This window comes from Modicisalibacter sp. (genome assembly GCF_055145905.1).
In genome coordinates, this window is record NZ_JBSREH010000049.1 from 1 (window position 1) to 100,611 (window position 100,611).

Genomic DNA, 100,611 nt, shown 5'->3' on the forward strand with positions numbered 1-100,611 from the left:
GCCAGATGCGATCTTCGTCCCTCCACCCCGGCAAGTCTTCTCCATACTGCCCGTGTTGGGTCATTTCCAACATACAAGCGACTTCAGTCGCGATGAAGCGGCCCTCAAAGCCAGACTGCATCCCAGTGAGGATACTGCCCCACACTCTCGACCAGGCCGGCCCGCAAGGGGTTGGCGATGATGTAACGGGCCACGGCTTTCATGTCTTCCTCGCGACGCAGCAGCCGATCATGAAAGCCGGTTTCCCACACAGGCCCCCGACGCTGCAGGTAGTGATTGAGGCTCCTGGCGGAGCGCCCCTTGAACCGCTTGACCACCTGACTCAGAGAACACGCATCCCCCAGCATGAAAAGCCAGTGCACGTGATCCGGCATGACGACAAAGCTCTGCGAATGCAGCCATTGCTCTTCATGCAACTGCTGCATTTCACGGACGACCAGCCGCGCCGCCCGCCAATCCATCATCAGAGGCGACCGCTGATGGGTACAGGTAGTAACAAGATACACATGCCTGGGCATCGAGCGACGGCCGGCCCGCAATGCGCGAGATCCCGGTGTCATATCCACGGGTCTCCTCCCTTGTTAAGAGCCACTCCGAGCCTCCGCCTGATGGGCAAACTCGTCAGGATGCTCATGGCGGGGGCACGCATCCCGGCAGCGACCGTTTCGTGCCTGACGCATCGCGACTGAAGTCGCTTCCGCACGCTTCCCGCAAGTGCGCCGCTTGGCGCGGATCAAGTCGCTCCCGCGGTTCCGCCGCTCCCGACCACCCGGGCCCGGTGGCAAACTCGCCCTGCCCTCTCAGGCCGGCTCGGTGCTTGGGCTTGTCTGCAGCTGCTGAAGGCCGAGCCCGGCGAGGATCAGCACCAGCCCCACCAGAGTGGAAGCGAGGATCGGCTCGCCGACCACCCAGTGCAGCAGCAGCAGCGAGACCGGCGGCGAGAGGAAGATCAGGTTGGCGACCCGGGCGGTGCGCGAGACCTGATGCACCGCCATCTGCCAGAGCACGAAGGCGAAGCCCATCTCGAACAGGCCCACGTAGACCCCGGCGCCGAGGCTCCCCCAGCCGTGCCAGGCGAAGCCCGGGCCGGCGGCGACGATCCCCGTCAGCACCGGCAGGCCGACGCTGAAGTTCTGCCATTGGGCAACCAGCGGCTCGCGCTCGTCGCGGGCGTTGAGCAGCCAGTAGAGCGCCCACAGCAGGGTCGAGGCCAGCGCAAGCAGCACGCCGAGCGGGTCGGCGAAGGCGACGTCGAACACCCGGCCGCGGGTGGCGATGGTCCACACCCCGGCGTAGGCGACCAGCCCGGCCAGCACGTCGCGCGGGGTCAGCCGCTGGCCGAGGATCGGCACGGCGAGAAACGCCATGGCCAGCGCCCAGGTATAGTTGAGCGCCATGGCCTCCTGGCCGGGCAGGCGGTCGTAGGCGGCGAACAGCGTCAGGTAGTAGGCCACCGGGTTCATCAGCCCGGCCCACAGCGCGGTGCGCCAGCCGCCGCGCAGCGCGCTGCCCAGCTGACCGCGATGCACCACCAGCACGCCGATCAGCAGCCACGAGACCAGCGCGGCGATCCACATCAGCTCGACCGGGGTCATCGTCGTCAGGGCCAGCTTGAAGGCGGTGGCCACGGTCGACCACAGCCCCACCGCCCCCGTGCCGTAGAGTATCGCGCGCTGATCCCGGGTCATGGTCGCTCCCTGCTTGTCTGATCCTGCGGGTACATTAGGATGATGCCGGACAGCCTAACCGGCCCATGCCCGGCTGGCGACCGCGTTCCCCCTTCACCCCCCCCGACCCGCAGGAGACGCCATGGTGACCGCTTCCGCTTCCCTCGATCCGCCCGCCAACGGCAGCGCCTTCGTCAGCGCCTATCGCCTCGACGCTCGGGGCGGCGGCACGGCGCTCGACGACGCGACCCTGCGGCGGGCCTGGCATGAGGACGAGGCGCCGCTGTGGCTGCACCTGGACTTCCGCCAGGCGGATGTCACCGACTACCTGCAGACGGTGGCCGAGCTCGACGAGGCGGTGATCGAGGCGCTGCTCGAGCCCGACACCCGGCCGCGGGTCGCCCGCTTCGGCGACGGCGTGGTCACCACCCTGCGCGGGCTGGGCCTGGAGGGCGGCGCACGGCCGGAAGAGATGATCTCGCTGCGCGTGTGGGTCACGCCGCGGCGGCTGATCACCCTGCGGCGCCTGCCGCTGCGGGCGGTCAGCGTGGTGCGCCAGCGCATCGATGCCGGCGACGGCGCCCTGTCGATCCCCGACCTGCTGGCCTGGCTGGTCGAGACCCTGGTCGACCAGGTCGGCGACGTCACCCACCAGCTGGAGGACCGCATGGCCGAGCTGGAGGACGCCCAGCTCGGCGACACCGACATCGACGCCGATGACCTGACACGCATTCGTCGGCCACTGATCACGCTGCGCCGCTTCATGGGTCCGCAGCGCGACTGCCTGGCCCAGCTGGCCCAGGGGCCGACCTGGTTCGACGAGGACAGCCGGATCTCGATCCGCGAGAGCGCCAACCAGCTGTCGCGCTACGTGGAGGACTTCAACGCCATGCAGGAGCGGGCGCTGATCCTGCAGGAGCAACTGTGGAGCGAGCACAACGAACGCCTCAACCAGCGCATGTACATGCTGGCGATCATCACCACGGTGTTCCTCCCGCTGAGCTTTCTCACCGGCCTGCTGGGGGTGAACGTCGGCGGCATCCCCGGCGCCGACAGCCCCCACGGCTTCGCGGTCTTCCTGCTGATCACCCTGGGGCTGGGGGTGGCGGTGATGGTGCTGCTCAAGCGCAAGCGGTGGTGGTAACCCGCCGGTCGACAGGGTCCGCCGGGCTGTGGGAGCGACTTCAGTCGCGATGAAGCGGCCCTCGAGACCCCGCTATCGGGGATGAATCCCCTCCCACAAGACCAGCCATCAGACCGGGCAGCATGGACAAGCCGTTGTCATTGTGGGAGCGACTTCAGTCGCGATCAATCGGCCACCGGGTACCGCTATCGGGGATGAATCCCCTCCCACAAGATAACCCGGCGAGCCTAGCGATCGACATGGCCGAGGTCGCGCTCGGGATCGAGCCGGTCGCGGACCCGGCGCTTGAGCTCCTTGACGTCGGGGAAGCCGCCGTCGCGCTTGCGCTCCCAGAGCGGCTGGTCGTCGTAGAGCACCTCGAAGTGCCCGCCGTGACTGGGCGCCAGCGCCACCTCCGCAAGGTCCTCGCCGAACGTGGAGAGCAGCTCCTGGGCGTACCAGGCGGCGCGCAGAAGCCAGTTGCATTGCGTGCAATAATGGATGCGAATATGGGCCATGATGACCTCCCGGGGGTGAGCACGGCCCGATGATAACAAGCAGCAGCGCCCGGCGACGCCCCGGGCAGCGACATTCAGCGGACGAGGGAACGCGACATGGGTGATGCGAATGCCAGCCAGTCCCGGCTCTACGAGTGGCTGACCGGCGACGAGGACGCCCGGATGTGCCGGGATATCTCCGAGGCCGCCTGCCACGAGCAGCCGGGCAACTTCTTTCGTCATCTGCTGGCCTCGCTGGGCAACAAGCTGGCCGACGAGCTCTCCAGTGCGCGGCTGGTGCTGCCCTGGCTGCTCGGCGCCATCGGCGCGCCGGTGTGGATGGTGGGGCTGCTGGTGCCGATCCGCGAGGCCGGGGCGCTGCTGCCGCAGGTGCTGATCGCCGGTGTCGCCCGCCGCCTGCCGCAGCGCAAGTGGATCTGGGTGATCGGCGGGCTGATCCAGGCATTCAGCGCCGCGCTGCTGGCCGCGCTGGCGCTGCTCGGCCACGGCGGCCTCGGCGGCGCGCTGGTGCTGGCCGTGCTGGTGGCGCTGTCGCTGGCGCGCGGGCTGTCGTCGATCGCCACCAAGGACGTGCTGGGCAAGACCATCGCCAAGCAGCGCCGCGGCAACCTGATGGGCTGGAGCGGCAGTGTCGCCGGCGCCGTGACGCTGGCCGCCGGGGCGGTGCTGATGCTGTTCAACGACCGTCCGGGTGAGCTGGCGCTGGCGGTGCTGCTGGCCGTCGCCGCGCTGGGCTGGCTGGTCAACGCCGCCTGTGCAGCCGCGATCCGCGAGGAGCCCGGCGCCACCGAGGGCGGCAAGAGTGCCTGGCAGAGCCTCGGCGAGGGCATTACCCGGCTGCGCCGCGACCGCGCCTTCCAGCGCTTCAACCTGGCACGCGCGCTGCTGCTGTCGAGCGCCCTGGCCCTGCCCTACATCGCGCTGCTCGGCCAGCATCAGGGCGGCGCACAGCTGGGCGGACTGGGCGTGCTGATCCTGGTCTCGGGCCTCGCCGGCATGATCGCCAGCCCTGTCTGGGGCAAGCGTGCCGATGCCTCCAGTCGCCGGGTGATGCGCGATGCCGGGCTCGCTGCCGCCGTCTGCTGCCTGGCCGCCGCGGCCGTGGCCTGGGCCCCGGGCGCCTGGAGCGCGACGATCTGGCCCTACGCCCTGCTCTACGGTGCGCTGGTGATCGCCCATGCCGGCGTGCGCCTGGGTCGCAAGACCTATGTCGTGGACCTGGCCGGGGCCGAGGATCGCGCGCTCTACGTGGCGCTGTCGAACACCCTCACCGGTGTGCTGATGCTGCTGGTCGGCGGCCTGATCGGGGCGCTGGCGCAGTGGATCGGCAGCGCCGCACTGCTGCTGGTGCTGGCAGGCTGCGCACTGGCGGCGGCGGTCTGCGCCCATGGCCTGCCCGAGGTGGAGTCGTGACATCCCGCCGCGTTGCATTCCTGTCATCCACTGGTCAAGATGACGCCCAAAAACGCCGTCGGGATGTCCCGCCACGGCCATCGTCAAGGACAGCCGCACCATGAAACGACCGCCGATGATCGACGCCAAGCTCCTGGAACGCATTGTCGATGCCTCCGCCGACGGCATCGTGGTCGCCGAACAGGAAGGCGACGAAAACATCCTCATCTACGTCAACCAGGGCTTCGAGCGGCTGACGGGCTACAGCACCGACGAAATCCTCTACCGTGACTGCCGCTTCCTGCAGAACGACGACCGCGATCAGCCGGCGCTCGAGCGCATCCGCCAGGCACTCGCCGAGAAGCGGCCGTGTCGCGAGGTGCTGCGCAACTACCGCAAGGACGGCAGCCTGTTCTACAACGAGCTGTCGATCACCCCGGTCTTCGACGAACAGGACCAGCTGACCTATTTCATCGGCGTGCAGAAGGACGTGACCCCGCTGGTCGAGGCCCTCCAGGAACTCGACGCCCTCAAGGCCGAACGCAACGCCGGCTGAGCGCCTGCCGGGGCCTCGGCGGCCCCGGAAAAAACATCGACCTCCCCTCTTGTGCACGGCGCCGACTGACGCTATATAGCGAGCAGAACAGTCCGGGCACGTTCGCCCGCCAGCCAGGGTCATGGGAGGTCATCATGAGCCGTGAGTCCTTCATCGAAGAAGCCGACTTCTTCGACGCCGTCAACGACGCGCATTTCTCCCGTTCACGCACCAGCCGCCACGATACGCTGCGCGCCCGTCGCCGGGTCGAGACCCTGCTGGAAGAGCGCCGCCTGAAACGCGCCATCGAGGATGACTGGCTCAACGAGCTGGACGGCGAGGAAGAAGAGGAAGAGTGAGCCACGGACCGACCGCGGCCGCCGCGGTCGATAACCCGGTCCACTGGCCTTTCGAGATTGCCGCCACTATCATCGGTGGGCTTTACCTTCATCTCCAACCGACCGGATATCCATGGCGCAATACGTCTTCACCATGAACCGGGTGGGCAAGATCGTGCCCCCCAAGCGCGAGATCCTCAAGGATATCTCGCTGTCCTTCTTCCCCGGCGCGAAGATCGGCGTGCTCGGCCTCAACGGCGCGGGCAAGTCGACGCTGCTGCGGATCATGGCCGGGGTCGATACCGAGTACACCGGCGAAGCACGGCCCATGCCCGGCCTGAACATCGGCTACCTGCCGCAGGAGCCCGAGCTCGATGACAGCAAGACGGTTCGCGAGACCGTCGAGGAAGCCGTCAGCGAGATCAAGGACGCCCAGACCCAGCTGGATGCCGTCTACGCCGCCTACGCCGAGCCGGACGCCGACTTCGATGCGCTCGCCGCCGAGCAGGCGCGTCTGGAGAACCTGATCGAGGCCGCCGACGCCCACAACCTGGAGCGCAAGCTCGAGGTAGCCGCCGAGGCCCTGCGTCTGCCGCCCTGGGAGGCCAACGTCGGCGTGCTGTCCGGGGGTGAACGCCGCCGCGTGGCACTGTGCCGCCTGCTGCTCTCCAATCCGGACATGCTGCTGCTCGACGAGCCCACCAACCACCTGGACGCCGAATCGGTGGCCTGGCTCGAGCGCTTCCTGCACGACTACTCGGGCACGGTGGTGGCGATCACCCACGACCGCTACTTCCTCGACAACGTCGCCGGCTGGATTCTCGAGCTCGACCGCGGCCACGGCATCCCCTTCGAGGGCAACTACTCCAACTGGCTGGAAGCCAAGGAGAAGCGCCTCGAGCAGGAAGCCAAACAGGAAGCCTCGCGCCAGAAGGCGATCAAGCAGGAACTCGAATGGGTGCGCAGCAACGCCAAGGGCCGCCAGGCCAAGAGCAAGGCGCGCCTCAACCGCTTCGAGGAGATGCAGTCCGGCGACTTCCAGAAGCGCAACGAGACCAACGAGATCTACATTCCGCCCGGCCCGCGGCTCGGCGACAAGGTCATCGAGCTGCACGGCGTCACCAAGCGCTACGGCGACAAGCTGCTGTTCGAGGACCTGTCCTTCCAGGTGCCCAAGGGCGCGATCGTCGGCATCATCGGCGGTAACGGCGCCGGCAAGTCGTCACTGTTCCGCCTGATCAACGGTACCGAGACGCCGGACGCCGGCGAGGTGGTGGTCGGCGACACCGTGCAGGTCGCCTACGTCGAGCAGATGCGCGACGCCCTCGACGACAAGCAGACCGTCTGGGAAGCGGTGTCCGACGGCCAGGACATCCTCAACATCAACGGCTACGAAGTGTCGTCGCGGGCCTACGTGGGTCGCTTCAACTTCAAGGGCAACGACCAGCAGAAGCGCCTGTCGGAGCTGTCCGGCGGCGAGCGGGGGCGCCTGCAGCTGGCCCAGACCCTCAAGCAGGGCGCCAACGTGCTGCTGCTCGACGAACCCTCCAACGATCTGGACATCGAGACGCTGCGCGCCCTGGAAGAAGCCCTGCTGGCCTTCCCCGGCTGCGCGCTGGTGATCTCCCACGACCGCTGGTTCCTCGACCGCATCGCCACCCATATCCTCGCCTACGAGGGCGACTCCGAGGTGGTGTTCTTCGAGGGCAACTACAGCGACTACGAGGCGGATCATCGCAAGCGCGTGGGCAACGACACGCCCCATCGCATGAAGTACAAGCGCATCGACGCCTGACGGCATCGCGGCATCGATCGCTTGACACAGAAGGCCCGCGGGGACACCCCCGCGGGCCTTCTTGCGTGAAGAGCTTGCGTGAAGAGCCCGCCCCGCCCTATCGCCGGCTGCGGATGAGCGACACGATGAACAGGATCAGGAACACCACGAAGAGGATCTTGGCGATGGTCGCGGCGACGCCCGCGACGCCGCCGAAGCCCAGCACGGCGGCGATGATGGCAATGACGAGAAAGATGATGGCGTAGTTGAGCATGCAGTCGTCCTTGTATCGGCAGGGTTTCCCTGTGATCGATTCGGCCGGTCCGGGCCGATGCCCCGTCCTCGGCCACCGATCACGCGACTTGAGAATCGTCGGGAAATGCCCAAGCGTCAAGGTCGGACGGCGCCGCTCGCCGTCAGTAGAACCCCGGCTCGCCGGGCGGGCGCGTCTTGAAGCGCCGATGCAGCCACAGGTACTGCTCGGGGTGACGACGGATCGCCGCCTCGATCACCGCATTGATGCGCGCGGCATCGGCGACCTCGTCGCCGCTCGGAAAGCCTTCCAGCGCCGGCAGGTACTCCAGGGTGTAGGTGCGGTCGTCCGGGTTGCGATGGAAGATCAGCGGCATCACCGGCGCCCCGGTCATCCGCGCGATCTTGGCGGTGAGCTTGATGCTCGCCGCCTCGATGCCGAAGAACGGCGCGAAGACACTGGCCTCGCGTCCGAAGTCCTGATCCGGCGAGTACCACACCGCATAGCCGGCCTTGATGCGCCGCACCACGCCACGCAGGTCACGGCGATCGATGGCCCGGCCGAAGATGTGCGAACGCGCCCGGGTCATGAAGCGCTCGAACAACGGGTTGTCGTGGGGCCGATAGACCACGTCGGCGGGGAAATACAGCGAGTGCAGCGCGCCGCCGAGATCCAGCGTCGAGAAGTGGATGCCGATGATCAGCGCGCCCTTGCCGCGGGCCAGCGCCTGATGCATGTGCTCCTCGCCGCGGAAGGTCACGCGGTGGCGCAGGTGCTCCGGGTCGCGGCACCAGCCGGTGGCGGTCTCGAGGATACCGATGCCGTTGGCGAGGAAGGTGCGCTTGACCAGCCGCGTCCGCTCGTCGTCGCTCAGCTCGGGAAAGCACAGCCGCAGGTTGGTCTCGGTGATGTGGCGGCGCCGCCCGGCGAACCGCCAGGCCAGCCAGCCGATCAACCGCCCCGTGGCCAGCTTGAGCCGCCACGGCAGCCAGGCGCCCAGGCGCATCAGGCCGATGGCCAGCCAGGTGGGCCAGTAGCGAGGGTGGGCGAAGGACGGCGTGGAGGAGGAGTCGGCCATGGGTGTTGCGTGATTCCCGGAATCTGGACGAGGCGCCATTGTAACCGGCTCGCCGGGACCCGGCGAGCCGGGCCCGTCAGGCCTCGTCGCCCGAGTAGCGGCGTGGCACCCGAGGCAGGATGCCGGTCATCAGCGTGTAGCTGATGGTGTCGCAGTAACGGGCCACTTCGTCCACCGACAGCACCGCCCCGCTGTCGTCGCGGCCCCACAGCACCACCCGGCTGCCGATACCGGCGTCCGGCAGGTCGGTGAGGTCCACCGTGGCCATGTCCATCGATACCTTGCCCGCCAGGCCGCAGCGCTGGCCGTCGACCAGCACCGGCGTGCCATCCACGGCATGGCGGTCGTAGCCGTCACCATAGCCGACGGCGATCACGCCGATCCGTGAACGCCGCGGCGCCCGCCAGCGGCCGCCGTACCCTACCGGCTCGCCGGCGTCGATCTCGCGCACGGCGATGATCTCGGAACGCAGCGTCATCACCGGGTGCAGGTCGCGGGCGGCGTCGTTGTCGCCTTCCAGCGGGTTGCTGCCGTAGAGCATCACGCCGGGGCGATTCCAGGCGCCGTGGGCCTGCGGCCAGGCCAGCGTCGCCGGGGAGTTGGCCAGACACAGCGGCGCGCCGAGCTGCCCGGCCAGCGCCTCGACCTGGGCCATCTGGTGCTGGAAGTAACCGGGATCCAGGGCATCCGCGGTGGCGAAGTGGGTCATCAGGTGCAGGTCGGTGACCCGCTCGGGCGCCGCATGCAGGCGCTGCCAGGCTGCCGCGGCCTGCTCGGGCGGGAAGCCGAGACGATGCATGCCGGTATCCACCTTGAGCCAGGCGGGAATCGGCCGGCGCGGGCGATGGGCCAGCAGCGCGTCGATCTGCCAGTCGCTGTGCACGGCGACCCACAGCCCCAGCGCCTCGACCCGCTCGAGCTCGTCAGCGGAGAAGATGCCCTCGAGCAGCACGATCGGCCGCTCGATGCCGGCGGCGCGCAGCGTCTGCGCTTCCTCGATGCAGGCCACGGCAAAGGCCGGAGCCAGCCCCTCGAGGGCCCGTGCACAGGCGACCGCGCCATGACCGTAGGCGTCGGCCTTGAGCACCGCCAGCGCCCGGCTGCCGGGCGCCAGCGCCTGGGCCAGACGGTAATTGTGACGCAGGGCGGCAAGATCGATAGCGGCATGCAGCGGCCGGGCCATGAGGAACTCCTGAAGGGGCCAAAAAGGGCCTCATTATTTAGCAGCCGACCCGGGATTTCACCCCCGATAACGCCCAAAAACAACGCCCCGGGCAGACGAATCGACTACCCGGGGCGTATCGCGCGCAGGATTACTCCGCCGGCGGCGTCGGCGGTGCGCCGATATCCATCACGGCGGCATCCCCGTCGGTCGCATCGGCGGGCAGGTCGAGGCGCACGTTCTCGGTTTCGCTCAACCAGTCGTTCACGGTGCGCAGCGCCTCGGTGTCCAGGGTCCCCGACTCGCGGCGCAGCCCCAGCAGGTCGGTGACGTAGGCGTAGCGCGCCTGAGCGTAGCTGGCCAGGGCGTCGTAGAGGTTCTGCTCGGCCTGCAGCACGTCGACGATGTTGCGCGTCCCGACCTGATAGCCGGACCGGGTCGCCTCGAGCGCGCTGCGGTTGGAGACGACCGCCTGACGCCGGGCCTCGACGGTCTGCACGTCGTTGACCACCCGCGTGTAGAACGAACGTACCTGCTGGGTGGTCTGGCGACGCTGGGCCTCGAAGTCGTACTGCGACGCCTCGAGCTTGTAGGTGTTGCTCTGCACCTGGGCGCTGGTGCTGCCACCGTGGAAGATCGGCACGCTGGCCTGCAGACCGATCTCGGCGCCGGAGCTGTGCCCGGAGAGATAGTCGATGTCGTTGTTCGAATAGTTGTAGTCGGCGTAGGCGTCGAGCGTCGGCAGATGGCCGGCCCGCGCGACGTCGACGTTGTCGCGGGCGATATCGATTCCCTTGCGGGTCGCCAGCAGCGTGGGGTTGTTCTCCATGGCCATCGACACCCAGGCGTCACGGGCCGCGGGCTTGGGCGTCTCGATGGGAATGTCGTCGGCCAGCCCCTCGATCGAGTCGTAGCGCTTGCCGGTCAGGCGCTCCAGAGCCTCGAAGCTGACCTGCAGGTCGTTGGCGGCGGCGATGCGCTGCGCCCGTGCCAGGTCGTAGGAGGCCTGCGCCTCATGAACGTCGGTGATGGCGATCAGGCCGACCTGAAACTGCTCCTTGGCCTGCTCGAGCTGACGCTGGATCGCCTTTTCCTGAGCCACGCGGGCGGCGAGGATATCGCGTGCCTGGAGAATCGCGAAGTAGGCGTCGGCCACGTCGTAGAGGACCTGCTGGCGCGTCTGCTCCAGGGTCAGCGACTGCTGGCCGACCTGGTTCTCGCTGCGCTTGAGTTCGTACCAGTTGGTGGCATCGAACAGCGCCTGGGTCGCCTGCACGCTGACATTGGCCGAGTTGTAGTTGTCGTCGTTGGGCGAACCGGTGGGCTGATCGCTGGCCTGCCGCTCGAAGGTCCGGTTGTTGGCCACACTGGCCTTGGCGTCGATCTGCGGCAGCAGGTCGCCGCGCTGTACCTCGCGACTGGACTCGGTGCTCTGGTAAGTAGAGCGGGACGAAGCCAGCGTGGCGTTGTTGTCGAGGGCGTCGCGGGCGATCGACCAGAGGTCGGCGGCCTGGGCGGGCGAGGCGAGTGCCGCCGCCACCAGCAGCGGCAGCAGGCGCCAGCGAGCGCCGGGCACGCGCGAGCGACGCGTGAAGAGAGCTTGTCGGGACGGCATCAGTATTATTTCCTTTCACTAGAAGCAAGCCGAAACGGCATTATACATACAATGCCGCATGTTAGCTTGCGAATCAAATGCGTGAAACGCCCGCTGCAACGACGAACGCGGGCCGGGGCCCGCGTTCGTCGTCATCGTTGCCTTGTCGCCGCCGGGGTCACTCGAAGATGGCGTCCAGGGAGAGCCCCTGCTTCTCGAGCACGCGGCGCAGCTTCTTCAGCGCCTCGACCTGGATCTGACGGACCCGCTCGCGGGTCAGGCCGATCTCCTCGCCGACTTCCTCGAGGGTGGCCGCCTCGTGGCCACGCAGGCCGAAGCGGCGCACCACGACCTCCATCTGCTTGTCGGTCAGCTCGGCCAGCCAGTCCTCGACGTGCTCCTTGACGTCGACATCCACCAGCGAGGACTCCGGGCCGCTCTCGTTCTCGTCGGCCAGGGTCTCGATCAGCGGCTTGTCGCTTTCGGTGCCCAGCGGGTAATCCACCGACGAGATGCGCTCGTTGAGACCCAGCATCTTCTTGACCGTGGCCACCGGCTTGTCGAGAAACTCGGCGATCTCCTCGGCGGTGGCCTCGTGATCGAGCTTCTGGGTCAGCTCACGGGCGGCGCGCAGGTAGATGTTGAGCTCCTTGACCACGTGGATCGGCAGGCGAATCGTGCGGGTCTGGTTCATCAGCGCCCGCTCGATGGTCTGGCGGATCCACCAGGTGGCATAGGTGGAGAAGCGGAAGCCGCGTTCCGGATCGAACTTCTCGACGGCGCGGATCAGGCCCAGGTTGCCCTCCTCGATGAGGTCGAGCAGCGACAGCCCGCGATTGAGATAGCGCCGGGCGATCTTCACCACCAGCCGCAGGTTGGACTCGATCATGCGCTGCCGACCGGCCGGGTCCCCCTTCTGTGCCAGGCGGCCGAAATGCACCTCCTCTTCCGGGGTCAGCAGCGGTGAAAAACCGATTTCGTTGAGATAGATCTGAGTGGCGTCCAGACTCTGGTGGTAGTTGTTGTCCTCGCGGCTCAGTGCCTTCTCGAACGCAGCCTCTTCCTTGGCATCCGCGTCATCGTCAATGACCTGCACCTCGTCATCCGTATCGTTGAGATCGACATCCTGAATATCCCGTTCAAGCATGCTCATGTCGCTACCCCGTTAGTCTGCTGCTCGTAGTGCAGCCGTGGTTCGGCTCGATGTTGTTATTGTCGACCTGTCTGGGGCGACCGAATGTGCGGTCGTCCATCCCTGTAACAAGAAGCCGCCAATGCGGCTTCTTTCCACTCCCCTCGCCGCGGCGCCTCAGCGCGCCGGCAGGTAGTCGAGGGGATCCCGAGGCTGGCCATCCTTGCGGACCTCGAAATGCAGCTTGACGCCATCGGCATCGGAGTTGCCCATCGTGGCGATCACCTCTCCCGCCTTGACGACATCGTTTTCCTTCACCCTCAGGCTGTCGTTGTGCGCGTAGGCACTCAGGAAATGGTCGTTGTGCTTGAGGAGGATGAGGTTGCCGTAGCCGCGTACGCCACTGCCTGCATAGACGACGATACCCGGGCCGGCAGCCTTGACAGGTTGCCCCTTTTGCCCGGCGATATCAATGCCGGCGGTGATGTTAGAGTTGTCAGAAAAACGTCCAACGATCTTGCCCTCGGTCGGCCACTGCCAGGGGATGTTCGCCACCGGCTGATAGCTGCGCTGCTCCGGCTTCGGCGCCTCGGCGCCGCCCGCCACCGCGGTGCCGGCATCGGCCTGCTTGCCGCTATCCGCCGCCTTCGCACCCGCGGAAGACGCCGCGGCACTCTTGCCAGTATCGCCGCTGCTTGATGACACCGTGGTGTCGGTTTTCTTGCGCGAGGAAGACGCTGACGGCGAGCCGGCGGTGGCAACCTTCGACGTGTCGGCGGCGCCGGTGTCACGGGAGGCCGAAGCGGTCGTTGATGCCTTGTCGGCCGTCCCGGACGGTTCGCTCTTGCTTGAGCCCGCGTTTTCATAGACCGGGCCCGGGGCTTGCATCGTGCCGGAACGGGTACCGACGCCGGCGGCCGTGGCCAGCGCCCCGCGCGCCGGCGAGCCGTCATCCTGCGAACCGGCCGCCGCCGTACCGGAAGCCTCGCCCCCGGTGCCGGCCAGCAGCCAGTCGGGATTCTGCGGCGATGCCGCGCCGCCCGCGCTGCCCGCCCCATCGCCGGTACGGGCCACCGCCGGCGCGGCACTACCACCGCTCGGCGCACCGGCGTCGGCGGACTCGCTCAACCGCAGGGTCTGGCCGGGCTGGATGCGATAAGGCGGCGTGATGCCGTTGAGGCGCGCCAGCTCGCGGAAATCCATGTTATTGCGCCAGGCGATGCCGTAGAGGGTGTCGCCCGCCTCCACGGTGACGGTCTGCCGGGGTGCCTGTTCCCGGCTGGTCGACAGATCGCTGACCTGGGGCGGGGCCTCGGGGGCCGCACAACCTGCCACCGTCAGCGACAGCATCGAGATCACAACGGCCTTGCGCATGGGCTCATGACTCCTTGAAAGATGACGTGGAACGTTCCCCCACCGCCAGCACCAGCACCAGGCCGACGGCCATCAGTGCCAGGGCCGCGGCCAGCTGCGCCGGCTCGCCGGTCAGGGCGCTGTAGTCGCCGGGCAGCAGGTAGCGGTAATCCAGCGGGATCACCTGCTGGTCCGGCCCCAGCTGGTAGCTGACCATCTCGCGCCAGGGCCACAGCAGCGGCAGCGAGCCGAGGATGAAGCCCACCAGCAGCTGCAGCGTCGCCGTGTGGTAGTGGCGGAACAGCCAGGACAGCAGCCGCGACATGGTCAGCAGGCCGACCAGGCAGCCGGCGCCGAACTGGAGGATCAGGCCGGCATCCATTCCCTTGATGCCGGTCATCACCGTGCCGTAAAGCCCCATGGTCAGCAACAGGAAACTGCCCGAGACGCCGGGCAGCAGCATGGCGCTGATGGCGATCGCCCCGCCGACCATCAGCCGCAGGCTGCCCAGGCCGGACAGCGCCGGCATCAGGCTGGGCAGCCACTGCGCCAGCAGCATGCCCACCGCCAGCGGCAGCACGTGCCACAGCCGCCAGCCGTCCACATGGCGCATCACCACCACCGCCGAGGCGGCGACCAGACCGAAGAAGAAGGCATTGAGCAGCAGCGGGTGCGCCGCCAGCAGGTAGGTGACCAGGTGCGCGACGCTGATCAGGCTGGCGGCGATGCCGGCGAGCAGCGGCAGCAGGAAGGCCAGGTTGAGGTGCGTCACCAGCCCGCGCGCGCCGTCCCGGCGCCAGGCCGTCCAGGCGGTGGGGCCGAACTGGCGGATGGAATGGATCAACTCCTCGTAGATCCCGGTGATGAAGGCGATGGTGCCGCCGGAGACGCCCGGCACGGCATCCGCCGCCCCCATGCCCGCGCCCTTGAAGAACAGCTTAAGCGCTCGTTTCAACGCCCGACTCCTCTGGATCGATATCAAAAAGTGCTCGCCCGTGACGGCCACGGGCTGCCGGCGCCACCGTCACTGGATGATGCCCTCCAGCAGCGGCACGAAGCGCACCCGCTCGAGGCGCTGCTGCGCGTAGCCGTCGCCGCGCCGCACGATGCGGGTCAACCACTGGACGCCGTCGGCATCCGCCAGCGGCGCGACCAGGGTCCCGCCATCGCTCAACTGCGACAACAATGCGCCGGGAAGTTCACTCGCGCAGGCGGTCAGCAGGATGGTGTCGAAGGGGGCGGCTTCGGGCCAGCCGTGGGCGCCGTCGGTCAGCCGCAGGCGCACGTTGTGCGCACCGAGCCTGGCCAGGCGCATCCGCGCCCGGGTCTGCAGGCTGCGGATGCGCTCCAGCGACCACACCGTCTCGACCAGCCGCGACAGGATCAGGGTCTGGTAGCCGGAACCGGTGCCCACCTCCAGCACGCGCCGCGCGCCGCCGGCCAGCACCAGCTCGCTCATGCGCGCCACCATCCAGGGCTGAGATAGCGTCTGACCGAAACCGATGGGCAGCGACGTATCCTCGTAGGCGCGATGCGCCAGCGCCTCGTCGATGAACAGGTGGCGCGGCTCGCCGGCCAGCGCCGCGAGCACCCGGGCGTCCTTGATGCCGGCCTCGGCCAGGCGCCCCACCATGCGATCGCGGGTGCGCTGCGAGGTCATGCCGATGCCGCTGAGCTCACGCGAGTCGTGACAGCGCATCGAGCCAGCCCTGTACGTCATGCAGCGCCCCGTGGCGGGTCAGGTCGGTCTGCAGCGGCGTGATCGAGACATAGCCCGCCTCCACCGCGGCGAAGTCGGTATCCGGCCCGTCGTCGGCATTCTCGCCCACCGCCGCGATCCAGTAGCGAGTGCGTCCGCGCGGGTCGGTGACCGCCAGCGGGCGCTGCGCCGGGCCGCGATAGCCCAGCCGGGTGACGCGAAAGCCGCGCACGGCCTCCCACGGGCAGTCGGGAACGTTGACGTTGAGCAGGCTGCGCGGCGGCAGCGACAGCGAGTCCGCCGCGCCCACCAGACTCGCCGCGACCCGCCCGGCGGTATCGAAGTGGCGCGATCCCGCCAGCGACACGGCGATCGCCGGCATTCCCAGGTTGCGGCCCTCCATGGCGGCGGCCACGGTACCCGAGTAGAGCACGTCGTCACCCAGGTTGCTGCCGTGGTTGATGCCCGAGATCACCAGGTCGGGTCGCTCGTCCCAGACACCGTTGACGCCCAGATAGACGCAATCCGCCGGGGTGCCGTCGACGCTGTAGAAGCCGTTGTCCAGTGCGGTCAGCGCCAGTGGCCGGCTCAGGGTCAGCGAGTTGCTGGCGCCGCTCTTGTCGCGATCCGGTGCCACCACGCGCAGCCGGGCGTGATCCAGCAGCGCCTCGTAGAGCGCCTTGAGCCCCGGGGCATGCACCCCGTCGTCATTGGAAAGCAGCAGTTTTCGCATCGATCGGTCTCCTCGGGCCGCACGCTACAGGGTGGGATGGCACAACAGCTCGCGCAGCACGGCGGTAGCGAAGGCGCCGCGCGGCAGGGTGAAGTCGAGTGTCGCCGTCTCGCCCTCGTGATGCAGCGCGGCCGCCGCCGGCCGTACCCGGAGGGCACGGCGCGCGGTGCGCACCCCGCTCGCCGCCAGCGCCGCGCACAGTCCGGCATGCGCCTCGGCCAGGTCCCGTTCGAGCGCCGCGGCCGCCTCCCGCGCCGTCGTCGCCCCCTCGCCCCACAGCAGCCCGGCCGGGTGCACGTCGCCCGCCGCGACACGGGCGGCCAGTTCGGCGTCCGGCGCCTCGGCCACGAACACGCTCTGCGTGCCGTCGAGCATCAGCACCTCGCCCGGCAGCGCCCGGTCCCAGTCGCCGCGACGCACCCGGGCCGCCAGCAGCTCGTTGAACAGATAGCTGCGGGCCGCCGACAGCAGCATGCCCTGCCGGTCGTCGCGCTTGCGCCATCCTCGGGCGAGTATGCCACAGGCACGCTGCAGGTTACGGCCCTCGGGGCCGAAGCGCTGGGGGCCGAAGTAGTTGGGCACCCCCGCCTCGCAGACCCGCGCCCAGCGCGACGCGAAGGCCGGATGGGCGACCGCCGGCCCACCGATACGCAGGCGAAAGCGGTTGCCGCGGTGCACGCCGCGCTTGAGCTTGCGTGGATGGCGGGCCTGCTCGAGCAGCGTGACCTCCGCCGCGGCCAGCCGTTCGGTCAGGTCCGCCGGGGCCTCGCGACCGGGCAGATGCACCGACAGCCACTGGCGGGTCACCGCGAAACGATCCTTCATCCCGGCATAGCCGACGTCGCGGGGCGCCACCTCGCAGGCCCGGGCCACCCGGCGTGCCAGCTCGGGCGTGCCCAGGTCGCGCTTTTCCAGCCACAACCAGAGATGCTCGCCCTCGCCTTCCGGGGCGAAACCCAGCCACTCCTCGACCACGAAGTCCTCGGGCACGGCGCGATACTCGCCGGCGGCCGGCAGCGCGCCGTGTGCCCGCGGCCAGTCGGGGGGCCAGGTCGGAACGGGGATCGTGCGTCGTGTGCTCACCCGGCCGCCTCCACCGCCCTCAGCAGCACCACCGCCTCGGCGGCGATGCCCTCGCCGCGGCCGGTGAAGCCCAGCCGTTCGGTGGTGGTGGCCTTGACGTTGACCGCATCACACGTCACGTCCAGGTCGCCGGCGATGGTCTCGCGCATGGCGGGAATGTGGGCGGCCAGCCGAGGCGCCTGGGCGATCACCGTGGCGTCGATATTGGCGACGGCGTAGCCCGCTTCGGCGACCCGGGCCATCACGTCGCGCAGCAGCGCCCGGCTGTCGGCGCCGGCCCAGCGGGGATCGGTATCGGGAAAGTGCCGGCCGATGTCACCCAGCGCGCAGGCGCCGAGCAGGGCGTCGCACAGGGCGTGCAGCAGCACGTCGCCGTCGGAGTGGGCGATGACGCCGCGATCGTGGGCGATGCGCACGCCGCCGATCATCACGTGGTCGCCCTCGCCGAAGCGGTGAACGTCGAAACCGTGGCCGATTCGCATCATGCGGGGGAATCTCCGGAACAGGCAGGGGCCTCCTGGGCGGCAAGAATCTGCGCCGCCAGGGCGAGGTCTTCGGGATGGGTGATCTTGAGATTGTCGCGGCGCCCGGCGACCAGGCGCGGCGCCAGGCCCAGCGCCTCGACCGCCGAGGCCTCGTCGGTGACCGCCACGCCGGTGGCCCGGGCATGGTGCAGGGCCCGGCACAGCAGGGCGTAGCGGAAGCCCTGGGGCGTCAGGGCGTGCCACAGCCCATCGCGGGGCTCGGTGGCGACGATGCGCCCGGCGGCGTCGGCGCGCTTCATGGTGTCGGCCACCGGTGCGGCCAGCAGCGCGCCGACCGGCTCGTCGGCCAGCGCCTCGCGCAGGCCCGCCAGATCCGCCGGATGCACGCAGGGCCGTGCCACATCGTGCACCAGCACCAGATCGTCGTTCGCGGCCTCCTCGGCCAGCGCGTCCAGCGCATTGACCACGCTGTCGGCGCGCTCGGCGCCGCCCTCGACCCGCCGCCAGTCGGCGAAGGGCACCATCGTCGGCGAGAACCAGGCGTCCTCGGCATCCAGGCACAGGCACAGCCGCGCCTCGGGGAAGGCACGATGCAGGCGCTCCAGGGTCCGCGCCATGACGCTGGCGCCGGCCAGCGTCAGGTACTGCTTGGGCCGGGCGGCCCCCATGCGGCGACCGCGCCCGGCCGCCGGCACGATCAGCCATACCCGCTCGCTCATGGTCCCGCCTCCGTGTCCGTCCCGGGCCGGCTCGGTGCCGGCTCGCCGTCGGGCACCGACACCTCGGGTACCCAGAAGAACTGTTCATCCTTGCGGATCATGCCGATATCGCTGCGCGCCCGCTCCTCGATGGCGTCCAGGCCGTTCTTGAGGTCGATCACCTCGGCCGCCAGACGCTGGTTGCGCTCGCGCAGGGTCGCGTTTTCGTCGTCCAGGGTATCGGCACGCGCGCGGATGTGGGTGAGTTCGCGCACGCCCCCCTCCCCCAGCCACAGGCGGTACTGCAACAGGCCGAGCAGCGCGAGCAGCACCACGGCGAGCCACTTGAGCATCGAGGCCATCCCTTCCAGTCGAGGCAATCCGGCGCATTATGCCATCATGACCGATGACTTGCCGACGACCGGCGGTCACGATGTCACCCGACAGTCAGGAGCCCTGCATGTACAAGCTTGCCTTCTTCGTCCCCGTCGAGGATGCCGAGACGGTCAAGGAAGCGGTGTTCGCCGCCGGCGCGGGCCGCATCGGCGACTACGAGGCGTGCTGCTTCCAGACCCGCGGCACCGGACAGTTCCGCCCGCTCGCCGGCGCCGACCCGCACATCGGCCGGGTCGGCGATCTCGAGCACGTCGAGGAGCTGAAGGTGGAACTGGTGTGCGAGGACAGCCGTATCCGCGACGCCGTGGCCGCCCTCAGGACGGCCCATCCCTACGAGGAACCGGCCTGCGAGGTGTGGCGGCTGGAAGATCTATAGTCGGAAGTAAGCATTAACGCTGATCATGCTATTTAGAGGGTGTTTACAAAACAGTCGAACGACGGCAAGACAAGGCGAAATTGTCCGAGAAAGCGGAGTTTACGAACAGTAAATGAGCATTTCGAGGTCAATTTCAACGCAGTATTGCCGAGTGCAGACGTTTTGTAGACTCCCTATCAGGCACTGCCGAAGTAACGCTCTCTATCCTCCGGACTGATATCGCTCATGTGCAATGGATACGCACCGTGCCGGCGGTCGCTGAAATAGTGGTGCAGGGTGCGTTCGATGGTCGGGAAGGCCAGCTCGTCCCAGGGGATCTCGTCCTCGCCGAACAGCGCCACCTCGAGGCTTTCCGGCCCGGCGTCGAAGCCGCCTTCCAGGTCGGCGAGGAAGATCATGAAGACCTGATTGATGTGCGGCAGGTTGATCAGGGTATAGAGGCCGTGGATCGCCACCTCGGCACAGGCTTCCTCGCGGGTTTCGCGGGCGGCGGCCTCGAGCGTGGTCTCGGCGTTCTCCATGAAACCGGCGGGCAGGGTCCAGTAGCCGCGTCGCGGGGCGATGGCACGCCGGCACAGCAGAATGCGGCCATCGTGAACCGGCAGCGTCCCGGCGACGATGCGCGGGTTCTGGTAGTGGATGCTGCCGCAGGCATCACAGAGATAACGGGGCCGATCATCGCCCTCGGGGATGGCGAAGCGCACGGGTTCACCGCAGTGGCTGCAGAAGTTCATGAGGTCCTCTTGCGGCAGGCGAGCATTGACGGCCCGGAGGTAGCTGGGTACAAGGAACAAAATCCGCGGAACGCCCATGTTAGAGAAACTCCACGAGCGCCTGCAAGCGCACACGCCACGCCGACTCAGCCCGGCCCTGCCCCAGGCGGCGGTGCTGATCCCGCTGGTCGCGCGACCGGTGCCGACCCTGCTGTTCACGCGGCGTGCCGGCCACCTGAACCAGCACGCCGGCCAGGTCGCCTTCCCCGGCGGCAAGCGCGAGCCCGGCGACCCCGACCTGCTGACCACGGCACTGCGCGAGGCCGAGGAAGAAGTCGCCCTGCCGCCCGCGCGGGTTCGCCTGCTCGGCCGACTGAGCGACGTGCTGTCGTTGCACGGCCTGAGCGTCACGCCCTTCGTCGGCGTCATTCCCCCGGACCTGCCGCTGCGCCCGCAGCCCGACGAACTCGACACCATCTTCGAGGTACCCCTGACGCTGTTTCTCGAGGACCGGCGCAGTCACACCGACGTCATCACCGTCAACGGCCGGTCGTGCTATGTGCCCAGTTACGCCGCCGAGGGGCACGTCATCTGGGGGCTGTCGGCGATGATGCTGGTGGAGTTGCTCGCCGAGGGCTTCGGCTGCCCGGTCAGCCTCGACGCGCCCCCCGCCGGCAGCCACCTGCACCATCACCCGGAACGCCGCCGGTCGATTCCCGATCTCGACGACTGAACCGCGTTTTTGCTTCGCCCCGGCACCACACCGCCGGAAATCCCGCCTCTCGTCACGGATGCCTTGTCGATGCCCCTGGATGCCGCCACCCTCAACCGCCTGATCGACGGTCTGGTCGACCACGGCTATTTCGTCGGCCCCGATGTGATCGACGCCGGGCTGTGCCGCGCCCTGCACGACGAGCTGGGGCATCTCGCCGCCCATGACGGCCTGAAGGCGGCCGGCATCGGCCGCGGCGAACAGCACCAGCTGCGACGCGACATCCGTGGTGACGCGATCCGCTGGCTGACTCGCGACACCCAGCCCCAGCGTGATTATCTGGCGCTGATGGGCGACCTGCAGCGCCAGATCAACCGTACCCTTTACCTGGGCCTGTTCGAGTTCGAGGCGCACTTCGCCCGCTACCCGGCCGGGACCTTCTACCGCACTCACGTCGACAGCTTCCAGGGACGTGCCAACCGGGTGATCTCGACGGTGCTCTACCTCAACCCCGGCTGGCCGCACGACGGCGGCGGCGAGATGGTCATCTACGCCGACGACGCCACCCGCGAACTGGCCCGCGTGCCGCCCGAGTCCGGAACCTTCGTCTGCTTTCTTTCCGACCGGGTGCCCCATGCGGTGCTGCCGACACACCGGCCCCGCGCCAGCATCGCTGGCTGGTTCCGCCGCAACGCCTCGCTGGGCGGCCATGTCGACCCCGCCCGCTGAGCCCGTATCGACGGTGTAATGAAGCGGCTTCATCTCAACGGACGAAAGCCGGCTGATCGATTATGCTGAACCCAAGCCAACTGAGAGAGTGACACACCTCCTCACGGCGCCCACAACCAGAGCCGGGCCATTGCCAACCGGCCGAACTTCGCCATCCACGCAGGGGGCCGCCGGGCAGCGGCACCAAGGGGGGATTGTTGGGCGAGTCCATCACGTTTCCCGAGGCCGGGCTGGGCCAGGCATCTGCCCGGATGCTTCGCGACGACGGCCTGACGCGCCTGTTGCGCCTGGAAAGCGACGGCACCGCCCCGCGGCTGGTCAAGCTGCGTTCCGGCGAGCCTTCCCCGCGCAAGACGGTCTGCCTCTACAACGATCACCAGACCCTGCAGGCTCACCCCCTGGAGTGCGCCCTGTCCCTGCAGCGCTTCGAAGGCCAGGGCGCCAACGCCATGCTGCTGTTCAACGACCCCGGCGGCACGACTCTCGACCGGCTTCCCGTGCCGACACCGGAACGTTGGGTGGAACTCGCCCTGGAGATGGTCGATGCCCTCGATGAGGTGCACCGGGCCGGCCTGCTTCACCGCGACCTGCGTCTCGACAGCTTCCTGCTGTCCGGCTCGCGCCTGTATCTGATCGACTTCTCGCAGGCGGTACGGCTCAAGCAGGAATATCACGAACTGCAGGCCCTGGACGACGACCTGGCACGGCTGCGCTACATGGCGCCCGAACTCTCCGGGCGTCATCGCTACCCGGCGGATTACCGGTCCGACTACTACAGCCTGGGCGTGGCGCTCTACCAGCTACTGACCGGTAGCTGCCCCTTCCGCGCCGATACCCCCCACGCCCTGGTCTATCAGCATCTTGCCGAACCGCCCCCCGCGCCACAGCGCCACGACCGGCCACTGCCCGAGCTGCTGACGACCCTGCTCCAGCGGCTGCTGGCCAAGGACCCCGGCCGGCGCTATCAGGACGCCGACACCCTGAGCCACCATCTGCAACGGATCGGCGCGGTCCTGCGCGGCGAACTGGACGACGACCCCGCTCACCTCGTCGACCCGCACGATACGGCCCGGCAGACGACCCACGGCCGGGTACACGGCCGCGAGGTCGAGCGTCGCCGGCTGCTCGATGCGCTGGCACGCGTCGACGGCGGCCGGCCCCAGTGGCTGTGGGTCACCGGCGCCTCGGGACTCGGCAAGACGGCGCTGATCCGCGAGACCTACCCGCCGGTGACACGGCGCAACGCCTTCTTCCTGTCCGGCAAGTTCGACCAGCTGCGTCGCGGCCGGCCCTACAGCGCCTGGACGGAAATGCTGGAAAAGCTGGTGACCTTTCTGCTCGCCGAACCGGGCGACGCCCTTCAGGCCTGGCAGGCCCGGCTTCACGAGGCGCTCGGTTCCCAGGCCCGTGCCCTGAGCGACCTGATTCCCTCCCTGGAGCGCCTGCTCGGCGAGCTGCCCGAACCGGCCGAACTGCCGGCCGGCGAAGCGCGCGAGCGCCTGCACGGCCTGCTGCTGCGCTTTCTCCAGGCCATCGGCCGGGCGGAGCGCACCCTGGTGCTGTTTCTCGATGACCTGCAGTGGAGTGATGCAGCCTCGCTGGCGCTGCTGGAAACCCTGGCCCGGCGCCTGGACGGAACGCCCCTGCTGCTGATCGGCGCCTATCGCGACAACGAGGTCGACGCCACCCACCCGCTGGTCCTGACCCAACAGGCAATCGAACGCCATCTCGGCCGGGCGGTGGATACCATCGCGCTGTCGCCCCTCGGCCCCGAACAGGTCACCGCCCTGCTCGCCGAGACCCTGGCCACCCCGCCCGAGCCGATCGCCACGCTGGCCGAGGAAGTCCACGAGCGTACCGGCGGCAACCCGCTGTTCATCGAACAGCTGCTGCGTACCCTGCTCGACAACGACTGGCTGACCCGCGACGTGCAGCAGGGGTGGCAGTGGAACATGGCGACCCTGCGCGAGGCCCCCTACGCCGAGCATGTCGTCGGCCTGATGCTGCAGCGCTTCACCCAGCTCCCCGACGCCTGCCGCGAGTTGCTGGCCTGGGCAGCGTGCCTGGGTGGCGAATTCGAGCTCGAGATGCTCGGCTGGCTCGCCGACGCCCCTCTGCCCTGCATTCACGAGCGCCTGCAGCCGGCGCTTGACGAGGGGTTCCTGCTGCCGGCAGGCGAGCCGGTACTGCATGAGGGCCGAGTGGTCGCAGGCCGGCTGCGCTTCTTCCACGATCGCATGCAGGAAGCCGCCCAGCGTCTGCTGGCCAATGCGACGATCACCGCCCTGCACTACCGCATCGCCCACCTGCTGCGCCGCCACCTCGATGAGGACGCAAGCAAAAAGCAGGCCATGATGCTGGCCGGACACCTGCGCCTGGCCGCTCCCCACCTGAAGCAGTCGGCCGAACGCCTGTGGGCAGCCCGGGGCGGCCTGACAGCCGCCGAACAGGCCAGGCGCGCCGCCGCCTTCGCCGATGCGCTCGCCTATCTGCGCGACGCCATGGCCCTGCTGCCCGATGCCCCCTGGCGCGACGTGCCCGACCTGGCCTACCGGATGTACAGGGAGCGTGGCGAGCTCGAGGCCCTCAACAGCCACTTCGAGACCGCCGAGCTCTTCATCGGCGAGGCCATCGCGCACGAGCCCGAGGCGTTTCGCCGCGCGGCCCTGCTGCGCATGCGGGTCGAGCAGTCCACACTGCGTGCCGACTATCCACGGGCCATCGCCGCCGCGCGCCAGGGGCTGGCGCTGCTCGGCGCGGCCCTGCCCGAGCGGGCCTACGCCGAAGCCCGCGATACCGAGCTCGCCGCCATCCGCCGCCTCCTGGCGGGTCGCTCGCTGGACACCCTCGCACAGCTGCCACCGATGACCGACCCACGCCAGCGGGCGATCATGCAGCTGCTGGCCAGCCTGGGACCGCCCTGCTATCGCTCCCACCCCGACCTGTGGTCGGTGATCGTCGCCCGCGAGGTGCGGTTGTGCCTGGAACACGGTAGCGTCGCGGCCGCCGCCTACAGTTATCCGGCCTTCGGCGGCCTGCTGATGCACCTGGGGCGCGGCGACGGCGAGGACTGCGCCGCGCTCTACCGCGCCACCCACCTGCTGCTGCGCGACCTGCACGGCGCCGATGCCAGTGTCGGCCACCTGATGATGGGTAGCTCGCTGCGTCACTGGTTCTCGCCCCTGGCCCTGGCCAGCGAGGACTATCTGGCCGCCTATCGCAGCGGACAGGCCTCCGGCAATCTGCAGTACGCCGTCTACGGCTTCGGCCACAATGTCTACTGCCGGTTCTTCCAGGGCGTGCCGCTGGAGACCTTGATTCCCGAAACGCTGGAATACCTGGAATACAGCCGTGACCGACGCAACCGCTGGGGCAACGACCTGATCACCGGCGCGCTGCGCGTCTTTACCGGACTCCACGGCGACTGGCCTCACGACGACTGGCCCCACAAGCACGACAGCGAAGCCGATTACCTGGCCCGCTGCGAGGCCCACGGCAATCTCCAGGTGCTGTGCATCTACCACATCATGCAGGCCCAGGCCCGGCTGCTGCAGGAGGATCTCGAGGCGGCCGCCCGCCACCTGCGGGAAGCCGAGCAGCGCCTGGCGAGCGTGTCCGTCCAGGGGCTTTTGCCGGTCACCCAGTTCCATGCCCTCAAGGCCCTGGTGGCGGCCGAGTCCCCCGAGCGGCTGGGGCTGTCGCCGACAGCGGCCGACGCCTGCCTGACGGAGGCCACGGCCCGCTATACCCGCTGGTGCCGCCACGCCCCCGACAATTTCGAGCACTGGCGCCAGCTGCTCCTCGCCGAGCGCGAACGGCGGCGCGGTGCCGAACCCACTGCCGTTATCGACGCCTACGATGCCGCCGTGGAAGCCGCCGCCAAGCAGGGCCACTGGCCGGCGCACGCCCTGCTCGCCGCCCGTGCCGAAACCTTCTGGCGCCGCCGCGGGCCGGCGGGCTTCGCCGAGGTCTACCATCAACAGCGTTGCCAGGCGCTGCGCCGCGGCAACGCCCACGCCGTACTCGCCCCCTGCCGCGCTGGTACGCCCGGCCCCATGGCCGCCACGACGAGCATGGACCCCCTGATGCAGATCGCCCAGAGCCTGGCGCAGCCGACCACGCTCGACACCCTGGCGGAACAGATCACCGCGCATGTCGCCCACCAGGCGGGAGCCGGGCGTGTCGCCCTGCTGCTGATCCGCCAAGGGCCGCTCGTGCTGGTGGCGGACCGGCGCCCCGACGGGCACGAACGGCCCGACCCGCCGATCCCCCTGGACGAACACCCCGGGCTGCCCCGCGCCATCCTGCGCTACGTGGGCCGAACCGAGCGACTGCTGCGCTTCTCGCGCGACGAGATCGGGCAGTCCCTGCTGCTCGGCGACGATACTTACCTGCAGTCGCTCGCCCGGGACGCGACGGAGGGCACCGGCACGCACTGGTGCGTGCCACTGAGCTATCTGGGGGAAACCCTGGGGGTACTGTACCTGGAACAGCCGCGTCGGCTCGGCGACGAGGAGGCCGAGGCGCTGTCACCGCTGCTGACGTTCCTCGCCGCCCAGGCCGCCATCGCGATCCGCAACATCGACCTGATCGACCAGCTCGCCGGCGAGGCCCGAGCACGCCGCGAGGCGGAACTGCGCATCGAACTCGCCGACCGCGAGCTGGCCCTGCGCCGCGAGATGGAACAGGAATTGCAAAAGCAGGCCAACACCGACGCGCTCACCGGGCTGGCCAACCGGCGACTGTTCGTGAAGCGCCTGAGCCGGGCACATGCCCGCGCCGGCGAGACGGCGGGCGAGAGCGTGATGTTGATGATCGACATCGACCACTTCAAGTCGGTCAACGACCGCTTCGGCCACTCGGCGGGCGACCGGGTACTCTGCCACCTGGCCGAGCAGTTCCGCGACACCCTGCGTCCCGACGACCTGGCGGCGCGGCTGGGCGGCGAGGAGTTCGGCATCCTGCTGCACGGCGTCACCGCGGCGCAGGCCTCACAGGTCGCCGAACGGCTGGGGCGACGCATCGCCGACACGCCACTGGCCATCGATACCGACACCATCACGCTGACGATCAGCATCGGCCTCGCCGGTCTGCGTGACGACGAACCGACCCACGAGGCCGTGCTCAACCGCGCCGACCGGGCGCTCTATCTGGCCAAGGCCCGCGGTCGCAACCGGGTATGCTGGGATACCGAGACGACCGGCTAGGACGACTCACCGAAGCGCGCCGGCCGCTTCTCGACGAAGGCGCTCATGCCCTCGTGCTGCTCGGCGCCGGCGAAGCCCAGCGCGAACAGGCTGGTTTCCAGCGCCAGGGCACTGTCCAGCGGCTGGTTCATGCCCTCATGCACCGCCTGCTTGGCGGCGCGCACCGCCTGCGGGCCGTTGGCGCCGAGCCGCTCGGTGAGCTCCTCGACCAGCGTTTCCAGCTCCCCGCGGGGCACCACCCGGTTGACCAGCCCGATGCGCAACGCCTCGGCGGCGTCGATCTGCCGCCCGGTGGTGATCAGGTCCAGCGCCATGGCCGGGCCGACGCGCCGCGGCAGACGCTGGGTACCGCCGAACCCCGGGATCACGCCGAGCCCCACCTCGGGCTGGCCAAAGACGGCGTTGTCACTCGCCACCGCCCAGTCGCAGGCCAGCGCCAGCTCGCAGCCCCCGCCCAGGCAGTAGCCGTTGACCAGCGCCACCACCGGCACCGGCAGGCGCTCCAGGCGCTTCAGGGTGGCGAGGGCCCGGGTGGCGAAGCGCCGCGCCTGTTCGGGGCTCTTGTCGCGCATCTCGGTGATGTCGGCACCGGCCACGAAGGCCTTGTCGCCGGCCCCGGTGATCAGCACCGCACGCAGGTCCCCGCGCGCTTCCAGGGCGACCAGGGCCGTCTCCAGCTCGCCGAGCAGCTCACTGTTCAGCGCGTTGAGCGCCCGGGGGCGATTCAGGGTCAGCCGGACCACGCCGTCCGTCTCCTCCTGCAGAACCAGTGCCTCGTGCATCACAATCTCCTCGCAAGCGCATGATCCTCCGAGGATAGGCGTCCGGCTTTCTACCCCGCCATTACCGAAAAGCCGCACGCATCCCTTACTCGCTGTCCGCATGGCTGACCCGCGACACCTTGCCGGCGGCTTCCGCCTCCAGGTCGGCCACGGCGTCAGAGTCCGGCTCGGCGACCGGCACATCGGGCACCACCCCGGAGAGATCCTCGATGTGCTCGTGTTCGATCGCCCCCTGCACCAGCGCCTCGGTCACGTTGAGCTCGGCACCCACCACGGTCTGCGGCGGGTTGGGCGTGAACGGCGCCATCGGTGTCGGAGCGGGCCGCCGGCTGCGCCGCCAGCTGAAGAACAGCGCCAGGAAGGCGCCCACCCCGGCCAGCGACCCGAACAGACCGGCGTCACCCGTGCCGGCGATCACCGACGTGATCAGCGGCGGGCTGACCACCGAGCCCAGGGCGTTGATCAGCAGCAGGCCCTGACTCATGCGCACCAGCGCTCCGGCCGGGGCCCGATCCGCGGCGTGACTGACGGCCACCGGGTACAGGGCGAAGACACCGCCCCCCAGCAGGAACAGCAGCGCCGCCAGCCACAGGGGCTGTTCCGCCAGCGACACGGCGCCGAGAGACAGCGCCAGGCAGGCCACGCCGATCAGGATCAGCACCAGCTGGCGATCGTGACGATCCGACCAGCGGCCGATCGGGTACTGCAGCAGCATGCCGCCGAGCACCACCACCGCCATCATGGCGCCGATCCGTTCCACCGACAGGCCACTGCGCTGCAGATACAGCGGCAACAGGGCATAGATGGCCGCCACCGCAATGCCCGAGCCAAAGCAGCCCATCACGCCGGTCGGTGTCATCCGGATCAGGCGCAGCGGCGGCAGCGGCTCGGCATGCTCGATCAGCGGCGAGACACGCGGAATCACCGCCATGGGCAGCACCGACAGCGAGGCCAGCAGGCCGACGATCATGAAGGGCGCCTGCACCCCCGAGCCCTCGGCCACCCCCAGCAGCAGCTGGCCGAGCACACCGGCGCCGTACAGCGCGATCATGTACATTGCCAGCAACCGGCCGCGCACCCCGGGATCGGCGGCGGTCAGCAGCCAGCTCTCGATGACCAGATAGACCCCTACCGTCGCCCAGCCGCCGATCAGGCGCAGCACGAACCACCAGTACGGATCCAGCCACAATCCGGCGAGCAGCACCGTGACCGCCACCAGCGAGGCAAAGCCGGCATAGGCGCGGATGTGGCCGATGCGCAGCAGCAGCCGGTCGTTGAGCACGGCACCGATCGCCAGGCCGATGAAGTAGGCCGACGAGACCCAGCCGATGGTCGGCGCCGAGGCGCCGGCGGCGTCCAGACGCAGGGTGATCAGGGTGGCCAGGAAACCATTGCCGATGCCCAGGATGAATAGCCCCAGCAGGGGCGCCAGGGCCATGGCCAGCAACTGTCGTGACATGCGCGATGCCTCGAGCGCGAAAATGGGAAGAGGTCGGGAATGGACGCCCGCACAACGCCGACGAGAAAGGAAGCCGGCCGAGCGCCGCGCGCGACTATACGTCGGTATGGACCGAGCGCAAAGGGTTTTCCAGCCACGTCGCGACGGTTCCGCTTGCGCCGATGATGCCGAACGGGACAGGATAACGGCAGGCGCCAAGCGCCGACTCATCATCGACCGTGCGCCGTGTCGGCCGTCATGCCGACACCGGCGCACCGCCACGGGGGAAGACATCATGCTAGCGGGCCTGGATCATCTGGTCGTCGTGGTCACCGACATATCCCGAGCCGTGGACTTCTACACCCGCGTGCTGGGCCTGGAGGTGCGCTACCGCGATATCGAGCGGGTCGATCTGATGCTGGGGGATCTCGCCCTGCGTCTGCATCAGGTCGACACCACCATCACGCCGCGCGCCGGTTGCCCCACGCCCGGCAGCCTGGATATCTGCTTTCGCAGCCTGCTGCCACTGGAGTCGGTGCAGGCCCATCTCGAGGCGCTCGACATCGAGCTCGAGGCCGGCCCCGTGGCGCGCCAGGGCGCATCCGGGCCGATCGTGTCACTGTACCTCCGCGATCCGGACAACAACCTGATCGAACTCTGCCGCCCCGAACGCTGACCCTGCCGGAAGGAATCGACCATGGCCCGGGACCCCGTCGCCGACACCCCGCAAACGCCTGACACCACCATGCCGCTGGTGGTCTACATCCTGCTGCTGGCCGGCTTCGTCGTGGGCATCACGCCGCTGATCGGCGTGGTGATCGCCTACATCTACCGCGGCAAGGGGCCGGAGTGGAAGGACGCCCACTACCGCTACCAGATCCGCACCTTCTGGGTCGGCCTGCTCTACAGCCTCGGCGCCGTCGCGCTGTCGCTGATCGGCATCGGCCTGCTGGCGATGATTGCGCTGGCCGCCTGGCTGATCGTGCGCTGCGTGAAAGGCATGATGGCCCTGCAGGAGCGCCGCGCGCCGGACAGGGTCGCCAGCTGGTTATGGTAGGCCGCCGGGGCGGCTGATGCCGGCCCGGAATCCGCGCTATACTGCCCGGCTTCATGAGCCGTGATAGCCGTTCCATGAGCGAGACACCTCTTTCGAGACGCTTTCAGACCCGCGCCATCCAGGCGCTGTGGCGCCTGCTGTCGCGCTGGTCGCCGGCCGCCCTGTGGCGTCTGGCGCGCCGCCTGGGGCCGCTGGTACACCGTTTCAGCGCCCGCGAGCGCCAGGTCACCGACGCCAACCTGCAGGTCGTGTTCCCCGAACAGAACGCATCGACGCGCCACCGCCTGGCCCGCGAGAGCCTGCGCCACTCCACGGCGACGATGCTCGAGCTGGGTTTCGCCTGGATGGGTGCGCCGCAGCGGGTTGAATCGTCGATCCACGCCGTCCACGGCCGCGAGCTGCTGGACGACGCACGTGCGGCGGGCCGCGGGGTGATCGTGCTGGCGCCGCATTTCGGCAACTGGGAAGTCCTCAACTTCTGGCTGTCCAGCCACTTCCCTTTCACCGCCATGTACGAGCCTCCCAAGATCGGTGCCCTCGACCCGGTCATCCGCGCCGGCCGCGAGCGCATGGGGGCCTCGCTGGTGCCGACCAATCCGCGTGGCGTGGCCGCCCTGCTCAAGGCGCTCAAGCGCTGCGAGGCGGTGGGCATCCTGCCCGACCAGGAGCCCGACTGGCGCGGCGGCGTGTTCGCCGACTTCTACGGCCGCCCCGCCTACACCGCCACCCTGCTGCCCAAGCTGGTGGCACGCACTCAGGCCCGGGTGGTCACCGGCGTGGCCCGGCGCCGCACCGCCGGTGAGGGCTTCGAGATCCACTTCCTGGCCGCCGACGCCCGCGTCTACGACGCCGACGAGACGATCGCCGCCCGCGGCGTCAACGCCAGCGTCGAGGCGGTCATCGCGCTCGACCCGGCCCAGTACCAGTGGGAGTACAAGCGCTACCGCAAGACGCTCCAGGAACAGCAGGGCGACCCCGACCACCGCCGCCATCGGCTCTATCGCTGAACCGCCACACACGGTGCCGGGCAGCGGCTACACTGGCGAGACGCACCCACGCTTCCCGGAGGCTGTTCATGTCGGACCGCTCCCCTGCCTGCTTCTGGCGCGTCTCGCTGCTCGCCGCCCTGGTGGCGGCCCCACTGGTGGCCACTCCCGCCCGGGCGCAGACGCCTGCCCGTACCGAGATCGCGGTGCCCGGTACCGCCCGGCATCTCGAGGCACCGGCCGGCGTGCACATCGACAAGCGGGTTGCGCTCGACTACCCCCGGCTGATCAGCCTGGGGCGCGACGGCGAGATGTTCATCGGCAGCAAGGCCGGCATCGTCTATCGATTGACGCCGCCCTACACGGCCGCCGAGGTGCTGGTCAGGCTCGATGACTATCCGCACAGCGCCGTGCGCCGCGGCGACGCCCTCTATGTGGCCACCACCGACGCCCTGCTGCGCGCCAACTATCGCACGGGGGCGACGCTCACCGCCGACGATTTCCGCGTGGTCGCGGCGATCCCCGGTGGCGGCGGCCACAACTCGCGCTCGCTGAGCCTCGGCCCCGACGACCGGCTCTACGTCTCGCTGGGCATTCAGGGCAACTGTTCGAATCAGTATCTGGGCAGCGGCTACGGACCCGACCGACGGCGCGGCGGCGTAATGGTGCTCGACGAAGGCGGCACCGAGCCCGCCTGGCGGCCCTACGTCAGCGGCCTGCGCAACCCCGTCGGCCTGGCCTGGCGCGACGACGCCCTCTACGCCAGCAACAACGGACCTGACCACTGGGGCTTCGAGCGCCCCCGCGAGGTGCTGGTACGCGCCGAGCCGGGCCGTTTCTTCGGCATGCCCTGGTTCCAGTGGATCGACGGCGAAGTCACGCGCGACGACTGCATCGACGCCCCGCCGCCCCGGCCGCCGAGCGAGGTGACCCCACCGGTCGCCACCTTCCCGGCGCGCAGCGCGCCGATGGGACTGGTCTTCCTGCCCGACGACCATCCGCTCGGCGTCGATCTGGTGGCCGCGCTCCACGGCAGCTGGGCCACCGCGCCCACCGGCGGCGCAGGCGGTGACCCGGCGACACGCCGCGAACCGGCGCTGATGGGCGTGCGTCTGGATGAGGCCGGTCGCCACGGCGAGGTGGTGCCACTGATCACCGGCTTCCAGGACGCCGAGGGGCGCCGCTGGGCCCGGCCGGTGGGCGTGGCAGTGGGCCCCGACGGCACCATCTACTTCACCAGCGATACCGGCGAAACCGGGCTCTACCGGTTGACCGTCGACACCTCAGAGGAGAAGTGACCATGCTCAGGCAATCCCGAATGCCGTCACCGCTGGGCGAGATGCTGCTGCGTGCCGAGAACGACGCCCTCACCGGGGCCTATTTCGTCGGCCAGCGCCACTATCCCGACGACATCCCCGGCGACATCGACAACGCCGTCACCGACGACACCTTGCTGAACGAGGCCAGGGCCCAGCTCGACGCCTATTTCGCCGGGCGGCTCGAACGCTTCTCGTTGCCGCTCGCCCCCTCGGGCAGCGACTTTCAGCAGCGCGTCTGGCAGGCTCTCGCCGCCATCCCCTACGGCGAACGCGTCACCTACGGTGAGCTCGCCGACCGGCTGGGCCTGGCGCCCGGCGCGGCCCGCGCGGTGGGCACCGCCGTCGGACGCAATCCGCTGACCATCGTGGTGCCCTGCCACCGGGTGGTGGGCAGCAAGGGCGCCCTGACCGGCTATGCCGGGGGGCTGGAGCGCAAGCGCATCCTGCTCGACCTCGAGGCCGAGCAGCGTGTCCAAGGCTCTGTTGTTCAGGCCTGATCATCGACGTCCGGCACTATGTCCACCCGCTGCGGTACCGGCTTGAAAAGGATCAGCCATAGCGCAGCAGCGATCAGTGCGCCGCCGAAGCCGTGGGCCAGCGTCACCCGCTCGTCGAGGAACAGCGCGCCCCACAGCACGCCGAACGCCGGTACCAGCATGGTCACCGTCAGCGGCTTGACCGGTCCCAGATCCTGCAGCAGGCGGAAGTAGAGCAGATAGGCCAGCGCCGTGCAGGCCAGCCCCAGCGCCAGCATCGCCGCCCAGATATCGGGTTGGGCCCAGGCCGCCAACGAGGGTCGGGACACGGCCTCGACCAGCATCAACGGTGCCAGCGCCAAGCTGGCGCCGAGCTGGGTGCCCAGCGCCAGCAGCCGCGAATCCAGCCCGCCACGCTCGGCGATGAAGCGCTTGACCAGAAAGCCCGACAGCCCGTAGCAACTTGCCGCCACCAGGCAGGCCAGCGCGCCGCCCGCGAGCTGCCAGGTCAGCGGTACCGGCCCGGTCTGGACCAGTACGGCGACCCCCGCCACGCCCAGCGTCACGCCGATCAGCCGCTCGCGGGTCATCGCCTCGGCGAAGAAGGCCGCGCCGATCATCACCCCCATCAGCGGCGTGGTGGCGTTGAACATCGCCGAATAGCCGGCCGGCAGCACCTGGGCGGCGAGACCGAACATCGCGAAGGGCAGGCCGGAGTTGACCACACCGATCAGCAACGTGGCCCGCGCCTTGCCCTGAAAGCGCCACGGCACGCGCCACAGGGCGAGGATCGCCATCAGCCCCAGTGCCCCCAGCAGCACACGGAAGAAGGCGGTGGAGAAGGCGCCCAGCGCCGGGGCGGCGATGCGCATGAACAGAAAGCTCGCCCCCCACAGGGCGGAGAGCAGCAACAGGCGAAGCGAGGCATCCAGCGGCATGGGTACTCCTAGCGTACGGATTGAATCGACGCTCATCTTATCTGCAATGCCGTCGCACGACCGGCCATTTTCGGCCAGCGACGCCGGGCACCCGCCGCTTGACCCCTTGCCGCGCCTGGCCCAGACTGCTCCGGCGCGCGAATCACGCGCAACGCTTGACGGGGTGCCGGTGGAACCGGCTGAGATCACCCTATGCCCACGGGCATCACGGTGGATCCCGATGAACCTGATCCGGCTAGTACCGGCGTAGGGATCAAGCGAAGGATCCGCCCGTGCTGTCCGCCATCCGGTTCCTTCCCGCCTACGCTGTGCGCCGCCCAGACCGTGTGGAGCACAAAGCATGTCCAACGATACCTCCCTGACCCGCCACGCCCTGGCCGAGACCGCGCGCGTCGACGACGCCGCCGTAGCTCCTCTGCCCGGCTCGCGCAAGGTGTACGTCGAAGGCTCACGGCCCGATATCCGAGTGCCCTTCCGCGAGATCCACCTGTCGCCGACCCGCACCTCAGGTGCCGACGAGGAAAACCCGCCGCTGCTGGTCTACGACACCTCCGGCCCCTACACCGACCCGGAGGCCGCCATCGACCTGCGCAAGGGGCTCCCCGAGCTGCGTCGCGCCTGGATCGAGGCCCGCGGCGACACCGACTACCTCGACGGCCCGACCTCGGAGTATGGCCGCCGGCGCGCCAACGACCCGCGCCTGGCCAACCTGCGCTTCGACCTCCAGCGCACCCCGCGCCGCGCGAAGGAAGGCCGTAACGTCACCCAGCTGCACTATGCCCGCCAGGGCATCGTCACCCCCGAGATGGAATTCATCGCCATCCGCGAGAATCAGCGCCGCCAGGCGCTGGGGACCGACGAGGTCGAGCGCATCCTCGGCCACCAGCACCCGGGCGAGAACTTCGGCGCCCGCCTGCCCGAGGAGATCACCCCGGAATTCGTGCGCGACGAGGTGGCCGCGGGCCGCGCCATCATCCCGGCCAACATCAACCACCCGGAATCCGAGCCGATGATCATCGGCCGCAACTTCCTGGTGAAGATCAACGGCAACCTGGGCAACTCGGCGGTGACCTCCTCCATCGAGGACGAGGTCGACAAGATGACCTGGGGTATCCGCTGGGGCGCGGACACCATCATGGATCTCTCCACCGGACAGAACATCCACGAGACCCGCGAGTGGATCATCCGCAACGCCCCGGTGCCCATCGGCACCGTGCCGATCTACCAGGCGCTGGAGAAGGTGGGCGGCGTCGCCGAGAATCTCACCTGGGAGATCTTCCGCGACACCCTGATCGAGCAGGCCGAGCAGGGGGTGGACTACTTCACCATCCACGCCGGCGTACTGCTGCGCTACGTGCCGCTGACCGCGAAGCGCACCACCGGCATCGTCTCCCGCGGCGGCTCGATCATGGCCAAGTGGTGCCTCTATCATCACCGCGAGAGCTTCCTCTACGAGCACTTCGAGGAGATCTGCGAGATCTGCAAGCGCTATGACGTCGCCTTCTCGCTGGGCGACGGCCTGCGCCCCGGCTCGGTGGCGGACGCCAACGACGCGGCCCAGTTCGCCGAGCTCGAGACCCTGGGCGAGTTGACCCGCATCGCCTGGCGGCACGACGTCCAGGTGATGATCGAGGGCCCCGGCCACGTGCCGATGCACCTGATCAAGGAGAACATGGACAAGCAGCTTGCCGAGTGCGACGAGGCGCCCTTCTACACCCTCGGGCCGCTGACCACCGACATCGCACCGGGCTACGACCACATCACCTCCGGCATCGGCGCGGCGATGATCGGCTGGTACGGCTGCGCCATGCTCTGCTACGTCACGCCCAAGGAGCACCTGGGGCTGCCCAACAAGGACGACGTCAAGACCGGCATCATCACCTACAAGATCGCCGCCCACGCCGCCGACCTCGCCAAGGGCCACCCAGCCGCCCAGCGTCGTGACAACGCCCTGTCCAAGGCGCGCTTCGAGTTCCGCTGGGAGGATCAGTTCAACCTCGGCCTCGACCCCGACACCGCCCGCGAGTACCACGACGAGACCCTGCCCAAGGACTCGGCCAAGGTGGCCCACTTCTGCTCCATGTGCGGCCCCAAGTTCTGCTCGATGAAGATCAGCCAGGAAGTGCGCGACTACGCCAAGGACAAGGGGCTCGAGGGTGACCGCGAGGCGGTCGAGCGCGGCATGGCGGAACAGGCCGAGAAGTTCCGCGAGCAGGGCGCCGAGCTGTACAAGGAGGTGTAAGAAGGCTTGTGACGTGGCTATCTCATGACGACACCTAGGCCCGACGCTAAAGGGAATCGGGAACAGGTCCGAAGAGGGGTCCGACGCCAGGCCGAAAAGAGATCCCTCCCATTTCGGCATTCCCGCCATCCATGGCGGTCAGATAGCGTCGGTAGCCTCCAGGGAAGGATTCATGGCGCCCCGGAGGGCCGGCCCCGCTCGCAGGCCTGTCGACGATTCGCTCCGCGGGCCGAGCCATTGGCGCAAACGTCCATATCCCCGGCAGGGCTCTTCACGCTCCCAACGGCGATCCACTCGCCGGTGCTTCCCTCGATGTCGGTGACGGCTCCGCCCTGCCGCCGGGCCGGGCCCGCAGCAGGCGCAACGCATTGAGCGTGACCAGCACGGTCGCCCCGGTGTCGGCGAGGATCGCCAGCCACAGCCCGGTGATGCCCAGCACGGTGGTGACCAGGAAGATCCCCTTCAGACCCAGCGCGATGGCGATATTCTGGCGGATGTTGGCCATGGTCTCGCGGGCCAGGCCGATCATCGCCGCGACATCGCCCACCCGGTTGCGCAGCAGCGCGCCGTCGGCGGTCTCCAGGGCCACGTCGGTGCCCGAGCCCATCGCCACGCCGACATGCGAGGCGGCCAGCGCCGGGGCGTCGTTGATGCCGTCGCCGACCATCATCACCCGCTCCCGCGCGGCCAGCTCGCGGATCATTGTCACCTTGTCGTCGGGCAGCAGCCCGGCGCGGTGTTCGAGCCCCATGTCACCGGCGATTGCCGCTGCCGTACGCGGGTTGTCGCCGGTGAGCATCAGCGAGCGCACGCCCATGGCGTCCAGCGCGCGCACCGCCTCGACGGCATCCGGCCGCGGCTCGTCGCGCAGCGCGATCAGGCCGACCGCCACGGCGTCGTCGATCACCACCACGGCGGTCTTGCCGGCCTGCTCGCACTCGGCGATGCGCGCGCTCAACGCCTCCGGCAGCGCAACCTGCTCGGCGGCATGACGCGGCGAGACGACCTGCACACGCCGTCCTGCCAGGCGCGCCGCCATGCCCTGACCGGCAATGGCCGTCGCCTCGCTCACCCGGGTCAGGGCCAGCTCGCGCTCCTGGGCGTGACGGACGATCGCCTCGGCCAGCGGGTGACTGGAATCCTGCTCGACACTCGCCGCCAGCGCGGCGACGCCGTCGCTCCCACTCCGCTCGTCGGCGGCCACGATGTCGGTGACCACCGGCCGCCCGGCGGTCAGGGTCCCGGTCTTGTCGAAGGCCACCATACTGGCCCGGGCGGTCGCCTCGATCACCGCGCCGCCCTTGAGCAGCAGACCGTGGCGCGTGCCCACCGACAGCGCCGAGGCGATCGATGCCGGCACCGAGATCACCAGCGCGCAGGGGCAGCCGATCAGCAGCAGCGCCAGGGCGCGATAGGTCCACTCGCCCCAGGCACCGCCGAAGGCCAGCGGCGGAACCACGGCGACCAGCACCGCGATCCCCACCACTACCGGCATGTAGATGCGGCTGAAGCGATCGATGAAACGCTCGGTAGGCGCGCGGGCCTCCTGGGCCTCTTCCACCAGGCGGATGATCCGCGCAATAGTGTTGTCCTCGGGCGGGCGGGTCACACGGACGCGCAGCACGGCGTCGCGGTTGATCGACCCGGCGTAGACGGCAGCCTCGACGCCCTTGGCCACCGGCACCGATTCGCCGGTTACCGGCGACTCGTCGATCGCCGAGTCACCCTCGAGGATCTCACCGTCCGCGGGAATCCGATCGCCGGGACGCACCACCACCACCTGGCCAACCTTGAGCTGCGCCGCATCGACCGTGCGGGTCTCGCCGGTCTCGGTCTCGAGCCGGGCGCTGCGGGGTACCAGATCGGCCAGCGAACGGATGCCCGCCCGGGCCCGGTCGGCGGCCACGCCTTCGAGGATTTCACCGATCGAGAACAGGAAGATCACCAGCGCCGCCTCCCCGGCGGCACCGATGACCAGGGCGCCGCCCGCGGCGATGGTCATCAGCATCTCGATGGTGAACGGCATGCCGACCCGGGCGGCGGTCAGCGCGCGCCGGGCGATCGGCACCAGTCCCACCAGACAGGCGGCGAAGAAGCCCCAGTAGGCCACTGTCTCGCCGCTGAACAGCCGCAGCAGCGTCGCGGCGGCCAGTGCCCCGCCACTGGCCAGTACCAGCCGCCCCTTACCGGTGGCGTACCAGCGCGGGCGCGACGCTTCGCCCGAGCCTGCCTCGGTGGCCGAGGTCTCGCTGCGCAGCGCCACCTCGTAACCCAGCTGGCTCACCGTGGTCGTGACCGTCTCGGCCGAGGTCCGCGCCTCGTCCAGTGACAGCGAGAGGGTCTCGTTCATCACCGAAACGCGAATGTCGGCGACGCCGGGCAGCTTTTCCAGCGCGCCGCGAATCGTTGCCGCGCAGCTCGGGCAGTCCATGCCGCCCACCGACCAGACCCGCTGGTCCTCAGCGGGTGACGCCGGCGCCTCGTCCGCGCCAGGTTCATGACCGCCACAGCAGTCGCCGGCGGCGTGATCGTGACCGTGGCCGTGGCCGTGGCCGTCGGCATGCTCGTGCCCCGAACAACAGTCGTCGGCATCGTGGCCAAGCTGATCATCATGGCCATGGTCGTGGGTGTGCTCGTGTCCCGAACAGCAGCCGGCGCCGTGTTCGGCACCCCGGGGCGCCGTCCGGGGCGCAGTACGATGAACGCCATAGCCCAGACGCTCGACGGTCGTCTCGACCATTTCCGGACTCGTCTGCTCGCCCTCCAGTTCGAGGGACAGGCGTTCCTTGATGACCGAAACCTGAACATCGCTGACGCCTTTCAGGCGCTCCAGCGCACCGCGGATCTTGCCGGCACAGCTCGGACAATCCATGCCCTCGACACGCCATTCGTGATGCCCTGCCATGGTCTGCTCGGTTACCGCCATTGGAAATCCCCTCGTGTCGCCATGCCTATCGCTGACGCAAAGGCTATTGTCTGTAGCTGCTACAGACTCAACCCCCGCATCGTCATGGACCCCGACCCCGCCTTGCGGTAGCTTAGGCGGCTCGTGATTCCACGGATCCAAGGAAGAGACAGTCGATGCAATCCCAGCGATTTCGGCGGATCGCCGCGGCCCTGATGGGGAGCGCCCTGCTCCTGTGCGGCGCCGCGACGGCGCGGGCGGCCGAGGATGCGCCCCCCGTCGGCCACTACCCGCTGCCCGAATCGGGCGACATCGTCGGACACACCCAGATCGTCACGGCCAGCCACGAGGATACCGTGGTGGATATCGGCCTGAACCACGGCGTCGGCTTCGATGCCATGCGCCTGGCCAACCCGACGCTCAACATGTGGTTGCCCGGCGAGGGTACCGACGTGGTGATACCGACCCGTTTCGTCCTGCCGCCCGGCCCCCGCCAGGGCGTGGTGATCAATCTTGCCGAGAAGCGGCTCTACTACTATCCGCCGGCCGGCCAGGACGCGCCCGCCCGCGTGGAGACCTACCCCGTCGGCGTGGGGCGCATGGACTGGCAGACGCCGCTGGGCACCACCACCATCACCACCAAGGTCGAGAACCCGGCCTGGTACCCGCCGCAGAGCATCCGCGAGGAGCGCGCCAGGACCGGCAAGCCGCCGCTGCCACGGGTGGTGCCGGCCGGCCCGGACAACCCGCTCGGCGACTACGCCATGCTGCTCGACATCCCCGGCTACATGATCCACGGCACCAACCGGCCGCGCGGCGTGGGCATGCAGGTCTCCCACGGCTGTATCCGCATGCTGCCCCGGGACATCGACAACCTGGTGCACCGTATCCCCAACGGCACCCAGGTCCGCATCATCAACGAGCCGGTCAAGATTGGCTGGGAGAACGGCCTGCTGTACGCCCAGGTCTACCCGCCCGCCGAGGGCGAAAGTCAGGCGGAGGCGGTCAGCGATGCGCTGGCGGCGGTGCACAAGGCCGTCAAGGGCAAGGATTTTCTGGTCGACTACGCGCGCCTGATGGCGGAGTTGAAGTCGCCCAGCGGCCGGGTCACGCCGCTGCTGCTCGAGGGCCGGCCCTTCCCGCTGCCCGAACCGGTCCCCACCTTCCTCGACCGGGTCGACGCCGTGCGCGGCCTCTACGATCGCCTGCCCGGTGCCCTCGCCGGCTGAGAGCTCGATCGCCGGGCGCGCGTGGTCAACAGCACCCCGGCGATCACCACCAGGCTGCCGAGAACCTGGGCAGGCACGATCGTCTCGCCCAGCAGCCACCAGGCGCCCAGCATGGTGAACACCGGCAGCAGGTTGAGAAAGACCGCCGCCTGCGAGGGCCCGACATCGGCGATGGCGCTGTTGTAGAGCAGCAGCGCCACCACCGACGGGAAGACGCCGAGATAGGCCAGCCCCAGCCACTGCTCGCCGGACAGTGACAGCGGCTCCGGGCGCAGCAGGTTCTCGACCCAGGCGATCGGCCCCATCACCGCCGTGGCGATGACCAGCATCACCAGCAACCCGCCATAGCGGGGAAACTTGGCCATGTGCGACTTGACCAGCAGCGAGTAGCCGACCCACACCAGCACCGCCAGCAGCATCACGGCATCGCCGGCGTTGACGCCGGCCAGGCCCGGACCGGCCGCATTGCCCAGGGTGATCACCGCCACCGCGCCGGCCAGCGACAGCCCCACCCCCAGCCATTGCGCCGTTCGCGGGCGCTCGCCCATCAGCAGCACGACGAACAGCAGCGTCACCACCGGAATCAGGCTCTCGAGGATCGCCACGTTGGTCGGCGAGGTGTGGCCCAGGGCCAGGTAGATCAGGGCATTGAAGAAGGCCACCCCGGTCAGCGACAGGCCCACCAGCGGCTTCCAGTGGCGACGGAACAGCGGCCCGTCGCGCCTAGCCTGACGGGCGCCGATGGGCAGCATGAGGCACAGGGCGATCGACACCCGGCCGAAGGACAGGGTAAAGGGCGGCAGATCGCTGAGCGCCTTGCCCACCAGGATATTGCCGGCAAAGATCACCACGGTCAGCAGCAGGAACAGATAGGGTCGCAGCGCCGTCACTCAGCCCTCCGGGCAGTCATCGTCGAGCGCTCACGGTAACGCGGCGCACACCGGGAAGGAATCGCCCCGGCAACGGCAAAAACTCCCGTGCCGCTCTGGTCGAAACCCCTGTCACCGAATACCCTGAATGCCTTCCCGCGTTTGTGTCGATTGTGGACTCTATTTTAGGAGACGAAAGATGCCTGGCCTGCTTCCCGATGTCGATCCCGATGGCCTGCTCGAATACTCGGTGGTCTACACGGACCGTGCCCTGAACCACATGTCGCGGGCCTTCCAGGAGGTGATGCGCGACCTGTCGCGCTCCCTGAAGGCCGTCTACCGGGCCGAGGCGGTGGCCATCGTGCCCGGCAGCGGCACCTTCGGCATGGAAGCCGTGGCCCGCCAGTTCGCCACCGGCAAGCGCTGCCTGGTGATCCGCAACGGCTGGTTCAGCTACCGCTGGACCCAGATCTTCGAGATGGGCGACATCCCCGCCGACAGCCAGGTGCTCAAGGCCCGGCGCCAGGGCGACGGGGCCCGTGCGCCCTTCGCCCCGGCACCGATCGATGAGGTGGTGGCGCAAATCCACGCCGACCGGCCCGATCTGGTGTTCGCCCCGCATGTCGAGACCGCCAGCGGCATGCTGCTGCCCGACGACTACCTTCGCCGGGTCGCCGAGGCCGTCCACGCGGTCGGCGGCCTGCTGGTGCTCGACTGCATCGCCTCCGGCACGCTGTGGGTGGACATGCAGGCCACCGGCGTGGACATCCTGATCAGCGCCCCGCAGAAGGGCTGGAGCGCCTCGCCCTGCTGCGGGCTGGTGATGCTCGGCGCCGAGGCCCGCCGGCGCATCGACTCCACCACCAGCACCAGCTTCGCCGCCGACCTGCGCAAGTGGCTGTCGATCATGGAGGCCTACGAGAACGGCGGCCACGCCTACCATGCGACCATGCCCACCGACGGCCTGACCCGCCTGCGCGACGTGATGGCCGAGGCCGAGGCCTACGGGCTCGAGCGGCTGCGCGACGCCCAGTGGACGCTCGGCGAGCGCGTGCGGGCGCTGCTGGTCGAGCGCGGGTTCCCCAGCGTGGCGGCCGAGGGCTTCCAGGCGCCCGGCGTGGTGGTCAGCTACACCGACGACGCCGGCCTCGCCGGGCGCTTCATGGCCGCCGGCCTGCAGGTCGCCGCCGGAGTGCCGCTGATGTGCGACGAGGGGGAGGACTTCCGGACCTTCCGCATCGGCCTGTTCGGTCTCGACAAGCTCTATGACGTCGAGCGCAGCGTGGCCACGCTGGAACAGGCCATGGACAGCCTGGCCTGACACCACGGCGTCGGTGGACACCTGATGCGCCATGAGTGACGATCGAGAGCCGCCGCCCGGCAACGGGCGGCGGCTCTTCACGTTTCAGGGAGTGTGCCTCATGTCCGTCGTGGAACTGCTGCGTGATCGTCGCTACCGGCATCTGTTCTCCGCCCAGGTCATCGCGCTGGTGGGCACCGGCCTGACCACGGTGGGCCTGGCGCTGCTGGCCGCCGATCTTGCCGGAGAGCGGGCCGGCGAGGTACTGGGCACGGCGCTGGCCATCAAGATGATCGCCTACGTGGGCATCGCCCCCGTCATCGGCGCCCATGCCGCACGCCTGCCGCGGCGCGCCCTGCTCGTCGGCCTCGACCTGCTGCGCGCCGCCTCGGTCGTCTCCCTGCCGTTCGTCACGGCCATCTGGCAGATCTACCTGCTGATCTTCCTGCTCAACGCCTGCTCGGCCTGCTTCACGCCGACCTTCCAGGCGACGCTTCCCGACATCCTCGAGGACGAGCGCCGCTACACGCGGGCCCTGTCGCTGTCGCGTCTGGCCTACGACCTGGAAAACCTGCTCAGCCCGGTCGCCGCCGCCCTGCTGCTGACGGTCATGAACTTCGACGTGCTGTTCGTGCTCAACGCCCTGGCGTTTCTCGGCTCGGCGCTGCTGGTGGCCAGCATTCGTCTGCCGTCGCCTCGTGCGGCGGAACATGACGCCGGCTTTCGCGAGCGGCTGACGCTGGGCAGCCGGATCTACCTGCGCACCCCGCGCCTACGCGGGCTGCTGGCCCTGAACCTCGCCGTGGCCGCGGCCGGCGCCATGCAGATCGTCAATACCGTGGTCTACGTGCGCAGCCAGCTGGGGCTGGGTGACACCCAGGTGGCCATCGCCTTCGCCGCGGCCGGTGGCGGGTCGATGGTCGTGGCCCTCGCGCTCCCCGCGCTGCTCGACCGCCTGGCCCAGCGTACGATAATGCTGACAGGCGGCTGGCTGATGAGCATCGGCCTGTTCGCGGGCTGGCTATCGCCCTCCTTCGCCGCCCTGCTGCCGCTGTGGTTCCTCCTCGGCGCCGGGGCCTCGCTGGTCATGACCCCTACCGGGCGACTGCTCAAGCAGTCCTGCCACGCCGAGGACCGCCCGGCCTTGTTCGCCGCCCAGTTCTCGCTGTCGCACGCCGGCTGGCTCATCGCCTACCCGCTGGCCGGCTGGGTCGGTGCCCAGGCCGGGATGGACGCGGCCTTCGGCATCCTGGGGGCGATGGCCCTGTTCGCGACACTGGCGGCCGTGCGCCTGTGGCCATCCGCCGATCCGACGGAGCTCGAGCACTGGCACCCAGCGATTACCCATGCGCACCGACACGAGCATGACGATCACCACCGCCACGGACACGATGGCGGCGAGGGGCAGGCTCCGCATGCTCATTCCCACCATCACGCCGCGGGCCGCCACCGGCACGTCTTCGTCATCGACCGCCACCACCCGCACTGGCCGCGCTAGCCGGTCGCGCTCACGAAAAAGGCCACACCCGGGGGTGTGGCCTTGCGAGACGACGGGTCACGCGGCTCGAATCAGCGCAGCGAGGTCCAGAGCACCGGTGAGTCGGGCAGCTGGAAATCGATCGACATCATCACGCTCAGGGCGGTGATGGTGAAGATCGAGAAGACGAAGACCTTCTTCGCCCAGGCCTCGTCATTGCCGGCACGGTAGCCGGCCAGTGCCATGTACAGCCAGTAGCCGCCCATCGCCGCGGCGATGATGAAGTAGCCGTACCCGGCATAACCGGCCAGGCTCAGCATCAGGGTCGCCCCGAGGAAGGCCAGGATGTAGCCGATGATGTGATGCTTGGCGGTCTTCACCCCCTTGAGCACCGGCAGCACCGGAATCGAGGCCGCCCGGTAGTCCTTGAAGCGGAAGATGGCGATGGCATAGGAGTGCGGCATCTGCCACAGGCAGAAGATCAGCAGCAGGGTCAGCGCACCGAGGTCGAACTGGTTGCTCACGGCCACATAGCCGACCACGGGCGGTGCCGCACCGGACAGGCTGCCCACCAGAGTGCCGTAGACCGAGTGACGCTTGAGATAGAGGCTGTAAAGCCCGACGTAGACGCCGAACCCGATGGCCGCGAACAGCACGGCCAGCGGGTTGGTTCCCCAATACAGGACCGAGAAGCCGGCGATCCCCAGCAGGGTCGCGAACACCAGTGTCGCCCGCGGTGAGACCAGCCCCTGGACGAGGACCCGATCCCGGGTCCTCTCCATCAGGCGGTCGATGTCGCGATCAATGTAGTTGTTGAACGCGCATCCCGAGGCGATGACCAGTGCCAGCCCGACCACCGTGGCGAGAAGGAGGAGCGGGTCCACCTCCCCGCGGGCGGCGAGGAAGAACCCGCCGGCCACAGAGATCAGGTTGCCGAAGATGATCCCCGGCTTGGTCAGGGACAGATAGCGTTTGATCATCACGATCAGCCGCTCACATCATGTTGATCATGAGGTTTTGCATGATCCAGATCGAGCCACCAATGATCAGCACCAGAATGATCCCGGCGAAGATGATGGCGTTCAGGTTCCAGCCACCCTCGGACTTGGCATCCAGGTGCATGAACATGACCAGCTGAACGAGTACCTGCAGTACCGCCATGATCACGATTGTCACGACCGTGGTTGAGGTGCTGAACCCGCCGCTCATCACCACGCCGAACGGGATCACCGTCAGCACGATCGACAGGATCAGACCGGCCACATAGGACTTGACGCTGCCGTGGCTGGCACCACCGGGTGCGTTGTGAGAACCACTCATATCACAGAACCCCCATCAGATAGACGATGGTGAACACGCAGATCCAGACGATATCCAGGAAGTGCCAGAACAGACTCAGGCACATGATCCGCGGGCGAGTCACGTCGGTCAGCCCTTTGGTGGACACCTGGAAGATCATCACCAGGATCCAGATCAGGCCGAAGGTCACGTGGGTACCGTGGGTCCCGACCAGGGTGAAGAACGACGACAGGAAGGCGCTGCGATCCGGGCCGAAGCCTTCCACGACCAGGTTATGGAACTCGTAGATCTCCATCCCCACGAAGCCGGCACCCAGCAGGAAGGTGATCACCAGCCAGTTGCGCACCTGCTCGGCGCGGTCGTCGTTCATGGCCAGCACGGCCATGCCGTAGGTAAAACTACTGAACAGCAGCAGGAAGGTCTCGACCAGCACGAACGGCAGTTCGAAGATCTCCTCCGGCGTCGGACCGCCCGCCGTGTTCGGCGAGAGCACGGCGTAGGCGGCGAAGAGTGACCCGAAGATGATCAGGTCGCTCATCAGGTAGACCCAGAAACCGAAGACCTTGATGGCGCCGGTATCGTGGTGCTCATGCTCGGGCGCATGAGCGCTGTGGTTGGTGAGAGTATCGGTAGCCATATTACGCCTGCATCTCCAGCCGTTTGTGGTGCTCGCGTTCGATGCGCTCGACCTCCGCCGCGGGGACGTGATAGTCGATATCGTCATTGAAGATGCGCATCAGGAAGGTCACGAACATTCCTGCGGCACTCAATGCGGCCAGCCACCAGATATGCCAGATCAGGGCGAAGCCAAAGACGATGCTGATGATGCCCATGATCGGACCCGCGGCGGTATTCTTCGGCATGTGCACGTCGTGATACTGGGTCGGTGCCTGCGCGGCGAAGCCTTCCTGCTTCTTCATCTCCCAGAAATGGTCGATGGAGTTGACTTCCGGCAGATGCGCGAAGTTGTAGTACGGGGGCGGCGAGGACACGGCCCACTCCAGGGTACGAGCGTCCCACGGGTCGCCGGTGACGTCGGCGTTCTTCTCGCGATCACGGATACTGACGATCAGCTGGATCACGGTGCAGAGGATGCCCAGCAGGATGATCACGGCACCCACCCAGGCGACGATCATCAGCGGCTGCCAGCTGGTGTTCTCGTAGGACTGCATGCGACGCATGGCCCCGTAGAAGCTCAGCACGTACAGCGGCATGAAGGCCATGTAGAAGCCGATCAGCCAGCACCAGAAGCTGCGCTTGCCCCACTTCTCGTCCAGCTTGAAGCCGAACGCCTTGGGGAACCAGTAGGCATAGCCCGCCATCATGCCGAACACCACGCCGCCGATGATCACGTTGTGGAAGTGCGCGATCACGAACAGGCTGTTGTGCAGCACGAAGTTGGCGCCCGGGACGGCCAGCATCACGCCGGTCATGCCACCCAGGGTAAAGGTGATGATGAAGCCCAGGGTCCAGAGTACCGGCGAGGTGAACTGCACCCGGCCGCGGTACATGGTGAACAGCCAGTTGAAGATCTTCACGCCCGTGGGTATCGCGATGATCATCGTGGCGATGCCGAAGAAGGCGTTGACGTTGGCGCCGGCGCCCATGGTGAAGAAGTGGTGCAGCCAGACCATGAACGACAGGATGGTGATCGCCACCGTCGCCCAGACCATGGTGTTGTAGCCGAACAGACGCTTCTTGGAGAAGGTCGCGATGACCTCGGAGAAGACGCCGAAGGCCGGCAGGATCAGGATGTACACCTCGGGGTGACCCCAGGCCCAGATCATGTTGACGTACATCATCTGGTTGCCGCCCAGGTCATTCGTGAAGAAATGCATGCCCAGGTAGCGATCCAGCGTCAGCAGCGCGATGGTCGCGGTCAGGATCGGGAAGGAAGCAATGATCAGGACGTTGGTGCACAGCGCCGTCCAGGTGAAGATCGGCATGCGGAACAGCTTCATGCCCTTGGTGCGCATCTTCAGGATGGTGACGAAGAAGTTGATACCGGTCAGCGTCGTGCCGATCCCCGATATCTGCAACGCCCATATCCAGTAGTCGACCCCGACACCGGGACTATAGGCCGTCTCCGACAACGGCGCATAGGCCAGCCAGCCGGTCTTGGCGAACTCGCCGACCACCAGGGAGACGTTGACCAGGATGACGCCCGCCGCGAACAGCCAGAAGCTCAGGTTGTTCATGAACGGGAAGGCCACGTCGCGTGCGCCGATCTGCAGCGGCACCACCAGGTTCATCAGACCGATGACCATGGGCATGGCAACGAAGAAGATCATGATCACGCCGTGGGCGGAAAAGATCTGGTCATAGTGCTCGGGCGGCAGATAGCCTTCGGCGCCGCCCGCGGCGATGGCCTGCTGGCTGCGCATCATGATCGCATCGGCAAAGCCGCGGATCAGCATGACCAGAGCCACCAGGAAATACATGATGCCGAGCTTCTTGTGGTCGATGGAGGTGATCCACTCCGACCACAGATAGCCCCACTTGCGATAATAGGTAATCAGGCCGACCACAGCGGCGCCGACGATCCCGATGACCGCCGCCGTCACCATGATGATCGGCTCGTGATAGGGTATCGCTTCTAAGCTGAGTTTTCCGAACATAACGTTACTCCGCTGCCTCCGCGCTCATGGCCACTTCGTCATGCTCTCCTGCATGCGCGCCTTGACCGCCATCTCCATAACGGAAGCTGTCGATGATGTCTTTGTACAGACTCGGCGAGACGTTCGAGTAGTACTGAACCGGCACGTCTTCGCTCGGCTCGGCCAGCTGACGATAGCTGTCGGGGAATGACAGGGTGTCGTCGTTGGCGTTTCGAACCTTGTCGACCCAGGCCTGGAAGTCCTGCTCGGACGTGACGTGCGCGTCGAAGGTCATTCCCGCGAAGCCGGCACCACTGAAGTTGGTGGAACGACCCGGATAGATGCCCTTCTCGTTGGCGCTCAGGTGCACATCGTTGTCCATGCCGGCCATGGCATAGATCTGACTGCCCAGTGTGGGAATCATGAACGAGTTCATCACCGAGCCGGAGGTCACGCGAAAGTGCACCGGCGTATCCACCGGGAAGGCCACTTCGTTGACGGTGGCGATGCCCTGCTCCGGATAGATGAACAGCCACTTCCAGTCAAGCGAGACAGCCTGGATCTCCAGCGTGTCTTCCTTGTCGGCCAGCGGCTTGTGCGGGTCGAGCGAGTGGGATGTCTTCCAGGTGAGGATCGCCAGGAAGAAGATGATGACGCAGGGTACGAGCCACACCACCACTTCGATCTTGTTGGAGTGCGACCAGTCCGGTGCGTACTTGGCCATCAGGTTGCTGTGGCGATACCGCCAGGCGAACAGCAACGTCATGACGATGACCGGAATCACGACGATCAGCATGAGTCCGAACGCCGTCAGGATCAGCGACTTGAGCTCACTGCCGATTTCCCCCTTGGGGGCCATCAATGCCGATCCGCAGCCACTCAGCAGCAATGGCAACAGAAGCGGCAAGATGTTGAAAATACGTGGGTATTTCTTTTTCCTCATCTCGCGACCTCGTCAGAGCATGAAGACGATCACCGACAAATACCGCTGCGCCAGGCCTCGTGGAGAAACCTGGCGCAGGCGACGTTTGCCACGACGCCTGTCCGGCAAGTCGACAGGGCACGTGCACACTGTCCGGCAGTCGCTATTCAGAGATGGCGTGCTGGGCAGGTGCCAGCGAGCGTCGATAGGCTGATCTGCCCTTGCCGCAGAACGCGCGCATTGTCGATGAATGGCGGATGAATGAGAAGAGACGATTTGCCGCAGGGTGTCGCACCTTGACGCGCACCGCGGCGTGACATAGCGAGGCGGCAATCGGCGAGCCGCGCGACACGCCTTTGACATGCCCTCGCCTTTCGGGTTCCCTCTCGTGGCACTCTCCCTGATCCTGTACCGGAGTCCCCTGCCATGACAAGCATAATGAGCCTGGTCGGGATGGCCACCCTGATCCTGATCGCGGTGCTGTTCTCCTCCAACCGCCGCGCCATCCGCCTGCGCACCGTGGGCGGTGCCTTCGCCATCCAGGCCGGCATCGGCGCCTTCGTGCTTTATGTGCCCTTCGGCCAGAGCGTTCTCAAGACCGTCTCCGATGCGGTCAGCCAGGTGGTCGCCTACGCCGACGACGGCATCAATTTCCTCTTCGGCAGCCTCGCCGATCCCGGCAGCGGCGTGGGCTTTATCTTCGCCATCAAGGTTCTGCCGGTGATCATCTTCTTCTCCTCGCTGATCGCCGTACTCTACTACCTGGGCATCATGCAGCGGGTGATCCGGCTGCTCGGCGGACTGTTACAGAAGGTGCTGGGCACCTCGCGCACCGAATCGATGTCGGCCACCGCCAACATCTTCGTCGGCCAGACCGAGGCGCCACTGGTGGTACGCCCGTTCATCGCCGGCATGACCCGCTCGGAACTGTTTGCGGTGATGTGCGGCGGCCTGGCCTCGGTGGCCGGCTCGGTGCTGGGCGGCTATGCCGCACTGGGCATCCCCATGGACTACCTGGTCGCCGCCTCCTTCATGGCGGCGCCCGGCGGACTGCTGTTCGCCAAGCTGCTGATGCCCGAAACCGACACCCCGGACGACGACACCCGTCACGTTGAGCAGATCGAGGCCGAGGCAAAACCCTCCAACGTGCTCGACGCCGCCGCCGAGGGGGCATCCTCGGGGCTTCGACTGGCCGCCAACGTGGGCGCCATGCTGCTCGCCTTCATCGCCCTGATCGCGCTGATCAACGGCATTCTCGGTGGCATCGGCGGCTGGTTCGGCGTGGACGGCCTGAGTCTGGAGATGATTCTCGGCTGGCTGTTCTCGCCGCTGGCCTTCCTGCTCGGTATCCCCTGGGACGAGGCCACGGTGGCCGGCTCCTTCATCGGCCAGAAACTGGTGGTCAACGAGTTCGTCGCCTACGTCAATCTCGCGCCCTACATCAGCGGCGATCAGGTGGTGGCCGCCACCGGCGAGGCGATGAGCGCCCACACCAGGGCGGTGCTGTCGTTCGCGCTGTGCGGCTTCGCCAACCTGTCGTCGATCGCCATCCTGCTCGGCGGCCTGGGCAGCATGGCCCCCGGCCGGCGTCACGAGATCGCCGACCTCGGTCTCAAGGCGGTGCTCGCCGGCACCCTGTCGAACCTGATGTCCGCGGTCCTCGCCGGCTTCTTCATCAGCCTGGCGGCCGCCGGCTGAACCGCCCGGCCCCGGCGGCGCGGGCAATCGCAGCCCGCGCCGCATGAGACCAAGGATGCAGCCCTCACGCCTGTCACCGGCCGAGGGGTTCGTTATACTCGGCCTCCCGACACCTTGCCGCTCATCGCCCGCCGACGGGAGTCGTCGATGCCGCCATCGTCCTTCACGCCGTTCGAGCTGCTGCTGCTGAAAAGCCGCAACCAGACGGACACCGCCGCCCTGCTGATGCTGGCCTGGATCCTGGCCAACAAGGCGCGTGCCCTGCCGGAGGACCGTGGCTATCTCGACACGCTGGCCGACGACTTCCGCCACGGGCACGCCCTGGCGCCGCTGGTCGAGACGGCCCACGCCCAGGACATGGCGGCCATTCAGCTGGCCGCCGAGGTGCTACAGAAGGACTGGCAGGGCGAATCGGCGCACCCCTTCCTGCGCCAGGCCATCGCCCTGGCCACCAGCGGCGGACCGCCCTCGCACCGCAACCACCATGTACTGCGCTTTCTCGCCGACCTGTTGAGCGTCGCCCCGGAGCCTCTGTCGGCCCTGTACAAGAGCGTCACCGGCCAGCCTCTCCAGCATCCGGACGACCCCAGCCGTGCCGCCTACTGGGCCGAGCGCGAACACCGCCATCAGCAGCAGACTCACGCCGACGACACGGCCGAGGCCGAGACGGCGGCGCGACGGCGCCGTGAGGCCCAAGCCCGACGCCGCGAGGAAGACGCCGCAGCCCGGCGACGCGCCGAGGAGGAAGCCCGCCGCCGGGCCGCGCAGGAAGCGGCCCGCCGACGCGACGAGCAGGCACGGCAACGCCGTGAGCGCGAGCGGGCCGAAAGGGCGCGGGAGCAACGCGAACGCGCGCAGCAGCGTCGCCGCGAGGAGGAAGCCGAACAACGCCACCGCCGGCAGCAGGAGCGCGAACGACAGCGCACCGGGACTCCGCCACCGCCGAGCTTCGATACCGTCCACGCCCTGCGTGTGCTGGGCCTCGACCACCACGCCTCGCGGCGCGATATCAAGCGCGCCTACCGCCGCCTGGCGCAACTGCATCACCCCGACCGCTTCTGCGCCCAAGGCGAGAGCCGCATGGCACTGGCCTCCCGCCAGTTTCAGCGAATCCAGAAAGCCTACGAGCACCTGATGCAAGATGCGCGATTTGTATAAACGCCTGGACGTGCCGTCCGACGCCTCGCCCGACACGCTCGCCGCCGCCATCGAGGCCTGCCGACACACCGCCCTCAAGCAGGACGCCGACGCCGTGCTCAGAGTTCCCGCACGGCGCGACGCCTACGATCAGCTGCATGCCACGCTCAGCGACCTCGGCCGACTGCGCGCCCGCCTGGGATTGACCCATGCCCCGCACTGGCAGGATGACGTAGCCAACGACTTTTCACAGGATTCCGACCGCAGCCTGTCACGGCACCAGGAACTCGCCGACAAGCTCGACGCCCTGGTCGCCGCCGGCGCCCCTTCCGCCGCATCGCGGCGCCCGTGGCGGTGGCTCGCCGCCCTTCTCATCACCGCCCTGCTGGGTCTGCTGGCAGGCCTGTGGCTGTGATCGTCGGCAGCCGGGCTACAGGGGCTCCGGCGCCTCGCCCTCGTCGGGCGGTGCGATCCCGTGGCGTCGCTGAACGTCGGCGGGAGTGCCGCCTGACCCGGTCGCGGCTGCCGGATTCTCCAGCACCACGCTCATCCTCGGCAGCGACAGGTCCTGACCGTTTTCATCGAGCCGCTGCTTGAGACGCAGGTTGAAGGCCCGGGCCACGTCCCACTGCATCAGCGGACTGGTACGCATGCGCACCCGCAGGATCGCCGCGCCCTGATCGAAGCTCTCGATCCCCTGCAGTTCCAGCGGCGACCAGATGTGGTGGCGCATCATCGGGTCCTGGCGAAGCCCGTCGGCCACCTCCCGCACCAGCTCGATGGCCGTATCGATGCGCATGGTGTGGGGCACGCGAATGCGCATCAGCGCGATGCCGAACTCGCGGGCGAAGTTCTGGATGCCCTTGATCTGGCTGAAGGGAATGATGTGCACGATGCCGTCGAGATCGCGCAGCCGCACGGTGCGCAGGCTCAGCCCCTCGACGGTCCCCATGTGGCCGCCAACATCGACGAAGTCGTCGATCGACAGCGAATCCTCGATGAGGATGAACAGCCCGGTGATCAGGTCCTGAACCAGCGTCTGGGCACCGAAGCCGATCGCCAGGCCGATCACCCCGGCACCGGCCAGCAGCGGCGTGACGTTGACGCCCAGGTTCGCCAGCCCGACGATCGCCGCGATGATGAAGATGGTGGCGAATACCACGTTGCGGATCATCGGCGTGATGGTCTGGGCCCGGGCGCTGTTGACGCGCCGCCCCCGCGAACGGCCGCTGCCGCGCAGCGCCCGCTGGATGGCGGTGTCGGCAAAGATCCAGGTCAGCCAGGCCAACAGCACGGTCAGGCCGATACGCATCAGCGCCTGACCGATGCGCGCGCTCACGGCACCTTCCTCGCCGATGCCGAACAGAGAAAACCCCCAGACGCGCAGTGACAGCTCGGCGAACAACGCCCAGCACAGGAACTGCGACAGGGTGTAGCCGAAGCGTTCCAGGCGCCGCCGATACTGCGACTTGCGCTTGCGCCGGGTGGCGCGCTCGGCGTGACGGCGCAGGCCGCCGCTGACCACCAGAGTCAGCACCAGCAGGGCCGCGCAGAGAATCGCCCGGGTGAAGGCACCGTCGGCGTCGCCGGCCGAGACGAAGATGGCCACCAGCGAGGCGACGATCAGCAGCAGCGCCGGGATATGCCAGAAATGGCCCAGCACATTGGCCAGATCCCGCAGCGAGCTGCTGTCACGCCGCTGGGAATAGGGACGATTGAGAATCAGATGCTTGACCGGGCGCCGCAGGCGTATCACCAGCACACCGCTGATGAGCCCGGCCAGCACGTTGCCCATCACCGACAGCCAGTCGGCCAGGCTGGGGCCCAGCAGAGTCGTAAGCCGATCGCTGTTGGCGGCGTCGCCGAAGGCGGCCAGCACGCCGATCCAGAACAGGCGCTTCGGTGCCTGGCGGCGCAGCAGCTGGACGGCGACCCGCCGGTGCCCGTGGGTGAACACCGAGATCACCGTATCGAATACCGTGGCGAGCAACTGGCCGCAGAGCGTGACGTAGGCGATGACCAGCACCACAGCCCGGGCCGGACTCAGCGGTACCAGCCAGCGCAGCCCCAGCAGCATGATCAGGAAGGCCAGCCCCCAGGGCAGCACCTTGCGCAGGAAATGTACCACCAGCAGCGCCGGACGCGGCTCCGGTGGCAGGGCCAGCGGCCAGTCGCGCCGCGAGACAATCCAGCGGCCGGCACCGGCCAGCAGCAGTGCCAGGCCGAGCCAGATCGCCAGCAGCACCGCCGCCTCGAGGCTCTGGCGCAGCAGCTCTTCTCGCCCCATGGTATCGATCAACCGCTGCAGGTCGGCCAGCGCCCACTCGGAGCGAAGCTGCCAGATATCCAGCGGAGAATGCCCGGCCTCGGCCTGCGCGCCGAGGTCGGTGAGCGAGTCCGCCAGCGCGCCCAGCAGACCCTGACGCGGCTCGCCGTCCTGCCCCGGTGCGGCCACGGCCGTGCCCTCGCGCAGGGCCTTGAGCTGCTCGAGGAGCTGGCCGCGCCGGGCATCGTCCTCGAGCATGCCGATCACTTGATCCAGCGAGTCGCGCAGCGCCTGCGGATCGGCCTGGGCGGCGGGCTTGTCACCGCCGCTTCCCAGGCTCGCGGGCAACCCCTGCGCCTGCACCGGCAGGGCCACCATCAGCAGCAGGAACAGCCCGCCTGCCAGTCGCGCCAGCGCCATGTCTTCTCCTCGCGTGATTGACGTTGTGCCAAGCCTGACGCCCCGAAACAGGAAAGCCAAGGCCCGCGGGCCCTGGCTTTCTGCGGTACGGCGTTCGCGGGTCGGGATCAGTGGTCGCTGTCGGTCGCCACCTCGCCCTCACCGGTCTTGCCGCGCTTGCGATCGAGCCAGGTCTCGAAGCGCGTCACCAGCGTAAAGAACATCGGCACGAAGAAGATCGCGATCAACGTCGCGCCGAGCATGCCGCCGATCACGGCGGTGCCGATCGAGTGACGGCTGGCCGAGCTGGCCCCGGTCGCTGTCGCCAGGGGGATCACCCCGACGATGAACGCGAACGAGGTCATGATGATCGGCCGGAAACGCAGCCGTGCCGCCTCCTTCGCCGACTCGACAATGCCCTTGCCGGCTTGGCGCTGGTCGACGGCGAACTCGACGATCAGGATCGCGTTCTTCGCCGCCAGGCCGATCAGCACCAGCAGGCCGACCTGGAAGTAGACGTCACTGGTCAGGCCGCGCAGGATCACCGCCACCGCCGCGCCGAACATGGCGAACGGCACCGCGGTGATCACCACCAGCGGCAGCGACCAGCGCTCGTACTGGGCGGCAAGGATCAGGATGACCATCACCACGCCGAAGATCAGCGCCAGGTTCGCGTTGCCCGACGAGCTCTGCTGCTGGTAGGCCTCGCCGGTCCAGCCCATCTGGTAGTCCTTGCCGACCGTCTGATTTACCACGTCCTGCATCGCCGCCAGCGCCTGTCCGGAACTGTAGCCCTCGGCCGGCTGGCCCTGGATCTTGGCCGCCGGGAACAGGTTGAAGCGCTGGATAATGCTCGGCGCCTGGCTACGCGTCAGCGTCACCACACTCGACAGCGGCACCATCCGCCCGCTGTCGGCACGCACGAAGACGTTGTCCAGGTCCTCGGGAGTGTCGCGGTACTCGCCCTCGGACTGCAGATTGACCTGGAAGTTGCGTCCGAACAGGGTGAAGTCGTTGACGTACAGGGTGCCGAAGGTGCTCTGCATGGTCGAGTAGACATCGTCGAGCGCGATGCCCATGCTGCGTGCCTTGTCGCGATCCACCGTGGCGCTGTAGATCGGCACGCTGGTGCTCATGGTGGTCCGCACCTGGGAAAGCTCGGGCCGCTGGTTGGCGGCCTTGACCACCGCCTGGGCCTTGGCCTCGATTTCCTTCGGCGACGCCCCTTCGGTGGACTGCAGGTAGCCCTCGAACCCGCCGGTGGTCGACATGCCCTGAATGGGCGGCGGATTGAAGGCGATCACCCGACCGTCAAGGTGCTGCGCGCCCATCTGGAAGGTCTTGCCGACCAGCTGCTGGGCGGTGACGGGCCGCTTGGACCAGTCGTCCAGAGTGACGAAGGCCACCCCGGCGTTGGGCAACTGGGCGCTGGCCAGGATGTCGTAGCCGGCGAACGACACCACGCTCTTCACACCCGGGAAGTCGAGCATGTCGTCGACCACCTTCTGGTTGAAGTTGTCGGTGCGCTCGAGCGACGAGGCCGGCGGCAGCTGGGTGATGGTCAGGTAGAAGCCCTGATCCTCGGGCGGCACCAGGCCGCTGGGCAGGCGCGTGAACAGGTAGGCGGTGATGCCGCAGAAGCCGATGAACAGTATCACGCCGAGAATCGCCCGCTTGACCATGAAGCTCACCCCGGCGAGATAGCCGCGCGTGGCCTTGTCGAAACCCCGGTTGAACCAGCGGAACGGCGCCATCGGTTCCTTGTCGTGTGGCTTGAGCAGCAGCGCGCACATCGCCGGCGACAGCGTCAGCGCGACGATCGCCGAGATCAACACCGAGATGGCGATGGTGATCGCGAACTGGCTGTAGAGCTGCCCGGAGATGCCGCCGAGGAAGCCCACGGGAATGAACACCGAGGCCATGACCAGGGTGACCGCGACGATCGGCCCGGAGATCTCGCGCATCGCCTTGAGCGCGGCCTGCTTCGGCGAGACGTCCTCCTCCTCCATGATGCGCTCGACGTTCTCGATGACGATGATGGCGTCGTCGACCACGATGCCGATCGCCAGGATCATGCCGAACAGCGTCAGCAGGTTGATCGAGTAGCCGAGCAGGTACATGCCGGCGAAGGTACCGACGATGGAGATCGGCACGGCGATGATCGGCACGATCGCCGCCCGCCACTTCTGCAGGAAGACGAACACCACGACCACCACCAGCGCCAGCGCCTCGATGAAGGTGTTGATCACCTCCTCGATGGACAGCTTGACGAACTTGGTGGTGTCGTAGGGAATCGAGTAGTTCAGGCCTTCCGGGAACTTCTCGGACAGCTTCTCCATGGCCTTCTGCACGGCGACCGAGGTCTCCAGGGCATTGGCCCCCGGCTGCAGGAAGATGCCGATCGGCACCGTCGGCTTGTTGTTGAGCCGGCCGACGAAGGAGTAGTCCTGGGCGCCCAGCTCGACGCGGGCGATGTCACCCAGCTTGAGCGAGGCGCCGCTGTCGTCGGTGCGCAGCAGGATGTTCTCGAACTGCTCGACACTGGAGAAGCGTCCCTCGGTGGTGATGGTGAAGGTATAGGGACGCGGGTGCTTCAACGGCTCGGCGCCCAACTTGCCCGCCGCGAACTGGGTGTTCTGCGAGCGAACCGCGGCGGCCACCTCGCTGGCGGTGATGTCGTAGTCGGCCATCTTCTCCGGGTCGAGCCAGACCCGGATCGAGTAGTCCTTGGCCCCGAACAGCTGGGCATTGCCGACACCGGGCGTGCGCTTGAGCGCATCGATGATGTTGGTCAACGCATAGTTGCTGATGAAGACCGGGTCGTACTCGCCGTTGTTCGACGACACCGTGATCACCTGCAGGATGCTCGACGACCGCTTGCGGACCTCCACACCCTGTTGCTGCACCACGTTGGGCAGCTGCGCCATGGCCTGCTGAACCCGGTTGTTGACGTCGATGGTTGCCTGATCGGGATCGGTGCCGATGGCGAAGGTCACCGAGACCGACACCACCCCGCTGTCGGCGCTGGTCGAGTTGATGTAGAGCAGGTTGTCGACACCGTTGATCGCCTGCTCCAGCGGCGCCGCCACGGTTTCCGAGAGCGTCTGGGCGCTGGCACCGGGATAGGTGGCACGCACCTGGACCTCGGGCGGCACCAGCTTCGGGTATTGCTCGACCGGCAGCACGCGCAGCGCCATCACCCCGGCGATCACGATGACGATCGACAGTACGGTGGCGAAGACCGGCCGGCGGATGAAGAAGCTCGAGAAGTTCATCAGCCCTGAGCCCCCTGGCTCGCCGCCTTGTCATCGGCGCCGGCGGATTTCGCGGCACTGCCGTCGGATTTCGTGGCATCGCCGGCGACCGTCCCGGCCTCGCCGTCGAAGGGCTGGGCGTCGATGGCCTGGCCCGGGCGCACGCTGGCGACGTGGGTCACCACCACCCGCTGGCCGGGCTCGAGCCCCTGCTGGACGACGACCCAGGCCTCGGAGCGCTCGCCGAGGTTGACCGTGACCGGCTTGGCCTTGCCGTCGTCGCCGACGACGTAGACCTGCGGGCCTTCACGGCCCTCGACCACGGCGATCTCGGGCACCGCGATCACGTTCGGCAGTACCAGCCCGTCCAGGGTCAGACGCACGAATTGACCGGGCAGAAACAGCGCATCGGGATTGGCGAAGGTGGCCTCCGCCTGCACGGTGCCGGTGTTGCGGTCGACCCGCGAGCCGACGAAGGTCAGCTCGCCGCGCAGCTCGCTGTCGCCCTGGCCGTTGCGCGAGGTCGCCACCGGCGTGATGGTCTCGTCGTTGCGCCGCTGCAGACGCACGGCCATGGCATCGTCCGGGGTCAGCGAGAAGCGCGCCTGCAGGGTCTTGAGCGGGGTGATGGTGGCCATCACCTGCTGCGGCTGCACCAGGTTGCCGACGTTGACCTCGCTCAGGCTGACCTGGCCGGCCACCGGCGCCTCGACGCTGCTGTAATTGAGATCCAGCTGCGCATCCTCGAGCGCCGCGCTGGCCTGGGCCACCGACGCCTGGGCGGCGAGCAGATCGGCCCGGGCCTCGTCGCGCTGCTGCTGGCTCACCGACTTCTGCTGGTAGAGGCGCTGATAGCGCTCCCAGTTGCGCTGGGCGCGATACTGTTCGGCCTTGGCGCTTTCCAGGTCCGCCTGGCGCTGGGCGACCACCGCCCGGTAGCGGTCGGGCTCGATGACGAACAGCGACTGCCCCTGCTCGACATGCGCCCCCTCCTGGAACTCGCGCTTCTGCAGCTGACCGGTGACCCGGGCGACCACATCCACTTCCTGGTCGCTGCGCAGCAGTGCCGAGTAGGCCTTGTCGACCGGCAGGTCGCGGGGTGACAGCGTCATCACCTGCGCCTTGAGCGGGGGTGACTGCTGCTGCCCCTGGGCGTTACCGGCGGCCTTCTCGTCGCTGCACCCGGCCAGGGCCAGCACGAGCGCCACCGACGCCCACAGGACGCCTTGCAGCCGGCGCGGACTCGTCGGGATCGGCATGGTCTGTTCCTCGATGTGTGTCAGGTTGGCGGCAAGCCTACCCCCATACAACAGTGAATGTAAACACGCCGCGGGTGCGTTAAGATGCCCGTCCCGACGTGTTCCCCTTTCGTTCCCGGAGCCTTCACTCGTCATGGCCAGACGCACCAAAGCCGAAGCCGAGGCAACGCGGGAAGCCCTTCTCGACGCGGCCGAGACACTGTTCTTCGACAAGGGCGTGGCCCGCACCTCGCTGGAACAGATCGCGCGCCAGGCCGGCATGACGCGCGGCGCCGTCTACTGGCACTTTCGCAACAAGGCCGACCTCTTCCACGCCCTGCTCGACCGGGTTCGCATGCCCTTCGAGGAGCTGGCCGAGGATATCGAGGCCCGCCACGAGCCCGAGTCGCCACTGGAGTGCATCCGCCTGGCCTGCCACGAGAGCTTCATGCGCCTCGAGCGTCCGCAGTACCAGCGGATTCACTCGATCCTCATCCACCGCTGCGAGTTCTTCAGCGACATCGCCCCCCTGGAGATGCAGACCCAATTGAGCCGCAACTGCTTCGCGGCGCTGCTGGACAAGTTCCGGGAGGCGCAGGACGACGGCCATCTCAACCCGGCGCTGTCGCCGGAGATGGCCACGCAGTTGCTGCAATCCTGTCTGGGAGGGCTGTTTCACGACTGGCTGCGCAATCCGGACGACTACGCCCTGCACGAACAGGGCGGCGCGGTGATCGACACCCTGTTCGGGCTGCTCGCCCGCTGATCCGCGTCTCTCAGCCGCCCAGCGCGTCGAGGGTCGCCGTCACCGCGGCCCGATAGCCGCCACCGAACAGATAGAGATGGTTGAGCAGCGGGTAGAGCTGGAAGAGCCGCTCGCGGCGCGGCCAGTCCGCCGGCGGCTCGCCGTCCCAGTAGGCCTCGAAGAACGCCTCACCGGGCCGGCCGAACAGCGTCAGCATGGCCAGGTCCACCTCGGGATAATGGTAATAGACGGCCGGGTCGATGAGCGCCGGCCCATCGGGGGTATACAGCACGTTGCCCGACCACAGGTCACCGTGGACGAGCTGCGGCTCGGCATCCGGCAGCCACTCCTCGAGACGCGCGGCGATCATGGCCAGGCGCTCGCCGGCCGCCGCGTCGAGCAGTCCGCGCTGCCGGCAGGCCTCGCCCAGCGCCAGCAGGCGATGCTCGCGCTGGAAGACCCGCCCGTCGGTACACGGCGTGTTGCGCTGCGGCGTGGGGCCGCAGCGATTGTCGCGGGGCCAGCCGTGATAGGGGCCCGCCACGCCGTGCAGGCGACGCAGCCCCTCGCCGAGCCGGGCGGGCTGCCGCGGCGTCCCGCTTGGCGACCACCGCCCCCTGCCGCGTCTCGAGGCGGCTCACCGCGGCGATGTCGCCGCCGGCCAGCGCCCGCGGTTCGCCGACGACCTCCAGGCCCAGCGCCGCGAGGCGCTCGCGCCAGTCTCCATGGGCCATGCGCCACTCCCTCCCGTCAGGTGCCTTGCGTCAAATGGTGGGTGTCAGCTGGCCTCGGGCTCGCTGCGGGCGACCCCGGGCGTGCCGTCGCGCGGCGTGCGTCCGCTCAGTTCCTTCTGGAACAGCGAGCGCAGCTCCGCCATCGCCGCCCGGTCGTTGGCGACCAGCGTCTCCACGTCGTGGCGGTCCTTGTAGGAATCCTGGAACAGCCGCACGTCGAAGTCGCGGAAGGTGCGCACCGCATCCATGGCGTTGGAACTCGGATAGCCGAGCCCCTTGAGCACCTCGAAACTCATCTCCATGCTCGCCGCAAAGGTCTCGCGAATCACCACCTCGACGCCCAGCTCCATGAGCTCCCAGGCGTGATGGCGGTTGCGGGCCCGGGCACAGATCTTGAGCTCGGGGAAATGCACCCGCGCCTGGCGCACGATCCGCAGGGCGGTCTCGGCATCGTCGACGGCGACCACCAGCAGCTGGGCACGCTCGGCGCCCGCGGCCCGCAGCAGGTCGAGACGCGAGGCGTCGGCATAGTAGATCCGCGAGCCGAAGCGACGAATGAACTCGACCTGGCGGATATTGGGGTCGAGGGCGGTGAACAGGATGCCCTGACTCTTGAGCACCCGCGCGACCATCTGGCCGAAACGCCCCAGCCCCGCGATCAGCACCGGCGGCGACTGATCGCCGAAGTCGCCGTCGTAGGGGCGCCGGTCCCTGAAGCGCGCCCCCAGGCGCTCGCCGGCCCGGTAGAGAAACGGCGTCAGCGCCATCGACAGGGTCACCGCGGCGATGCACAGGCTGGCGATGCGCGCCTCGAAGACCCCGGCACTCACCGCCGCGGTGAGCAGCACGAAATCGAACTCCCCGCCCTGGGCGATGACCGCCGCCAGGCGCGGCACTTCGGAGCGGGGCAGGCGCGCGACGAGCCCCACCAGCGCCACCACCGCGAGCTTGCCGATCACCAGCCCGGCGGCGATGCCCAGCACCCACGCCAGGTTGTGATAGACCAGCGGCAGATCCACCGACATGCCCACGGCGATGAAGAACAGTCCCAGCAGCAGGCCCTTGAACGGCTCGATGTTGGCCTCGAGCTCGTGGCGGTAGGCGGTGTCGGCAAGCATCACCCCGCCGAGGAAGGCCCCCAGCGCCATCGACAGCCCCGCCCAGTCCATCACCAGTGCCATGCCCAGCACCATGAACAGCGCCGCGGCGGTGAAGACCTCATGGACGCCGCTGCGTGCGATGAAGGCCAGCACCCGGGGGAACACCAGCCGCCCGAACAGGATCGCCGCGACCACCATGCCCACGCCGCGCAGCACGGTCAGCCAGGCATCGCCGGAGGCGAGGCCGATGTCGCCGGCGAACAGTGGCAGCAGCGCCAGCAGCGGAATCACCGCCAGATCCTGGAAGAGCAGGATGGCGAACGCCGTCTGGCCGTGCGGCGCGGCCAGCTGATGACGCTCGTTGAGCACCTGCAGGGCGAAGGCGGTCGACGACAGGGCCAGGATCAGCCCCAGCAGGACCGCGCGGTCCAGCGCCAGGCCGAGCGCCAGTCCCAGCGGGGTGAGCAGCGCCGCACAGCCGATCAGCTGCAGGCTGCCCAGGCCGAACAGCCGGCGGCGCAGTTGCCACAGGCGTGCCGGCTCGAGTTCGAGGCCGATGATGAACAGCAGCATCACCACGCCGAACTCGGCGAAGTGCAGCACCGTCTCGGGCCTGGCGATGAAGCCGCTCACCGACGGGCCGAGCACCAGCCCGGCGGCCAGATAGCCGAGGATCGAGCCCAGCCCCAGCCGCTGGAAGAGCGGTACCGCGATGATGGCCGCCCCCAGCAGGACGGCCGCTTCGAAGAGAAAGTCCATGCTCCTGATGTCCTTTGCATTGCCTGCGGGCATGCTAGCGCCCCGCCCGACCCTCAGCCAGCGGCATCGTCCCGGTCGCGGCGAAACGGCAGCCGGGCCTCGACATGATGCTGATAGGCGGCGATGTGCTCGCGCTCCTCGGCGCAGAAGCGCGCCACTGCGTCGCGGAAGCCGGGATGGGCGATGTAGTGCAGCGAACGCAGCCGGCGCGGCGCGAACCCGCGGCTAACCTTGTGCTCGCCCTGAGTACCGGGGTCGAAGCGCGTCAGCCCCGTCTCCAGGCAGTGCTCGATTCCCTGATAGTAGCAGGCCTCGAAGTGCAGACAGTCGGCCTCCACCTCACTGCCCCAATAACGACCGTAGAGGGTATTGCTGCCCTGTACGCAGAGCGCGGCCGCGACCGGTCGCCCGCCGTGCCGGGCCTGCACCAGCAGCAGCGCTTCGGGCATCGTTGCGCGCAGCCGGTGGAAGAAGTCCAATGACAGGTAGGGCTGCTGGCCCCGTTCGTGATAGGTAATCCGATAGCAGCGGTAGAAGTGTTCGAGCGCCGAGTCGTCGATCGCCTCGCCCGCGAGGCGGCGCATCTCGATACCCTGCTCGGCCACCCGGCGCCGTTCACGCCGAACCTCCTTGCGGCGCTTGGCACTCATCGCCTCCAGAAAGCCCGCGAAGTCGCCGTAACCGGCATCCCGCCACTGGAACTGGACCGACGCCCGCTCGAGCAGGTCGGGGCGCACCGCCAGCCAGTCGTCGACCTCCTCCGATTCGGCGAACAGCAGGTGCCAGCTGGAAAGCGCCGTGTCGCAGCAGACCGCTGCCAGGTCGGCGATCACCTCACGCCGAGAAACACCCGGGGCGATCAGCAGGCGCGCGCCCGGCGCGGGCGTAAAGGGTATCGCCGTCAGTCCCTTGGGGTAATAGTCACCGCCGGCGCGCTCCCAGGCATCCGCCCAGGCCCAGTCGAAGACGTACTCGCCGAAGGAGTGCAGCTTGCGATAATGCGGCAGGGCCGCCACCAGCCGCCCTTCCCGGCGCACGACCAGGTGGGCCGGCGTCCAGCCGGCAGCCGGCGTGACCGCCCCGGAGGCTTCCAGGGCGTGCAGGAAGGCATGGCGCAGGAAGGGCTGATCGGCCGGCACCAGCGCGTCCCAGTCCCGCGCGGACACGGCCTCGAGGGCCGGCAGGGTGTCGATCGTGAAGTGCATTCGGCAAACTCCTTGACGGCGGACGGGAGCGGCGGCACTGCCGCGACGCCGATCGTGTCCCCACGGTCGACGTCGCGATGCTAGGGTATCCCCATGCCCTGCTCGAGAGAAACCATGACACCAGCCCCGCACCCCGCGCCACCCGACGACGGCCCCGTCAATGCCATGGCGATCGCCGCCTTCGCCCTGAGCGTGCTGGCGGTGTTCGTCATGCCCGCCGCCCTGGCCGGCGTGGTCTGCGGCCACCTGGCTCGTCACCAGATTCGCCGGCGTGGTGAACGCGGCGACAGCTGGGCGCTGGCCGCGCTGATCATCGGCTACCTGCTGATCGGGCTGACCGCCGCCGGATTCGTGTTGTTCGGTGGTTTCGTGGCCACGTTTTTCGGCATCATGGCTGGTGCCGGCTGAGTCGCCGCGACAGCCGCCATTTTCAGGAGGAGACCGCATGGAGCGTTCGGCCGATCACGCACTGAAGACGCTATTCGCCGCCCAGCGTCAGGCCTACGACGCGCATCCCTACCCGGCGCTGTCCGTGCGCCTGGGACGGCTGGCACGCCTGGCCCAGCTGACGCGTCGCCATGCCGGCGAGATCGAGGCCGCCATCGCCCGTGACTTTGGCCATCGCTCCCGCGTCGAGACGCGCCTGGCCGAGCTCACCACCCTGCAGCAGGCCATCCGCCATGCGCGTCGCCACCTGCGGCGCTGGATGCGCCCGCGCCGCGTCCGGGTCGGCTGGCGCTTCTGGCCGGCCCGGGCCGAGATCCATTCCCAGCCGCTGGGCGTGGTGGGCATCATGGCCCCGTGGAACTACCCCTGGAACCTGGCGCTGCTGCCGGCGGTGGATGCCCTGGCCGCCGGCAACCGGGTCATGATCAAGCCCAGCGAACACGCCCCGGCCACCGCGGAACTGCTGCAGTCGCTGGTGGCCCGGTATTTCGACCCGGCCGAGCTGGGCGTGGTGACCGGCGACGCCGACGCCAGCCGGGCCTTTGCCGCCCTGCCCTTCGATCACCTGCTGTTCACCGGCTCATCCGAGACCGGCCGCCAGGTCGCGCAGGCGGCGGCCGCCAACCTGACCCCGGTCACCCTGGAGCTGGGCGGCAAGTCGCCGGCAATCCTCGACGAGACCACCGATCTCGACGACGCCGCCCGGCGCATCGCCTTCGGCAAGTGGTTCAACGCCGGCCAGACGTGCATCGCCCCGGACTACGTGCTGCTGCCCCAGCGGCGCCTCAACGCCTTCGCCGAGGCCCTGGAGCGCGCGGTGCGGCAGCTGTATCCCGATCCGGCCGGCAATCCCGACTACAGCGCGCTGCTCGGCAGCGCCGCGCGCGAGCGGCTGATCGCGCTGCGCCGCGAGGCCGAGCAGCGCGGCTGCCGGGTGATCGAGATCGGCGGAGACGACGCCACGTTCGCGGCCGGCGGCAAGCTGGCGCCGACCCTGATTCTCGACCCCCAGCAGTCGCTGCGGGTCATGCGCGAGGAGATCTTCGGACCGCTGCTGCCGCTGGTCGGCGTCCAGGACATGGACGCCGCGGTGAACTTCGTCAATGCGCGCCCGCGTCCGCTGGCGCTGTATGCCTTCACCGACAACCCCGCCCATCGGCGACTGCTGCTGACCCGCACCCACTCGGGCGGACTGGTGATCAACGACACCCTGTGGCACATCGCCCAGCCCGCCCTGCCCTTCGGCGGTATCGGCACCAGCGGGCACGGTGCCTATCACGGTGAGCACGGCTTCCTGACCTTCAGCCATCAGCGCAGCGTGTTCCGCCAGTCCCGGCACAGCAGCGTCACCCGCCTTCATCCGCCCTATCGGCGCTGGCTGCTGAGGCTGATGGGCCTGTTCTAGCCGCCGGGATTCCGCGCCGGCCCCCGGCCCGACGTCACTTGCCGTTGAGGGTCTTGTCCAGGGTCAGCAGCGCCGCCTGCCAGGACGCCGCGTCGGCGGCCGCATCGTAGCCGAGCGGCAGGCCGGTGCGTTCGGCGACCGCATCGGCGTCCGGATTGGTGAAGCTGTGCCTGGCGTGCGGATAGTTGATGACCTTGACCGTGGCCCCCTGGGCCTTCAGCGCCTGCGCCATGTCGGTCAGCGCCTCGCGCTTGACCAGCGGGTCCTCGGCGCCGTTGTGGATCTGCACCACGCCATCGAACGGCTGCGGCTTGCTGACCGCCTGGGCGGGGCTGCCATGGAAGCTGATCGCCGCCTTGATCGGCATCCCGGCCAGCGCCATGTTCATGACGATGCCGCCGCCGAAGCAGTAGCCGAGCGCCGCCATGCGATCGCCACGCACGAACGGCTTCTCACGCAGCTTGGCCATGGCGGCTTCGAGCCGCGCCCGGGCCGACGGCCAGTCCTGCATGACCTGGCCGGCGAACTTGCCTGCCTCGTCGGGATGGGTGGTCGAGCGGCCGTCGCCGTACATGTCCACGGCCAGGGCGACGAACCCCAGCGCCGCCAGTTGGTCGGCACGGGCGCGAGCATAGTCGTTGAGCCCCCACCATTCATGGACGACCAGCACGGCGGGGCGCGGTTCGTCGTCGGCGACGTTGCGCGCCAGATAGCCTTGGTAGGTCTGCCCGCCGGTCTGGTAGGTGAAGGGTTCGCCCACCACGCGCGGCCCCTGGTCGATCTTCACGGCCGGGGCCTCGGTCTCCGCCAGGGCCGGGGCCGCCAGCACGGCCAGCAGTACCGGCAGCAGGGTCACGAACTTGAGCAGCATGCGCATGGTTTCTCCTTGTTCGACTTGCTTGTTCGGCATGTTCGGCTATCGCCCCGGGGCCGGTTCGGCGAGGGCCTGGTGGACCCGGTTGCGGCCATGACGCTTGGCGGCATAGAGCCCCATGTCGGCCCGGTGCATGAGTGCCTCGGCCGTCTCGTGGTCACGCCGCTCGGCGACGCCGAAGCTGACCGTGAAATTGAGCCATTCGTTATGGAATTCGACCATGACATTCTCGAACTTGCGCCGCAGCCGCTCGGCCAGTACCACCGCCTCCTGCAGCGACTGCGCCGACAGCAACAGGGCAAACTCCTCGCCGCCGATACGGCCGAAGATGTCCTCGGCCCGCAAGGTACTGCGGCAGATGTCGCCCAGGCTGCTCAGCACCAGGTCGCCGGCGGCGTGCCCCCAGGTATCGTTGATGGTCTTGAAATGGTCGATGTCGAAGATCACCAGCGACAGCCGGGTCGCCAGGACGTCGGCCTGCTCGAGAGCCGAGTTCAAGCAGCCCAGGAAGGCACCGCGATTGAGCGCCCCGGTCAGGCTGTCGGTGGTCGAGAGCTCATGGAGCTTGCGCTCGTGGCGCTTGCGGTCGGTGATGTCGCGGGCCACCGCGAGTATCCATTCATAGCGCCCGTTGAGGGGGCTGATGTAGGGGGAGCAGGCCGTCTCCAGCCAGATGTAGTGGCCCCTGGCATGCCGGGCACGCAATTCGATGCGCAGATTGCTGCCCAGCCGCGAGGTCTCGTGGATATACCGCTGGGTGCGCGGCGCATCGTCGGGCGGCAGCAGCTCGATCAGCGGGCGCTGCTGGATCGCCCGGGGCGCATAGCCCAGCAGGCGCTCGACCGAGGGCGAGGCGTAGCGGCAGAGCCCGTCGGCATCGATCAGCAGGATCAGGTCGCTGACGTTCTCGACGATGAAGCGATAGCGGCGCTCGTTCTCGGCCAGCGCCAGCTGCGCCTGCTTGCGCAGCGTGACATCCTCGCAGAAGCCGTGCCAGAGGGTGCTGCCATCCGCCTGGCGCTCGGGCGTGGCCTGCCCCTGGACCCAGAGCTGATAGCCATCGGGGTGACGATAGCGAAACTCGTGGCGCCAGACGCTCAGGCGCCGCGCGCTGCGGTTGATGCTGCGCCACAGCCCCTCGACGTCTTCCGGATGTACCCGCTCCAGCGCCGCCGTCGCCTCCTGCAGGACGGCTTCCGGCGGCAGCCCGAACAGGCGCCGGATACCGGCGCTGACGAAGGGAAAGTCGAGCCGGCCGTCGGGGGTCAGCCGACACTGGTAGAGGGTGCCGGGGAGCTGCTCGCTGAGCTTCTCGAAACGCTCGAGCAGCGCCTGGCGCTCGGTGACATCGACCAGCGACCCCACCAGCTCCACGACCCGGCCGTCCGTGTCGCGATGCAGGACGAGATCATCCTGCAGGTGATGGCGGGAACCGTCGAGATGCGTCAGGGCATAGTGCAGGGTCAGCCGGGAATCGCCGTTGCGGCGGGCCTCGGCCAGGCGTGTCAGCAGCCGCCGGCGGCATTGGGAATCGAGGCATTCCAGCCATCGCCCGGGCTGCTCGCGCAGCGCGTCACGCTCGATGCCGCACAGCGTCGCGACATTCATGCCCAGGTAATGAACCTCCCCCTGCCACCAGTCCACGCTCGTTGCGTAGACCACGGCGGGAGATGCACACAACATGGCATCCATGAAGCGCGGCAGAAACTGCAATGACGTCGCCGGCATGCTCATCGTGCCCCCCTTGCCCTTCCGTTCCCTGGCCCGCCGCCTCGATACACGCCCTTGAAGACGGTATCAGTCGCCGCCGCGATCTCCGGATGCACGGCGCCGGGGCACGCCGCCTGCGGCCTCTTCGGGCCCGATCGACGGCTTCGCGGTCTTTTTCTCGTTGTCGGGACTGACGCCACTGCCTAAGCTGCGCGCCCGGCCGCCTTTCAGGGGCGCGGCCGGCGTCCCGGCGACCGGCGTCCCGGCCCCCGTGCACCCGGCGGCCAGTGCAGCCAGTTCGCGATGGCTCATGACCACCCGCTCGGCTCCCGCGCCTTCGACCCAGAGAATCCACAATGCCGGTGCCTCGCGGGTCTGATCCACGCCGACCACGCGCCCCTCGCGCTGTCGTTCGGGATCTCGCAGGGTCGCACCGATCAAGAGATGAGCCTGAGCAACACAGTCACGCATGATGGCGGTTCGCACAGTCGTCAGGGCCGGCGGCATCACGATTCTGCGCGTGACGCCGCCGCGGCCCGATGAATGAATGGAGTTGTCGTCCCAGTGTATCAGCTAATCCTGCAGTCGGGGCGCAATGCAAGTCCAGCCTAGCAGGCCGGGCGACGGAACGCGTCGGCAATCCGGCCGACCATGACGCAGGACAAGGAACCCGGGCGCGGTGGGGAAACGAAAAAAGGGTGCCTCCAGGGCACCCCAAGCACTCGCTAGCTCAGTTCTTCGAATCAGGGCGGCGGCGCGACGGCAAACCGTTCGTGCGGAGCCGTGAGTGCGCGAAACCGTGCGACCGCCACGCCGCCACACCGGGTGGGATACGTCGTCAGGCTGCAGCGGCCTGCATGGCCAGCGCCGTATCCAGCATGCGGTTGGAGAAGCCCCACTCGTTGTCGTACCAGGCCATGATCTTGACCAGGCGGCCGTTGACGCGGGTGTGGTTGGCGTCGAAGGTGGAAGAGTGGGCGTCGTGGTTGAAGTCGATCGACACCAGCGGCTGGGCATTGACCGCCAGCACCGGCGAGTCGGCGGCGGCCTTCTCGACGATGGCGTTGATCTCCTCCTTGGTGGTCTCGCGCCCGGCCGTGAAGGTCAGGTCGACCAGCGAGACGTTGATCACCGGCACCCGCACCGCCAGGCCGTCGAGCTTGCCGTCGAGCTCCGGCAGCACCAGACCCACCGCGGCGGCCGCGCCGGTCTTGGTGGGAATCATCGACTGCGTGGCGCTGCGCGCCCGATACGGATCCTTGTGATAGACGTCGGACAGATTCTGGTCGTTGGTGTAGGCGTGCACGGTGGTCATCAGGCCGTTGTCGATGCCCACGCTGTCGTTGAGCGCCTTGGCCACTGGCGCCAGGCAGTTGGTGGTGCAGGACGCATTGGAAACGACACGATGATCGGCGCTCAGCACGTCATCATTGACGCCATAGACGATGGTAGCATCGGCATCCGGGCTGGGTGCCGAGATCAGCACGCGCCGGGCACCGGCTTCGAGATGCTTGCCGGCATCGGCCTTCTTGACGAACAACCCGGTGCACTCCATGACCAGGTCGATGTCGAGCGAGCTCCACGGCAGTTGCGCCGGATCGCGCTGGGCGAGGATGCGAATCCGGTCGTCGCCGACGGTCAGCGATTCCTCGTCGTGCCCGACCTCCGGCGCAAAGCGCCCGTGAACGCTGTCATGCTTGAGCAGATGCGCATTGAGCGCCGGATCGCCGAGGTCGTTGATGGCGACCACCTGCACACGATCCCGATAGCCGTTTTCGTAGAGCGCTCGCAGCACGTTGCGACCGATGCGTCCGAAACCGTTGATGGCGACACGCAGTGTCATGGTGGCCTCCTTCGATGCGACTGGCGTGAACCCGGTACATGGCCGCCGTCCGATCCGCGGGTGACGGCCGGGAGGCAACCACGATGAAATAATCCTACGCTTTGCCCACAATTTGGCCCAAAGGATGACGACGTTCAAGTAATTTTTTTGGTAAGTTTACACACATCCTCACCCAAGACCGCCGACAAGAGGTTGCCATGGCTGTTCACGACACCGTCTCCCGCGTGACCCGGCGCATCCGCGAGCGCTCCGCGCAGCGGCGCGCCGACTACGAGCGCCACATGCAGGCACAGCATCACCACGGCGTGCACCGCGGCGAGCTCTCCTGCGGAAACCTGGCCCACGGCTTCGCCGCCTGCGGCCCTCAGGACAAGAATCAGCTCAAGCTGATGAACAGTGCCAACCTGGGGATCGTTTCGTCATATAACGACATGCTCTCGGCGCACCAGCCGCTGGCCCCCTTCCCCGACATGATCAAGGATGCGGCGCGGCAGATGGGCTCCACGGCCCAGTTCGCCGGCGGCGTGCCGGCCATGTGCGACGGCGTGACCCAGGGGCAGCCGGGCATGGAGCTGTCACTGTTCTCCCGCGACGTGATCGCCATGGCCACCGCCGTGGCGCTGTCGCACAACATGTTCGACGCGGCACTCTACCTGGGCATCTGCGACAAGATCGTGCCGGGGCTGTTCATCGGCGCGGCGCGCTTCGGCCACCTGCCGGCGATCTTCGTGCCCGGCGGCCCCATGACCAGCGGTTTGCCGAACAAGGAAAAGGCCCGCGTCCGCCAGCGCTACGCGGAAGGCAAGGCGGGGCGCGACGAGTTGCTCGAGGCCGAGTCGGCGTCCTACCACAGCCCGGGCACCTGCACCTTCTACGGCACCGCCAACTCCAACCAGCTGATGATGGAGATGATGGGCCTGCACCTGCCGGGCGCCTCCTTCGTCAACCCCGGCACGCCGCTGCGCGAGGCGCTGACCCGCTACGCCGCCGAGCAGTCGGTGCGCAACAGCGAGCCGGGCGGTAACTACCGGCCGTTCTGGCAGCAGATCGACGAGAAGGCGATCGTCAACGCCATGGTCGGCCTGCTGGCCTCGGGCGGCTCCACCAACCACACCCTGCACCTGGTCGCCATGGCCGGCGCTGCCGGGCTGACCCTGACCTGGGACGACTTCGCCGAACTCTCCGCGGTCACCCCCAGTCTGACCCGCATCTATCCCAATGGTCAGGCCGACGTGAACCATTTCCAGGCCGCCGGTGGCATGAGCTTCCTGATCCGCGAGCTGCTCGACGCCGGCCTGCTGCACCGCGATGTGCCCTGCGTGTTCGGCGGCGACCTGTCCGACTACACCAAGGAGCCATTCCTCGAGGACGGCAAGCTGGTGTGGCGCGAAGGCCCCACCGAAAGCCACGACCTCGACGTGCTACGGCCGGTCGCCGAGCCGTTCTCGCCCACCGGCGGGCTTGCCGTGCTCGACGGCAACCTGGGGCGCGGCGTGATCAAGATCTCCGCGGTCAAGCCCGAGCTGCGCCGCGTCGAGGCGCCGGCACGCATCTTCAGCGACCAGCGCCAGCTGAAGGCGGCCTTCGAGGCCGGCGAGCTCGACCGCGACGTGGTCGTGGTAGTGCGCTTCCAGGGCCCGCGCGCCAACGGCATGCCCGAGCTGCACCAGCTCACGCCCTTCCTGGGTGTGCTCCAGGACCGCGGCTATCGGGTCGCGCTGGTCACCGACGGGCGCATGTCGGGGGCATCGGGCAAGGTGCCCGCGGCGATCCACGTCACCCCGGAAGCCTACGACGGCGGCCCGCTGGCTCGTCTGCGCGACGGCGACGTGATCCGCCTCGACCCCGAGAACGGCGAGCTGCGCGCCCTGGTCGACGAGACCGAGTGGCAGGCCCGCGAACTGGCCACCACCGACATCGAGGAGTATCGCTACGGCATGGGTCGTGAGCTGTTCGCCGGCTTCCGCAGCCTGGTCGGTGGTGCCGAGGACGGCGCGGCGACCTTCGGCGGCTTCGAGGCCCGCGACGTCGACGAGGGCTCGCAGGCATGACGCGCCCGGCACTGATCGGCGATATCGGCGGCACCAACGCCCGCTTCGCGCTGGTGACGCCGGACACCTTCACGCCCTACGCGATCCGCACCCTGGCCTGCGCGGACTACCCGACGCTGGAGGCGGCGATCCGCGCCTATCTGGCGCAGGCCGAGGCCACGGGCGAGAGTGCCCCGCGAGAAGCCTGCCTGGCCTTCGCCTGCCCGGTGCATGACGACGAGGTGCGCATGACCAACAACGCCTGGCGCTTCTCCAAGCGTCAGGTCAAGGCGGCGCTCGGCCTCGAGCTGTTCAAGGTGATCAACGACTTCACCGCCCAGGCGCTGGGCGTGCCCCACGTCGCCGACGAGGAGCGGGTGGCCATCGGCGAGGGCCGCAGCGAGCCCCACCGGGCCTGCCTGGTGATCGGCCCGGGCACCGGACTGGGCGTGGCCGGACTGTTTCCCGGACGCCACGGCTGGATCCCCCTGCCCACCGAGGGCGGCCACGTCACCTTCGCGCCCACTGACGACGAGGAGCAGGCCCTGCTCGACTACTTCCGCGCCCGTTACGGGCGCGTCTCGGTGGAGCGCGTGCTGTGCGGCCAGGGGCTGCTGGATCTCTACCACGCCCACGCCCTGCTGGCCGGCCGCGAGGCCGCCCTGCCCTCGCCGGCGGCCGTCACCGAGGCCGCCGGCCGGGGCGACGAGCTGGCCGGACGCACGGTGCGCCGTTTCCTGAAGATTCTCGGCGATGTGTGCGGCGACGCCGCCCTGACGCTGGGCGCTCTCGGCGGGGTCTACCTGTGCGGCGGCATCGTGCCGCGCCTGCTCGACTACGTGGCGGACAGCGACTTTCGCCGCGCCTTCGCCGACAAGGGCCGCATGAGCGCTTACAATGCCAACATTCCGGTGTGGGTGGTCACGGCGCCCTGGACGGGGCTGCTGGGCGCCTGCGAGGCATTGCACAACGAGGAGGTCGAATGATTCCCGCTTCTCTGCGCGAACAGCTCGAAGCGACGCGGGGCCAGCGCCACGCCGTCTGGGCCGGACGCGACATCTGGCTGGCCAACGAAGCCTGGGGCGAGCTGATCGTCAGTCTGCAGGGCGCCCAGGTGCTTCACTATTTACCGGCCCCCGAAACCGGGCCAGCCGCAGGCGCTCGCCCGGCGCCCACGACCGATGACGGCTGGCTGTGGGTCACGCCCACGCCCCAGCCGTTGCCCGGCGCCATCCGTGGCGGCATTCCGCTGTGCTGGCCGTGGTTCGCCGACGAGCGCTTCGCCGACGAGTCTCCGGAGCGCAACGGCCCGCTGCACGGCCCGGCGCGCAAGGCCGAGTGGCGGCTGGAGGCCGTCGACGAGCATGAGGAAGGCGTCGAGCTTCACCTGTCGCCGACCGAGCGCCTGCACGGCCAGCTCGTGCCGCGGGCGGTCATCCAGGCCAACGCCCGTCGTCTGCACGTGGAGCTGGTGACCGAGCACACCGGCGAGACCCCGGTGAAGCTCACCGGAGCCCTGCACACCTACTTCAGCGTCGCCGACGTTCACGCCTGCCGCGTCGAGGGGTTGGCCGGGGCGCGCTATCTCGACAAGCTCGACGGCTTCGCCGAGCGGGTCCAGCAGGGCGAGCTGGGCGTGCGCGGCGCCCTCGACCGCATCTATGCCTCCAACCAGCCCCCGGTGCTCGACGACGGCCGGCGGCGGCTGCGCATCGCCAAGCAGGGCAGCGACTCCACGGTGGTCTGGCATCCGGACACCGCCCTGCCCGACGACACCCCGGCCGAGGCCGGCCGGCACTTCCTGTGTGTCGAGACCGCCTGCACCCGGATCGACCCGGTATGGCTGGTGCCCGGCGCCCAGCACGTGCTGGGCACGACCCTCAGCCGTGACGAGGACCGCCCTTCATGAGTGATGCCCCGGAGTTCGACGTTCCCTTCCTGCTGGGCATGATGCGCCTGCACGAGGCACACACCCTGGACACGCCCGCACGCCTGGCCGACTGGATCGAGGCGCGTCTCGACGAGGGTCTGCACTGGTTCGACCACGCCGATATCTACGGCGGCCGTGAGGGCGAGCGCCGCTTCGGCGAGGCCCTGAGCACGCGCCCCGCACTCGCCGCCCGGGTACGGGTGGTGACCAAGGCCGACATCGTGCTGCCCGAACTGGATACCTCGCCCCACGGCGTCAAGCATTACGACACCTCGCCCGACTACGTGACGACGGCCGTCGATGCCTCGCTGACGCGGCTGGGTGTCGAGCGGCTGGATCACTTCCTGATCCACCGCCCCGACCCGCTGATGGACGCCGAGGCCACGGCCGAGGCGCTGGACGGCCTCGTCGACAGCGGCAAGGTCGGCGCCATCGGTGTCTCCAACTTCCTGCCCGAGCAGTGGCGACGCCTGCAGCGCCACATGCGCCATCCGTTGACCGCTCACCAGCTGGAACTGTCGCTGGCGCACGCCGAGCCGCTGTTCGACGGCCTCTACGATGCCGTGCTGAACGACGGCCAACGCCCCATGGCCTGGTCGCCGCTGGGCGGCGGCACGGTGTTCGAGGATATACTGGGCGGCTCACTGGACCGCCTCGCCCGGGAACTCGGCGCCTCCCGGGGCGGCATCGCCCTGGCCTGGCTGCGGTGCATTCCCGGCCGTCCGGTGCCGGTCATCGGCACCCTGCGTGAATCGCGCATCCGCGAGCTGCTGCGCGACGGCGAGGTGGCACTCGACCGGGCGACCTGGTTTGCGCTGCTCGAGGAGTCCCGGGGGCATCGCGTGGCCTGACGGCGGGCGGCCCTCGGCCGCCCCCGTGACAAGCCCCGCAGGCTCTGCGAAGATCAGGTGACACGATTCACTCAATCGCGGCGTCGCCCCGACGCCGGCGCCTGCACCATTGCCCCGGGCCGCTCGCCGTGATCCCCGACACAACAAGAGAAGAGGACACGCCCTTATGTTCCAACTGACCCGCAGCGTGACCTGGCGCGCCCTCCAGGCGCTTCACCGGGACACCGCCAACGACCGCATTCGCGACTACTTTGCCGCCGACCCGGCGCGCTTCGACAAGATGAGTCTGCGTGTCGGCGGATTGTTCCTCGACTACTCCAAGCACCACATCTCCGACGCCGTCCTCGCCAAGCTGCTCGAGCTGGCCGATCACTCGGCGCTGGTCCAGCGCCGGGCACAGATGTTCTCCGGCGACATCATCAACGTCACCGAGGACCGCCCGGTGCTGCACACCGCGTTGCGCAACTTGGGCGACGACCCGGTGATGGTCGACGGCCACGACGTGATGCCCGAGATCAAGCGTACCCGCGAGCAGATCCGCGCCTTCTCCGAGGCGGTGCGCGACGGCAGCTGGAAGGGCTACAACGGCCAGACGATCAAGGATGTGGTCAACATCGGCATCGGCGGCTCGGACCTGGGGCCCAACATGGCCTGCCGGGCCCTGCTCAAGTACCGCAACCAGGACCTCAACTTCCACTTCGTCTCCAACGTCGACGGCGCGCACATCCAGAAGGTGCTGCGCCGGCTCGACCCGGCGACCACGCTGTTCATCGTCTCCACCAAGACCTTTTCCACCCAGGAGACGCTACTCAACGCCAAGACCGCGCGCCGCTGGTTCCTCGACAATGCCGGCGAGGACGCCGACGTGGGCGCCCACTTCGTCGCCGCCTCCACCAACCGCAAGGCGGCGATGGAATTCGGCATCCGCGAGGAGAACGTCTTCGAGTTCTGGGCCTGGGTCGGCGGGCGCTATTCGATGTGGTCGTCGATCGGCCTGCCCATCGCCCTGTCGATCGGCTTCGAGGGCTTCATGGAGCTGCTCGAGGGCGCCTACGAGATGGACCGCCATTTCATCGAGGCCCCCAACGCTCGCAACATGCCGGTGCTGATGGCGCTGATCGGCATCTGGTACATCAACTTCCACGGCGCCGAAACCCAGGCCATCGTGCCCTACGATCAGGCCCTGCATCAGCTGCCGGCGTTCCTCCAGCAGCTCGACATGGAGTCCAACGGCAAGTCGGTGGACATCTTCGGCCACCCGGTCGACTACAAGACCGGACCGATCGTCTGGGGCCAGACCGGCTCCAACGGCCAGCACGCCTTCTTCCAGCTCCTCCACCAGGGCACTCGCTACGTGCCGATCGACTTCATCGCCTCGCTCAAGCCCGACGACGGCATGGAGGAGCATCACTTCGCCCTGCTCACCAACATGCTCGCCCAGGCCAACGCCTTCATGGAGGGCAGCCAGCAGGGCAGCCAGCTCGACCCCTACAGCTGCCCGGGCAACCGCCCGTCAAGCTCTCTGCTGCTCGATGAGCTGACCCCGCGCAACCTCGGCGCGCTGATTGCACTCTACGAGCACAAGGTGTTCGTCCAGGGGGTAATCTGGAACATCAATTCCTTCGACCAGTGGGGGGTGCAGCTCGGCAAGCGCATCGCCGGCGAGATCAGCGAGCGCATCGACGAGCGGGTTCAGGACTTCGACGCCTCGACCCAGGGCCTGCTGGCCCTGGTGCGTCAGCATTTCCCCGCCCATCAGGGCCGGGATGCGGGGCCGAACGAGGCGCCTGACAAGGCCAAGGCCAAATCCACCAGCCGGAGCAAGCGCTCATGATCCCCGTCATCGCCTTCGGCGAGGCGCTCGTCGATATGCTCTCCAGCCGCCTCGGCGACGATGTCACCGACGGCCCGGAGACCTTCACTCCCTACGCCGGCGGCGCCCCGGCCAACGTCGCCGTGGCCTGCACGCGACTCGGGGTACCCAGCCGCTTCCTGGGCATGGTCGGCGACGACCGCTTCGGCCGCTTCCTGACCGCCGAGATGGCCAGCCACGGCGTCGACACCTCGGGCGTGGTGACGACCAGGGAGGCCCGCACCGCGCTGGCCTTCGTCTCCCGCGACGCCGACGGCGAGCGGACCTTCGACTTCTACCGGCCGCCCGCCGCGGACCTGCTCTATCGCCTCGAGCATCTGCCGACTGGGGTGTTCGCCGAGCCGGCGATCGTCCATCTGTGCAGCAACAGCCTCACCGAGGAAGCGATCGCCGAGACCACTCTGGCGCTGGCCGACATCGCCCGGCGCTCGGGCAGCCTGGTCAGCGTCGACGCCAACCTGCGCCACAACCTGTGGCCCGAAGGGCAAATCGACATCGGCCGCGTCACCGCCCTGCTCGATCGCGCCGACCTGCTCAAGCTCTCTGCCGAGGAAGTCGAGGCACTGCGCGGCGGCCATTCGGTGGAGGCCTGGCTCAACCAGCGCTTCGCCGCCGGCGTGAAGCTGATCGTGATCACCGACGGCGGCGCGGACGTGGCGGTTCATCGACTCAACCAGCGCCTCGCGATCGCCCCGCCGGCGGTCAGGGCCGTCGACACCACTGCCGGCGGCGACGCCTTCATCGGCGGGCTGCTCGCCCAGCTGGCCGAGGCCGAGGTTACGGCCGAGACCTTCGCCGAGTGGTGCGACGACACCGCACGCCTCGAGCGGGCCGTGGACGTGGCCTGTCGCTGCGGCGCGCACGCCGTGACGCGCCCCGGCGCCTACGCGGCGCTACCGTCGAAGGCGGATCTCGAGCGGCTCCGGGGCGAGGCGGAGTAGGCGACCTCTTACTCGGCGGCCAGCCGCCGCGTCAGCCAGTCACCGATGTCGGTGATCTGCTCGGGGCACAGGGCGTGGGCCATGGGGTAGGTGCGATAGTGCGCCGGCAGTCCCAGTTCGCGGACGCGGTCGTAACCGGCGCGCCCCAGCGCCTCGGGCACGATCGGGTCGAAGGTGCCGTGATGCACCTCGACCTCGAGGGTCTGGTTGGCGTCGGCGACACCGAGCGTGTCGCCGGTGGCGAAGTAGGTGGACATCGCCAGCAGCCCCGCCAGCGGCTGCGCATAGGTCAGCGCCGCCTCGTAGGCCACCGCCCCGCCCTGCGAGAAACCGGCAACGATGATACGCCGGCTGTCGATCCCCGCATCGCGCTGGGCGTCGATCAGCGCATGCACGGTCTGCGCCGAGGCCTTGAGCTGCTCAACGTCGACCTTGCGTGACAGATCCATCTCGAGGATGTCGTACCAGGCCGGCATGCGCATGCCGCCGTTGACGGTCACCGGACGGCTCGGCGCGTGCGGCAGCACCACCCGCAGGGCCAGCTCCCGCGGCAGGCCGAGCGCCGGCACCAGCGGTTCGAAGTCGCTGCCGTCGGCCCCCAGGCCGTGCAGTAGAATCAGTGCGGCATCCGCCGCCTGCCCGTTACGGGGTTCGATCACCAGTGGCTCGCGTGCCATGCCCTTCTCCTCGGCGCCATGTCGGTTCAACAAGAGTCGGTTCAACAGAAGCGCCAGCCTATCACGGCGCCCGCCTCCGCGCCCTAGAACGGCCAGACCCGCGGGATCAGCAGCAGTGATGTGACCGCCACCAGCACGCTCAGCGGCCCGCCGACGCGCAGGAAGTCGCCGAAGCGATAGCCGCCCGGACCGTGAACCATCAGGTTGGTCTGGTAGCCGAGCGGGGTCAGAAAGCTCGCCGAGGCAGCGAACATCACCGTGACGGCAAACGGCATGACGCTCACTCCCAGGCTCTCGGCGCTGGCGGTGACGATGGGGAAGGCAATCACCGCCGCAGCGTTGTTGGTCACTACCTCGGTGAGCAGCGCCACCAGCACATAGGTGCCGATCAGCAATAGATAGGGATTGCCACCGGCAAGCGTCATCGCCTGCTGGGCCACGACCGCCGCCGCGCCGGAGCTCTCCAGCGCCGCGCCCAGGCCGAAGGAGGCGCCGATGGTCAGCAGCACCTGGGTATCCATGCCGCGCTTGGCCGCACTCACCGAACAGCAGCCGCTGAGCAGGCTGGCCAAGGCCCCCAGCATCGCCGCATTGAGCATGCTCAGCACACCGAAGCTGGCCAGCGCCACCACGCCCGCCAGGATCGTCCAGGCCAGCCAGGCTTTCTCGTGTACCGGCCGCGCCTGGCCGTTGAGCGAACTGACAAGCAGGAAGTCCCGCGACTGGCGATGGCGCTCGATGAACGGGGGCCGCGCCTCGAGCAGCAGCACATCGGCCGGCTGCAGGCGCACCTGACCCAGGTTGCCGTCGACACGCTCGCCATTGCGGCACACCGCCAGCACGGCGGCCCCATAGAGGGTGCGAAAGTGCCCCTCGCGGATGCAGCGGCCGATGAACTGGCACTGGTCGGACACCACTGCCTCGACCAGCCGCCGTTCGCGAAAATCCTTCTTCAGGCTCGACTCGCCGAAACTCGACGGGCGCAGGCCGCGGAACTGCTGCAGTTCGATGGCCGCCTCACGGGTACCGGCGAACACCAGCTTGTCGCCGGCCTTGAGCGTTTCGCCGGGGCCGACGACGCTGACCACGTTGCCGTCACGCTCGATCTCGACCAGGAAAAGCCCACTCAAGTGGCGCAGGCCGGCTTCCTCGACGCTCTTCTCGACCAGCGGCCCGTCCGGGTCGACGGCCATCTCGATGGTGAACTCGCGGGGATTCTCGAAGACCTGGGTGGCGCTGCGCCGATCGGGCAGCAATCGACGCCCGACCAGCAGCAGGTAGGCCAGCCCCACCAGCGTCACCGGCACGCCGACCCAGGCGATGTCGAACAGCTGCAACGAGGCGTCGGGATAGCGTGTGGACAGCAGGCCGTTGACCACCAGGTTGGTACTGGTGCCCAGCAGCGAGCAGGTACCGCCGAGGATCGAGGCGAAGCTCAGCGGCATCAAGAAGCGATGGGCCTTCAGGCTGCGCCGCCGGCTCCAGCTCAGCACTGCCGGGATATAGGTGGCCACCACTGGGGTGTTGTTGAGGAAAGCGCTCATCGCCGACACCGGAATCAACAGCCTGGCCAGCGCCCCGCTCTCGTCGCGCGGGCGGCCCAGCACGTAGCGGATGATCAGGTCCATGCCGCCAGTCTCGCGGATGCTGGCCACCAGCACGTACATGAACGCCACGGTGAACAGGCCGTCGTTGGAGAAGCCGGACAGCGCCTGCTGCGGGCTGATCACGCCCAAGGTCAGCAGGGCGATGACGCCGCCGAGCAGGATCATGTCGGCGCCGATCCGCGTCGTGCCCATCAGCAGGAACACGAGGGAGACGGTCGCGAGCGAGATCCAGGCATCGGGAGACATGGCGGTCCTGCGGCTGAAGGGAATCACACCGCATTCTGACCGCCATGCTTTATATCATGAAGTTATTTGTGGAAATTTGGCTAGACTCTAATCGCCTAAGGAAGCGCTGAATAAATTGGCGAGCGACGTAAAGCACGAGGCGTACGGAGCACAGGAACCGGAGCCTATGAGTTATAGGTGAGGATTCCGAGCACCGCACAACGAAGTGATTTGCCCGCGCAGCCATTTATCCAGTGTTTCCCTAAGCGCTCTCCGTGGAGGGCGGCTTCGCCCCGCCCAGCCCCCAGGGGGCCGCCAGCGATTGAATGGGCATGCTGCGCCGCCGCTCGAAACCGGGCAGAAGCTGTTCCGCGGCGACATCGCGCTGTGTCATGGGCTGCGTTTCGCGCTCGGCGAGATCGCTGAGCACATCGGGCGTCATCACCTCGGCCGGGATGCACACCAGCTTGTGACGCGCCATCCACTCGCCCGCCCGGATGCTGCTGGTGTAGCGCAGCAGCGGTGCCGAGGCGACCATGCCCAGCAGTACCGGCGACAGCCACCAGAAGAACAGTGGGGCGTAGTAATAGCTGACCGCCCCCCAGAGCAGGCCCAGCAGGGTCATCGCCCCGGTGCGCCGCCAGGCCACGCTCCAGGGAATCAGCCGCCCGCCGCGTACCTGGGAACTCCACGACACGGTGCGCCCGAGCAACACGCTGACCACGAACCAGGCGTGAAAGGCCATCATCAGCGGCGCGATGAGAATCGAGAACACCACCTCCAGCAGAGCGCTCAGCGTCAGGCGCACGGCACCGCCGAATTCCCGGCGACGCTGGGCCAGGGCCACGATCACGCCCAGCAGCTTGGGCAGCAGCAGCATCAGCACGGTGATCACCAGCAGTGAAGCGATCATCGCCACCTTGGACTCCGGCCACTCCGGAAACAGCTGATAGCCCTCGTTGAAGAAACGCACCTTGGCCACCGCACGAACCACCGCATCCACGGTACTCAACCCCAGCATGATCAGCCACAGCAGCGAGGCCATGTAGGCCAGCGCGCCGAGCAGGAAATGCAGGCGGTTGATGGGGTGCAGGCCGCGGGCGAACAGCAGGCGCAGGTGCTGCATGTTGCCCTGGCACCAGCGCCGGTCGCGCTTGGCATAGTCGACCATGTTGCCGGGCAGTTCCTCGTAGCTGTCCTCGACCCCGGCGTGCAGACGCACCTCCCAGCCGGCGCGGCGCAGCAGCGCCGCCTCGACGAAGTCGTGACTGAGGATCTCGCCACCCAGCGGGGCCTTGCCCGGCAGCGGCGGCAGCCCGCAGTGCTCGACGAAGGCCTCGATGCGGATGATGGCGTTGTGGCCCCAGTAGTTGGCGGTATCGCCCTGCCAGACGCTCTGCCCGGCCGCCAGCATGGGGCTGTAGAGCGTGGCGGCGAACTGCAGAAAGCGCCCGAACAGGGTGTTGGAGCGCGCCGGCAGCGGCACGGTCTGCAGCAGCCCGAGTCGGGGATTGGCCTGCATGGTCGCCGCCAGGCGCACCAGGGTCTCGCCACCCATCACGCTGTCGGCGTCGAGCACGATCATGCTCTCGTAGGCGTCGCCCCAGCGGCAGCAGAACTCCGCCAGGTTGCCGACCTTGCGGCCGATATTGCGCTCGCGGCGCCGGTAGTAGAGCTTGAGCCCGCCGGGCATGCGCTCGCTCAGCGCCGCCGCGGCGCGGCGTTCGGCATCGGCGATTTCCGAATCGGTGGTGTCACTGAGCAGAAAGACATCGAAGGCCTCGGCCTTGCCGGTCGCCGCCAACGACTGGCACGTCGCCTCGAGACCGGCGATCACCCGGGCGGTGTCCTCGTTGTAGACCGGCATCACCAGGGCGATGCGCCGATTGGGATCGAGAGTTTCCGACAGCGGCGCGGCCCGCTTGAGGGTCAGCGGGTCACGCCGGGTGATGACGACCAGAAAACCGGCGATCGCCGACCAGAACGACATCGTCAGCCAGGCGAACATGCACACGAACAGGGCCAGGATGGCCCCTTCCAGCACCGTCAGCCCGTTGGCGCGCAGGATGTCGAACATCATGTAGGCACCCTGCAGGCTGGTCAGGATCGCCAGCGTGAAGAACACCAGCCGCCGCAGGCCGAGCATCGGCATGCGCTGGGCCGGTGGCGTCGCGCTCCCGGCCGCCGGCGCTTCGGCCGTAGTCCCGGAGGCGGACGACGAGACGGCTTCAGGACGCTCCTGAAGCGCAACATCGGGGGACGTATCCGTGCCCTGGCTCACCCCCGGGGCACGAGGATCAGTTTCATAGGACATCGGGATTCCACAGGTAGCTCCAGGTTTCGGTCAACCGCTGACCACGCAGCGTCAGGGACAGCTGCATGTCGGCGGACGCGCCTTGCGGGTCCAGGGTGAACATGGCCCGCCAGGTGTCGCCGTCGGGCAGCGGCCGGACGCTGAGGTCGCTGACCTTGCCCTGGCTCACGTTCAGGTCGGCCTGCACCGGCTGCGAGGCGTCCAGCCCGGCCAGTTCGCCGCCGCGGAAGTCGACGATGAAGCGACGCAGGGTATGCGGCGGCGGCTCGGCCTGCCCCGGATCCGCCGCCCAGCCGTTGCGCATGCGGATCGCGCGCCCCAGCGTCTCGCCGGGCACGGTGGCGTCCCGGGTGGCGAGGCGGTAGCGATAATGGCGCGACTGACCGGCCTTGAAGGGCGTATCCGGCACCCAGTAGGAGACGATGTTGTCGTGGATGGTGCGCTCGGTGGGAATCTGGACCAGCTCGACGCCGCCCTCGCCCCAGTCGCCTTCGCGCGGCTCCACCCACAGGCTGGGGCGGCGCTGATAGGCGGCATCCAGATCCAGGTAGTGCTCGAAGTCACGATCCTGCTGCATCAGGCCGAAGCCACGAGGGTTGGTATCGCGCAACTGGGTGACGTTCAGCGACGGCGGATTGGACAGCGGCCGGCGAATCCACTGCCCGCTCGAGGTGTTCATGAGCAGGCCGTCGGAATCGTGTGCTTCGGGCCGGTAGTCGTCGAAGTCCTCCAGGCTGTTCTCGCCGTGCAGGAACATGCTGGTCAGCGGCGCGACACCGAGCTTGCCGACATCCTCGCGGGCGAACAGGCGGGCGTCGACGTCCACCACGGTCTGGCGGCCGGCATGCACGTCGAAGCGGTAGGCGCCGGTGACCGAGGGGCTGTCGAGCAGCGCCAGCAGCGTCATGGTCGAGGCGTTGGGTTCCGGACGGACCAGCCAGAAGGCCCGGAAGGCCGGATACTCCTCGCCGCCCTGGGTCGCGGTGTCCACCGCCAGCCCGCGGGCGGACAAACCGTAGCGCTGTCCGCGCCCGGCAAGCCGGAAGTAGGACGCCCCCAGGAAGACGGCGATCTCGTCCTTGTAGTCCGGCGTATTGACCGGGTAGTGCAGGCGGAAGCCGGCGAAACCCAGCTTGGCCGGGTCGATCTTTTCCACCTTCTCCTTCAGCGACGCCGACTCGCCGCGGTATTCGAACATGCCGGGGTCGAAGGCCAGATCCTCGATGCGTCCGCCCTTGAGGACATGCATCTCGACCGGGTTGTCGTAGAGAAAGCCGGGATGAAAGAACTGGACCTCGAACAGCCGGTCGTCCCGCCACAGGGCGTGCTCGGGCCGAAAGCGGATGTCGCTGTAGGTGTTGTGGTCAAGCTCCTTGAGAAAGGCGGGCAACGTCGATTGCGGCGCCTGATAGTCGCTGTCGGCGAGCTTGCGGGCACGTTCGACGACATGCTCGAACAGCGCCTGGGGTGTCCAGTCCTCGCGGGGGGGCTGGTTCGGCGACGAAAGCGGAACCTGCTCGGCAGCCCTGGCCGGCGCCGAATCCGTTCCGCCAGAGGGCGTTTCCTGGGCATTGGCCACCGGCAAGCCCGCACACGCGAGCCCCAGCGCCAGATATTGCCACACATTCATGGGCGTTCCTCATTCCCAAAATTGACAATGCGTCCCTTCCGTTCACTGCCCACAATATAGCGGTTTGGCACTCGCTGCGCGTTCGCGCAATGATGGAGCTCCCCGTACCGGAGCCGGTGGCGGACACCGGTGAGGAGTCGTCCCCTGTATCGAGGCCTGTTGATTCTTGTCGTCGTCGAAGGCTGGCTGATTGCCCTGAGCCGCCTGGCCCCCGCCATGACCGGCGGCGGCTGGCCGGCCCTCGAAGGGCTGTGGCTGATCCTGGCCCTGAGCCTCGTCGGCCCCGGCCTTCGCCGTTGCCTGGCCTGGCCGGCGGCCGGCGCGCTCGGGCTGGCGACGCTGCTGGTGCTGCTCGATGACCTGGCCCGACTGAGTCTGGGCCGCGCCTTCAACCCGTTGCTGGATGCCAGCCTGCTCGGCCCAGCCTACCATCTGATGGTCGATAATGTCGGCAAGTTCCTTGCGCCGCTGATTCTGGCCGCCGGTGCGGCGGCGATCATAACCCTTGTCTGGGGCGGCGCGCGACTGCTGGCCCGGCTCCCGGCCGTGCAGGGCCGGCGCCGGCGCGGCGCGCTCGTCGCCCTGCTCGTGCTGTCGTTGCCCGTGGCGGCGTCGGGTCACGCTGCCACCCCTCTGATGACCCTGGTCATGCGCCACTGGCAGCAGGGCGTGGAGACCCGCCAGGCCTGGGCCGCCTTCCGGCAGCAGCTCGCCGACGGCCACGCCCGCCCGGCCGCGGCGCTGCCGGGGCTGGCCGGGCGCGACGTGAGCCTGGCCTTCATCGAGTCCTACGGGGTCTCGGCCCTGTTCGACCCGCGCTATGCGCCCGTCATCGCTCCCCGGCTGGCGGCCATGCAGCGCCGCTTCGACGCCGCCGGCCTGCACGTCGCCACCTCGCGGCTGACCTCGCCGGTGCAGGGCGGCCAGTCCTGGCTGGCCCATGGCACGGTCATCAGCGGGCTGTGGCTGACCAGCCAGCGGCATTACGACCTATTGCTGACGCGCGACAGCCCGACCCTGATCGACGATTTCCGGCTGACCGGCCACAGGAGCGTGGCCATCATGCCGGCGATCACCGCGCCCTGGCCGGCCGGTCGCCGGCTGGGCTACGACATCCGCCTGGCCGCCCGGGACATTCCCTACCGGGGACCGGCGCTCAACTGGGTGACCATGCCCGACCAGTACACCTGGCGGTTCTTCGCGGACTACCGGCGCAGCCAGTCACGGCCGCTGTTCACCGAACTGGCGATGATCTCGAGCCATGCGCCCTGGACGCCGATTCTGCCGCTGCTGGATGACTGGGATGACCTGCAGGAGGGGCGGCGCTTCGACCGCTGGGCGACGGCCGGGCCGGCACCGGAAGTGCTGTGGCAGGACGCGGGGGACGTGCGTCGCCACTATATCCGCGCCATCGACTATGCCCTGGCCGCGATGGCCGGCTTCGCCGAGCGCTACCTGGGCGAGCACCAGCTGCTGATCGTGCTCGGCGATCACCAGCCGGCCCCGCTGATCACCGGCGACAAGGCCAGCCGCGACGTGCCGATCCACGTCATCAGCCGCGACGTCGCGCTGATCGCCCGCTTCGAGGCGGCGGGCTTCCGGCCCGGCCTGTGGCCGAGCGACGCGCCGGCGAGCCGGCGCCAGGATGCGCTGCGCGGCCTGCTGCACCGGCTGTTCGGCGCCCGCTCCCGGCAGGGCATCGCAGTTGGCTCTGACAAGGGGCTATCGAAGTGAGTTTACCAACGCCTGATCCGTCGACAGGTCCCGGAGCGCCGGACCGATGAGGGGTGCTGTGAACCCCGGGAAGCCGACCCGGCTCAGAAATCCACCACCAGATCGCCCTTGGGCCGGCTGCAGCAGGACAGGATGTAGCCCTCGGCGATATCCTCGTCGGTGATCCCGCCGTTGTGGTCCATCTCCACCTCACCGGCCTTGAGGCCCACCCGGCAGGTGCCGCAGATGCCCATGCCGCAGGCCTTGGGGATGTGCAGCCCCAGCTTGGAGGCCGCGGCATGCACCGTCTCGCCGGGCTGGATGCGCACGCTCTTGCCGGTCCCGGCGAACTCCACCTGCACCATGTCGCTGTAGTCGAGCTCCTCGGCCTCCGCCTCGGCCTGCTCGGCCAGCTCGCGCACGTCCTCGCGCACATCCAGCGGCGTGGCACCGAACGACTCCTGGTGGTAGCGCGCCATGTCGAAGCCGTTGCTGCGCAGGATCTTCTTGACGGCGTTCATGTACGGCGTCGGCCCGCAGCAGAAGATCTCACGCTCGAGGTAGTCCGGCACCATCAGTTCGAGCATCGCCTGGGTGAGGAAGCCGCGGTAGCCGGCCCATGCCTCGCCGATGTCGGACTTGTTCTCGCAGACCACGTGCAGCTTGAACTCGGGCAGCCGCGAGAACATGTGCACCAGCTCGCGATGGAAGATCACGTCCCCCGGCGAGCGGGCACTGTGCACGAATTCGACATCGACATCGGCATTGGTGTCGAAGAACCAGCGCGTCATCGACATCAGCGGCGTGATCCCCACGCCTCCCGACAGGAACAGTACCTTGTCGGAGGGGTAGTCGATGACGTTGAAGTCGCCCACCGGGCCGTGCACGGCCAGCTCGTCACCGACCTTGAGGTTGTCGTGCAGCCAGTTGGATACCTTGCCGTCGGGCAGGCGCTTGACGGTGATCGAGAAGCTGTAGGGAATCGACGGCGAACTGGAGATGGTGTACGAGCGCATGATCGGCTCGCCGTCGATCTCCAGCTCCAGGGTGACGAACTGCCCGGGCTTGAAGAAGAACAGCACCGGCTGCTCGGCCATGAAGCAGAAGGTCCGCACATCCAGGGTTTCCTGGATCACCTTGACGCAGCGCACCCGGTGGCGGCCATTGGTCCAGGTCTGAGTGGTAACCGGGTTGAAGAAGTTCATTGTCATTGCTGTCTCTGCCTGCCGGATCGTGAGCTGCCGGAACCCTGGCCCGCGAGGGCCGCGACGCCGCCCTCGATCTCGTCCCCGAGGGATCGCCGTACGGCAATTCTGGGTAGGCGCGCGCCGGGCCACTTGTCTGGCAACGACGCACGCATGCCCGTCAGGCCATGCACCACCGCGCTGCGCGACGACCACGTCGCCCTGAATATCGGCTCGTGTCGCCTGCAGACAATCATGCCGCCGGCGGCTCCGCCACACTCGCTGCAAATCGGGTGACAACGGGATGTCGTCCGCGGTACCACGCCTCTCGATTTCTCGACCTACATGACCCTAATCGCCGTCCTCGGGGGAGGCCGCGATGCACGAGGATTCCACGCCATGGACCTGATAGCCCAGACTGCCTTCGACGATCCGCTGGCCAACGTCAAGGAGGCCACCGCCAACCTGCTTCACGAACGCGACCGGCACTTCTCGCTGCCCCAGGCGTTCTACAATGACCCGCGGCTGTTCGCGCTCGACATGCAGGAGATCTTCACCAAGGAGTGGCTGTTCGCCGGCATGACCTGCGAGATTCCCGCCAAGGGCAATTTCATGACCGTCGAGGTCGGTGACAACTCGGTGATCATCGTCCGCGGGGCGGAGGGCCGGATTCACGCCTTCCACAACGTCTGCCGTCACCGGGGCTCGCGGCTCTGCGTCAAGGACAAGGGCAAGGTGGCCAAGCTGGTCTGCCCCTACCACCAGTGGACCTACGAACTCGACGGCCGGCTGCTGTTTGCCGGCACCGACATGGGCGACGACTTCGACCTGTCACGCTACGGGCTCAAGCCGGTGCACGTGCGCAGTGCCGGCGGCTTCCTGTTCATCAGCCTCGCCGAGCAGCCCCCGGCCATCGACGACTTCCTGGCCACCCTCGAGACCTATCTCGAGCCCTACCGGATGGACGAGGTGAAGGTCGCCGCGGAGTCGAGCATCGTCGAGCAGGCCAACTGGAAGCTGGTGATCGAGAACAACCGCGAGTGCTATCACTGCAATGGCGCGCATCCGGAACTGCTCAACTCGCTGCAGGAATTCGACGACACCGACGATCCACGCGCGACCGAGTCCTACAAGGCGCTGGTGGCCCGCAAGCAGGCCGACTGGGAGGCGGAAGACGTGCCCTGGCAGCTCGCCCGCATCGGCAAGCGCAACCGCCTGACGCGCACCCCGCTGCTCGACGGCACGGTGTCGATGACCCTCGACGGCCAGCCCGGCTGCCGGAAGCTGATGGGCCGGCTGACCAGCCCCGACATGGGCTCGCTGCGCATCCTCCACCTGCCCAATTCCTGGAACCACTTCATGGGCGATCACGCGGTGGTCTTCCGGGTCCTGCCGCTGGGCCCGCAGCGCACCCTGGTCACCACCAAGTGGCTGGTGCACAAGGACGCCGTCGAAGGCGTCGACTACCGACCCGACGAACTGCGCCGGGTGTGGGACGCCACCAACGACCAGGATCGCCGCCTGGCCGAGGAGAACCAGCGGGGCATCAACTCCGTGGCCTACCAGCCCGGCCCCTACTCCGAGACCTACGAGTTCGGGGTGATCGATTTCGTCGACTGGTACAGCGAACGCATGCTCTCCAACCTCGGTCATGCCCCGGCGCTGCACCTGGCCCGCGGCTGACGCCCCGCCGAAAGCCCCACCGCTTCCCGTGTCGCGCACGGCATTCCGCCCGGCCCCCAGGCCGGGCTTTTTTGTGGATTTCCCTTCCACACCCTAAATCCGGCCGTCCCTCGGCCGATATTCCTTCGAAGGAGGTAGCGATACTGCGTTGTTACCGCCTGTTCTTGACCCCGCGCGGGCCAGTAACGCCAGAAAAATCAACAACAAGGCAAGAATCCTGCCCCCCGGCTTCCCGGCACGGTGGCATGGAAACCTCTGCCGAAAACGATGCTCACAACGTACATCCCTTGATGCAGGAGTCTCACTTGTCATGAGTCGCAATATCCTGACCCGTCGCTGGTCGTCACTGGGCCTGCAAGCCAAGGTCATGACCCTGGTGCTGGTGCCCCTGATGCTCGTCACCAGCGGGCTGGTCGCCCTCACCATCCTCGACCGCATCGAGGACAACCAGAAGACCCTAGCCGAAGAGCGCCAGATGCTCATCGACGCGCGCAAGCAGTCGGTCAAGAACGTCGTCGAGACCGCCAAGTCGGCGATCGCGCCGATCGTCGCCGAGGCCGGCTCCGACGATCAGGACGCCAAGGAGCGCGCCAAGGACATCCTGCGCCGGCTGCGCTTCGACGGCAGCAACTACGTCTTCGTCTACGACTACCAAGGCACGAACCTGGTCCTGCCCCACAATCGCAAGCTGGAAGGGACCGACATGCTGGACAAGGAGGACGCCCAGGGGCACTTCCTGGTCAAGGACATGATCCAGGTCGCCAAGAACGGCGGCGGCTTCTATCAGTACCTGTGGCCCAACCCCGATACCCGGCAACCCGAACCCAAGTACTCCTACGCCGCCGGCATCCAGAAATGGGGCTGGATGCTCGGCTCCGGGGTCTACGTCACCGAGATCGACCAGGCGATGGCGGAAATCCGCGCCACCGCCGCCGCGGAGCTGCGCTCGGCGATCATTCGGGTGATCCTGCTGGGTCTCGGCATGCTGGTGATCGTGGCGCTGGTGGTCGGCTATCTGGTACGGCGTACCGTGCGGCCGCTGCGCGAGACCGCCGAGGCCATGAAGGACATCGCCAGCGGTCGGGGCGACCTGACCCGGCGCCTGCCGGTACGCAGTGACGACGAGATCGGCGCGCTGGCAAACCAGTTCAACGCCTTCGTCGGCCGCATGCAGGACACCCTGCGCGAGGTTCGCGCCAGCACACGCAGCGTGAGCCAGGCCGTCGGCGGCATTGCCCACAGCAGCCAGGAGCTGTCCAGCCGCACCGAGCAGGCGGCCGCCAACCTGCAGCAGACCTCCTCCTCCATGGAAGAGATCACCGCCACGGTCAACCACTCCTCCGAGTCGGCCGCCCAGGCCAACCAGCTGGTGCAGTCGACCAGCCGCGTGGCGCAGGACGGCGAAAACGCCATGGGGCAGGTCGAGCAGACCATGCGCGACATCAACGAGTCGGCCGAGAAGATCAGCGAGATCATCACCATGATCGACTCGATCGCCTTCCAGACCAACATCCTGGCGCTCAACGCCTCGGTCGAGGCGGCCCGCGCCGGTGAGCACGGCCGCGGCTTCGCGGTGGTCGCCGAGGAGGTCCGCTCCCTGGCCAGCCGCTCCAGCGAGGCCTCCAAGGAGATTCGCGAGCTGATCGACACGTCGACGCGCCATACGCAGACCGGTGCCGACCTGGTGCGCAACGCCGGCGAAACCATGCGCGAGATCGTCACCAGCGTGACCCGGGTCTCCGATGTCATCGCCGAGATCAGCGCCGGCGCCAAGGAGCAGAGCAGCGGCATCGGCCAGATCAATACGGCGGTCGCCGAGATGGACACCATGACTCAGCAGAATGCGTCCATGGTCCAGCAGACCTCCATGGCCGCCGAGGACATGCGCCATCAGGCCGAGCAGCTTACCCGGCTCGTCAACCACTTCGTGCTCGGCGACGACGCCGCACCCGCCGCCCCCGCACTGGGCTCGACACACCGCGAATCCACCGCTTTGCCCTCGGCACGCGAGTCCTCCCGCTCCCGGGCCGCGCAGGAAGAGGACAGCTGGGAGTCCTTCTGAACCGCCACCCCGCCGACCCGGCGGGGTTCGTTCACGTCACGACACTGCCGGCCGGCTCGCCCGTGCCGGCAGCTCCGCGAAGAAGTCCGCCCATGCCAGCGGCCGCTGGAAGTAGTATCCCTGCAGCAGGTCCGCTTCCATGGCGCGGAGAATCTCCACCTCCTCCACGGTTTCCACCCCCTCGATGACCACGCCACGCTGCAGCCGCTTCACCAGGTAGAGCAGCCCGTCCATGATGCCGCGGGCCTCCCGGGCGTCGTGATCGGTCAGCCCGGCGATCAACGAGCGGTCGATCTTGATGCTCGAGAAGGGAATCTCCTTGAGGAAGCTGATCGAGGTGTAGCCGGTGCCGAAGTCATCCAGGGCCACCCGGAATCCCGCCCGACGCAGCCGGGTGATCTCGGCGGTCAGGGTCGAACGGTCGAGCAGCTTGACGTGCTCGGTCAGCTCGAAGGAGATGCGCCCCGGATCGATACCGTGACGCGCGGTCAGGGCCAGCGCCGTGTCCACGAAACGTCGCGTGTAGAGCTGCTTGGGCGAGATGTTCAGCGACAGGTAGTCCAGATGCGCGAGCGCCGGCTCGTCGGCCAGCCGCGAGAGCATCGTTTCCAGCGTCCAGTCGCCGAGCTTGATGATCAGGTCGCTGGCCTCGGCGATGGGGATGAAGACGCCGGGGCTGACCGGCCCGCGCTCGGCGTGGTTCCAGCGCAACAGCACCTCGCCGGCGCACCAGCCCCGGCGCTTGAGCGAGTGGATCGGCTGGATCGCGAAGCTCAGCCCCTCCCCGCCCGAGGCGAGCGCCTGTTCCAGCAGGTTGGAGAGTTCCGCGTGATACGCCTGGGCATCGAGCATGGCGTCGGTAAACTCCACCAGACTGTCCTCGCGATCCTCCTTGGCGGCATACATGGCGGCATCGGCACACTTGAGCAGCTGCGCGGCGTTCTGGGCATGCAGCGGGTAGTGGGCGATACCCATCGAACAGCCCAGGGTGTGCACGTTGCCGCCGACCTCGAAGGGGCGCTTGAGCGCACGCAGCAGCAGTTCGGCGAGTTCCAGATAGGGGGTCTCCCGACCACAGAGAACCAGAAACTCGTCGCCCCCCATGCGCCCGGCCACCGGCTGGCGCCCCACACTGTCGCGCAGCCGCGTGGCGAACAGGCGCAGCAGCAGGTCGCCCTGGGCGTGGCCGAAGGCATCATTGACTTCCTTGAAGCCATTGAGGTCGATGTAGATCGCCGTGAACGGCTCACCATCCCGGATGTGCTCGTCGAGCATGGCGAGCATCGCCTGACGATTGTAGAGATTGGTCAGCGCGTCATAGGTCGATTCGCGCCGGACGCGACGGATCTGGCGTTGCTTGATGCGCAGGTGAATCCAGGCCCCCGGGGCACCGGTAATCAACAGCAGGCTCAACCCGCCGATCAGCCATCCGGCCCAGCGGGACATCAGTCCCGGCAGCGCCCCCAGCACCTTGACGTCCACGCCCTCGGGCAGCCGCTTCAACAGCTGCGGCTCCAGGGAAAGCTGCTGCGGCACCGTCAGCGGAGACAGCGGGTCCGCCGCCTTCGAGACGCGCTGGGCCACCTGCTGGGAGAGACTCGCCACATTGATGAACGAGCCGCCCACACAGCCGAAGGGGGTCAGGTAATCCACGGCACAGAAGAAGTCGCCCAGCTGCCGGCGAAAATGGGTCGCCAGCGCGTCGGCGGAATGCGTAGCCAACAGTTGCAGTGGCGCATCCAGCGCGACGATCGTGTAACCCGAGACATCGACATCGCCGGCGTAGAGGGAGCGCCAGGTGCGGGACGCCACCTCCTCGAAGCCCATCGCCGTCACCTCGGGCATTACCTGGCGCCGAAGACGCAAACCGGCGCGGGTCGCCGAGTGCACCAGCAACAGCCGGTTGCGCCCGGCGATCTCGCGCGCCAGCTGCACGGTATCGATGACCGCCGGGCGGGTGTCGGCGAGAATCACCCCCTGGCGCGCTGCCGCCTCGGCCAGTTCGGGATCATTGACGCCAATGGCGATCGGATGACGATCGGGAAACCAGGTCGCGTACTCGCGATAGAAGCGCAGCGCCGGGTCATCGAGCAGGATCACCCGATCGTAGCGCGTCAGGCGATTGCCATTGCTGTAGAGCGCGAAGTTTCTCAGGTAACGTGCACGCGGCAGATCCCGGGCGTCCAGGTAATGGACGCGCACCCGGTTGACCTTGCCACGCAGGTAGTAGGTCAGGTTGCTGACCAGGCTGTCCGTCCATTCGTCGCCGTCATGATAGGACGCCAGGATCAGCACGTTGCTGACTTGGTGCCCGGTCGGCACGGCCGGGGGCGCTATCTGCGCCGGCGCCGGACGCGACAGGACCAGCGCCGTCAGGCCAAGAACAAGAAGAAGCCCAGCTTTCATCGCGAGCCTGCGGGATCGATGCATGAGGCAGGCGGCGAGGATCACCCGCCACCAGCATGAGACATGGCATGCCGTGAGGCAAAAGCGGCGCATTATAGGCCGCCGCCATCGGCGATGCCACGCTTTCATGGCGACCGATATACAATCTAATACATCACGACTTTGCCACTCTCATTCATCGAGTGACCGCTCCCGCCGTCGCGGCCTTTGTCAGCGCAACGCCGGCAGCATGAAGCGCTCGATGGCCTGACGCACCGACGGCAACATCACGTCGGTATGCGCCATGAGCTCCTCGATCAACGCCGGCAGACCAGGCACCCCGACCTCGAGATGCTTGCGTATCGCCATCCTCGCGCAGGTTTCCGGGCAGGCATGCTCGGGCAGGCGGATGTCCAGCGCCTGCAGGCGTGAACGGAAGTCATCGCCGTCGATCAGTTCGACAATCATCATCACCGTTCCCTCCCGTCGTCGGATGCCGACCCCGGCCGGCACCCATGGGCTCTCGTCTTGATACTCGCCTGTCGGCGTCCGGCATGCAATCGCGCCCGTCGGCCAGCTGCCGGGCATGGCCAGCTCCGGGTCGCAACCAGACAACCCCGGCGCGTTGCGCCGCGAGCATGCACGACCGCGTCGGTTTCAGGCAATCACGCTGCCCGGGTCGGGCGAAGAATCGCCGAGTCGCGCACGCCGCGCGCCACCGCGTTACAACAACACAAGAGGAACGCCCATGAAACACGATGAACCCGCCCTGCGGCCGGGGCAGGACAACACGCAAGTGCTGGGGCTCGACTTTCACCACCCGGTCTTCCCCCTGTCGGCGGTCGCCATCCTCGGCTTCATCATCTATGCCCTGGTCTACCCGGACGCGGCCAATACCCAGATGGTAGCGGCCCGCACCTGGGCCATCGAGCATTTCGACTGGCTGTTCATGATCGCCGGCAACCTCTTCGTGGTCTTCTGCCTGGCGATGATCGTGCTGCCGGTGGGCCGCATTCGCCTGGGGGGCCCGGCGGCCCGCCCCGAGTTCTCCTATCCGTCGTGGTTCGCCATGCTGTTCGCCGCCGGCATGGGCATCGGCCTGATGTTCTGGAGCGTCGCCGAGCCGGTGGCCTACTACACCGACTGGTACGGCACGCCGCTCAATGTGCCCGCCGGCACCCCCCAGGCGATGAGCGCCGCCATGGGCGCCACGCTCTACCACTGGGGACTGCATCCGTGGGCGATCTATGCCGTGGTGGCCCTGTCGCTGGCCTTCTTCGCCTTCAACAAGGGCCTGCCGCTGACCCTGCGCTCCGCCTTCCACCCGCTGCTGGGGGAACGGACCCGCGGCTGGCCGGGCCACATCATCGATATCGTCGCCGTGCTGGCGACCATCTTCGGCCTGGCCACCTCGCTCGGCCTCGGCGCCACCCAGGCCGCCGGCGGCCTGGCCTATCTGTTCGGTGTCCCCGACACGCTGGGCACCCAGATCGCGATCATCGTGGTGGTCAGCGCGATCGCGCTGTTCTCGGTGTGGCGGGGGCTCGACGGCGGCGTCAAGCTGTTCTCCAACATCAACATGGTGATCGCCGCCGCCCTGCTGCTGTTCGTCATCGTTGCCGGCCCGACGCTGACGATCCTGGCCGGCATCGGGGGCGCGACCCGCGACTACCTGACCCACATCCTGCCCCTGTCGAACTGGATCGGCCGCGATGACACGACCTGGTTCCACGGCTGGACGGTCTTCTACTGGGCGTGGTGGATCTCCTGGTCGCCGTTCGTCGGCATGTTCATCGCCCGGGTGTCCTATGGACGCACCGTGCGCGAGTTCCTGATCGCCGTGCTGCTGGTCCCGACCCTGGTGACGATCGTGTGGATGAGCGCCTTCGGAGGCACGGCCCTGCACCAGGCTGCCAGCGGTGTCGGTTCGCTGGCCGGGGGCATCGACGATGTCTCGCTGGCAATGTTCCAGATGTTGGCGCAACTACCGCTGACGGCCATTACCTCCACTCTGGCGATCATTCTGGTACTGGTGTTCTTCATTACCTCGTCGGATTCGGGATCCCTGGTGATCGACAGCATCACCGCCGGCGGCAAGCTCGATGCTCCGAAGAGTCAGCGCGTGTTCTGGGCGACGCTGGAGGGGGTGATCGCCGGTGCCCTGCTCTACGGCGGCGGCAATCAGGCGCTGGATGCCCTGCAGGCAGGCGCCGTCACCACCGGGCTGCCCTTCACACTGGTGCTGCTGGCCATGTGCTTCAGTCTCTACAAAGGGCTGCACGACGAGCACCGGCTCACTCTGGCCGCAGCCGCATCCTGAAGACCAAAGGCCACACACGACAACGGGGCGCCGAAGCGCCCCGTTGTCCATCATGACCGGGCGATGCCCGGCGCATGTCCGGTTCAGGATTCGTTGGCCATTCCCTGAACCCGCTTCATCAGTTCGGGATCCTGCTGGATCGCCTGGCCGATGGCGTTGAAGGTCTCGACGGTCAGGCCACTGTCCTGCACGACGGACACCATCTTGTCATTGGCTTCCTTGCGGATCGCCTGCTGCTTGGACTGGTCGTCGGTGCCCTGCAGCTTCTGGGTGTATTTCTGCGAAATCGCGGCGATCTGCTGCGAGGCATCAGCGAACTGCTGCAGCTGCTCGTCGGTGAAGTCCTGCGCCGTCGGCGCGGCCTGCTGAGTCTGCTGCTGGGCCTGGCCGTTGGTATCCTGGGCCATGGCAGGGGCCGAGATCATGCCGGCCGTGAGCAGCGCCGCAGCGAACAGGGCAGTGAACTTTTGCATCTAGAACCTCCAGAATGAATGTCGCGTGTACGGACTCTGACGGCGGTGTGCCTCGCGGGTTCCTGAATTTCCTGTAACGTATTGAAAATTCAAGTTCCACCGTCTCTACATCCGTCGCCAGGGAGCGACAGGGCCGCCCCCGGATACGCTCAGCCCTGCTCGAGCCAGGCGACGAGTGCCTCGATCCCCTCGAGCAGCGAACGACTCGCCGGGTGATCGAGCACCGCACCTTCCCCATCGAGCAGGGCGGCCCCATCGAAATCAACATAGGCCAGGCGCGCCGTCAACTGCTCCGGCCGACAGCCGAAGGCACTGCCCGGCAGCAGGGCCACGCCCGCTTCGTCGAGCAGCCGCCGGGTCAGCTCGGCGCTGGTGGTGATGCCGCGCCGGGCCAGCGACTCGCGGAAGGCCCCGAAATCCGGGAACAGATAGAAACCGCCATCCGGCGCATGCACCCGCACGCCGGCCGCGCTCAGCCGGTTCGCACAGGCCTCCCCCAGCTCCGCCAGGATCATTCGCTGGCGCGCGACATAGGCGGTCAGCGCCGGGGTCAGCGTATAGGCGGTGATCGCCGCGTACTGCACGGGGCTGGTGACGCTCGACCAGGTTTCCGAGGCCAGGCCGATCACGCGCTGGAACAGTTCGTCACCCAGGGCCGCCGGCACATGCATGACGCCCAACCGCCAGCCACCGGCCCCGCACCACTTGGACAGGCCGCTGGTGGTCACCGTGCCTTCCGGGTAGTCACGGGCAAAGGCGCGATGTGCACCGGCATGGTCGAGCATCGCGTAGATCTCGTCGGCCAGCACCAGCACGCCATGACGACGCGCGACTTCGGCGAGGCGCTGCTGGCTCTCGGCATCGGGCGACAGCCCGGTGGGATTGCCCGGCGCGTTGAGGATCAGCACCTTGAGCCGCTCGGGGGCGTCGCGGCAGCAGGCGTCCAGCTGCTCGGCCGTCACCTGCCAGCGGGTCTCGAACTCGGCCTCGAGGCGTACCGCACGCTGCCCCGCCAGATGCGCCTGGGGCGCATAGGACACCCAGGCCGGGGCAGGGATGAGGATGTCCGCCGCCGGCAGCGATTTCATCAGGGCGAACAGCAGCAGCTTGCTGCCGGGGCCCACCACCACGCGCTGCGCCTCCCAGGCCGTCTCGTCGGTGGCCCGGTGAAACGCCGCCACCTGCTCGCGCAGTGCCGCCAGCCCCTGCACGGGCAAGTAGGCCTTCTCGCCGGCATGCTCGGCGAGTGCCGCCACCGCCGGCGCAAACACCGGGAACGGCGACTGGCCGAAGCCGAACTTGTGGATGCGGCGTCCCCCCGCCTCGAGCAGACGCGACTGCTCGTTGATCAGCAGGGTGTCAGAGGAAGGCGTCCCCGCCTCGGCCTGCCGGTAGCCGGCCTGGAGCCGCTGGGCGAGAGACGCCGACTCGGCAGGAAAGGGTTCGGGAGTATCGTCGTGACGGATCGCGGTGGTCATCGTGGCCTCCTTGAAGGCGCTGGGGGGTGGGGATCGCCGGGTCATTCGATGTTCAGGCGGGCGATCAACGCCTCGCGGCGGCGGATCGCCGCCACCGCCTCGCTGCCCATTTCCCGGGCCAGGCGGGAGAGCAGCAGCTCCACCAGCAGGAACAGGCTGCTCATGGGGTTGAAGAAGAACGGGCCTTCGGCGGGTGCCGTGAGGGTGCAGTCGGTGAGTCGTGCCAGCTGGGAACGGGCGTGATTGGTCAGGGCGATCAGCCCTGCGCCCTGCTCCACCGCCAGGCGGCAGTAGTCCACGCTGCTGCGGGTCTCGGGCCGGAAGGCGATGCCGATCACCAGATCGCTGGCGTCCAGATGCAGGGCCTGTTCGACGGTGACGCCCGCCTGGGACGACACCAGCTGCACGTCGCCGCGCAGGTAGTCGAGGTAGTAGGCCAGGTAGTGCGCGGCGCCGTAGCTGGCCCGCAGCCCCACCACATGCACGCGGCGTGCGCTCAGGATGCGCTCGACGGCGCGCTCGAGACACCCGGTGTCCAGACCGCTCACGGCCGCGGACAGATTGGCCATCTCCTGCTGCCAGAGCGCCTGATCCTGAAAGGCATCGGGCCTCGCCTCGGGCGTCTCGCCGAAATCCAGCAGGCGCTCGGCTCGGGTGGAATAGAAGGTGCTGCCGGTGAGGTCGCGGCGGAACAGCGCCTGAAAGGCCTTGAAGCCGGAGAACCCCAGCGCCTGCGACAGGCGCGTCAGCATCGAGGCATTGGTGTGGTGGCGCTCGGCCAGTTGCGAGATGGTCGACAGTCCCACCTGTTCCGGCTCGGCCACCAGCGACTCGAGCAGCGCCAGTGCCTTCGGCGACAGGCGCGGCAGTGCCGCATCGCCCTCGCGCAGCCGCGGCAGCCACGCCTGCAGCGTATCGAAATCAGCGGGAACCGCGTCCTGTCTCATGCCGATGCCTCTTGCCCGTTCATGGCATCAGGCTAGGATGGCCGACGACGATTTGCAAATAAATTTGCATGTCGCAAATAAATTACCAAAAACAGGAATCGCCCCCTCCCCGGGCGCGTTCGCCCGACCCTCATGAAAACGGGCGCCCGCAGGCGCCCGTGACATGGCTCGTGCCGTCAGCGCGTGACGGCGATTCCGCGATCAGCCATAGACCATATCCGGCAGCCAGGTGATCAGCGCCGGGAACACGATCACCAGGAACAGCCCCAGCGCCTGGATGCCCAGGAACGGCAGCGACGAGCGGAAGATCTGCGCCATGGTGATGTGCGGCGGACAGACCCCCTTGATGTAGAACAGCGCATAGCCGAACGGCGGGCTCAGGAACGACATCTGCATGTTGACCAGATAGATGACGCCGAACCACAGCGAGACATCGGCAGCCGAGACCCCGGGCAGGCCGAACAGCCCGTCGAACTCCAGCGGCTGGATCAGCGGCACGAAGATCGGCACCGCCAGCAGCAGGATGCCCACCCAGTCGAGGAACATGCCCAGCGCGATCAGCAGCAGCATCATGATCGCCAGCACGCCGTAGGGCCCCAGCCCGGCGCCCGAGATCAGCTCCTGCACGAAGCTCTGGCCGCCCTGGAGGATGTAGAAGCCGACGAAGATGGTCGCGCCGAAGATGATCCACATCACCATCGCCGTGGCCACCAGCGTGGTCATGCACGCCGCATGCAGGTTGGGCCAGGTCAGCCGGCCGTGCATGGCGGCCACCACCATGGCGCCGAAGGTGCCGATGCCGGCCGCCTCGACCGGCGTGGCCAGGCCGGTGAAGATCACCCCCAGCACCACGACGACCAGGGTGATCGGCGCCAGCATGTTGCGCAGCAGACGCAGCTTCTCCTTCATGCTGACCCGGTCCTCGGGCGGCAGGGGCGGCGCGGTGCGCGGGTTGAGCTTGCCGCGGAACCACACGTAGAAGGCATACATGCCGGCCAGCATCAACCCGGGAATCAGCGACCCCAGGTACAGCTCGCCCACCGACTGCTGGGCCACCACGCCGTAGATGATCGCCAGGATCGACGGCGGAATCAGGATGCCCAGCGTGCCCCCGGCCATGATCGAGCCCAGGGCGATTTCCGGGTCGTAGTTTCGCTTGAGCATCGCCGGCAGCGCGATCAGGCCCATGGTCACCACCGCCGCACCGATCACGCCGACCATCGCCGCGAGCAGCGTGGAGGCGACGATGGTGGCGATCGCCAGGCCCGCCTTGAGCCCGCCCATCCACTTGTAGACGACGTCGAACAGCTCCTCGATCAGACCGGCCTTCTCGAGCACCGCCGCCATGAAGATGAACAGCGGGATCGCCGAGAGCTGGTAGTTGGTCATCATCGGGAAGATACGCGAGGGCATCATGTTGAGCATGAACTGGTCGCCGACCAGGTAGAGGAAGATGACCCCCAGTCCGCCGGTGACGAAGGCCAGCGGCAGTCCCGCCATCAGCACGATCATCAGCGACCCGAACATCAGTGCGGTCAGTGCGCCGATGCCCACGTTGGCCAGGCTGTGCTCGACGCTCATGGCGAAGGGCTGGTAATCGTTGACCACGATGTTGACGATCTCGAACAGCGTGAGCGCCGCCAGCACAATGGCCAGAATCACCAGGAACCAGGCGAAGGGCACGTTGCCGTCACGCGCCGGCAGGGCGTGGCGAAACGACTGATAGTCGCGAATCAGCTGCGCCAGGCCCTGCAGCAGCAGCAGCAGCGCCCCGAGAAAGAGCGTGAACTTGATCGGGTAGTACTGGATCGCCCACTCGGTGAACGACACCTCGTTGGCGTAGCCGCTGGCGAAGAATACGCTGTTCTGGTCCACCGACTGCGAGAAGAAGGTCCAGCCGGTGCTCAGCAGCGCCAGCGCAAAGACGAAGAAGAAGATCGAGGTCATCAAGTCCAGCGCCGCCTTGGTCAACGGGCGGCCCCGGGTGTAGAGGATGTCGACGCGCACGTGCCCGCCTTCGCGAAGTGCGTAGGCCCCGGCCAGCAGGTACTGCATGCCGAACATCAAAAACATCGACTCGTGGACCCAGTTGGTCGGCGAATTGAGGGCGTAACGGACGAACACCTCGTAGCAGTAGGCGAACGGCGCGATCAGCGCCCAGTAGGCCACGTAGCGTCCCGAGAACCCGGAGATCCTGTCGATGATTCGGGTCAGGCCGTTGCCCGGCGGATGAAAGGCTCCCTCGTGCGTCGACACCGGCACCTCGCCGGCCGTCGACCCGCTGACACGGCCGCCGCGGCGAAAGCTGCGATCGACCAGGAACATCACCACCAGCGGCAGGACCAACAGGACCGCCCAGTACAGCCAGTGCGGCAGCACGAAATTGACTTGTAGGTTCATTGCACCTCTCCCGTCAGCGCGGCCGAAGAGCCACGACGGTGCCAAGCATTCGGTCGTCAGAGTGCCCCGCCGCCGGCACTGCCGGGGCGGGGAGAGTCCGGCAGGCGCCGGGTCAGGCGTCCAGCGAGTAGTCCTTGATGTCCTCGTCCGTCACCAGGGCCACCGCCGGGTCCTGCATGGTCTGGAGGTGCGCCCGGAACAGCTTGGCGGCATCGGGGTCCTTGTTGGCCCACTTGAACCACAGCGGAATTGCCGCCTTGCGGAAGCGATCGGCATCGTCCTCGGACAGGTGGATGATCTCCACGCCCTTCTCGCGGTACTTGGGCCAGGCCGCGGCGTTGGCCTTCTGAATCGCCGCGTAATGGTCGCGGGAGTAGGCCGAGACCAGCTCGTGCATGAGGTCCTGGGTCTGCGGCGACATGCGCTCGTAGACGCGCCGGTTGACGGCGATGTCCATCAGGTCGACGGCCTGGTGCAGGCAGGGTGTG

Annotated in this window: 81 protein-coding genes, 2 pseudogenes and 1 riboswitch; of the genes and pseudogenes, 34 read left to right on the forward strand and 49 right to left on the reverse strand. The window is 68.1% G+C overall.

What is annotated here, in order from left to right; translation table 11 throughout:
* Positions 1 to 104: 104 nt before the first annotated feature.
* Together ACTCB7_RS14500 and ACTCB7_RS14505 are read right to left on the reverse strand one after the other, a co-directional pair.
* Positions 105 to 560 (reverse strand): REP-associated tyrosine transposase, encoded by a 456-nt coding sequence (locus tag ACTCB7_RS14500; RefSeq protein ID WP_463007303.1) that lies wholly within the window; start codon positions 558 to 560, stop codon positions 105 to 107.
* Between the two features lie 240 nt (positions 561 to 800).
* Positions 801 to 1,688 carry a DMT family transporter gene (locus tag ACTCB7_RS14505; RefSeq protein WP_463007232.1) on the reverse strand — a complete coding sequence of 296 codons (888 nt, stop codon included), beginning with the start codon at positions 1,686 to 1,688 and terminating at the stop codon, positions 801 to 803.
* Between the two features lie 121 nt (positions 1,689 to 1,809).
* On the opposite strand from ACTCB7_RS14505, the gene ACTCB7_RS14510 reads away from it, so the two are divergent.
* Positions 1,810 to 2,811, forward strand: a complete 1,002-nt coding sequence (locus tag ACTCB7_RS14510; RefSeq protein ID WP_463007233.1) for a zinc transporter ZntB — start codon at positions 1,810 to 1,812, stop codon at positions 2,809 to 2,811.
* A 227-nt stretch (positions 2,812 to 3,038) separates the two neighbouring features.
* Here ACTCB7_RS14510 and ACTCB7_RS14515 read toward each other — a convergent pair whose 3' ends face one another.
* A complete protein-coding gene (locus ACTCB7_RS14515) occupies positions 3,039 to 3,308 on the reverse strand; it encodes an Rdx family protein (RefSeq protein WP_463007234.1) in 270 nt (89 codons plus the stop codon).
* Between the two features lie 96 nt (positions 3,309 to 3,404).
* Here ACTCB7_RS14515 and ACTCB7_RS14520 point away from each other — a divergent pair, with 96 nt between their 5' ends.
* From ACTCB7_RS14520 to ettA, 4 genes are all read left to right on the forward strand, one after another.
* The gene (locus tag ACTCB7_RS14520) at positions 3,405 to 4,721 is read left to right on the forward strand and encodes an MFS transporter (protein WP_463007235.1); all 1,317 of its coding nucleotides are present in this window, start codon (positions 3,405 to 3,407) and stop codon (positions 4,719 to 4,721) included.
* Between the two features lie 100 nt (positions 4,722 to 4,821).
* Positions 4,822 to 5,256, forward strand: coding sequence for a PAS domain S-box protein (locus ACTCB7_RS14525; RefSeq protein ID WP_463007236.1), 435 nt, complete (start codon positions 4,822 to 4,824; stop codon positions 5,254 to 5,256).
* Positions 5,257 to 5,390: 134 nt separating this feature from the next.
* Positions 5,391 to 5,594, forward strand: coding sequence for a PA3496 family putative envelope integrity protein (locus tag ACTCB7_RS14530; protein ID WP_463007237.1), 204 nt, complete (start codon positions 5,391 to 5,393; stop codon positions 5,592 to 5,594).
* 112 nt (positions 5,595 to 5,706) lie between these two features.
* Complete coding sequence (ettA, locus tag ACTCB7_RS14535) at positions 5,707 to 7,368, forward strand: energy-dependent translational throttle protein EttA (RefSeq protein WP_463007238.1); 1,662 nt, start codon at positions 5,707 to 5,709, stop codon at positions 7,366 to 7,368.
* Between the two features lie 97 nt (positions 7,369 to 7,465).
* Here the strand turns inward: ettA and ACTCB7_RS14540 are convergent, their stop codons facing one another.
* The 13 genes from ACTCB7_RS14540 to ftsB all read right to left on the reverse strand — a co-directional run bounded on the left by ACTCB7_RS14540 (position 7,466) and on the right by ftsB (position 18,970).
* Positions 7,466 to 7,621 carry a DUF1328 domain-containing protein gene (locus tag ACTCB7_RS14540; protein WP_163649164.1) on the reverse strand — a complete coding sequence of 52 codons (156 nt, stop codon included), beginning with the start codon at positions 7,619 to 7,621 and terminating at the stop codon, positions 7,466 to 7,468.
* A gap of 142 nt (positions 7,622 to 7,763) precedes the next feature.
* Positions 7,764 to 8,678 carry an LpxL/LpxP family Kdo(2)-lipid IV(A) lauroyl/palmitoleoyl acyltransferase gene (gene lpxL, locus ACTCB7_RS14545; protein WP_463007239.1) on the reverse strand — a complete coding sequence of 305 codons (915 nt, stop codon included), beginning with the start codon at positions 8,676 to 8,678 and terminating at the stop codon, positions 7,764 to 7,766.
* 76 nt (positions 8,679 to 8,754) lie between these two features.
* Positions 8,755 to 9,861, reverse strand: coding sequence for an alanine racemase (gene alr, locus ACTCB7_RS14550; RefSeq protein ID WP_463007240.1), 1,107 nt, complete (start codon positions 9,859 to 9,861; stop codon positions 8,755 to 8,757).
* Between the two features lie 130 nt (positions 9,862 to 9,991).
* Complete coding sequence (locus ACTCB7_RS14555) at positions 9,992 to 11,455, reverse strand: TolC family outer membrane protein (protein WP_463007241.1); 1,464 nt, start codon at positions 11,453 to 11,455, stop codon at positions 9,992 to 9,994.
* Between the two features lie 157 nt (positions 11,456 to 11,612).
* Positions 11,613 to 12,587, reverse strand: a complete 975-nt coding sequence (rpoS, locus tag ACTCB7_RS14560; protein ID WP_463007242.1) for an RNA polymerase sigma factor RpoS — start codon at positions 12,585 to 12,587, stop codon at positions 11,613 to 11,615.
* 156 nt (positions 12,588 to 12,743) lie between these two features.
* Positions 12,744 to 13,916 (reverse strand): peptidoglycan DD-metalloendopeptidase family protein, encoded by a 1,173-nt coding sequence (locus ACTCB7_RS14565; RefSeq protein ID WP_463007243.1) that lies wholly within the window; start codon positions 13,914 to 13,916, stop codon positions 12,744 to 12,746.
* A gap of 28 nt (positions 13,917 to 13,944) precedes the next feature.
* Positions 13,945 to 14,874, reverse strand: a complete 930-nt coding sequence (locus ACTCB7_RS14570) for a DUF368 domain-containing protein (RefSeq protein WP_224416691.1) — start codon at positions 14,872 to 14,874, stop codon at positions 13,945 to 13,947.
* Positions 14,875 to 14,943: 69 nt separating this feature from the next.
* On the reverse strand, positions 14,944 to 15,639 hold the full coding sequence (locus ACTCB7_RS14575) for a protein-L-isoaspartate(D-aspartate) O-methyltransferase (RefSeq protein ID WP_463007244.1): 696 nt from the start codon (positions 15,637 to 15,639) through the stop codon (positions 14,944 to 14,946).
* Complete coding sequence (gene surE / locus ACTCB7_RS14580) at positions 15,596 to 16,351, reverse strand: 5'/3'-nucleotidase SurE (RefSeq protein ID WP_463007245.1); 756 nt, start codon at positions 16,349 to 16,351, stop codon at positions 15,596 to 15,598. The genes ACTCB7_RS14575 and surE overlap by 44 nt, the downstream gene beginning before the upstream one ends.
* A 24-nt stretch (positions 16,352 to 16,375) precedes the next feature.
* On the reverse strand, positions 16,376 to 17,434 hold the full coding sequence (gene truD / locus ACTCB7_RS14585; RefSeq protein ID WP_463007246.1) for a tRNA pseudouridine(13) synthase TruD: 1,059 nt from the start codon (positions 17,432 to 17,434) through the stop codon (positions 16,376 to 16,378).
* Entirely contained in the window at positions 17,431 to 17,916 is a 486-nt protein-coding gene (gene ispF / locus ACTCB7_RS14590; RefSeq protein ID WP_463007304.1) for a 2-C-methyl-D-erythritol 2,4-cyclodiphosphate synthase, read from the reverse strand. Before ispF ends, truD begins: the two co-directional genes overlap by 4 nt.
* A complete protein-coding gene (ispD, locus tag ACTCB7_RS14595) occupies positions 17,916 to 18,638 on the reverse strand; it encodes a 2-C-methyl-D-erythritol 4-phosphate cytidylyltransferase (protein WP_463007247.1) in 723 nt (240 codons plus the stop codon). Before ispD ends, ispF begins: the two co-directional genes overlap by 1 nt.
* A complete protein-coding gene (ftsB, locus tag ACTCB7_RS14600; RefSeq protein WP_163649174.1) occupies positions 18,635 to 18,970 on the reverse strand; it encodes a cell division protein FtsB in 336 nt (111 codons plus the stop codon). The genes ispD and ftsB overlap by 4 nt, the downstream gene beginning before the upstream one ends.
* Positions 18,971 to 19,077: 107 nt before the next feature.
* Here ftsB and ACTCB7_RS14605 point away from each other — a divergent pair, with 107 nt between their 5' ends.
* Positions 19,078 to 19,389 (forward strand): YqfO family protein, encoded by a 312-nt coding sequence (locus tag ACTCB7_RS14605; protein ID WP_224416684.1) that lies wholly within the window; start codon positions 19,078 to 19,080, stop codon positions 19,387 to 19,389.
* A gap of 176 nt (positions 19,390 to 19,565) precedes the next feature.
* On the opposite strand, the gene ACTCB7_RS14610 is transcribed toward ACTCB7_RS14605, so the two are convergent.
* Positions 19,566 to 20,123: an NUDIX hydrolase gene (locus ACTCB7_RS14610; protein WP_463007248.1), complete on the reverse strand. Its 558-nt coding sequence runs from the start codon at positions 20,121 to 20,123 to the stop codon at positions 19,566 to 19,568.
* 76 nt (positions 20,124 to 20,199) lie between these two features.
* Between ACTCB7_RS14610 and ACTCB7_RS14615 the strand changes: the two genes are divergently transcribed.
* The 3 genes from ACTCB7_RS14615 to ACTCB7_RS14625 all read left to right on the forward strand — a co-directional run bounded on the left by ACTCB7_RS14615 (position 20,200) and on the right by ACTCB7_RS14625 (position 26,750).
* Positions 20,200 to 20,835, forward strand: a complete 636-nt coding sequence (locus ACTCB7_RS14615; protein ID WP_463007249.1) for a CoA pyrophosphatase — start codon at positions 20,200 to 20,202, stop codon at positions 20,833 to 20,835.
* Between the two features lie 69 nt (positions 20,836 to 20,904).
* On the forward strand, positions 20,905 to 21,543 hold the full coding sequence (locus ACTCB7_RS14620; RefSeq protein WP_463007250.1) for a 2OG-Fe(II) oxygenase: 639 nt from the start codon (positions 20,905 to 20,907) through the stop codon (positions 21,541 to 21,543).
* Positions 21,544 to 21,740: 197 nt separating this feature from the next.
* Entirely contained in the window at positions 21,741 to 26,750 is a 5,010-nt protein-coding gene (locus tag ACTCB7_RS14625) for a diguanylate cyclase (RefSeq protein WP_463007251.1), read from the forward strand.
* Here the strand turns inward: ACTCB7_RS14625 and ACTCB7_RS14630 are convergent.
* Together ACTCB7_RS14630 and ACTCB7_RS14635 are read right to left on the reverse strand one after the other, a co-directional pair.
* Positions 26,747 to 27,532, reverse strand: a complete 786-nt coding sequence (locus ACTCB7_RS14630) for an enoyl-CoA hydratase/isomerase family protein (RefSeq protein WP_463007252.1) — start codon at positions 27,530 to 27,532, stop codon at positions 26,747 to 26,749. The genes ACTCB7_RS14625 and ACTCB7_RS14630 overlap by 4 nt on opposite strands.
* Before the next feature lie 85 nt (positions 27,533 to 27,617).
* Positions 27,618 to 28,991: an MFS transporter gene (locus ACTCB7_RS14635; RefSeq protein ID WP_463007253.1), complete on the reverse strand. Its 1,374-nt coding sequence runs from the start codon at positions 28,989 to 28,991 to the stop codon at positions 27,618 to 27,620.
* A gap of 274 nt (positions 28,992 to 29,265) precedes the next feature.
* Between ACTCB7_RS14635 and ACTCB7_RS14640 the strand changes: the two genes are divergently transcribed.
* From ACTCB7_RS14640 to ACTCB7_RS14660, 5 genes are all read left to right on the forward strand, one after another.
* Positions 29,266 to 29,646, forward strand: a complete 381-nt coding sequence (locus ACTCB7_RS14640) for a VOC family protein (protein WP_224416678.1) — start codon at positions 29,266 to 29,268, stop codon at positions 29,644 to 29,646.
* Positions 29,647 to 29,667: 21 nt separating this feature from the next.
* Positions 29,668 to 30,027: a DUF4870 family protein gene (locus ACTCB7_RS14645; protein WP_463007254.1), complete on the forward strand. Its 360-nt coding sequence runs from the start codon at positions 29,668 to 29,670 to the stop codon at positions 30,025 to 30,027.
* Between the two features lie 74 nt (positions 30,028 to 30,101).
* The gene (locus ACTCB7_RS14650) at positions 30,102 to 31,034 is read left to right on the forward strand and encodes a lysophospholipid acyltransferase family protein (protein ID WP_463007255.1); all 933 of its coding nucleotides are present in this window, start codon (positions 30,102 to 30,104) and stop codon (positions 31,032 to 31,034) included.
* A 68-nt stretch (positions 31,035 to 31,102) separates the two neighbouring features.
* Complete coding sequence (locus tag ACTCB7_RS14655; RefSeq protein ID WP_463007256.1) at positions 31,103 to 32,311, forward strand: PQQ-dependent sugar dehydrogenase; 1,209 nt, start codon at positions 31,103 to 31,105, stop codon at positions 32,309 to 32,311.
* Between the two features lie 2 nt (positions 32,312 to 32,313).
* Positions 32,314 to 32,829 (forward strand): methylated-DNA--[protein]-cysteine S-methyltransferase, encoded by a 516-nt coding sequence (locus tag ACTCB7_RS14660; RefSeq protein ID WP_463007257.1) that lies wholly within the window; start codon positions 32,314 to 32,316, stop codon positions 32,827 to 32,829.
* Here the strand turns inward: ACTCB7_RS14660 and ACTCB7_RS14665 are convergent.
* Positions 32,820 to 33,746: a DMT family transporter gene (locus tag ACTCB7_RS14665; RefSeq protein ID WP_463007258.1), complete on the reverse strand. Its 927-nt coding sequence runs from the start codon at positions 33,744 to 33,746 to the stop codon at positions 32,820 to 32,822. The genes ACTCB7_RS14660 and ACTCB7_RS14665 overlap by 10 nt on opposite strands.
* Before the next feature lie 149 nt (positions 33,747 to 33,895).
* Positions 33,896 to 34,016, forward strand: a riboswitch (TPP riboswitch).
* A gap of 70 nt (positions 34,017 to 34,086) precedes the next feature.
* Between ACTCB7_RS14665 and thiC the strand changes: the two genes are divergently transcribed.
* Positions 34,087 to 35,988 carry a phosphomethylpyrimidine synthase ThiC gene (gene thiC, locus ACTCB7_RS14670; protein WP_463007259.1) on the forward strand — a complete coding sequence of 634 codons (1,902 nt, stop codon included), beginning with the start codon at positions 34,087 to 34,089 and terminating at the stop codon, positions 35,986 to 35,988.
* Between the two features lie 271 nt (positions 35,989 to 36,259).
* Here thiC and ACTCB7_RS14675 read toward each other — a convergent pair whose 3' ends face one another.
* Positions 36,260 to 38,914: a heavy metal translocating P-type ATPase gene (locus ACTCB7_RS14675; protein WP_463007260.1), complete on the reverse strand. Its 2,655-nt coding sequence runs from the start codon at positions 38,912 to 38,914 to the stop codon at positions 36,260 to 36,262.
* A 155-nt stretch (positions 38,915 to 39,069) separates the two neighbouring features.
* Between ACTCB7_RS14675 and ACTCB7_RS14680 the strand changes: the two genes are divergently transcribed.
* Entirely contained in the window at positions 39,070 to 40,122 is a 1,053-nt protein-coding gene (locus ACTCB7_RS14680) for a L,D-transpeptidase family protein (RefSeq protein ID WP_463007261.1), read from the forward strand.
* Here ACTCB7_RS14680 and ACTCB7_RS14685 read toward each other — a convergent pair.
* Positions 40,089 to 41,012 carry a DMT family transporter gene (locus ACTCB7_RS14685; protein WP_463007262.1) on the reverse strand — a complete coding sequence of 308 codons (924 nt, stop codon included), beginning with the start codon at positions 41,010 to 41,012 and terminating at the stop codon, positions 40,089 to 40,091. The two genes, ACTCB7_RS14680 and ACTCB7_RS14685, sit on opposite strands and share 34 nt — an antisense overlap.
* Before the next feature lie 178 nt (positions 41,013 to 41,190).
* On the opposite strand from ACTCB7_RS14685, the gene ACTCB7_RS14690 reads away from it, so the two are divergent.
* Positions 41,191 to 42,312: an aminotransferase class V-fold PLP-dependent enzyme gene (locus tag ACTCB7_RS14690; RefSeq protein ID WP_463007263.1), complete on the forward strand. Its 1,122-nt coding sequence runs from the start codon at positions 41,191 to 41,193 to the stop codon at positions 42,310 to 42,312.
* A 100-nt stretch (positions 42,313 to 42,412) separates the two neighbouring features.
* Positions 42,413 to 43,789, forward strand: a complete 1,377-nt coding sequence (locus ACTCB7_RS14695) for an MFS transporter (RefSeq protein WP_463007264.1) — start codon at positions 42,413 to 42,415, stop codon at positions 43,787 to 43,789.
* Between the two features lie 71 nt (positions 43,790 to 43,860).
* On the opposite strand, the gene cyoE is transcribed toward ACTCB7_RS14695, so the two are convergent.
* The 5 genes from cyoE to cyoA are packed head-to-tail and all read right to left on the reverse strand — an operon-like array spanning position 43,861 to position 48,607.
* Positions 43,861 to 44,748 carry a heme o synthase gene (gene cyoE, locus ACTCB7_RS14700; RefSeq protein ID WP_463007265.1) on the reverse strand — a complete coding sequence of 296 codons (888 nt, stop codon included), beginning with the start codon at positions 44,746 to 44,748 and terminating at the stop codon, positions 43,861 to 43,863.
* 13 nt (positions 44,749 to 44,761) lie between these two features.
* Positions 44,762 to 45,088, reverse strand: coding sequence for a cytochrome o ubiquinol oxidase subunit IV (gene cyoD / locus ACTCB7_RS14705; protein WP_463007266.1), 327 nt, complete (start codon positions 45,086 to 45,088; stop codon positions 44,762 to 44,764).
* A 1-nt stretch (position 45,089) separates the two neighbouring features.
* Positions 45,090 to 45,704, reverse strand: coding sequence for a cytochrome o ubiquinol oxidase subunit III (locus ACTCB7_RS14710; protein ID WP_463007267.1), 615 nt, complete (start codon positions 45,702 to 45,704; stop codon positions 45,090 to 45,092).
* A gap of 1 nt (position 45,705) precedes the next feature.
* The gene (gene cyoB / locus ACTCB7_RS14715; protein ID WP_463007268.1) at positions 45,706 to 47,685 is read right to left on the reverse strand and encodes a cytochrome o ubiquinol oxidase subunit I; all 1,980 of its coding nucleotides are present in this window, start codon (positions 47,683 to 47,685) and stop codon (positions 45,706 to 45,708) included.
* 4 nt (positions 47,686 to 47,689) lie between these two features.
* Positions 47,690 to 48,607 (reverse strand): ubiquinol oxidase subunit II, encoded by a 918-nt coding sequence (cyoA, locus tag ACTCB7_RS14720; protein WP_163649194.1) that lies wholly within the window; start codon positions 48,605 to 48,607, stop codon positions 47,690 to 47,692.
* A gap of 405 nt (positions 48,608 to 49,012) precedes the next feature.
* Here cyoA and ACTCB7_RS14725 point away from each other — a divergent pair, with 405 nt between their 5' ends.
* The 3 genes from ACTCB7_RS14725 (at position 49,013) to ACTCB7_RS14735 (ending at position 51,836) form a co-directional block, all read left to right on the forward strand.
* Entirely contained in the window at positions 49,013 to 50,284 is a 1,272-nt protein-coding gene (locus ACTCB7_RS14725) for a NupC/NupG family nucleoside CNT transporter (protein ID WP_463007269.1), read from the forward strand.
* A 147-nt stretch (positions 50,285 to 50,431) separates the two neighbouring features.
* Positions 50,432 to 51,442: a J domain-containing protein gene (locus tag ACTCB7_RS14730; RefSeq protein WP_463007270.1), complete on the forward strand. Its 1,011-nt coding sequence runs from the start codon at positions 50,432 to 50,434 to the stop codon at positions 51,440 to 51,442.
* Positions 51,426 to 51,836, forward strand: coding sequence for a hypothetical protein (locus ACTCB7_RS14735; protein WP_463007271.1), 411 nt, complete (start codon positions 51,426 to 51,428; stop codon positions 51,834 to 51,836). Before ACTCB7_RS14730 ends, ACTCB7_RS14735 begins: the two co-directional genes overlap by 17 nt.
* Positions 51,837 to 51,851: 15 nt before the next feature.
* Here the strand turns inward: ACTCB7_RS14735 and ACTCB7_RS14740 are convergent, their stop codons facing one another.
* The 3 genes from ACTCB7_RS14740 to ACTCB7_RS14750 all read right to left on the reverse strand — a co-directional run bounded on the left by ACTCB7_RS14740 (position 51,852) and on the right by ACTCB7_RS14750 (position 58,599).
* Positions 51,852 to 54,107 carry a mechanosensitive ion channel domain-containing protein gene (locus ACTCB7_RS14740; protein ID WP_463007272.1) on the reverse strand — a complete coding sequence of 752 codons (2,256 nt, stop codon included), beginning with the start codon at positions 54,105 to 54,107 and terminating at the stop codon, positions 51,852 to 51,854.
* Between the two features lie 107 nt (positions 54,108 to 54,214).
* Positions 54,215 to 57,361, reverse strand: coding sequence for an efflux RND transporter permease subunit (locus tag ACTCB7_RS14745; protein ID WP_463007273.1), 3,147 nt, complete (start codon positions 57,359 to 57,361; stop codon positions 54,215 to 54,217).
* A complete protein-coding gene (locus ACTCB7_RS14750; RefSeq protein ID WP_463007274.1) occupies positions 57,361 to 58,599 on the reverse strand; it encodes an efflux RND transporter periplasmic adaptor subunit in 1,239 nt (412 codons plus the stop codon). The genes ACTCB7_RS14745 and ACTCB7_RS14750 overlap by 1 nt, the downstream gene beginning before the upstream one ends.
* Positions 58,600 to 58,732: 133 nt before the next feature.
* On the opposite strand from ACTCB7_RS14750, the gene ACTCB7_RS14755 reads away from it, so the two are divergent.
* The gene (locus ACTCB7_RS14755) at positions 58,733 to 59,344 is read left to right on the forward strand and encodes a TetR family transcriptional regulator (RefSeq protein WP_463007275.1); all 612 of its coding nucleotides are present in this window, start codon (positions 58,733 to 58,735) and stop codon (positions 59,342 to 59,344) included.
* 10 nt (positions 59,345 to 59,354) lie between these two features.
* On the opposite strand, the pseudogene ACTCB7_RS14760 reads toward ACTCB7_RS14755, so the two are convergent.
* The 3 genes and pseudogenes from ACTCB7_RS14760 to ACTCB7_RS14770 form a co-directional block, all read right to left on the reverse strand.
* A pseudogene (locus tag ACTCB7_RS14760) lies at positions 59,355 to 60,057 on the reverse strand (fructosamine kinase family protein).
* 44 nt (positions 60,058 to 60,101) lie between these two features.
* Positions 60,102 to 61,916 carry a monovalent cation:proton antiporter-2 (CPA2) family protein gene (locus tag ACTCB7_RS14765; protein WP_463007276.1) on the reverse strand — a complete coding sequence of 605 codons (1,815 nt, stop codon included), beginning with the start codon at positions 61,914 to 61,916 and terminating at the stop codon, positions 60,102 to 60,104.
* A 53-nt stretch (positions 61,917 to 61,969) separates the two neighbouring features.
* Complete coding sequence (locus tag ACTCB7_RS14770; protein WP_463007277.1) at positions 61,970 to 63,121, reverse strand: GNAT family N-acetyltransferase; 1,152 nt, start codon at positions 63,119 to 63,121, stop codon at positions 61,970 to 61,972.
* A gap of 114 nt (positions 63,122 to 63,235) precedes the next feature.
* On the opposite strand from ACTCB7_RS14770, the gene ACTCB7_RS14775 reads away from it, so the two are divergent.
* Together ACTCB7_RS14775 and ACTCB7_RS14780 are read left to right on the forward strand one after the other, a co-directional pair.
* Positions 63,236 to 63,529: a DUF4190 domain-containing protein gene (locus ACTCB7_RS14775; protein WP_224419996.1), complete on the forward strand. Its 294-nt coding sequence runs from the start codon at positions 63,236 to 63,238 to the stop codon at positions 63,527 to 63,529.
* A gap of 37 nt (positions 63,530 to 63,566) precedes the next feature.
* Complete coding sequence (locus ACTCB7_RS14780; protein WP_463007278.1) at positions 63,567 to 64,973, forward strand: coniferyl aldehyde dehydrogenase; 1,407 nt, start codon at positions 63,567 to 63,569, stop codon at positions 64,971 to 64,973.
* Between the two features lie 34 nt (positions 64,974 to 65,007).
* Here ACTCB7_RS14780 and ACTCB7_RS14785 read toward each other — a convergent pair whose 3' ends face one another.
* The 4 genes from ACTCB7_RS14785 to gap form a co-directional block, all read right to left on the reverse strand.
* A complete protein-coding gene (locus ACTCB7_RS14785) occupies positions 65,008 to 65,850 on the reverse strand; it encodes a dienelactone hydrolase family protein (protein WP_463007279.1) in 843 nt (280 codons plus the stop codon).
* Positions 65,851 to 65,889: 39 nt separating this feature from the next.
* Entirely contained in the window at positions 65,890 to 67,581 is a 1,692-nt protein-coding gene (locus tag ACTCB7_RS14790) for a sensor domain-containing diguanylate cyclase (RefSeq protein WP_463007280.1), read from the reverse strand.
* A 63-nt stretch (positions 67,582 to 67,644) separates the two neighbouring features.
* Entirely contained in the window at positions 67,645 to 67,998 is a 354-nt protein-coding gene (locus ACTCB7_RS14795; RefSeq protein WP_463007281.1) for a hypothetical protein, read from the reverse strand.
* Between the two features lie 397 nt (positions 67,999 to 68,395).
* A complete protein-coding gene (gene gap / locus ACTCB7_RS14800) occupies positions 68,396 to 69,400 on the reverse strand; it encodes a type I glyceraldehyde-3-phosphate dehydrogenase (protein WP_463007282.1) in 1,005 nt (334 codons plus the stop codon).
* Between the two features lie 197 nt (positions 69,401 to 69,597).
* On the opposite strand from gap, the gene edd reads away from it, so the two are divergent.
* The 6 genes from edd to ACTCB7_RS14830 all read left to right on the forward strand — a co-directional run bounded on the left by edd (position 69,598) and on the right by ACTCB7_RS14830 (position 77,025).
* Entirely contained in the window at positions 69,598 to 71,451 is a 1,854-nt protein-coding gene (gene edd / locus ACTCB7_RS14805; protein ID WP_463007283.1) for a phosphogluconate dehydratase, read from the forward strand.
* Positions 71,448 to 72,416: a glucokinase gene (gene glk, locus ACTCB7_RS14810; protein WP_463007284.1), complete on the forward strand. Its 969-nt coding sequence runs from the start codon at positions 71,448 to 71,450 to the stop codon at positions 72,414 to 72,416. The genes edd and glk overlap by 4 nt, the downstream gene beginning before the upstream one ends.
* Complete coding sequence (locus ACTCB7_RS14815; RefSeq protein WP_463007285.1) at positions 72,413 to 73,339, forward strand: D-hexose-6-phosphate mutarotase; 927 nt, start codon at positions 72,413 to 72,415, stop codon at positions 73,337 to 73,339. The genes glk and ACTCB7_RS14815 overlap by 4 nt, the downstream gene beginning before the upstream one ends.
* Positions 73,336 to 74,211, forward strand: a complete 876-nt coding sequence (locus ACTCB7_RS14820) for an aldo/keto reductase (protein WP_463007286.1) — start codon at positions 73,336 to 73,338, stop codon at positions 74,209 to 74,211. The genes ACTCB7_RS14815 and ACTCB7_RS14820 overlap by 4 nt, the downstream gene beginning before the upstream one ends.
* A gap of 166 nt (positions 74,212 to 74,377) precedes the next feature.
* Entirely contained in the window at positions 74,378 to 76,045 is a 1,668-nt protein-coding gene (pgi, locus tag ACTCB7_RS14825) for a glucose-6-phosphate isomerase (RefSeq protein ID WP_463007287.1), read from the forward strand.
* The gene (locus ACTCB7_RS14830) at positions 76,042 to 77,025 is read left to right on the forward strand and encodes a carbohydrate kinase family protein (protein WP_463007288.1); all 984 of its coding nucleotides are present in this window, start codon (positions 76,042 to 76,044) and stop codon (positions 77,023 to 77,025) included. Before pgi ends, ACTCB7_RS14830 begins: the two co-directional genes overlap by 4 nt.
* 8 nt (positions 77,026 to 77,033) lie before the next feature.
* Here the strand turns inward: ACTCB7_RS14830 and ACTCB7_RS14835 are convergent, their stop codons facing one another.
* From ACTCB7_RS14835 to ACTCB7_RS14850, 4 genes are all read right to left on the reverse strand, one after another.
* On the reverse strand, positions 77,034 to 77,702 hold the full coding sequence (locus ACTCB7_RS14835; RefSeq protein ID WP_463007289.1) for an alpha/beta hydrolase: 669 nt from the start codon (positions 77,700 to 77,702) through the stop codon (positions 77,034 to 77,036).
* Between the two features lie 83 nt (positions 77,703 to 77,785).
* Positions 77,786 to 79,555, reverse strand: coding sequence for an SLC13 family permease (locus ACTCB7_RS14840; protein WP_463007290.1), 1,770 nt, complete (start codon positions 79,553 to 79,555; stop codon positions 77,786 to 77,788).
* Between the two features lie 241 nt (positions 79,556 to 79,796).
* A complete protein-coding gene (gene mdoH / locus ACTCB7_RS14845; RefSeq protein ID WP_463007291.1) occupies positions 79,797 to 81,848 on the reverse strand; it encodes a glucans biosynthesis glucosyltransferase MdoH in 2,052 nt (683 codons plus the stop codon).
* Positions 81,838 to 83,478 (reverse strand): OpgD/OpgG family glucan biosynthesis protein, encoded by a 1,641-nt coding sequence (locus ACTCB7_RS14850; RefSeq protein WP_463007292.1) that lies wholly within the window; start codon positions 83,476 to 83,478, stop codon positions 81,838 to 81,840. The genes mdoH and ACTCB7_RS14850 overlap by 11 nt, the downstream gene beginning before the upstream one ends.
* Before the next feature lie 159 nt (positions 83,479 to 83,637).
* On the opposite strand from ACTCB7_RS14850, the gene ACTCB7_RS14855 reads away from it, so the two are divergent.
* Positions 83,638 to 85,212, forward strand: a complete 1,575-nt coding sequence (locus tag ACTCB7_RS14855; protein ID WP_463007293.1) for an alkaline phosphatase family protein — start codon at positions 83,638 to 83,640, stop codon at positions 85,210 to 85,212.
* Between the two features lie 83 nt (positions 85,213 to 85,295).
* Here ACTCB7_RS14855 and ACTCB7_RS14860 read toward each other — a convergent pair whose 3' ends face one another.
* Positions 85,296 to 86,402: an FAD-binding oxidoreductase gene (locus tag ACTCB7_RS14860; protein WP_463007294.1), complete on the reverse strand. Its 1,107-nt coding sequence runs from the start codon at positions 86,400 to 86,402 to the stop codon at positions 85,296 to 85,298.
* 372 nt (positions 86,403 to 86,774) lie between these two features.
* On the opposite strand from ACTCB7_RS14860, the gene ACTCB7_RS14865 reads away from it, so the two are divergent.
* Both ACTCB7_RS14865 and ACTCB7_RS14870 read left to right on the forward strand, forming a co-directional pair.
* Entirely contained in the window at positions 86,775 to 88,058 is a 1,284-nt protein-coding gene (locus ACTCB7_RS14865; RefSeq protein ID WP_463007295.1) for an aromatic ring-hydroxylating oxygenase subunit alpha, read from the forward strand.
* A gap of 310 nt (positions 88,059 to 88,368) precedes the next feature.
* A complete protein-coding gene (locus tag ACTCB7_RS14870) occupies positions 88,369 to 90,120 on the forward strand; it encodes a methyl-accepting chemotaxis protein (RefSeq protein WP_463007296.1) in 1,752 nt (583 codons plus the stop codon).
* Between the two features lie 36 nt (positions 90,121 to 90,156).
* Here the strand turns inward: ACTCB7_RS14870 and ACTCB7_RS14875 are convergent, their stop codons facing one another.
* Together ACTCB7_RS14875 and ACTCB7_RS14880 are read right to left on the reverse strand one after the other, a co-directional pair.
* Positions 90,157 to 92,526, reverse strand: coding sequence for a putative bifunctional diguanylate cyclase/phosphodiesterase (locus ACTCB7_RS14875; RefSeq protein WP_463007297.1), 2,370 nt, complete (start codon positions 92,524 to 92,526; stop codon positions 90,157 to 90,159).
* A 210-nt stretch (positions 92,527 to 92,736) separates the two neighbouring features.
* Positions 92,737 to 92,976, reverse strand: a complete 240-nt coding sequence (locus ACTCB7_RS14880) for a hypothetical protein (protein WP_463007298.1) — start codon at positions 92,974 to 92,976, stop codon at positions 92,737 to 92,739.
* Between the two features lie 277 nt (positions 92,977 to 93,253).
* On the opposite strand from ACTCB7_RS14880, the gene ACTCB7_RS14885 reads away from it, so the two are divergent.
* Positions 93,254 to 94,825 (forward strand): BCCT family transporter, encoded by a 1,572-nt coding sequence (locus tag ACTCB7_RS14885; protein WP_463007299.1) that lies wholly within the window; start codon positions 93,254 to 93,256, stop codon positions 94,823 to 94,825.
* Positions 94,826 to 94,908: 83 nt separating this feature from the next.
* Here ACTCB7_RS14885 and ACTCB7_RS14890 read toward each other — a convergent pair whose 3' ends face one another.
* The 5 genes and pseudogenes from ACTCB7_RS14890 to ACTCB7_RS14910 all read right to left on the reverse strand — a co-directional run.
* On the reverse strand, positions 94,909 to 95,298 hold the full coding sequence (locus ACTCB7_RS14890) for a DUF4168 domain-containing protein (RefSeq protein ID WP_224416638.1): 390 nt from the start codon (positions 95,296 to 95,298) through the stop codon (positions 94,909 to 94,911).
* A 149-nt stretch (positions 95,299 to 95,447) separates the two neighbouring features.
* Complete coding sequence (locus tag ACTCB7_RS14895; protein WP_463007300.1) at positions 95,448 to 96,776, reverse strand: pyridoxal phosphate-dependent aminotransferase; 1,329 nt, start codon at positions 96,774 to 96,776, stop codon at positions 95,448 to 95,450.
* A 41-nt stretch (positions 96,777 to 96,817) separates the two neighbouring features.
* On the reverse strand, positions 96,818 to 97,723 hold the full coding sequence (locus ACTCB7_RS14900; protein ID WP_463007301.1) for a MurR/RpiR family transcriptional regulator: 906 nt from the start codon (positions 97,721 to 97,723) through the stop codon (positions 96,818 to 96,820).
* A gap of 201 nt (positions 97,724 to 97,924) precedes the next feature.
* A complete protein-coding gene (locus ACTCB7_RS14905; RefSeq protein ID WP_463007302.1) occupies positions 97,925 to 100,123 on the reverse strand; it encodes a TRAP transporter large permease subunit in 2,199 nt (732 codons plus the stop codon).
* A gap of 112 nt (positions 100,124 to 100,235) precedes the next feature.
* A pseudogene (locus tag ACTCB7_RS14910) lies at positions 100,236 to 100,611 on the reverse strand (TRAP transporter substrate-binding protein DctP); the annotation flags it as partial.

Excerpts from the sequence above, each read along its gene's own strand:
- ACTCB7_RS14500 (WP_463007303.1), bottom strand. The coding sequence starts at position 560 with ATGACACCGGGATCTCGCGCATTGCGGGCCGGCCGTCGCTCGATGCCC.
- ACTCB7_RS14505 (WP_463007232.1), bottom strand. The coding sequence starts at position 1,688 with ATGACCCGGGATCAGCGCGCGATACTCTACGGCACGGGGGCGGTGGGG.
- ACTCB7_RS14510 (WP_463007233.1), top strand. The coding sequence starts at position 1,810 with ATGGTGACCGCTTCCGCTTCCCTCGATCCGCCCGCCAACGGCAGCGCC.
- ACTCB7_RS14515 (WP_463007234.1), bottom strand. The coding sequence starts at position 3,308 with ATGGCCCATATTCGCATCCATTATTGCACGCAATGCAACTGGCTTCTG.
- ACTCB7_RS14520 (WP_463007235.1), top strand. The coding sequence starts at position 3,405 with ATGGGTGATGCGAATGCCAGCCAGTCCCGGCTCTACGAGTGGCTGACC.
- ACTCB7_RS14525 (WP_463007236.1), top strand. The coding sequence starts at position 4,822 with ATGAAACGACCGCCGATGATCGACGCCAAGCTCCTGGAACGCATTGTC.
- ACTCB7_RS14530 (WP_463007237.1), top strand. The coding sequence starts at position 5,391 with ATGAGCCGTGAGTCCTTCATCGAAGAAGCCGACTTCTTCGACGCCGTC.
- ettA (WP_463007238.1), top strand. The coding sequence starts at position 5,707 with ATGGCGCAATACGTCTTCACCATGAACCGGGTGGGCAAGATCGTGCCC.
- ACTCB7_RS14540 (WP_163649164.1), bottom strand. The coding sequence starts at position 7,621 with ATGCTCAACTACGCCATCATCTTTCTCGTCATTGCCATCATCGCCGCC.
- lpxL (WP_463007239.1), bottom strand. The coding sequence starts at position 8,678 with ATGGCCGACTCCTCCTCCACGCCGTCCTTCGCCCACCCTCGCTACTGG.
- alr (WP_463007240.1), bottom strand. The coding sequence starts at position 9,861 with ATGGCCCGGCCGCTGCATGCCGCTATCGATCTTGCCGCCCTGCGTCAC.
- ACTCB7_RS14555 (WP_463007241.1), bottom strand. The coding sequence starts at position 11,455 with ATGCCGTCCCGACAAGCTCTCTTCACGCGTCGCTCGCGCGTGCCCGGC.
- rpoS (WP_463007242.1), bottom strand. The coding sequence starts at position 12,587 with ATGAGCATGCTTGAACGGGATATTCAGGATGTCGATCTCAACGATACG.
- ACTCB7_RS14565 (WP_463007243.1), bottom strand. The coding sequence starts at position 13,916 with ATGCTGTCGCTGACGGTGGCAGGTTGTGCGGCCCCCGAGGCCCCGCCC.
- ACTCB7_RS14575 (WP_463007244.1), bottom strand. The coding sequence starts at position 15,639 with ATGACGTACAGGGCTGGCTCGATGCGCTGTCACGACTCGCGTGAGCTC.
- surE (WP_463007245.1), bottom strand. The coding sequence starts at position 16,351 with ATGCGAAAACTGCTGCTTTCCAATGACGACGGGGTGCATGCCCCGGGG.
- ispF (WP_463007304.1), bottom strand. The coding sequence starts at position 17,916 with ATGCGAATCGGCCACGGTTTCGACGTTCACCGCTTCGGCGAGGGCGAC.
- ispD (WP_463007247.1), bottom strand. The coding sequence starts at position 18,638 with ATGAGCGAGCGGGTATGGCTGATCGTGCCGGCGGCCGGGCGCGGTCGC.
- ftsB (WP_163649174.1), bottom strand. The coding sequence starts at position 18,970 with ATGCTCAAGTGGCTCGCCGTGGTGCTGCTCGCGCTGCTCGGCCTGTTG.
- ACTCB7_RS14605 (WP_224416684.1), top strand. The coding sequence starts at position 19,078 with ATGTACAAGCTTGCCTTCTTCGTCCCCGTCGAGGATGCCGAGACGGTC.
- ACTCB7_RS14610 (WP_463007248.1), bottom strand. The coding sequence starts at position 20,123 with ATGAACTTCTGCAGCCACTGCGGTGAACCCGTGCGCTTCGCCATCCCC.
- ACTCB7_RS14615 (WP_463007249.1), top strand. The coding sequence starts at position 20,200 with ATGTTAGAGAAACTCCACGAGCGCCTGCAAGCGCACACGCCACGCCGA.
- ACTCB7_RS14620 (WP_463007250.1), top strand. The coding sequence starts at position 20,905 with ATGCCCCTGGATGCCGCCACCCTCAACCGCCTGATCGACGGTCTGGTC.
- ACTCB7_RS14630 (WP_463007252.1), bottom strand. The coding sequence starts at position 27,532 with ATGCACGAGGCACTGGTTCTGCAGGAGGAGACGGACGGCGTGGTCCGG.
- ACTCB7_RS14635 (WP_463007253.1), bottom strand. The coding sequence starts at position 28,991 with ATGTCACGACAGTTGCTGGCCATGGCCCTGGCGCCCCTGCTGGGGCTA.
- ACTCB7_RS14640 (WP_224416678.1), top strand. The coding sequence starts at position 29,266 with ATGCTAGCGGGCCTGGATCATCTGGTCGTCGTGGTCACCGACATATCC.
- ACTCB7_RS14645 (WP_463007254.1), top strand. The coding sequence starts at position 29,668 with ATGGCCCGGGACCCCGTCGCCGACACCCCGCAAACGCCTGACACCACC.
- ACTCB7_RS14650 (WP_463007255.1), top strand. The coding sequence starts at position 30,102 with ATGAGCGAGACACCTCTTTCGAGACGCTTTCAGACCCGCGCCATCCAG.
- ACTCB7_RS14655 (WP_463007256.1), top strand. The coding sequence starts at position 31,103 with ATGTCGGACCGCTCCCCTGCCTGCTTCTGGCGCGTCTCGCTGCTCGCC.
- ACTCB7_RS14660 (WP_463007257.1), top strand. The coding sequence starts at position 32,314 with ATGCTCAGGCAATCCCGAATGCCGTCACCGCTGGGCGAGATGCTGCTG.
- ACTCB7_RS14665 (WP_463007258.1), bottom strand. The coding sequence starts at position 33,746 with ATGCCGCTGGATGCCTCGCTTCGCCTGTTGCTGCTCTCCGCCCTGTGG.
- thiC (WP_463007259.1), top strand. The coding sequence starts at position 34,087 with ATGTCCAACGATACCTCCCTGACCCGCCACGCCCTGGCCGAGACCGCG.
- ACTCB7_RS14675 (WP_463007260.1), bottom strand. The coding sequence starts at position 38,914 with ATGGCGGTAACCGAGCAGACCATGGCAGGGCATCACGAATGGCGTGTC.
- ACTCB7_RS14680 (WP_463007261.1), top strand. The coding sequence starts at position 39,070 with ATGCAATCCCAGCGATTTCGGCGGATCGCCGCGGCCCTGATGGGGAGC.
- ACTCB7_RS14690 (WP_463007263.1), top strand. The coding sequence starts at position 41,191 with ATGCCTGGCCTGCTTCCCGATGTCGATCCCGATGGCCTGCTCGAATAC.
- ACTCB7_RS14695 (WP_463007264.1), top strand. The coding sequence starts at position 42,413 with ATGTCCGTCGTGGAACTGCTGCGTGATCGTCGCTACCGGCATCTGTTC.
- cyoE (WP_463007265.1), bottom strand. The coding sequence starts at position 44,748 with ATGATCAAACGCTATCTGTCCCTGACCAAGCCGGGGATCATCTTCGGC.
- cyoD (WP_463007266.1), bottom strand. The coding sequence starts at position 45,088 with ATGAGTGGTTCTCACAACGCACCCGGTGGTGCCAGCCACGGCAGCGTC.
- ACTCB7_RS14710 (WP_463007267.1), bottom strand. The coding sequence starts at position 45,704 with ATGGCTACCGATACTCTCACCAACCACAGCGCTCATGCGCCCGAGCAT.
- cyoB (WP_463007268.1), bottom strand. The coding sequence starts at position 47,685 with ATGTTCGGAAAACTCAGCTTAGAAGCGATACCCTATCACGAGCCGATC.
- cyoA (WP_163649194.1), bottom strand. The coding sequence starts at position 48,607 with ATGAGGAAAAAGAAATACCCACGTATTTTCAACATCTTGCCGCTTCTG.
- ACTCB7_RS14725 (WP_463007269.1), top strand. The coding sequence starts at position 49,013 with ATGACAAGCATAATGAGCCTGGTCGGGATGGCCACCCTGATCCTGATC.
- ACTCB7_RS14730 (WP_463007270.1), top strand. The coding sequence starts at position 50,432 with ATGCCGCCATCGTCCTTCACGCCGTTCGAGCTGCTGCTGCTGAAAAGC.
- ACTCB7_RS14735 (WP_463007271.1), top strand. The coding sequence starts at position 51,426 with ATGCGCGATTTGTATAAACGCCTGGACGTGCCGTCCGACGCCTCGCCC.
- ACTCB7_RS14740 (WP_463007272.1), bottom strand. The coding sequence starts at position 54,107 with ATGGCGCTGGCGCGACTGGCAGGCGGGCTGTTCCTGCTGCTGATGGTG.
- ACTCB7_RS14745 (WP_463007273.1), bottom strand. The coding sequence starts at position 57,361 with ATGAACTTCTCGAGCTTCTTCATCCGCCGGCCGGTCTTCGCCACCGTA.
- ACTCB7_RS14750 (WP_463007274.1), bottom strand. The coding sequence starts at position 58,599 with ATGCCGATCCCGACGAGTCCGCGCCGGCTGCAAGGCGTCCTGTGGGCG.
- ACTCB7_RS14755 (WP_463007275.1), top strand. The coding sequence starts at position 58,733 with ATGGCCAGACGCACCAAAGCCGAAGCCGAGGCAACGCGGGAAGCCCTT.
- ACTCB7_RS14765 (WP_463007276.1), bottom strand. The coding sequence starts at position 61,916 with ATGGACTTTCTCTTCGAAGCGGCCGTCCTGCTGGGGGCGGCCATCATC.
- ACTCB7_RS14770 (WP_463007277.1), bottom strand. The coding sequence starts at position 63,121 with ATGCACTTCACGATCGACACCCTGCCGGCCCTCGAGGCCGTGTCCGCG.
- ACTCB7_RS14775 (WP_224419996.1), top strand. The coding sequence starts at position 63,236 with ATGACACCAGCCCCGCACCCCGCGCCACCCGACGACGGCCCCGTCAAT.
- ACTCB7_RS14780 (WP_463007278.1), top strand. The coding sequence starts at position 63,567 with ATGGAGCGTTCGGCCGATCACGCACTGAAGACGCTATTCGCCGCCCAG.
- ACTCB7_RS14785 (WP_463007279.1), bottom strand. The coding sequence starts at position 65,850 with ATGCGCATGCTGCTCAAGTTCGTGACCCTGCTGCCGGTACTGCTGGCC.
- ACTCB7_RS14790 (WP_463007280.1), bottom strand. The coding sequence starts at position 67,581 with ATGAGCATGCCGGCGACGTCATTGCAGTTTCTGCCGCGCTTCATGGAT.
- gap (WP_463007282.1), bottom strand. The coding sequence starts at position 69,400 with ATGACACTGCGTGTCGCCATCAACGGTTTCGGACGCATCGGTCGCAAC.
- edd (WP_463007283.1), top strand. The coding sequence starts at position 69,598 with ATGGCTGTTCACGACACCGTCTCCCGCGTGACCCGGCGCATCCGCGAG.
- glk (WP_463007284.1), top strand. The coding sequence starts at position 71,448 with ATGACGCGCCCGGCACTGATCGGCGATATCGGCGGCACCAACGCCCGC.
- ACTCB7_RS14815 (WP_463007285.1), top strand. The coding sequence starts at position 72,413 with ATGATTCCCGCTTCTCTGCGCGAACAGCTCGAAGCGACGCGGGGCCAG.
- ACTCB7_RS14820 (WP_463007286.1), top strand. The coding sequence starts at position 73,336 with ATGAGTGATGCCCCGGAGTTCGACGTTCCCTTCCTGCTGGGCATGATG.
- pgi (WP_463007287.1), top strand. The coding sequence starts at position 74,378 with ATGTTCCAACTGACCCGCAGCGTGACCTGGCGCGCCCTCCAGGCGCTT.
- ACTCB7_RS14830 (WP_463007288.1), top strand. The coding sequence starts at position 76,042 with ATGATCCCCGTCATCGCCTTCGGCGAGGCGCTCGTCGATATGCTCTCC.
- ACTCB7_RS14835 (WP_463007289.1), bottom strand. The coding sequence starts at position 77,702 with ATGGCACGCGAGCCACTGGTGATCGAACCCCGTAACGGGCAGGCGGCG.
- ACTCB7_RS14840 (WP_463007290.1), bottom strand. The coding sequence starts at position 79,555 with ATGTCTCCCGATGCCTGGATCTCGCTCGCGACCGTCTCCCTCGTGTTC.
- mdoH (WP_463007291.1), bottom strand. The coding sequence starts at position 81,848 with ATGTCCTATGAAACTGATCCTCGTGCCCCGGGGGTGAGCCAGGGCACG.
- ACTCB7_RS14850 (WP_463007292.1), bottom strand. The coding sequence starts at position 83,478 with ATGAATGTGTGGCAATATCTGGCGCTGGGGCTCGCGTGTGCGGGCTTG.
- ACTCB7_RS14860 (WP_463007294.1), bottom strand. The coding sequence starts at position 86,402 with ATGACAATGAACTTCTTCAACCCGGTTACCACTCAGACCTGGACCAAT.
- ACTCB7_RS14865 (WP_463007295.1), top strand. The coding sequence starts at position 86,775 with ATGGACCTGATAGCCCAGACTGCCTTCGACGATCCGCTGGCCAACGTC.
- ACTCB7_RS14870 (WP_463007296.1), top strand. The coding sequence starts at position 88,369 with ATGAGTCGCAATATCCTGACCCGTCGCTGGTCGTCACTGGGCCTGCAA.
- ACTCB7_RS14875 (WP_463007297.1), bottom strand. The coding sequence starts at position 92,526 with ATGAAAGCTGGGCTTCTTCTTGTTCTTGGCCTGACGGCGCTGGTCCTG.
- ACTCB7_RS14880 (WP_463007298.1), bottom strand. The coding sequence starts at position 92,976 with ATGATGATTGTCGAACTGATCGACGGCGATGACTTCCGTTCACGCCTG.
- ACTCB7_RS14885 (WP_463007299.1), top strand. The coding sequence starts at position 93,254 with ATGAAACACGATGAACCCGCCCTGCGGCCGGGGCAGGACAACACGCAA.
- ACTCB7_RS14890 (WP_224416638.1), bottom strand. The coding sequence starts at position 95,298 with ATGCAAAAGTTCACTGCCCTGTTCGCTGCGGCGCTGCTCACGGCCGGC.
- ACTCB7_RS14895 (WP_463007300.1), bottom strand. The coding sequence starts at position 96,776 with ATGACCACCGCGATCCGTCACGACGATACTCCCGAACCCTTTCCTGCC.
- ACTCB7_RS14900 (WP_463007301.1), bottom strand. The coding sequence starts at position 97,723 with ATGAGACAGGACGCGGTTCCCGCTGATTTCGATACGCTGCAGGCGTGG.
- ACTCB7_RS14905 (WP_463007302.1), bottom strand. The coding sequence starts at position 100,123 with ATGAACCTACAAGTCAATTTCGTGCTGCCGCACTGGCTGTACTGGGCG.